Origin of the sequence: Modestobacter sp. L9-4, from assembly GCF_019112525.1 — a bacterium.
Lineage (GTDB): Bacteria > Actinomycetota > Actinomycetes > Mycobacteriales > Geodermatophilaceae > Modestobacter.
This window is the reverse complement of the sequence record NZ_CP077800.1, coordinates 3,423,565-3,536,644: the sequence shown is the minus strand read 5'-3', so window position 1 is coordinate 3,536,644 and position 113,080 is coordinate 3,423,565. Positions and strand designations below refer to the sequence as shown.

Here is a 113,080-nt window from a genome sequence, read left to right as displayed (position 1 = left end):
TGCACGGGCTGCAGGTCGGGCCGCTTCGGCGTCCGGCCGTCCCCGGAGGAGCGTCCGCGCAGCCGCCGGCCGATCCACGGCACCACGAAGCCGCGCACCCAGGCGGCCTCCTGTGCCAGCACCTCGCGGGTCGGCCGCGGCGGGGCCGGTTCCAGCGGCGTCCGCCAGTCGGTGCCGTCCCCGTCGACCGGCACGCCCAGTGCCGCGGCGGCCGCCAGCGCGGTGCGCCGGTGTCCCTCGACGGTGAGGTGGATGCGGTCGCCCTGGTCCCACATCCGGGCGTCCTGGACCCACGCCGCGCCCCACTGGTCGAGCACCACGGCGCCCTGCCGGGCGGCGATCGACCACAGGTGGGAGTTGAACACCGCGACCCGGCCGCGGGTGCGCCGGATGATCGGGGTCTGCCGCGGGTCGACGCCGGTGGCCAGCAGGACGTCGGCCCCGGCCTCCCGGAAGCGCACCACCGCCGCCTCGAGGTCCGCGGCCAGCCGGTCGGGGTCCGCGCCCGGCCGCAGCAGGTCGTTGCCGCCGGCGACCAGGCTCACCAGGTCCGGCTGCGCGGCCAGCGCGACGGGCACCTGCTCGGCGAGCACCTGGGGCAGCAGCCGGCCGCGGATCGCCAGGTTGGCGTACTCGACCGTGCCCGTGGGCGCGGCGGCGGCGAGGTGCTCGGCCAGCCGGTCGGCCCAGCCGCGGAAGGCGTCGGGGCCGCCCGGGTCGGGGTCGCTCAACCCCTCGGTGAAGGAGTCCCCCAGCGCGATGTAGCGCTGCCACGTCCGACGGTCGCTGCCCGGCTGCACGCCCCTACTGCACCACGACCCGGACGGCGGCACACGACGTGGGGTCGGAGGCGGGTGGCCGAACGCACAACGCAGCCGTCTCCTGCCCGACACATCCGGCAGTGAGGATCTGGGGTCATGCGCACCGACGTGGCCTGCACCCTCACCGTCTCCTCCCCCGCGCCGGCGACCGCGCTGCTGCAGGTCGCCGTGGCCGCGCCGCTGACCGAGCAGCTGACCGTGCTCGGCGGCGGCTCCCCGGTGCCGGTCGAGGAGATCGCCGTCCCCGGGGCGCGGGTGCACCGGCTGCAGGTGCCGGCCGGGGAGACGGTGGTCGCCTACACCGCGCAGGTGGAGTCCGCGGGCAGCCCGCGGGAGGTCACGCCGGCCGAGTGGGCGGAGTTCGTGCGGCCCAGCCGGTACTGCCCCTCGGACCAGCTGGAGGGCTACGCCGGCACCGAGTTCGACCGGTCGCTGCCACGCGCCGAACTGGTCGCCTCCGTCGCCGCCTGGGTCGCGCGGCGGCTGAGCTACGTCTCCGGCTCCAGCCGCTCGGTCGACACCGCGGTCGACACCCTGCTGCTGGGCCGGGGCGTGTGCCGCGACTACGCGCACCTGACCATCACGATGCTCCGGGCGCTGGAGGTGCCCGCCCGACTGGTCGCCGTCTACGCCCCGGGGCTGTCCCCGATGGACTTCCACGCCGTGGTCGAGGCCGACGTCGACGGCGTCTGGCGGACCGTGGACGCGACCCGGCTGGCCCCCACGTCGGCGCTGGTGCGCATCTGCTCGGGCCGCGACGCCGCCGACACCGCGTTCCTGTCGCTGTTCGGCGGGCAGGCCGTGCTGGTCGGGATGACCGTCACCGCCACCGTCGACGGCGACCTCCCCGCCCCCGACGACGAGCCCTTCCCGCTGCCGTAGCGGCCGCTCGCCGCCCGGTCAGTCGCGCCGGGACGGCGGCGTGGAGGGGGTGCTGCCCGGGGGCGTGACCCCGCCGGGCTGGCGGCGGCGCAGCTCGTCGGGCAGCAGCTCGGCCAGCTCCTCGGGCAGCAGCGGCAGGTCCAGCAGCGAGAGCTTGACCCGGCTGCGGTCGGCGGCCAGCCAGTCGTCGAGCCGGACCAGCAGCCCGGCGTCGGCGCGGGCGGAGACGTGCAGCTCGTCGCCGGGACCCAGCCGGCCGACCACCAGCCCGTCGACCTCGACGGCCGGCCGCCCGGCGTCCTCCGGCAGCGTCAGGTGCAGCGGCTCGTGCGGACCCAGCACCAGCGTGCGGTCGATGCCGTTCAGCGGTGCCGAGGGGGTGACCAGCACGCCCTCGGCACCCGGGGACATGACCGGCCCGCCCGCGGCGTAGTTGTAGGCCGTCGAGCCCATGGGGGTGGAGATGATCAGCGCGTCGCAGCGGTAGTGCCCGTACCGGCGGCCGGCCACCGACAGGGTGGCGTCGACCATCCCCTCCCCCGGCACCCGGGCGACCACGACGTCGTTGAAGGCCACGGTCTCCCAGCCCGGGCCGCGCACGACCAGGCAGCTGCGCGACTCCAGGGTCGAGCGGCCCTCGGCCATCGCGGTGAGCGCGCCCTCGAGCTCGCGCCCCTCCACCTCGGTGAGGAAGCCGAGCCGGCCGAAGTTGACGCCCAGCACCGGGACGGGGTCGTCGACCACCAGGCGCATCGCGCCGAGCAGCGTGCCGTCACCGCCCAGGGCGATGATGCCGTCGCAGCTGGTCGCCAGCTCGGTGAGGTCGACCGGGGTGACCCCCTGCAGCTGCAGCCTGGCCACGTCCTCGGTGCTGGCGACCAGCTCGACGCCGTGCGCCGTCGTCCAGGCGGTCACCTGGTCGACGGCGCCGGCGCAGTCCCGGAAGGGGTGCAGCACGAGCCCGATGCGGCTCCCACCGTGCACGCCTCAGCCCCGGTAGGTCTCGAGCAGGCGCAGCCAGATCTCGCTGATCGTCGGGTAGGACGGCACCGCGTGCCACAGCCGGGCGATCGGCACCTCACCGACCACCGCGATGGTCGCCGAGTGCAGCAGCTCCGCCACGCCCGCGCCGACGAAGGTGACGCCGAGCAGCACCTCGCGCTCGGTGTCGACGACGGCGATCGCGGTGCCGGTGTAGCCGTCGGCGTGCACGGCGGCACCCGCGACGCTGCCGATCGGGTACTCCACGACCCGGTGCGGCAGGCCCGCCTTGTCCGCCTCGGCGGCGGTCATGCCGACGGCGGCGACCTGCGGGTCGGTGAAGACGACGCTGGGGGTGGCCCGCCGGTCGGCGGTGGCCACGAACGGCGACCAGTCGGACAGGTCGACCTGCTCGCCGCGGGCCCGGGCGACGATCGCGGCACCCGCCTGGCGGGCCTGGTACTTGCCCATGTGGGTCAGCTGCTGGCGGCCGTTGACGTCGCCCACGCCGTAGAGCCACGGCGTGCCGGGCACCTGCAGCGACTCGTCGACGTCCAGGTACCCCTTGGGCTCCAGGCCCACGGTCTCCAGCCCGATCTCGTCGGTGTTGGCCGCACGGCCGACGGCGACCAGCACCTCGTCGCCGCGGAACTCCCCGTCGGAGCTGGTGAGCACGACCTCGCCGCCCTCACGCCGCACCGACTGCACCTCCACGCCGAGGTGGACGTCGACGCCCAGGTCGCGCAGCGAGGCCTCGACGGCGTCCCCGGCGGCGGGCTCCAGGTGCGGCAGCAGCCGCTCGTTGTGCTGGAAGAGGGTCACCGCCGAGCCCAGCTGCTGCCAAGCGGTGGACATCTCGCAGCCCACGTAGCCGCCACCGATGACCAGCAGCCGGCCGGGCACCTCCTTCGCGCTGGTGGACTCCCGCGGGGTCCACGGCGTGACGTCGGCCAGCCCGTCGACCGGCGGGACGGCGGCGCGCGAGCCGGTGCACACGGCCACCGCGTGGCGGGCGGTGAGCACCACCTCGGTGCCGTCGGGCTGGGTCACGACGACCCGCTTCTCGCCGTCCAGGCGGCCCTTGCCGCGCACCAGCGCGATGTTGCTCTTCTCGACCCACTCGACCTGGCTGGCGTCGTCCCAATTGCTGGTGAAGGAGTCGCGGCGGGCCAGCGTCGCAGCGACGTCCTGCTCGCCGGTCACCGCGGCTGCCGCGCCGGAGACGGCGCGGGCGGCGCTGAGCACCTCGCTGCCGCGCAGCAGCGTCTTGCTGGGCATGCACGCCCAGTACGAGCACTCCCCGCCGACCAGTTCGCTCTCCACGAGGACGGCGGTCAGCCCGCCCCGCACGGCGATGTCGGCGACGTTCTCCCCCGTCGACCCCGCTCCGATGACGATGACGTCGTAGCTCTGCTCACCAGTGGTCACGACTGCATTGTGGTCGACTGACCCCCGTGCCTGTCGATGCTCCGCAGTTCGCCGCCGCCCTGCGCCAGTACGCGGCCGGGGTCGTGCTGCTGACCGTGCACGACGACATGGACGACGTCGGGACGACGGTGACGTCGATGATGAGCGTGTCGGCCGACCCGCCGCTGGTCGCGATCGGGCTGTCCACCGAGGGCTACCCGGCCGAGGTGCTGCAGGCGGTGGGCTCCTGCGCGGTGAACGTGCTCGGGGCGTCGCAGGCGATCCTGGCCAGCCGGTTCTCCTCCGCCGGGCGGCCCAGTGCCCGGCACCTGCTGGAGTCCGTGCCCTGGCACCGCGCACCGGTCAGCGACGCGATCGTGCTGGACGGGGCCCTGGCCGCGCTGGACTGCACCGTGCACTCGGTGGTCGAGGCCGGTGACCACGTCGTCGTCCTGCTGCAGGTCGAGGACGTGCCCGTGCTCGGTGACGGCGACCCGCTGCTGCGGCTGCGCGGCCGGTTCACCGACGGCGCCGGCCAGCCCCTCCGCCGTCCGTAGGGCGACCCGGCGGAGGTGCGCCGCCCCCGCCTGGTGCGCCGTCGTCGACCGCGGCGCACCCCCCGGCTGCGCGGCTCACCCCCCGGCTGACGGACGCGGGAACGCGCCTGTCACATGCCGGGACTAGCGTCGTCGCTGCGATGACTGGTTCCCTCCCCGCCCCGTCCGCCTCCGCCCTCAACCGCGCGCTGGTGCGTGCCGAACGTGGCGTGACCCTCGACGCCACCGAGGCCGAGACCCTGATGCACGCCCGCGGCCTGGCCGAGGGCGAGCCGCTCGACCGGCTGCTGACCACCGCCGCCCGGGTGCGCGACGCCGGGCTGGCCTCCGCCGGTCGCCCCGGCGTGGTGACCTACAGCCGCAAGGTGTTCATCCCGCTCACCCACCTGTGCCGCGACCGCTGCCACTACTGCACGTTCGTGACCACGCCCGGCCAGCTGCGCGCCGAGGGCAAGGCCCCGTTCCTCTCCCCCGACGAGGTGCTGGACATCGCCCGCCAGGGTGCGGCGCTGGGGTGCAAGGAGGCGCTGTTCACCCTCGGCGACCGCCCGGAGGACCGCTGGCCGGTCGCGGCCGAGTGGCTGGAGGCGCACGGCTTCGACTCCACGCTGGGCTACCTGCGGGCGATGGCGATCCGGGTGCTGGAGGAGACCGGGCTGCTGCCGCACCTCAACCCCGGCGTGCTGAGCTGGGAGGAGATCCAGCGGCTCAAGCCGGTCGCGGCGTCGATGGGCATGATGCTGGAGACGACGGCCACGCGGCTGTGGTCGGAGAAGGGCGGGCCGCACTTCGGTTCCCCCGACAAGGACCCCGCCGTGCGGCTGCGGGTGCTCGAGGACGCCGGCCGCTCCGCCGTCCCGTTCACCACCGGCGTGCTGCTGGGCATCGGCGAGACCTACGCCGAGCGGGTCGACGCGCTCGCCGAGATCCGGGCCTCGGCGCGCCGGCACGGGCACGTCCAGGAGGTCATCGTCCAGAACTTCCGGGCCAAGCCGCGCACCGCGATGGCCGGCACCGACGACCTGGCGCTGCAGGAGTACGTCGCCTCGGTCGCCGTGAGCCGGCTGGTCCTCGGCCCGGCCGCCCGGGTGCAGGCACCGCCGAACCTCTCCGACTCCACCGAACTGGGCCTGCTGCTGCGCGCCGGGGTCGACGACTGGGGCGGCGTCTCCCCGCTCACGCCCGACCACGTCAACCCCGAGCGCCCGTGGCCGAACATCGACAAGCTGGCCCAGCTGACCGCCGACGCCGGGTTCACGCTGCGCGAGCGGCTGGCCGCCCAGCCCGGCTTCGTGCTGCAGCCCGAGCCGTGGCTGGACCCGCGGGTGCGCCCGCACGTGTCCGCGCTCGCCGGCCCCGACGGGCTGGCCGTCGAGGGCCGCCTCCCGGTCGGTCTGCCCTGGCAGGAGCCGGACGAGGCCTGGACGGCGTCCGGGCGGGTGGACCTGCACACCGAGATCGACACCGTCGGGCGCACCGGCGACCGGCGCAGCGACTTCGACGCCGTCTACGGCGACTGGGCCGAGCTGCGTTCCCGCACCGAGAGGGCCCGCGACGGGCACTCGACCGCGATCGCGGCCGGCGACCCGGCCGTGCACGCCGCGCTGCGGCACGCCGAGACCGACCCGGCGGGGCTCTCCGACGCCGAGTACCTGGCACTGCTGGGCGCCGACGGCACCGACCTCGACGCGCTGGCCGCGCTGGCTGACGCCGTCCGCCGAGACGTCAACGGCGACGACGTCACCTACGTGGTGAACCGGAACGTCAACTTCACCAACGTCTGCTACACCGGCTGCCGGTTCTGCGCCTTCGCCCAGCGGCGCACCGACGCCGACGCCTTCACCCTGTCGATGCAGCAGGTCGGCGACCGGGTCGACGAGGCGTGGGCCGGCGGGGCGACCGAGATCTGCATGCAGGGCGGCATCCACCCCGACCTGCCCGGCACCGCCTACCTCGACCTCGCGCGGGGGGTGAAGTCCCGCCGTCCCGACATCCACCTGCACGCGTTCTCACCCATGGAGGTCGTGAACGGGTCGGCGCGCACCGGGCTGAGCTTCCGCGACTTCCTCACCGCCGCGAAGGAGGCCGGCGTCGACAGCCTGCCCGGGACGGCGGCGGAGATCCTCGACGACGACGTCCGCTGGGTGCTCACCAAGGGCAAGCTGCCCACCGCGACCTGGCTGGAGATCGTGCGGACGGCGCACCAGGTGGGCCTGCCGACGACCTCGACGATGATGTACGGCCACGTCGACACCCCCGCCCACTGGGTCGGGCACCTGCGCACCCTGGCCGCCCTGCAGGACGAGACCGGCGGCTTCCGCGAGTTCGTGCTGCTGCCGTTCGTGCACCACAACTCCCCCATCTACCTGGCCGGCGTCGCCCGGCCGGGGCCCACCAACCGGGAGAACCGGGCGGTGCACGCGGTCGCCCGGCTGCTGCTGCACGGGCGGATCGACAACATCCAGACCTCGTGGGTCAAGCTCGGCGACACCGGCACGCAGACGATGCTGGACGGTGGCGCCAACGACCTGGGCGGCACGTTGATGGAGGAGACCATCAGCCGGATGGCGGGCTCGGGCAACGGGTCGCTGAAGACCATCGCCGAACTGGAGGCCATGGCCGCCGGCATCGGCCGCCCGGCCCGCCAGCGGACGACGGAGTACGGCACACCGTCACCGGAGCGGATGGCCACCGCCCGCACCGAGGCCGGCCGGGCCGCGCTCACCCTCAAGCTCGTCTGAGCCGCCCGGGGGACGCACCGGTCCGGCAGGATGGCCGTGCCGGGGCCGACCCCGGCACGGTGGGAGGAGCGGGCGTGCCACGGGTGACCAGCGCGGACGTCGCGCGGGAGAGCGGGGTCTCCCGCACCACGGTCAGCTACGTCCTCAACGACACCACCGGCACGGTGATCTCCGAGGAGACCCGGCGGCGGGTGCGCGCCGCGGCCGACCGGCTCGGCTACTCCCCCTCGGCGGCGGCCCGCACGCTGCGCAGCGGGCGCAGCGACCTGGTGCTGTGCGTCCTGCCGGACTGGCCGGTCGGCCCGGTGGTCGACGCGCTGCTGGACCACCTCACCCGGGAGCTCGCCGCGCGTGACCTGTCGGTGCTGGTGCACCACTCGCGCGGGCCGCGACCGCTGTCGGACCTGTGGCGAGCGGTGACCCCGCGGGCCGTCGTGGGCTTCACCGGCTTCTCCGACGAGGAGGAGGCCGGCATGCACCGGGCCGGAATCCAGGTGGTCGCCACCGTGCTCGACGAGGAGCCCCGCCGACCCGGCGCCTTCTCCGTCGGGCAGACCCAGGTGGGGCGGCTGCAGGTGCAGCACCTCGTGGGCGCCGGGCACCGCGTCCTGGGCTACGCCTCCACCACCGATCCCCGGCTGGGCGACTTCGCCGTCCCACGGCTGGCCGGGGTCCGCGAGGAGTGCGCCCGGCTGGGCCTGCCCGCCCCGCGGGTGCAGGCCGTCGACCTGTCCGCCGGGTCCGGGCGGGAGGCGGTGCGTGCGCTGCGGGCCGGGCCCGACCCGGTGGACGCGGTCGCCGCCTACAACGACGAGGTCGCGCTCGCCGTCCTCGCCGGGGCCCGGGCTGAGGGGTTGCGGGTGCCCGACGATGTCGCGGTGATCGGGGTGGACGACGTCACGGCCGCCCGGCTCGCCTCTCCCCCGCTGACCACCGTGTCCCAGTCCGCCGGGGTGCAGGCCCGGTTCCTGTCGGACTCGGTGATCGCGGCGCTGGACGGCCGCCCTGCGCCGGCACACCCCACCGACGTCCTGCAGCTGGTGGTGCGGGAGTCGGCCTGACCCGGACGTGCCGGTGGGCCGGAGCGGACGTCCGCTCCGGCCCACCGGGTCCTGCCTCAGCGCCGGGTCAGCGCACCGGGTAGTCCGCGAGGTACCGCGGCTTCCCACCGTTGCTGGAGTCCGCCTGGGCGCCCACGCCGTTGACCACGTGCTGGATCACGCCGATGCCGTCCAGGTGCACGGTCATGACGTGGTGCAGCTGCACGCCCGGGGTCGTCGGGACCTCGAAGCCCATGGCCGTGGTGATGCCGGGGGCGGCGTTGCGCTGGTAGCCGTAGACGCCACCGCCGTCCAGCCGGTGCGTCTTCACGTTGTCCCCGACCTTGTAGCCGGCCCAGCCGAGCGTGCCGTTCGGCTCCTTCCAGTCGGCCTGCGACGGCGGGTCGTACGGGATCTCGTTCTGGTACAGCACGACCCGGCCGCGCTCGCCGTTCCAGACGGTGCTGTGCTGCTGGAAGTGCTCGACGAACAGGCCGGTCGCGGTGACGTCGTCACCGTTGACGACCACACCGGTGCGGCCGGTGTTGGTGCGCCAGCGGTCGGTGTCACCGAGGTAGCCGTTGGTGAAGCCCTCCACCCCGTGGTCGGCGCGCCACACCCAGGTGTGGTCGACGAGCACGTGGTCGCTGTTGACCACCAGGGCGGTGTCGGCCTTGCCCACGTGCGGGCCACCGACGCGGAAGAAGACGTCCGACAGCGTCGTCGGGTTGGTCGCACCGCTCTTCTTCGGGCTGTTGTTGCCGTTCTTCTTGCCGACCTCCAGCAGCACCGGCGACTCCTTCGTGCCGGCGTCGATGGTGACGCCGGCGACGACCACACCGGGGACGTCGGCGACGGTCATCGGCACCGCGCCGTCCACCGCGGTGAGCGTGGCGAGGCCGAGGCCCAGGACGACGGTGTCGGCGCGCTTGACGGCGATGCTCTGCGCGACGTCATAGACGCCGGGGGTGAGCAGCAGGTCCTTGCCGCGGGCCAGCTGGGCGTTGATCTCCTGCACGCTGGTGGTCGGCTTCGCGATGAAGAAGTCGGTCAGCGGGACCGTGCGACCGGCGGTCAGGCCGTTCGCCCAGCTCACGCCGCGGGAGTCCTTCTGGGCCGAGGGGACGCGGACCTGGTAGGCGCCCTTCGCGTCGACGAACAGGTAGGGCTTCTCCCGGCTGACCGGGGTCTTCTCCACCGTGGTGTACGGCGGGTCGGGGAAACTGGCCTCGCTGGGCGCGCCCTCGACACCGGAGAACACCTGGTTCCACACGCCGTTGGACCAGCTGCCGATCGTGCTGTTGCGGGTCAGCCACTGCTGCTGCGACCCGTTGACGACCGTGCCGGCCAGGGTGTCGGCGATGAAGCCGCCGCTGGCGTACTGCGGCCCATCGGTGCAGTAGTCCATCAGCGACAGGGTGCCGCCGCTGACCTCGACCCGGCGCATCGGTGAGGCCTGGGAGACGGCGAAGAAGTTGGCGGTGCCCCGGCAGCCGTCCTGGCCGGCGGCGTTGATGTTGAGGTGGAAGTTCGAGACCGACCGCCAGAAGTTGTCCAGGGCGATGCAGTTGTTCGTGCCGTCGGCGTTGGGACGGCAGCGGTTGTAGACCTCGACCTTGCCGTTGATCGTGACGTCGCGCGGGGAGGCGCCGAGCCCGGCGACCTCCGTGTAGTAGCCGACCTTGATCTGCAGCGGCTGCGTGGCGGTGCCGTACGTGCCGGGCTTGAACAGCAGCGCGTACCGCTGCGTGCCCATCTCGTTGGCGACCTGCTGGGCGTAGATCGCGTCGGCCTTCGCCTGGATCTGGGCCAGCGGGGTGCTGGGGTCGAACACGGTGACGTTCACGCCCAGGTCGGGCTGGGTGGCGTTCACCGGCTGCGGGGGTGCAGCGGTGGCGACGCCCATCGTCGCCGGGGCGACGGACAGGGCGACGGCGAGGGCCAGCAGGCCGGTGAGCCGTCGTGGCCCCCGGCGCCGTGGCGCCGGCGTGCTCGTGGTGGTGCCGGTCGGGTTCATGCACGTCCTCTTCGTCGAGTGCGGCAGCAGTGCAGTGACTCGTGTCACTCCGGCCAGGCTAAGCGTGCGCACAGCCTTGTCAAGACGCACCCGGGACGTCGGCGGCGGGTCCGGCGGGTCGCACCCGGCGCGTCGCTCACGCCGTCCAGCGCGGTGCGGTGCGGCCGGACACCGCACCCGCGGCCGTCCGCGACCAGGCCTCGCGCAGCACCCCCACCACCTCACCGACCGTCTCCGGGGGCACCGACAGCGGCAGCCGCAGCCAGCGGTCGGCGGTGCCGTCGACGGTGAACCGCGGCCCGGGCGTGATCCGCAGCCCGAGGTCGAGGGCGTGCCCGGCCAGCCGGGTGGAGCTCCCACCGGGCAGCTGCACCCAGAGCATCGCGCCGGCCTGCGGGCGGGTGACGCGCCAGTCGGGCAGCTGGTCGGCGAGAGCGGCCAGCAGCGCGTCGCGGGCCGCGGTCAGCCACCCGATGCGGTCGGCCAGCACCTCGTCGGCGACGGCGAGCAAGCGGACGGCGACCAGCTGCTCGAGCACCGGGCTGCTCAGGTCGACCGTCCCGCGCGCCTGGGCGAGCCGGGCCAGCAGCGGCGGGTCGGCGCGCACCCAGCCCACCCGCAGGCCCGACCAGAAGGCCTTGCTCATCGACCCGAGGGTGACCACCCGGCCGTCGAGGGCCGCCAGCGGTGTGGCCGGGACGCCGTCGAGCACCAGGTCGGTGAACGTCTCGTCGGCGGCGACCACCGGGGCGTCGACCGCCGCGAGCAGTGCGCGCCGCTGCCGGTCGTCGGCGAGCAGCCCGGTCGGGTTTTGCCCGTCCGGGGTGAGCAGTGCGACGTCGGCCCCGCCTGCGGGCTGCTCCCAGCCCTCGGCGGTCACCGGCAGCCGCACCGGGCGCAGGTGCGCGGCGGCCACCGCGTCCAGCGCGGCCGGGTAGGTGGGCTGCTCGACCAGCGCTCGCTGGCCCGGCCGGGTCACGGTGCGCAGCAGCAGGTCCCAGCCGGCCAGCGCCCCGTTGGTGACCATCACCTGCTCCGCGACCGTCGGCAGGCCCCGGCGGGTGAGGTGCGCGGCCACCGCGGTGCGCAGCGCGGGGAGCCCGTAGGGGTGCAGCCCGTGCCCGGCCAGCAGTGGCCGCAGGTCGGCGGCGGCCTGCGCCACCGCGTCGACGAGCTGGGCGGGCGCGGGCGTCGCGGCCACGGTCAGGTCCCGGACGACGGCCGGCTCCCCCGGGTCGGCGTCCGGTCGCACCGGCGCGGACGCCGGCAGGGTGACCCGACTGCCCGCCCCGCCCGCGCTGACCAGGTAGCCCTCGGCGCGCAGCACGTCGTAGGCGGCGGTGACGGTGGTGCGGCTCAGCCGCAGCGCGGCGGCCAGGCTGCGCTCGCTGGGCACCCGGGTGCCCAGGGCCAGCCGGCCGTCGAGCGCCAGACCACGGATGCCGGCCGCCACGGCGTGGTACGCCGGGCCCTCGGTCAGCCAGGGGTCGAGCAGCTCGGCGAGTCGGTCGGTGACCACCGGGCCATCGAAGCCGACTTGGCCCTGTTCGGACAAGGCCAAGGCGGGTCAAGCTGCCAGGGTGCACCTGGTCGAGCCCCTGCCCCCGGACCGCCGCCCCACCCGCCTGCTCCTGCTGCTGGCCGGGCTCGTGCTCTACGGGTTCAGCTCCGGGCTGATGCTCCAGGCCGGGCTCGGGCAGATGCCGTGGGCGGTGCTGCACCAGGGCCTGTCCCGCACCTTCGGCCTGTCCATCGGCACCTGGACCATCGCCGTCGGCGCACTGGTCCTGCTCGCCTGGGTGCCGCTGCGGCTGCGCCCGGGCGTCGGCACGCTGGCCAACGTGCTCGTGCTGGGTCTGGCACTGGACGCGACGCTCGCGCTGGTGCCGGCGCCCACCGGCCTGGCGCTGCGCGTCCCGCTGCTCCTGGTGGGCATCGTGCTCAACGGGGTCGCCACCGGCGCCTACATCGGGGCCGGGCTGGGCGCCGGGCCGCGCGACGGGCTGAGCACCGGACTGGCGGCCCGCGGGGCGTCGCTGCGCGTGGTGCGCACCTCGATCGAACTCGGCGTGCTGGCGATCGGCTGGGCGCTCGGCGGCAACGTGGGGGTCGGCACCGTGCTCTACGCGGCCACCATCGGCGTGCTCACCCACGCGACCATCCCGGCCCTGCGACTGCGGGACCGGGTGCCCGCGCCCTCCTGAGCCCGGCCGTCAGCCGCCCGCCGGTGCGGTGGACGACGGAGGGGTGCCGGACGTCGGCGACGGGGCGGTCGCGCTGGACGTGGGCCCGCTGGACGGCGGCTCACTCGTCACCGCAGGCGCGCTCGTCCTCGGCGGTGTGCTCGTCGAGGGCGGTGTGCTCGTGGCGGGTGCACTGCTCGACGGTGCGGTGCTACTCGGGGCGGTGCTGCTCGGGGCGGTGCTGCTAGGCGGAGGGGTGCTGCTCGGCGGGGTGCTGCTCGACGGTGGGGTGCTGCTCGCCGGCGGCGCGGTGCTCGTGGCCGTCGGGCTGCTCGGAGGCGGTGTGCTGGCCGCCGGAGCGCTGCTCGGCGGAGGCGACACGGACGGCGGAGACGACGTCCCCGGTGAGGACGTCCCCGGCACGGACGACGAGGACGAGGACGACGTCGGCAGTCCGGAGGTCGACGCTGCCGACGGCGGTCCGGCGGTCGTCCGTGAGGAGCTGCCGGTAGCCGGCCGCCCGTCAGCCGGCGGGGTGACCGAGGTCGACGCCAGGGCGGACGGGGCCGTCGCGCCGGGCCTGGGGGCGCGCGGCGCCGCCGTCCGGAGCGGGGTCCCGCGCGTCGACCGGGCAGCCGGCGGCGGCACGACCTCACCGGTCGACACCCCACCCGGCACAGGCCGCCCGGCCGGCGGACCGGCCGGCGCGGTCAGCGGCGTCCCGGCGGTGACGGGCCCGGCCGGGGTGCTGCTCCACGCACTGGCCCAGCCGGCCTCCGCGGGGGCGGCCCCGCCTCCCGAGCCGGGCGTCCGGGCCGCGGCACCCGACTGCGCCGTCACCTGCGGCACGAGCAGCACCACCGCGCCGGCGAGGACCGCACACCCGGCGAGCACGAGCGCGGCCAGGAGCAGCCGGGCCGCGACCGACACCCGGCGCCGGGGCGGCGAGACGGTGGCACCAACCGCGTGCCGGGGACGCCGGTCGGCGGCGGTCGACCCGGTGCGGGGCACCGCCGGCTCGTCGTCCCCGGGCCGGCCCGGCTCCCGGTGCCGCCCACGTCCTCCGTCGACCATGCCGCCGCTCCCCGTCCTGCCGCCCCCGTGCCCGGTCGTCGCCGACCGGGACCACCGCCTACCCGGCTGACCTGCGACGACGCCTCCCCGGCCCGGTGACCGCCGTGCGTGTCCGGTCCGCGCCGGTGCGTGCCCGCAGGCACTCCACGCTGGCGCCGGACGGGTGGACGCGGTCGAGACCGTCGGCCCCTGCGGCTAGCGTCGGAGGGGTGAGTGAGCCCGCGCGTCCGCCGTCCCAGCTCGACCTCCTCGCCGACCGCGTCGTCGAGGACTACGCCGCCGCGGTACCGGAGGTGGCCACCTACATCGGGGTCCCCGGGCACGACGACCGCTGGTCCGACCTGACGCCGGAGGGGCACGGGGCGCACGCCCAGCTGCTGCGCGCGGCGATCGGCATGGCCGGGCGGATCCAGCCCGTCGACCACCGCGAGGAGGTCGCCCGCGCGGCGATGACCGAGCGGCTCGGTGCCGAACTGGGGCTCTACGAGGCGGGCTGGGCGCAGGCGGCACTCAACAGCGTGCAGAGCCCGCTGTCGGAGTTCCGCATCACGATGAGCCTGATGCCCACCGCCACCGAGGGCGACTGGGCGACGATCGCCCGCCGGCTGGCCGCCCTCCCCCGCGCACTCGACGGCTACCTCGCCGGCCTCACCTCGGCGTCGTCGCACGGGCGCACGGCCGCCGCCCGGCAGGTCCGGCTGGCCGCCGCCACGGCCCGCCGCTGGGCCGGCACCCCCGAGCGCCCCGGGTACTTCACCGGGCTGGCCGCCTCGGCGCCGTCCGGGTCGCCCGCCCTGGCCCGGGACCTCACCCGGGCGGCCGCGGCCACCTCGGCCGCCCTCCTGGACTTCGCGGCCCGGCTGGAGACCGGGCTGCTGCCGGTGGCACCCGAGCGGGACGCGGTCGGCCGGGAGCGCTACGCCGTCGAGTCCCGCTTCCACGCCGGCATCGACCTCGACCTGGAGGAGACCTACGCCTGGGGCTGGGAGGAGCTGGCCCGGATCGTGGCCGAGAAGGAGGCGGTCGCCGAGCGGATCGCCCCCGGGCAGGGCGTGGCCGGCGCGGTCGCCGCGCTGGACGCCGACCCGGCCCGCCAGGTGCACGGCCGCGAGGCGCTGCAGGCGTGGCTGCAGGAGACCGCCGACCGGGCGATCGCCGCCCTCGACGGCGTGCACTTCGACGTCCCCGCCCCGGTCCGGCGGATCGAGGGCCTGCTGACCCCGACCTCCGGCGAGGGCGTGTTCTACACCGGCCCCACCGAGGACTTCAGCCGCCCGGGCCGGATGTGGTGGTCACTGCCCGAGGGCGTCACCTCCATGACCACCTGGCGGGAGACGACCACCGTCTTCCACGAGGGCGCCCCGGGGCACCACCTGCAGATCGGTCAGACGGTGCACGACGCCGCGCGGCTCAACCGGTGGCAGCGGCTGCTGGCGATGTGCTCCGGGCACGCCGAGGGCTGGGCGCTGTACTCCGAGCGGCTGATGGCCGAGCTGGGCTTCCTCGACGACCCGGGCGACCGGCTGGGCATGCTCAGCGCCCAGGAGATGCGCGCGGCCCGCGTCGTCCTCGACATCGGTCTGCACCTGGACCTGACCATCCCGGCCGGCCGGGCCGCCGGTGAGCGCTGGACCTACGACGTCGCACTGGCCTTCCTCCGCACGCACCTGGACATGGAGGACGCCATGCGCGTCGACGAGCTGCACCGCTACCTCGGCTGGCCCGGCCAGGCTCCGGTCTACAAGGTCGGCGAGCGGGTCCTGCTCACCTGCCGCGAGGAGGCCCGGCAGCGCGCCGGCGCCGCCTTCGACCTCAAGGACTGGCACCGCCGGGTGCTCGCCCTCGGCCCGCTGGGGCTCGGTCCGCTGACCGCGGAGCTCGCCCGCTCCTGACCCCGGCCGTCACACCCGCCGCACCGGCTGCCGATGATCACGCGGGCGTCCGGCCCGACACCTCGGCCGGCCGGTGCGACCGCGGCGACCGCGCTGGTCGGACGGCTGCGGGATCGTCCAGATCGCCCGGGACGGGCCTCTCTCGATGTGGACGAACTCGACGGCCCCCGTGGGCAGAACCTGACCCTCGGTGCGGCGTGTCGCGCAGCTGCTCACACGCAGCAGTGGCGGGCGCGACAGAGGTGACGGCTGTGACCCGGCGTAACACGGACGACATTTGACCCCCTGGAACAGCACCCGTGTAATTCATCCCGTGCTCACAGCAAGTGAGCGCACGGCAACCGTCGAGCGACGGCCGCCGGACCGCGACGCAGGGGGACGAACCGCGATGGCCGACGTGACGTGGATGAGCGAGTACCGCACCGCAGCTGCTGAGGTGGCCCCGGCCAGCTACGGCCAGGACGTGCTGGGCATGGCCGACGTCTACGACGCCGGCTTCGGCTCCGTCGACGCCGTCGAGGAGGGTGGCTGGCAGGAGCGCGCACTGTGCGCCGAGACCGACCCCGAGGCCTTCTTCCCGGAGAAGGGCGGCTCGACCCGCGAGGCGAAGAAGATCTGCACCGGCTGCGAGGTCCGCAACGACTGCCTCGAGTACGCGCTGGCCAACGACGAGCGCTTCGGCATCTGGGGCGGCCTGTCCGAGCGCGAGCGTCGTCGCCTGCGTCGCCGCGTCGGCTGAACGAACAGCAGGACCCCTCCGCCCCCGACCCCGCCCCGAGGCTCGTCCCGAGCGCGCGAGGGCGAGGAGGACGGGGCGCTCCGACCTGGCGCGGGTCCCTGCGAGGGGCCGATGATCGGGGCGGGGAACTGCGGGTAGGAGCGGGTCGTGCGAGCGATCACCTACACCCAGCCCGGCGGTCCCGACGTCCTGCAGCTCGTCGACCGCGACACCCCCGAACCCGGACCCGGTGAGGTGCTGGTCCGCCTGGCCTTCTCGGGCGTGAACCCCACCGACTGGAAGTCCCGCAGCGGGAGCCGGCCCGGCCCCGGCGGCCAGGTCCCCGACCAGGACGGCGCCGGCACGGTCGAGGCCGTCGGCCAGGGCGTCGACCCGGCCCTCGTCGGTGAGCGTGTCTGGATCTGGGAGGCCGCCTGGCAGCGTCCCCACGGGACCGCCGCCGAGTACACCGTCGTCCCGGCCCGGCAGACCGTCCTCCTCGGTGCCGACGCCTCCTTCGAGCTCGGCGCCGCGCTCGGCATCCCGTTCCTCACCGCGCACCGCTGCCTCACCGTCGCGGAGTCCCTCCCCGACCGCCTCTCCCCCGGCTCGCTGAACGGCCGCACCGTGCTCGTGCAAGGTGGCGCCGGCGCCGTCGGCAACGCCGCCATCCAGCTCGCCCGCTGGGCCGACGCCACCGTCATCGCCACGGTGAGCAGCCCGCGCAAGGCCCAGCTGGCCGCCGCGGCCGGCGCGAGCCACGTCATCGACTACAAGCGACAGGACGTCGTCGCCGAGGTGCGCAAGATCGTGCCGCACGGCGTCGACGCGATCGTCGAGGTCGCCCCGGCGGCGAACGCCGCGATCGACGCGGAGGTCATCGCCCCGCACGGCGCGATCGCCATCTACGCCAACGACGGCGGTGACGAGGTCACCATCCCGATCCGCACCCAGATGGGGCCCAACGCCCGCTGGCAGTTCGTGCTCGTCTACACCGAGCCCACCCGGGCCAAGGACGTCGGCGTCGAGGACGTCAACGCCGCGGTGCTCGACGGCGCCGTCCGGGTCGGTGAGGACGCCGGGCTCCCGCTGCACGTCTTCCCGCTGGCCGACACCGCCGCGGCCCACCAGGCCGTCGAGGACGGCGTCACCGGCAAGGTGCTCGTCGACGTCACCGCCTGATCCGTGGCGGAGTGGACCCGTCGGCGTCACATCGACGGATCCACTCCGCTCAGCGGGTCGTGCGGCTCAGGCGGCCTTGCCGACCTTCACCAGGCGGCGTTTCTTCACCGTGTACCCGGGCGGGAGCGTCCCCTCGGCCAGGGCGCGCAGCGGGCAGCGGGTGCACCGCGGGCGGTCCTCGCAGCACTTGCTCTTGGGCAGCTTCGCCGACTTCGCCACGTGGTGAGGTTAGCCATGCCTTGCTGACCGCCGCCCGGGTGGGGCGCCCGGCCCGCTACCGTTCGGAGAACGCCCCACCCCTCGCACCGACCGGGAGTCCCGATGGCCGCCGACGCCTTCATCGACCTGCTCAACGCCCAGATCGGCCACGAGTTCGCCGCCCACCAGCAGTACGTGGCGATCGCCGTCTACTTCGACGACCTGACCATGCCGCAGACCGCGCAGCTGTTCTTCGACCAGGCCGGCGAGGAGCGCGACCACGCGATGATGATGGTGCGCTACCTGCTCGACGCCGACGCCTCGGTGCAGGTCCCCGGCATCGCCGCCCCGATCAACGGCTTCCCCGACGTGGTCGCCCCGGTCGCCCTGGCCCTGGAGCAGGAGAAGCGGGTCACCGAGCAGATCAACCAGCTCACCGCGGTCGCCCGCCAGCACAACGACTTCGCCTCCGACCAGTTCATGCAGTGGTTCATCAAGGAGCAGGTCGAGGAGGTCAGCAAGATGAGCGACCTGCTGGCCATCGTGAAGCGCTCCACGCACGACCTGGAGACGATCGAGGACTACGTGCTGCGCGAGGTCCGCCCCGAGGGTGCCGACCCGATGGCCCCCTCGATCGCCGGCGCCAAGGACTGACCCGACGCGGCCGGGCGGCCCCGCCTCCCGGCACGGCCGGGTGGCACCGGCTCAGTTCGAGCCGGTGCCGCCCTGGCCGACCGCCAGCGCGGTCTCCGCCAGCGCGTCCAGCGCCTCGTCCGACCCGCGCTGACCGACGTAGGACGTCTCCACGATGGTGACCACGGTGCCGTTGACGTCGCTGTCGTACTGGGTCTGGGTGAGCTTCGCCGGCCCGCCGGTGTACCGGACGCCGTCGCGCAGCAGGTCGTCGACGTTGCCGCTGAGATCCGTGTCGGCCAGCGCCCGCAGCGCCTCGGCCAGCCCGGCGTCGGGCATCGTCACCCGTGACATGGACACCACCGCCGGCTGCCCGTCGGCGTCGGCCGACCACAGCATCCGGGTCAGCGCCGTGCAGTCGGACCGCCCGAAGAACTCTGCGACCGAGCCGTAGGCGTGCGCGGCGCAGCTCTGGTCGTCCTTGGCCGCCTCGAGGGTGAACGTGGTGCCGCCGACGACGGCGGTGTCCCCCGGGACGGGGCCGGTCGCCGTGGTGCCGGGAGCGGCGCTGGTGGGCGGGGCGGCGACCGGCGCGGTGCCGTCGTCGTCCCGGCCGCCCACGGTCACCAGGACGACGGCCAGCAGCGCCGCGACGACCGCCAGCGCGGCGGCGGCGAGCAGGGCACGGCGGCGCCCGGGGCGGTGCTCGGGACGGTGGTCGTCGTCGTCCGGGGGGACCGTGCTGGTGCTGCGGGTCGGCGGCAGCTCGGCGGCCGTGACGCGCGGCCGCAGCCCCGGCGGGAGGTCCCGGCGCGGCTGCGGCGCGACCTCGACCGTCGACCCGAAGAGGCCACCGAGGCCGCCGCTGTCGTCGGGCGCCCGGTGCTCGGCCGGTGACCACTGCCCGTCGACGGGCGCGCGGTCGGGCACCAGCGCCTGGGTCTCCTGGGCCCGGCCGGCGGGCTCGACCGGCCGTGACGTGCGGACGTCCTGGGTGAGGTGGGCGTCCCCGGACTGGTCGTACGCCGAGGCGCCACGACGCTCGGCGTCCTCCTGGGCCTGCACGGCCGCGGCGGCCACCCGCGCGGCGGCGGCGGGGTCGACCAGCGGCGGCGTGCGCTGCTGCGGGACGGCGGGCGCGACCGGCTCGGGGGCGGGCGGGGCCTGGGGGGCGTACCGCGGCGGGGCGGCGTTGAGCGCCGCCGGGGTGAGCAGCTCCTGCCGGCGCAGCACGTACGGCGAGTACGGGAAGCCCTCCCCGTTGAGCTCCTCGACCGACGGGGTGCGGCCGGCGACGCCGAGCGCCTCGATGCCGGCCCGGACGTCGGCGGTCGTCCAGAGCCGGGGGTTGTCGGTGCCGGCGTGCCGGGCCGCGCGGGCGACCCCGAGCAGCAGCGACTGCTGGTCGAGGAAGGCCACCTGGTCACCCTCACCGAGGTCGCCGTCGGCCGGCACGATGCCGGTGACCGCGCCGGTGAGCACGGTGAGCCGGGCGATCCGGCCCGGCTCCAGCCCGGCGGCCCGCAGCGTCACCGCCGCCTGCATGCCGGCGCGCATCAGGCCCTCCAGCGGCGTGGAGCCCCCGCCGGCCAGCTGCACGACGTCGCCGGGGCCCTCGCCGGTGCCGATGGTCCAGGCGCCCTCGGGGGCGGCGGTGACGACACCGGAACGGCGCTCGACCTCCACGACCCGCACGACGGCCAGCCCCTCGGGCACGAACAGCACGGCGTCGGCCTGCCGCCGGTTCATCGGGCCCTCGACCACGGGCAGGGAGGCCATCACCGCGCCGCGCACCCCGCTGCCGGTGTCCCAGCTGGAGAGCTCGGCGAAGAACGCACGCTCGGCCGCCGTCTGCAGCGGCGTCGGCGTGAGGATCAGCACGGGTTCTCCAGGGGGCAGGTGACGTGCGGGCGGCGCGGGACGCGGCGGTTCCCGCGGCGGGACGGCGGCGGTCCGCTCCGACGTTACGTCATCGGCGGGCCGGTCCCGGGCTCACCGGAGGGACGCGCCGCCGGCCTGCGCAGCCACCGGCGTGTCCTCGGCCGGCGCCTGCCAGCGGGCGAAGGCGGCGCCGGCGGTCACCCGGTCCAGCGCCGTCCAGAGCAGGGCGAAGCCGACCGCCACCACCGGCAGGGCCGCCCAGTTCCACGGCGGGATCTCCGCGACCACCGACTGGGCCCAGGCGGCCAGCGTCACGCCGCCGGTGACCACGAGGCCGGCCAGCCACCCGGGCAGGCGGGCCAGCACCGCCAGGTCGACCAGCACCGCGCCGGCCAGCAGCATCACCGGCAGCACGGAGGGCGGGAAGCCGGTCGAGGTGAGCAGCACCCAGCACACGGCCCGGTAGGCCAGGTACACCGCCGCGACGGTGGTCGCGGTCCACCGCAGGCCCACCGAGCGGCGGGCGGCGACGAGCGCGAGCAGGCCGGCGCAGACGAGCCACGCCGGGTGCACCCAGGAGGGCACCGGGAGCATGAACTGCGTCGGCGTCTGCCCCTGGGAGGCGGCGAAGTCCAGCAGCGAGGGCTCGGCGGTGGTGTGCCCGGCCCAGTAGTCGGCCAGGGCGAGGACGCCGTACTCCTGGTGCTGGTTGGGGAACAGCACGTTCTCCACGAAGAACAGCCACAGCCCCAGGGAGACCAGGTCGCGCTGCCGGCCGGGGGCGGCGTACAGCCACCAGCCCCGGATGGCGCCGGCGAGCATGATCGCCGTCCCCAGGTAGAGCAGCGCGTGGCTGGGGCTCCAGCTGGTGATGTCCAGGCCGTTGATGCGGTGGTTGAGCAGGTCCAGCGGGATGGCGACCAGGAAGGTGCCGATGCCCGCCTGCATCAGCCGCAGCGCCCGCCGGTCGACGCCGTGGCCGCTGTAGCTGGCGAACACGACCAGCGCGCCGGCCAGCACGGTGCCGGCGGAGTTGAGCAGGTGCGGCGGCGCGAGGTCGTCGCGCAGCGAGCGGAAGTGCCAGGACACGTCCCAGGTGGAGCCGAGCATCTTCAGCCCGAAGGCGACCAGCCAGGCGGTGTAGATCCAGCGCAGCTCGACCGGGCTGGTCGCCCGGCCGGGCAGGCCGGGGGTCATGTAGGTCTGCCAGAGCCAGCGCAGCAGCGCCACCGGACGGCGCAACCCGGACCGCAGGGACGACGGCGCCGGTGCAGCCGGCCGGGCGAGGGACGTGCTGGAGGACACGAGCGGCTCCGCGGGGTCGGTGCAGGAGCCCGGAGCGTAGCTGCGGCAGATGTGCGAAACGGCCCTTCTGGAGCCGCAACCGGCGGGTCTGGGGCAGGTGTGACAGGTGCTCGGCCGTGGCGGTGCGTAGGGTCGCGGACGTGGCAGACAGTGCAGCGCACAACCTGGTGTGGATCGACTGTGAGATGACCGGGCTCGACCTGGTGCACGACAAGCTGATCGAGGTCGCGGTGGTGGTCACCGACTCCCAGCTCAACGTGCTCGACCCCGGGCTGGACGTGATCATCCACGCCGAGGACGCCGACCTGGACGGCATGGTGGAGGTCGTGCGCAAGATGCACGCCCACTCCGGGCTCACCGAGGAGGTGCGCGCCTCGACGGTCACCCTCGCCGAGGCCCAGGAGCAGGTGCTCGCCTACGTCAAGCGGTTCGTGCCCGACCGGCGCACCGCCCCGCTGTGCGGCAACTCGATCGGCACCGACCGCGGCTTCCTCGCCCGCGACATGCCCGAGCTCGACGACCACCTGCACTACCGGATGATCGACGTCTCCTCGATCAAGGAGCTGGGACGCCGCTGGTACCCGCGGGTGTACTTCGCCCAGCCGCCCAAGGGCCTGGCGCACCGGGCACTGGCCGACATCCTCGAGTCGATCCGGGAGCTGGCCTACTACCGGCAGACCCTCTTCGTGCCCGACCCCGGCCCCACCAGCGACCAGGCGCAGGCTGCCGCGGCCGACGTCGTGGCGGCCTTCGCGCCGGCGCTGGAGGCCGGCGCGGCCGACGGCGGGACGGCCTCCGCGCAGGCCTGACCGCGCCCGGCGACCCCGGCCTCACGAGGCCCCGGAGGGTCTCCGGTATCGTGGTCGCGTCCACCGGGCCGGCTCTCGCCAGCCGCCCGGTGTACATGGTGGGTGTAGCTCAGCTGGTAGAGCGCCAGGTTGTGATCCTGGATGTCGCGGGTTCAAGTCCCGTCACTCACCCCGATGGAGAGCCCCGGTCAGCACGCTGACCGGGGCTCTCCCGTCTCCCGCCCCTCCTCGTGCCTGGCCCGGGCACCCGGCGCGTCCGTCTGACCGCCGGCTCCGCGGGGCATGGTCGGCATGTGCCCTTCGACTCCCCCACGCTCACCGTGCGACGCACCGGCGAGGAGACCTGGGCGGTGCTGGAACCGCTGGTCTACCGCGGCCGACGCGACACCTTCGTCGTCCCGGCCGGCTTCCGTACCGACTTCGCCACCGTGCCGCGGGTCGCGGTGTGGCTGATCCCCCGGTTCGGCCGGTACACCCTGGCCGCGGTGCTGCACGACTGGCTGGTCACGGTCGGCATCCGGGCCGGCGCGGTCAGCTCCCGGGACGCCGACGGGCTGTTCCGCCGCGTGCTCGCCGAGCTCGGCGTCCCGCCGGTGCGGCGCTGGCTGATGTGGGCCGGCGTGCGGTGGGGCGCGCTGGTGAACCCGCTGCGCCGGCCGGGCTGGTGGCGGGACGCGCCGCGGCTGCTGCCGCTGTCGGTGCTGGCCGCGCCGATCGTCGTCCCACCGGCCGTCGTGATCTCCGTGGCGCTGGCCGCCTACACGGTCGTGGAGGCCGCCGTCACGCGGCTCGTCCCCGGCGCCGGCCCGCGGACCGACCGCGGCATGCGGCTGTGAGACGACAGCGGCCGCGGCCCCGGTGGGGTCGCGGCCGCTGGGGTCACGCGGTCAGGACAGCGCGCTGCCGGCCTTCCACTGGTCCCACGGGACGGCCCAGTCGTAGATGTCGCCGTCGGCCGGGCCGAGCGTGCCGCCCACCGAGTTGACCACCTCGACCACGTCGCCGGGCTGGGAGAAGTCGTAGAACCACTTCGCCCGCTCGTCGGAGAGGTTGATGCAGCCGTGGCTGACGTTCGAGGAGCCCTGCTGGCGCACCGACCAGGGCGCGCCGTGCACGAACTCGCCGTTGTTGGAGATGCGCGTCGCCCACTTGACCCCCTCGGCCAGGTAGCCGCCGGGGGCGTCCACGGCCAGGCCGAAGGTGGAGGAGTCCATGGTGGTCTCGGCCAGCTTCTCCAGCACGACGTGCGCACCGTTGTGCGTCGGGTTCTTGTCGCTGCCGGCGCTCATCGGGTAGGTCTGCACGACCTGGTCGCCGTTGTGGACGGTGAGGGTGTGCGTGGCCGCGTCGGCGACCGAGACGTGCTCGTCGCCCACGTGGAAGGCCACCGTGCGGTCGACCTTGCCCCACACGCCGTCCCCGAGGTCGACGCCGAAGAGGTCGGCCTCGACGGTGACGTCGGTGTCGGCCGGCCAGTAGGTCGAGGGACGGAAGTGCACCTCGTCGTCCCGCACCCAGTTCCACACCCCGTCGGTGGGGGTGGAGGAGGTGACGGTCAGGTGGCGCTCGACCTCGGCCTTGTCGGTGACCGGCTCGTCGAAGAAGACCCGGATCGGCATGCCCACCCCGACGGTCGTGCCGTCGAGCGGGCCGATGTCGGGCTTGTCCTGCAGCCGCGGGGTGACCGTGGTGAACGTCGACGTCTGGGTGGTCACCTGGTCGCCGGCACTGGCCGCCGTGGCCGTCACCGTGTAGCTCGTGCCGTAGGCCAGGTCCTCGGCCGGCGTCCAGACGGAGGTGTCCGGGTCCCCGGCCGCGGGCGCCACCTCCCCGGCGACCGCGGCACCGCTGCCGTCGGTGACCTCCACGTCGTCGAGCCGGCCGTCGGTGACGTCGACCTCCAGCGGCTCGGCCGGCGACACGTCGGCGGCGCCGTCGGCGATGCTCAGGGCCAGCTGCGCGGGCGGGGCGGCCGGCGCGGACGACGCGGACGACGTCGTCGAGCCGGGGGCCCCTGCGGCCTCGGTGGAGCCGCCCGTGCAGCCCGCGACGAGCGCGAGCACCGCGACGGCCAGCACCGGTGCCGACCTCCTGCCCTGGAGAACCCCCATGCCGACCTGCCTCCCCGTACGAGCACCCCGGCCCAGGACCGTCCCGGCCTTCGTTGCACGCCACCACCAGTGTCCACGCGTCAGCTGGCAGGTGGTTGGGCTGCAGCAGGCGGTGTCATGACCCCGTATCGGCGGCCCGGACCCCCGCCGACACACCCCTGCAGCGACGTGTACAGTTCTCTCCTGTTGCCCGGTCCTGCCGGGCGGCACGCGCCATTAGCTCAATTGGCAGAGCAGCTGACTCTTAATCAGCGGGTTCGGGGTTCGAGTCCCTGATGGCGCACCACCCGAAGCGGCCCCGTCCACCTGGACGGGGCCGCTTCGTCGTTCCCGGGGCACCCGCGGCCCACCGGGCACGCGGGGCGGCCCGGTGGCCGTGTGCTCGACCACCGGGCCTGGAACCGTCGCGTGCCGGCACGTGAGGGGTCCTGGCACCTCTGTTCCCGCCGGGCCTGCGGCCCAACCGGGGCACCCGGGTCGCAGCTCGCCGGTGCGCACCGCCCGCGGTGGTGGTCCCGTCATGGCCACCGGGGTGCGGACCCCGGGACGGGCCCCGCGGTTCGGCGCGCCACGCGCACAGGGGGACGTCGTCGTGCGGCCGGGCCGCCCGGCACGGACACCCCGGACGTGCACGACGCCGCAGCCCGGCTCCCGGCCACCGTCCGGTGGCCCGCACCTGGCTATGCTCGGCCTGCCAACGCGTCACACAGCCGGCGTGCGGCATGCAGGGCCCACCCCTGCACCCCGCCCGAGCCCTCGGGCTCGGACCCGCCGGCACGCGAGCTGACCGGTGCCATCTGATGCCGGAGCACCTCTTGACGCGCCCCACCCCCGCGGACGACCTCGCCCAGCTCGCCTTCGACGAGCTCGGTCGGATCTCCTTCGCCGACCACTCGCTGGAGTCGGTGCTGCAGCGGGTCACCGACCTCGCCGCCCGGGTGCTGCCCGGCGAGCCGGCCACCTCGGTCACGATCATCGACGGCGGCGGCCGCCCGACCACCGTCGCCGCCAGCCACCCGCTGGCCCGGCAGCTGGACCAGGTGCAGTACGCCCAGGCGTCGGGACCGTGCCTGGAGGCGGCCACGACCGGCGTCGTCGTCGAGGTGCTCGACACCGCCACGGAGACCCGCTGGGCGCCCTTCCCGCAGGTCGCGGCGGAGCGGGGCTGCACGGGCGTGATGTCCTTCCCGCTGCCGCCGCAGGAGCGCACCAGCGGTGGGCTCAACGTCTACTCCCGGACGTCGCAGCCGCTGGACGAGACCACCCGGGAGGTCTCGGCCCGCTTCGCCGCCTACGCGGTGGTGCCGGTGTCGAACATGTACCTCTACGAGAGCGCCCTCGGCCGCGCCGAGCACCTGCGCACGGCGCTGGACTCCCGGGCGGTCATCGACCAGGCCAAGGGCATCCTCATGGAGCGCCACAGGCTCTCCGCCGACCAGGCGTTCTCCGCGCTGGCCGAGCTGTCGATGGAGTCCAACACCCGGGTCCGCGACATCGCCCAGCGCCTCGTCGACACCGGCGAGCTGCCCGGGGCCTGACCGGGTCGTCGGCGGGCAGGACGGCGGCGGCGCAGGCCGGCGTCCTCGGTCCCGGGCGGCCGTGCCGTGGGCGGCCGGGACCCGGTGACGGCGGCCTCCACCGGACCACGCGTTCGGGTGGCACCCCCGGCGGGGCACGGTGTCGGGCGTGACCACCCCGTCGGAGAGCACCGCCGTCCTCGGCGCCCGCCGCGCGCGCCAGTTCCTCTCGCTGGCCGACGCCGGTCAGGGCGGGCAGGCCGACTTCCTGGTCGTCGTCCTGGGCGACCCGGGCGAGCTCGTGGCCCTGGGCGCGGGCCTCACCGCGCTGGCCCGGATGGCCGCCCGGATGCTGCCCCCGGCGGCGCGCGCGCAGGCCGGCGCCCGGCAGCTCGAGCTCGGCCGGGTGCGCGACGCCGCCGGGACCGACGTCGACGCACTGCGGGACTGGCTGCGGCAGGCCGGTGCGGAGGCGCTCGCCGTCCTCCGGCTGGCCGAGCCCGACGCGGTGGCCCGCCGGGAGCTGCTCGCCTGACCGGGGCCGGCCCTGCCCGCCGGCTCGCGACGGACCGGTGGCAGGGCGCGGTGGTCCGGGCGGCGATCGGCAGGGACAGTGGAGGGGTGACCGCACCGTCCGAGTCCCCCACCGACCCCGCCGCCCTCGGCGCCCGCCGCGCCGACGAGTACCTTCAGCTGCTGGACGCCGGCCGCACCGACGACGCCGAGGCCTTGCTCGCCGGGCTGTCCGACGCCCGCGAGCTGGTCTTCGTCGGCGCCGGCTTCACCGCCCTCGCCCGCCGCACCGGGCGCACCCTGCCCACCGCGATGCGGGCCCAGGCCAGCACCCGGCAGGTCCTGCTCGGTCAGCTCCGCGACGCCAGCCGGCGCGACCCCGACGGCCTGCGCCGCTGGCTGCGCGAGGCCGGCGAGGAGGTCCGCACGGTGCGGCGCCTGGCCGAGACCGCCCGCGCCCGGCTGGGTGACCAGGCCGCCGTCAGCTGAGGAGCCGCCGTCAGCTGAGGAGCCGCCGTCAGCTGAGGAGCCGGGGCACCCGGGCCACGGCGACCGCGACCGGCAGCACCAGCGCCAGCAGGACGGCGACCAGCAGGTAGGTGACCGGCAGGCCCAGCCCGGCGGCCACGGCGCCCACCGCGAGTGCCCCGATCGCCGTCCCGGTGTCGAAGCTGGCGTTCCAGACCGCGCTGACCGTGGCGGTGTGCCCGCCGGCCCGGGCCAGCGAGACCACCAGCGTCAGGTTCTGCACGGCGCCGTAGGCCACGCCCAGGCCGAGGCTGCCCAGCAGCAGCCACCCGGTGCCCACCGGTCCGCCCGTGGACAGGCCCAGCGCCACCAGCGCCAGGCCGGCCACGCCGCTGACCAGGGCGGCGGGCAGCAGCGTGCGGGCGCCGAGCCGGTCGACCAGCACGCCGACCCGCCAGCGGCAGACCGCGGTGCTGACGCCGAACAGCAGCAGCGCAGCGGTCGCCAGCACGCCGTCCGGCCGCTCGATCGGCAGGAAGGTGACCAGCCCGCCCCCGGCCAGGGTGACGGTGAGCAGCACCAGCGACGGCGCGGCCGCGGCCCGCACCGCGGCCCGGGACCCGCCGGGGCCCACCTCCTCGGCCGGGGGCCCGAGCGCCCGCACCAGCCCGGGCACGAACGGCAGCGCCAGGACGGCGGAGGCCGCGAGCACCGCGACCAGCGGGAAGTGGCCGGCCAGCGTCAGCGCCGCCCCACCGGGCACGGCGAGCAGCGTGGGCAGCCCCGCGGCCAGGCCGTAGATGCCGATGGACTCACCGCGCCGCTCCGGCGGCACCGCCTGCGCGGCGATCGCCGACCCCAGCACGGTCAGCACCGCGAACCCCACTCCACGGACGGCGGAGACCGCCAGCAGCCAGCCGAGGTCGTCCCCGACGAGGTAGAGCGGCGCCGGGGCGCCCAGGGCGACCAGTCCTGAGCTCAGCACCGGCCCGAGGCCCAGGCGGCGCACCAGCGCGGGCACGGTGCCCTGCGCGAGCACGGTGACGACCAGGAAGACGGTGGTCGCCGACCCGGCGGCGACCAGACCGGCCCCCGTGCCGGCCGCGTACGCCGGCAGCGCCGAGAGCAGCAGCGCGTAGCTGGTGATGCCCAGCAGGGTGACGGCGAACACCGCCCGGACCGCCGGCAGCCGCCACAGCGAGGGCCTGGGCACGCGCGTCCTCCCCCGTCCGGGCCGGTCGGCTGGTCGCGCCGCCGGGGCGTTCCCTACGGTCTGTCCATGACCTCTCCCGACAGCATCCCGGCGACCACCACCATCGTCGTCATGGGGGTCTCCGGTTCCGGCAAGACCAGCGCCGCCCGGGAGATCACCCGGCAGCTGGGCTGGGAGTACATCGAGGGCGACGACCTGCACCCCGAGGCCAACGTCGCGAAGATGGCCGCCGGCCACCCGCTGGACGACGAGGACCGCTGGCCCTGGCTGCGCCGCATCTCCGAGGTGATCGGCGAGCACGAGGCCGCCGGGACGTCGATCGTGCTCACCTGCTCCGCGCTCAAGCGCGTCTACCGCGACCTGCTGCGCGAGGGCCACCCCTCGGTCTGGTTCGCCCACGTGGACGTCGACCGGGAGGTGCTGGCCGAGCGGCTGCGCAACCGCAAGGGCCACTACATGCCGCCGTCCCTGCTGGACAGCCAGCTGGCCACGCTGGAGCGGCTGGGCGAGGACGAGCCCGGTGACGTGATCGACGGCGACGGCCCGCTGGAGCAGACCGTCGCCGAGCTGCTCGGCGACCTGCGTCGCGAGCGCCCCGCCGCCCGCTGACGCCCTGATGGAGTCCCAGCGCTCGGTTTCCGCAGCGCTGGGACTCCATCAACCTCACCCCATGTGCGGGTAGCGGTGGTCGGTGGCGGGGACGAAGGTCTCCTTGATCGACCGCGCACTGGTCCAGCGCAGCAGGTTCTGCGCGGCACCGGCCTTGTCGTTGGTGCCCGAGGCGCGGCCGCCGCCGAAGGGCTGCTGGCCGACGACAGCGCCGGTGGGCTTGTCGTTGACGTAGAAGTTGCCGGCCGCGTGCCGCAGGAAGTGCTGCGCGTGGGCGATGGCGACGCGGTCCTGGGCGATGACCGAGCCGGTGAGCGCGTAGGGCGCCACCGACTCCATCTGCGTGAGCACGGTGTCGTAGTCGGCGTCCTCGTAGACGTGCACGGCCAGCACCGGGCCGAAGTACTCGGTGCTGAACACCTCGTGCCCGGGGTCGGTGCCCTCGATGACGGTGGGCCGGACGAAGAAGCCCTCGCTGTCGTCGGCGGTGCCGCCGGCGATCACGGTGAGCGCGTCGTCGGCGTGCGCGGCCTCCAGCACCTTCGACAGCTTCGTGAACGACCGCCGGTCGATGACCGCGCCCATGAAGTTGCTGAAGTCGGTGACGTCGCCCATCGGGATGGCCTCGACGGTGCCGACCAGGTCGTCCTTGATCCGCGCCCACAGGCTGCGCGGCACGTAGGCGCGGGAGGCCGCCGAGCACTTCTGGCCCTGGTACTCGAAGGAGCCACGGATCATCGCGGTGCGCAGCACGTCGGGGTCGGCCGAGGGGTGGGCGACGATGAAGTCCTTGCCGCCGGTCTCGCCCACCACGCGCGGGTAGCCGCGGTAGGAGGCGATGTTCTCCCCCACCGTGCGCCACAGGTGCTGGAACACCGCGGTCGAGCCGGTGAAGTGGATGCCGGCCAGGTCGCGGTCGGCCAGCACGACGTCGGACACCGGGATGCCGTCGCCGGGCAGCATGTTGATCACGCCGACCGGGAGCCCCGCGGCCTCGAGCAGCCGCATGGTCAGGTGCGCGCCCAGCTGCTGGGTGGGCGAGGGCTTCCAGACCACGGTGTTGCCCATCAACGCGGGCGCGGTGGGCAGGTTGCCGGCGATGGCGGTGAAGTTGAACGGCGTGACCGCGTAGACGAAGCCCTCCAGCGGGCGGTGGTCGACCCGGTTCCACACGCCCGGGCCCGAGACCGGCTGCTGGGCGATGACCTCGCGGGCGAAGTGCACGTTCCAGCGCCAGAAGTCGATGAGCTCGCAGGCGGCGTCGATCTCGGCCTGGTAGGCGGTCTTGCTCTGCCCCAGCATCGTGGCGGCGTTGAGCGTCTGCCGCCACGGCCCGGCAAGCAGGTCCGCGGCCTTGAGGAAGACGGCGGCCCGGTCGTCGAAGGACAGCTCCGACCAGCCCGGCGCGGCCGCCTTCGCCGCCGCCACCGCGGCCTGCGCGTCGGCGGTGGTGGAGTGCGCCGACGTCCCGAGCACCTGGGCGTGCCGGTGCGGGGCGACGACGTCGAAGGACTCCCCCGACGGCATCCGCTGCGCGCCCCCGATGGTGGCGGTCAGCTCGTGCGGGGTGGCGGCCAGCTCGGTGAGCCGCTGCTGCAGCTCGGCGCGCTCGGCCGAGCCGGGGGCGTAGTCCTTCACGGTCTCGTTGCGCGGCGGCGGGACCTGGGTGACGGCGTCCACGGGGAACAGCTCCTCGGATCGAATCGGTTGTCGGCCGCCCCTCCGGGGCCCGCGGCGAGCCTGCGGGTCGTGGGGGGAGGGGTGGTCCTCGGTCAGTTCTTGGTGGCCAGCGAGCGGAGGAAGAACTGCAGGTTGGCGGGGCGCTCGGCCAGCCGGCGCATGAAGTAGCCGTACCAGTCGGCGCCGTAGGGCACGTAGGCGCGCACGGTGTGCCCGGCGCGGGCGAGGCGGACCTGCTCCTCGGGGCGGATCCCGTAGAGCAGCTGGAACTCGTAGGAGTCCGCGGCCCGCCCGGTCTCGGCGACCAGCTGCAGCAGCCGGTCGATCAGCGCCGGGTCGTGCGTCCCGGCCATCGGGTACCCGCCGCCGCGCACCAGCGTCTCCAGGCAGCGGGCGTACGCGGCGTCGACGGCCGGCTTGTCCTGGTGGGCCACGGTCGCGGGCTCGCGGTAGGCGCCCTTGACCAGCCGCACCCGCGACCCGGGGACGGCGAGGGCGCGGACGTCGTCCTCGGTGCGGTGCAGCATCGCCTGCAGGACCGCACCGGTGCCGGGGTGGTCGCGGCGCAGCTCGGCCACGATCGCCAGCGTCGAGTCGACGGTGGAGGAGTCCTCCATGTCCAGGGTCACCGTGGTGCCCAGCGCCGTGGCGGCCTCGACCACCGGGCGCACGAGGGCGAGCGCGACGTCGTCCCCGCCGACCGGGAGCGCCTGGCCGAACGCCGACAGCTTGACCGACACCTCGGCGGCCCGGCCCAGGCCCAGCGGCGCGAGGCCCTCGAGCGCGGCCAGGTAGGCGTCCCGGCTGCGGGTGGCCTCGGCGCGGTCGGTGACGTCCTCGCCCAGGTGGTCCAGCGTCACGCCGATGCCGTCGGCGGCCAGCGCCCGGACGGCGGCCAGCGCGCCGGGCAGCGTCTCCCCGGCGACGAAGCGGTCGACCACCCGGCGGCTGACCGGCGTGCCGGTGACCACCCGGCGCAGGGCGGGACGGCGGGAGGCGGTGAGCAGGGCCTTCTGCAGGACGGGCACACCCGAGACGCTAGGGACGCCGGGGGCCTGTGCACCACCGACAGATGTCCGGACTCGTGACCGCCGCCTCGTACGATCGTCTGAACGGCGAGAGGGAGCCCGCGTGCGCGACGACCTGCAGGAGCTGGTGGACGACGTCTCCCGGGTGCTCGGTGCCCCGGCGACGCTGGAGGACCGCGACTTCACCCTGCTGGCCTTCTGCGCCCACGCCGACGACCGCACGACCACGATGGACGCCGTCCGCACCCGCTCCATCCTGGGGCGCAGCTCCACGCCGGAGGTGCGCGCCTGGTTCGAGGGGCACGGCATCGCCGGCGCCGCCGGGCCGGTGCGGGTGCCGGCCGACCCGGCCGCCGGGATCCTCACCCGGCTCTGCCTGCCGGTGCGCGCCGACGGCGAGCTGCACGGCTACCTGTGGCTGCTCGACGAGGGCCGCACCGACCTCACCGCCCCGGCCGCCCCGGGCCTCGCTGCGGCGGTCGCCGTCGCCGAGGCGGCCGGCCGGCTGCTCGCCGGCGGGCGGCCGGGCACCGCCGACCTGTCCCGGGCCCTGCGCGGGGTGCTCACCGGCTCGTCGCCGTCGGCCGGCAGCCGGCTCGGCGCCGCCCTGGGCCCGGACGCGCCGGTGACCCTGGTCGCGCTGCTCGTGCCACCACCCGGCCTGCCCGCCGGCTGGTCTCCCCCCGCGGCCGGCGCGGTCCCGGCGGTGCTCGCCGACGGTGCCGAGGTCGCCGTCCTCCTCCCGCTGCCCGCCGGCGGGGACGCGCGGCCGGCCGGCGCGCTGGCCGCGGCCACGCTGGCCGGCCTGCCACCGGGCAGCACGGCCGGCGTCGCCGCCGCCCGTCGCGGCTGCGGCGACCTGCCCGCCCAGTGGCACGAGGCCCGCACGGCGGCCCGGGTCGCCGCCGTCGACCCGCGACTGGCCCCGGCGGCGTCGTGGCCCGAGCTCGGCGCGTGGCGCCAGGTGGCGGCCCTGCCCGGCCCCGACCCCGCGCTCGCCGCCCTGCTGGCCGACCCGGTGCTGACCGCCACGGCCGAGGTGTGGCTGGACTGCGCGGGCAGCCCGCAGCGGGCGGCAGCGCGGCTGTGCGTGCACCGGCAGACGCTGTACTACCGGCTCGGCCGGATCGAGGCGCTGACCGGACTGGACCTCGCCGAGGGCGCCGACCGGCTGCTGCTGCACCTGGGCGTGCGTGCGGCGCGGCTCACATCGTCGTTCGCCGGGGCAACGACCTCCGATACCGACAGTGACCTAAGCTCGACAGGCTCATGACTTCTGCACGAGGCGCGTCCCCCTCCGGGGCGGATGCGCGGGACGGTGAGGTGCAGGTGGTCGACGAGGACCGCGGGACCGACGACGTGCTGCGCCGCCTGCGCACCGAGACCGCCGCCGAGCACCAGGCGGTCGAGGACACCCTGGACCTGCTGTCCCCCGCGCTCACGCGCGACCGGCTGACCGACGTCCTCACCCGGATGCACGGCTTCTGGCTGTCCGCCGAGGCGTCCCTGGACGCGTGGGCGGACGCCGAGCCCGCCGACGCCGCCGGGGTCGACTGGCCGCGCCGTCGCCGCGCCGCGCTGTTCGCCGCCGACCGGGCCGCACTCGGCTCGCCCGGTGCGGCGCCACAGCCGGCACTGCCCGCCGTCGAGGGCACCGACGCCGCGCTCGGCCGGATGTACGTGCTGGAGGGCTCCTCGCTGGGCGGGATCTTCATCGACCGGCACCTGGCGACGCTGCCCCAGCTGGCCGCCGTCGGACGGCTGTCGTCCTTCTCCCCCTACGGCGAGGAGACCGGCTCGATGTGGCACGCCTTCCGCACCACGACCCGCGCGCGCATCGCCGGCGGTGGGGACGCCGACCGGCTGGTGGCCGCTGCCCAGGAGACCTTCGGCGCCCTCGCCGGTTGGTGCGGCGCGCCGTCGCCGGACGGGGCACCCTGGACACCGACCCGTTCGACGCACGGCTCCACCCGAGGGAACGAGGTCGTCGCGTGACCGAGCAGCTGCAGTCCGGCCCGTGGCTGGCGCCCGGCGAGCCGGTCGACCTGACCAACTGCGAGCGCGAGCCGATCCACGTCCCGGGCAGCGTGCAGCCCCGCGGCGTCCTGCTGGCGCTCAGCGAGCCCGACATGGTCGTGCGCCAGGTCTCCCGCAACCTCGCCGACGTCGTCGGCGTCGCCTGGGACGACGCACTGGGCCGTCCGCTGGCCGAGGTCGTCGGGATCGTGCCGGCCGACGCGATCGCCCGCTCGGCGAGCGCCTTCGGTGACCTGCGCGAGCGCAACCCGGTCGAGCTCATCCTCGACCGCGACGGCGCCCCCGCCCCGGTCGACGCGATCCTGCACCGCGTGCCGCACACCGCGGCCACACCCGATCTGCCCAGCGCCAGCACGCTGGTGGTCGAGCTGGAGCCGGCCTACGGGCCGCGCCCCTTCTCGTTCCCGAACACCTACCAGGCGGTACGCGGCACGATCACCGAGCTCAACCGGGCCAGCTCGCTGCAGGAGCTCTACGACATCACCGCCCAGGCGGTGCGCACCCTCACCGGCTTCGACCGCGTGATGGTCTACCGCTACGACGCCGACTACAACGGCGAGGTCGTCGCAGAGGCCAAGCTCCCCGAGCTGAACTCCTTCCTGGGCCTGCACTACCCGGCCTCGGACATCCCGGCCCAGGCCCGGGCCCTGTACGAGAAGAACTGGGTCCGGCTCATCGACGACGTCACCTACACGCCGTCCCGGCTGGAGCCGGTCGACCTGCCCGCCACCGGGCAGCCGCTGGACCTCACCTACTCCACGCTGCGCAGCGTCTCGCCGATCCACTGCGAATACCTGCAGAACATGGGCGTGGCGGCCTCGATGTCGATCTCGCTGCTGCGCGACGACAAGCTCTGGGGGCTCATCGCCTGCCACCACTACACCGGCTCGCACGCCCCGCCCTACGCCACCCGCGCAGCCGCGGAGTTCCTGGGCTCGACGCTGTCGCTGCGCCTGGTCGACCGCACCGAGGACGAGGAGCACCGGCGCGCGCTGCGGGTCCGCTCCACGATGGCCTGGCTGACGGCGGCCGCGCTGGACGAGGAGCGGCCGCTCGCCGAGACGATGCTCGGCCGGCCCGGCCTGCTCGACGTCGTCCCGGCCGACTCCGTCATGGTCGACCTCCAGGGGTCCACCGGCGGCGCGGGCGTGCCGCTGCCGCCGGAGGTGGGGGCGGCCCTCGCGGCCTGGGTCGCCGAGCAGGGCGGCGACGTGGTGAGCACCGACCGGCTGCCGCTGGTCGCCCCGCACCTGGGCATCCCCGGCGAGCTGGTCTCCGGCGTCCTCGCGCTGTCGCTGGCCGAGGGCCAGTACGTGATCTGGACCCGCGGCGAGCAGGTGCGCGCGGTCGACTGGGGCGGCGACCCGCACAACAAGGCCATCGCCCAGCGCGAGGGCGACACCGTCCGGCTGTCGCCGCGGAAGTCCTTCGACCGGTGGCGGGAGACCGTGCGCAACCGCGCCGAGGCGTGGACGCCGGCCGAGCTCACCGAGGCCGCCGAGCTGCGCAGGAACCTGGTCGAGGCGCTGTACGCCCGCTCCCGCCGGGTGGCCCGCACCGCGATCACCCTGCAGCGCAGCCTGCTGTCGGAGCCCCCGGACCCCGACCACCTGGACTTCGCGGTGCGCTACGTGCCCGCCGCGCGCGACTCCCAGGTGGGCGGCGACTGGTACGACGTGTTCCAGCAGCCCGACGGGGCGACCGTGCTGGTGATCGGCGACGTGGTCGGTCACGACACCGAGGCCGCGGCCACCATGGGGCAGCTCCGCGGGCTGCTGCGGGGCATCACCTACGACAGTGCCGACAGCCCCGCCGGCGTGCTGACCCGGCTCGACCGGGCCATCGCCGGCCTGGAGATCGACGCCATGGCCTCGGTGCTCGTCGCCCGGCTGGAGCAGACCCCCGAGGAGGTCGCCCAGGGCGTCACCCGGCTGCGCTGGTCGAACGCCGGCCACCTGCCGCCGGTCGTCGTGGACGCCGACGGGCAGATCCGGGTGCTCGACGGCACCCGGCCCGACCTGCTGCTGGGCGTCGAGCCCAGCGCCCGGCGGCAGGACCACGTGCTGACGGTGTCCCGCGGGGCGACGGTGCTGCTCTACACCGACGGTCTGGTCGAGCGCCGTGACCAGCTCTTCGACACCGGGGTCGACCAGCTGCGCGAGGAGCTGGGCACGCTGTGGGAGCTGCCGGTCCACGAGGTCGCCGACCAGCTGCTCGCCCGGCTGGTGCCCGACCGCGCCGAGGACGACGTGGCCCTGGTCGCCGTCCGGCTGAACCCGCAGCTCCCCTAGGCCCCCGTGCAGGGCCCCGCCACGAGCGTGCGAGTGGTGGGGGGCACGGGGGTCCTCCCTCAGCGGTCGGTGAACTCCGGGTCCAGCCCGTCGTCGTTGCCGCCGGGGACCTCGTCGGTGGCCAGCGGGGCGTCGTCGGCCGCAGCCGCGGCGACCTCCGGGGAGTCCTCGACGGCCGGCTCGGCCTCGCCCTTGCCCGGCTTCTGCAGCTTCTCGAGCAGCTTGCGCTCCGCCTTGGCCAGCGGGCGGGTGTCGGGGTGGCCGGGCTCGCCCTGGTCGTTGCCGGTGGCCATCGCCGTGTCGGGGAGGGTGGGGTCGGGGCTCTGCTCGCTCATGCCCTCTCTCCTCCCCGCACGGGCAGGGCGGAAACCCCGGGTCAGGCGGTGGCGACCAGGTCGGCGAAGACGACGGTGTTGTCCTCGTAGCTGTGGGCCGCGTGGTCGAACTCCCCACCGCAGGTGATCACCCGCAGCCCGGCGTGGTCGAGGTCGGCGTAGACGGCCGCCGTCGGGAAGGCGTCCTTGTCGTACCGCCCGACCTCGGTGACGCGGAAGACCGCGGAGCTGCCGTCGGCGCGGGACACGGTGATCTCGTCGCCCGCGACGACGTCGCGCAGCGCCCAGAAGACCCCGGGCGCCCCGCCCCAGTCGACGTGCCCGGCGAGGACCGCGGGCCCCTGCTCGCCCGGTGTCGGCGCCCCGGTGAACCAGCCGGCCGGGAAGCCGGTGGCCGGCACCTCGAGGGTGCCGTCGTCCTGGAGGCCGAGGTCCATCAGCCCGGAGTCCACGCCGATCGAGGGGATCTGCACCCGGACCGGCGGCGAGGCGCCCATCAGCAGCGGCGTGGGCGCCACCGGCGGGGTCGTCGCTGCGGGGGCCGAGGAGGTGGTGGCAGCCGGTGCGGGCGTCGCGGCCGGCACCGGCGCGTCCCCGCACCCGGTGAGCGCGAGCAGCCCCAGCAGCAGGGCGGCCGCGCCGAGCCGGGACCGCACGCGGCGGCCCGGCCGACCGGGCATCAGGAGGTGCTGCCGTCGCCGGTGTCGACCGGGCCGACGGGCACCCGGCCGACCTGGCGGTAGGTGGCGCGGCCGCTGTCGGACGCCGGGGCCTGCGCGCTCGCCGGGGCCGGACCGGTCGTCGGTCCGGCCGGCGCAGCCGCGCTGACCGGGGCCTCCGGCGTCGGCGAGGAGGTCGGCACGGGAGTGGGCGACGGGGTCGGCGTGGGGGTCGGCGCAGGGGTCGGCGACGGGACCACCACGGGGACGACCGCACCGGTGCGGCAGCTGTCGGGCCGGGTGATCGTGTTGTCGTCCAGGGTGACCGCCGCGACGCTGGCCAGCACCCGGCCCTCGACGGTCGCCAGCGTCCCGAGGGTGATGGCCTCCTGGTCGGCCAGCACGGTGCCCACCATGGTGGACGCGCTGCCCAGGGTGGCGGAGGTGCCGACCTGCCAGAAGACGTTGCACGCCTGCGCGCCACCGATGAGGACGACGGTGCTGCCGGACGCCGTGGTCAGCGAGCTGCCGGCCTGCAGGACGAACACCGAGTCGTAGCTGCCACCACCGTCCAGGGTGAGCGTGCCGGTGAGGTCGAGCGAGGAACCGGAGGCGTAGACGCCGGAGGACAGCTGGAGCCCACCGAGCGATCCGGCATCGACCGGGGTCGCCGGTCCGGCGCCGGCGGCGGCCACCAGCGCCTCGGACAGCGCGGTCTTCGCCTCCTGGGTGGCGGTGTCACCGCCGTGGTTCGTGCCGTTGGCCAGGGTGATGCCGCCGTCGATCGAGGTGGTGGCGAAGCTGCCGATGTCACCACTGACCGTGCTGGCGCCGGTGTTGGTGATGCCGCCACCGGCCAGCACGGCGAAGCTCTGCGCCGCTCCGAGCGGCACGGCGGTCGCCGCCTGGGCGGTCCCGGTCAGCCCGGCGAGCAGGCCGAACGTCGAGACGGCCACCAGGCCGGTGGAGGCGACGGCGAACCGGCCGCGGCGGGAGATGGGCAGCATGCGGGGGACCGACGTCACGTCGGCGCTCCTGTCCCCGACGCGGGGCGTCGGACTCGCAGTGCGCTGAAGACGTCGCCGGCATGGGTGCCGGAGCTCGAGGTGCCCTCGCCCCGAACCGTACGCATGAGTAGCTGCAAGATCACAGTCCGTCACCTCAACGAGTGACGGAGTCGGGTCTCGGGTTCAGCAGATCCTGCTCAGGCGGCGGTGCCGGCCGCCATCGTCCGCAGCAGCTCGCGGACGGCGCTGCGGCCGGCCCGGTTGGCACCGATCGTGCTGGCCGAGGGGCCGTAGCCCACCAGGTGCAGCAGGGGCTCGGCGACCACCCGGGTGCCGTCCATCACGACGCCTCCGCCGCTGGTGCGCAGGTGCAGCGGGGCCAGGTGGTCCAGCGCCGCCCGGAAGCCGGTGGCCCAGAGCACCACGTCGGCGGGGAGCTCGCGGGCCGGGGAGTCCCAGGCGACGCCGCCGGCGGTCAGCCGGTCGAACACCGGGAGCCGGTCGAGCACACCGCGGGCCCGGGCGGCGAGCACCGCGTCGGTCTCCATCAGCCCGGTGACCCCGACGACGCTCACCGGCGGCAGCCCGGCCCGCACCCGCTCGTCGACCAGGGCCACGGCCGCGCGGCCGGCGTCCTCGTCGAAGGGGCCGCTGCGCCAGACCGGCTCGCGCCGGGTGACCCAGGTGGTCGAGGCCGCCACCTCGCTGATCTCGATGAGCTGCTGCACCGCCGACGTCCCGCCACCGACCACGACGACCCGCAGGTCGCGGAACTCCTCCGCACCCCGGTAGTCGGCCGCGTGCAGCTGCCGCCCGCCGAACAGCTCACGGCCGGGGTAGGCCGGCCAGAACGGGCGGGTCCAGGTGCCGGTGGCGTTGACCAGGCCGCGCGCCGTCCACTCCCCCGCGCTGGTGTCCAGGCGGAAGCCGTCGTCGGTGCGGTGCACGGCCCGGACGCCGACCGGACGGTGCACCGGCAGCTCGAAGTGCTGCTCGTAGGCGCCGAAGTACCCGGCCACCACCTCGCTGGCCGGTGCGGCCGGGTCGGCGTCGGGCAGGTCCATCCCCGGCAGCGGCGCGATGCGGTGCGCCTTGTCCAGCCGCAGCGAGGGCCAGCGGTGCTGCCAGGCCCCGCCCGGGCCGGCGTCACCGTCGAGCACCACGAAGTCCGCACCCTGTCGGTGCAGCTCGTACGCCGCCGACAGCCCGGCCTGCCCCGCCCCGATGACCACGACGTCGCTGTGCACGCCCGCCCCAACGCCGCCGGCGCCCCGGGCATGCCGCACCGGTGACCAGGTCACCTGATCGGAGGCGATCAGCTGACCTGGTGCCTCACGAGCGGACGGCGGACAGCAGGCGGGGCCGCAGGGCGCCCGAGCCCAGCAGCGCGCCGACCCGGCCGGACTGCTCCTGGGCCTCCGCCCACCGCGGGTCCTCCCCGTGCCGGCGCTGCACCTCCGCCTCCACGGCGTCGGCCCGCTCGCGCCACTGGGCCGAGCTGTCGGACAGGTCGGCCTCGGCGCGGCCGGTGACGGTGAACCCGGCGCCGGCCAGCAGCGCGTCGACCTCCGCCGACGAGGGGAAGCTGTTGCCCTCGGGCAGCGGCGGGGGCAGCGGCTCGTCGGCGACGAAGACCAGCAGCCCGAGCCGGCCGCCGGGCACCAGCACCCGGTGCAGCTCGGCCAGCAGCGCGGGCTTCTCCTCCGTCGTGCACAGCACGCCCAGGCACCACGCGGCGTCGAAGCCGGCGTCGGCCAGCGGCAGCGACTGCGACAGCGCCACCACCGAGGGCAGCCCGAACAGCGTGGCGCTGGCCTGCACCGCCTCGGCCATCGGCTCGACGCAGACCGGGCGGACGCCGCGCTCGGCGGCCAGCCAGCCCGCCGGGCCGCCGACGCCGGCCCCGGAGTCGAGCACCCGGGCGCCGTCGGTGAGCTCGAGGGCGTCGGCCAGCCACCGCAGCGAACCCTCGCTGCCGCTCCCCCGGCACCCGGCCGGCACGGCGAACTCGGGGCCCAGTGCCCGGACGGCCTCGGCGGTCCAGCCGGCGACCGTGCCGAACTCGGTCTCCATGGCCTCGCTGGCGATCTCGCTCATGTGCCCTCCCGGATCCTCACGGCCACCTCGGCCTTGACCGCCGCGGCGGTCTCCTCGCCCCGCGCCGAGGCGAGACCGGACAGGTTGACCCCGACGACACCGGGGACGGCGAGCAGCGCCCGCGCCTCGGCCACGGCGGCCACGATGCCCGCTGCCACCGGATCGGGCGCGTCGAGCACCCGCTGCACGGCCGCGTCGTCCAGGTGCAGGCCGGGGAACCGCTGCAGGACCCGGGCCGAGCGCTCGTCGGTGTAGACGGCCACCGCGGCGATGAACGGCAGGGTGGCGCCGGCGGCCCGGGCGGCGGCGGTGAAGGCGGTGAGCCGGGCCGCGGACGCCACGTGGTTGAGCACCACGAACTGGGCGCCGGCCCGCTCCTTGACCGCGACCCGGGCCGGGCGCAGCCCCAGTGGGGGTGCGTCCGGCGACTCGGGCACGGCCGCGGTCAGCCCCGCCTCGGCGGCCAGCGCGGCCAGCCGGGTGCCGTCGAGGTCGAACACCGAGGTGACCCCGGGCCGCACGCCGGGGCCGCGCGCGTCGCCGGTGACGCACAGCACGCCGTCGACACCGACCTCGGCCAGCCCGGCCAGCTCCTGCTCCAGCACCAGCCGGTTGCGGTCCCGGCAGGCCAGCGTCGTCCAGGGCCGCCCACCACCGGCCAGCACCTCGGCGGCCATGAGCGTGGGCGGCCAGTCGGGGCGGTTCTGGTGCTCACCGATCAGCAGGCCGTCGCTGACCGGCGCGAGCGCCCCGACCACCGCCCGCACCGACGCCCCGTCGAACGGCCGCACCGTCAGGTCGGAGAGGACGACGGGGCCGTGCTGCGCCCGGGCCAGCAGCCCGTCGGGGGCCGGCGCGGGACGGGGCGCGGCCGGTGCGGTCCAGCGCGGCCACGGCGGGTCCAGGAACACGCACGGGTGCGGCGCGACCTCGCAGCCGCCGTCGTCCCGCACGCCGCCGCACGGGCCGAAGACCATCCGCTTCGGGCACCCAGGACGAACGCCGTCCGGAGTCAGTGCCCGCTCGGTCATGACCGGACGGTCTCCGTCCGCGCCCCAGGCGAAACGCCGAGGAGTGTGACGTGCGCGGGCGATGTGTCCGGGATGCGTTCCCCGGGCAGTGAGCCTGAGACGTCCAGCAGCCGGCGGAGGAAGGTGGTGGTCCCGTGACGCACAGCATCGAGGAGCACCAGGGCTACCGGCACGTGGGACACGTGCTCGGGGCCGATCTGGACCTCACGGCGGTCGTGGGCCCGGTCCTGCGCCGCGCCGTCGCCGCCGGGGAGCCCGTGGTGGTGGCCTGCCCCGAGGCGGTCGCCGCCGCCGTGCTCGCCACGCTGGAGGGCATCGGCGACGTCTTCGTCGCCCCGACCGACCCGCTGGACGACCGGCCCCCGGCCGCGCTGGCCGCGATCGCCGAGCTGGTCGACGCCCGCGCCCCCGGAGGGGGGCGGCGGCTGCACCTGGTCACCGGCCCCGGTGGCCCGCACACCGACCCGGCCGTGTGGATGCAGACCGAGGCGCTGCTCAACCACGTCCTGGCCGAGCGCCCGGTCGACCACATCTGCCTGCTCGGGCCGGTCGGGACGACCGGTGCCGGGGAGGGCTCACCTGTCGACGTCGACGCCGTCGTGCACGCCACCCACCCGTGGCTGCTCACCGAGGCCGGCACCGTGCGCAACCCCGGCTTCCGCGAGCCCGCCGAGCTGCTGCGCGAGGTCCAGCGCGCCTCGGTGCCCGACCCGCTGGAGGAGACCGAGCCGACGCTGGCGATCGACGACCTCGACGACCTGCGCGCGCTCCGCCGGGCGCTCACCCGGGTGCTGGCCGACAGCGCGCTGTCCGCCGACGCCGCGCAGGACTTCGTGCTCGCCATCGACGAGGTCACCGCCAACGCCTCCGAGCACGGCATCCCGCCGGTCGACGTGCGGCTGTGGTCCACGCCCGAGCGGCTGCTGTGCGCCATCACCGACCGCGGCGCAGCCTTCGACGACCCGCTGGTCGGCTACGGCCCGGCCCACGGCGACATGGCCGTGGGCGGCATGGGCCTGTGGCTGGCCCGCCGCTCGGTCGACAGCCTCACGGCCGCACCGGCCGACGACTCCGGCGACGGCTGCACCGTCCGCCTCGTCGTCAACGCCTGACGGCTCCGCCGCGAGCGCGAGGACCGGGGACGACGGACCCCCCTCGCCAGCTGAGGACGAGCCCCTGGAGGGCGCCGGAGGCCCTGCCGCCCCACACGGGGACGGCGGGGTCCTCCCTCAGATCGGGAGCAGGTGGTTGGCCTCGATGAGGCGGGCCTGCTCGCGGCACCACGGTGACCAGGCCTCGTACTCCTGGGTCTCCTGGCGGTCGCGGAACGCCGCCCACTCCAGCAGCTCCCACTCCCCCACCTCGGAGGGGTCCGGCTGCGGGGTGCCGGAGAAGCGGCCGAGGTAGACCGGGCAGATCTCGTTCTCCACGACCCCGCGGAACTCCGCGCGGTAGCGGTAGGAGGGCAGCGCGGGCCGGAGGTCGACGACGCCGAGACCGAGCTCGTACTCCGCGCGGCGGGCGATCGCGTCGGCGTCGTCCTCGTCGGGGCCGGGGTGCCCGCACACGGTGTTGGTCCACATGCCGGGGAAGGTCGCCTTCGACTCCGCCCGCCGGGTGACGAGCAACCGGCCGTCATCGGCGAAGAGATAGGCCGAGAACGCCCGGTGCAGCGGCGTCTCCCCGGTGTGCACCAGCGGCTTGGGCATCGTGCCGATCGCCGTGCCGTGGTCGTCGACCAGCACGATCAGTTCCGTCGTCGGAGGGGCCACCACACGTCCATCCTGCCCCCGGCTCTGCCGGGCGCGTGCGCACACCCCCGACAGCAAGATCACCTCGGACGGGTGACGCACCGTCGTCACCGTGGGCGACCGTCGACAGACTGGCCGACGTCACCACGGACGGTGATCACCGAGATGCAGGGAGCACCACGGATGAGCTCGACCGCGACGCAGGACGGCGTGCGCCCCGACGGCGTGCTGCAGGTGGCGCTCGCCGCCGACCTGAGCGGCCCGGCCACCGAGCCGACCCTCGGAGAGCTCTCCCGCCCGGCCCACCGGGTGCGGCCCACGGCCACCATGGCCGAGCTGGACGTGGTGTTCCGCCGCGACCCCGGGCTGCGGTGGGTCGTCGTCGACGTCCCCGGCCAGCCGCTGCTGGTCAGCCGCTCCTGGTTCGAGCCGGCGATGGCCGGGCGGCTGGGCTACGGCCGGCTCCTGCTGCAGCGCCGGGCGGTGGCCGCCGCCGCACCGTCGGCCACCCTCCACTTCCCCGCCGAGTCCCCGATCGCCACGGTGGCCGCAGCGGTCATCGCCCGCCGCTCCAGCGGCGACGACCTGCTCGACGGCGTGCTGGTGACCTCCCCGGACGGCGCCCTCTCGGTCGCGCCGGTCACCGCGGTGTTCGAGCAGCTGGCCCAGCGGTACGCCTACCAGGCGCTCCACGACCCGCTCACCGGGCTGCCCAACCGGCTCTTCCTGCTCGAGCGGCTCCGTCAGGCCCACGCCGCCGGGACGACGGGCGTGCTGTTCTCCGTCGACCTGGACCGGTTCAAGGACACCAACGACCACCTCGGCCACGCCGCCGGGGACGACGTCCTGGTCGAGTTCGCCGCCCGGCTGCGCACCGTGGCCCGCACCGGGGACCTCGTCGTCCGGCTGGGCGGCGACGAGTTCGCCGTGTTCACCGCGACCCCGCTGAGCGCCGCGCAGAGCACCGCCCTGGCCGAGCGCATCGTGCTCACCGCTGCAGCGCCCTTCGTCGTCACCGCCCGCACCGGCCCCGGCGGGGAGCACCTGGTGAGCCTCGGTGCCAGCGTCGGTGTCGCCGGTGCGACCGGTGACAGCGGCCTGACGCCCGACACGCTGCTGCACCAGGCCGACCTCGCCGTGCACCAGGCCAAGTCCCTCGGCCGCGGCCGGGTCGCCCACTTCGCCGCCGAGCTGGTGGAGGACGCCGAGACCTCCGACGCCGTCCGCGCCCAGCACGCGATGGAGCGCCGGCTGCGGCAGGCGATCGAGTCCCGGTCGCTGGAGCTGCACTACCAGCCGGTCGTCAGCCTGCCCTCGGGCCAGGTCACCGGCGTCGAGGCGCTGGCCCGCTGGACCGACGAGGAGCTGGGCCGGGTCGCCCCGGACCGGTTCATCCCGCTGGCCGAGCGCACCGGCCTGATCGTCGACCTGGGCCGCTGGGTGCTGCAGACCGCCTGCCGGGAGGCCGCCGGCTGGGCCGCCGGGCCGTCGGGTCTGCCGCCGACCGTGGCGGTCAACGTCTCCCCCGTCCAGCTGGCCCAGCGCGGCTTCATCGACGACGTCACCGCCGCCCTCACCGACAGCGGACTGGCCCCCGACCGGCTGTGCCTGGAGATCACCGAGACCGCCGCCATCACCGACCTCGCCGCCACCGCGGCCCGGCTGGCCCAGGTGCGCGACCTGGGCGTGCGGCTGGCGCTGGACGACTTCGGCACCGGGCACTCCGCCCTCAGCCTGCTGCGCGCCCTCCCGGTCCACCTGGTGAAGATCGACCGGTCCTTCGTCGAGCGGGTCGCCAGCGACACCGCCGACGCCGTGCTGGCCCGGCTGGTCATCGAGGCCGCGCACAGCCTGGGCCGGCGGGTCTGCGCCGAGGGCGTGGAGACCGCCGAGCAGGCCCAGCAGCTGGTCGCGATGGGCTGCGACTCCGCGCAGGGCTGGCTGTTCGGCCGGCCCGAACCCGCCTCGGCCCGGCTCGCCGCCCGGCTGACCTCCCGCGCACTGGCCGAGCCGCTCGCCGCCGGCGCGGTGCTGCCGCTGGGCAACGACGAGCTGGTGCTCGTGACCACCCCCGGCCGGATCGTCACCTACGCCTCCGCCAGCAGCCGGACCGTCCTCGGCCGGCTCCCGCAGGAGGTGACCGGCACCGACCTGACCAGCACCTTCTTCCTCGACACCGCCGCACCCACCGGCCCGTGGGACGAGGGCACCGCGGTGCACCGCGTGCGGCACCGCGACGGCGGACCCCGCTGGCTGGAGACCACCACCCGCTGGCTGACCGACGACGAGGGCGCGGTGCGCGAGGTGCTGTCGGTCTCCCGGGACGTCACCGCCACGGTGCAGGCCCAGCGGGCGCTCACCGACAGCGAGCTGATGTTCCGGCACGCCTTCGACGACGCCCCGATCGGCATGCTGCTGGCCCGCACCGACGGGTCCCTGCTGCGGGTCAACCGGGCCTTCGCCGCGCTGCTGGGCGAGAGCACCGACAGCCTGCGCGACCAGCGGGTGCAGGACCTCACGCCGTCGTCGGACCGGGCCGGGCAGTCCACCGCGGTCATGGCGCTGTTCTCCGTCGCCGACGGCCGCACCGAGCTCACCACCAGCTTCCGGCACGCCGACGGGTCGGTCCTGCCGGTGACGGTCCGCGTCTCGGTCGTGCGGGACACCGACGGCACGCCCACCTCGGTCTTCGCCCACGTCCTGCCCGAGCCCGCGCTGGTCGCCGTCCCGGCCTGAGCGTGGGCCGGCCCCGCAGCGGGCAGACACCGGTCATGGACACCTTCACCCGCGGTGGACTCGTCTTCGACGTCCGCGACTCCGGACCGGCCGGCGGCGAGCCCGTGGTGCTGCTGCACGGCTTCCCGCAGGACTCCTCGGCCTTCGACCGGATGGCGCCGGCGCTGCACTCGGCCGGCCTGCGCACCCTCGCCCCCGACCAGCGCGGGTACTCCCCGGGTGCCCGGCCGGCGGGCCGCGCCGCCTACCGCCTGCGCGAGTGCGTGGACGACGTCCTGGCGCTGCTGCAGGCGGCCGGGCTGGAGAGCGCGCACGTCGTCGGGCACGACTGGGGAGGCATCGTCGGCTGGGCACTGGCGGCCTGGCACCCCTGGCGGGTGCGCACGCTGACCGCGCTGTCGGTGCCGCACCCCGCGGCGATGACGCAGGCGCTGGGGCACAGCGACCAGGCCGTGCGCAGCAGCTACGTCGGCTTCTTCCAGCTGCCCGCCGTCCCGGAGGCGGTGCTGCTGGCCGGCCGCGGCGCGCTGCTGCGGCGGACGCTGCGCCGGGGCGGGCTGCCCACCGCGCTGGCCGACCACTACACCGACCGGATGCGGGAGCCGGGCGCGCTGACCGCGGCGCTGAACTGGTACCGCGCGCTGCCGCTGTCCGGCAACGCCCCGGTGGGCACCGTGCGGGTGCCGACGCTGCACCTGTGGGGCGACCGCGACGCCTTCCTCGGCCGGACGGCGACCGAGGCGACCGCTGCGTTCGTCGCCGCCCCCTACGCGCTGGAGGTGCTCGAGGGCGTCGACCACTGGGTCCCCGAGCTCGCCGCCGAGCGCACCGCGGAGCTGGTCACCGCGCACGTCCGCACCGCCTGAGCCACCGGCCGGCGCCGGGCCGGCGGTCGGGCAGACTGGGGTCGATGACGACGGACGACGGCCCCTCCCCGACCGCCGGCCGTCCCGACCCGCTGACCGCCGTGCAGGTCGAGCTGACCCGGGCGCTGCGGCTGACCGAGCAGGTCCTGGACAACACCGCCGACGGCATCTACGGCCTCGACGCCTCCGGACGGGTGGCCTTCGTCAACCCGGCGGCCGCCCGGATCACCGGCTGGCCGAGGGAGGAGCAGACCGGTCGCGACCAGCACGCGCTCATCCACCACTCGCGGGCCGACGGCTCGGGCTACCCGGTGGAGGAGTGCCCGGTCTGGCAGGCGCTGCGGACCGGGCGCACGGTCGCGGCCGCGGACGAGGCGTTCGTCTCCCGGTCCGGCGTGGTCGTGCCGGTGGAGCTGACCGCGGTCCCCGTGGTCGAGGACGGTGCGGTCACCGGCGTGGTCGTGTCCTTCCGCGACCTCACCGAGCGGCGGGCGGCCGAGGCGCAGGCCGAGCAGCTGCGCCGGCTCACCCTGCGGGCCGCGCAGGACCGGGCGCTGTCCGACCGACTGCAGGAGGCGCTGCTCACCCCGCCGCCCGAGCCCGACCACCTCGAGGTCGCCGTGCGCTACCAGCCCGCCGCGCAGGAGGCCCACGTCGGCGGCGACTGGTACGACGCCTTCATGCAGCCCGACGGCGCCACCGTGCTGGTCATCGGGGACGTCGTGGGCCACGACAGCCGGGCGGCGGCCGCGATGGGCCAGCTGCGCGGACTGCTCCGCGCCCTGGTCTACGACAACGACGAGCCGCTCGCGGACACCGTGGGGCGGGTGGAGCGCACGGCGCAGGGCCTGGCGGTGACCACGCTGGCGACCGCGCTCGTCGCCCGGGTGGAACGCGATCCCGACGTCCCGGTGACCGGCCCGCGCACCCTGCGGTGGACCAACGCCGGGCACCCGTCACCGGTCCTGCTGGCACCCGACGGCACGACCACGGTGCTCGACACCCGCCCCGACCTGATGCTCGGGGTGGACTCCGGCACCTCCCGGCACGAGCACACCGTGCCCCTCCACGACGGCGCCACGCTCGTGCTGTTCACCGACGGGCTGGTGGAGCGCCGCGACAGCGACCTCGACGAGGGGCTGGACCGGCTGCGGACGGCGCTGGGCGAGCTCGCCGGCCGGCCGCTGGAGGAGCTCTGCGACGAGCTGCTCTCCCGGCTGGTGCCCGGCCCCCGCGGCGACGACATCGCGCTGGTCGCCGTCCGTGCGCACCCCGAGGACCGTCCGCGCCCCGCCGAGGCCGGCCCCAACCGGTTGCCGCCCGGCGTCCACTGAGGTCCTCGCGGCCCTACGGTGGCCGCGTGCTGCAGGTGACCCGCGCCGACGTGCTGGCCTCCCGGGTGCACGCACACCAGCTGGACCGCACGTCGGGCACGCTCGCCGACACCGCCGTCCTCGACCTCGGCGTGCAGGACACCGGCCCGGACGCCGCCCGGTGGGCGCTGGCGGTCCGCGGCCTGGACGACGTCCCCGCCGAGGAGCTGGTCCTGGTGTGGACGCTGCGCGGGGCGCCGCACGTGTACCGCCGCGCCGACCTGGCCGGGGTGGCCGCGGCCACCGCGCCGTTCTCCGAGGCCGACGCGGCCAAGCGCGTCCTCGACGCCGCCCGCCCGCTGCGGGCCGCGGGCATCCCGGTGCTGGCCGCGCTGGACACCGTCGCCGGGGCGATGCGCGCGATCGTGACCGCCCCGGTGGTCAAGGGCGAGATGTCCCGCCTGCTGACCGGGCGGCTGGACCCGCCGTACCTGCGCGAGTGCCACCCGTGCCGGGCGGTGCACACCTTCGAGCAGCCCTTCCGGCTGGCGGCGCTCCGGGCGGGGCTGGAGCTGGTGCCCGGCACCTCTCCCCCGGTGCTCCGGCCGGTCCCCGGGCTCGGGCCGGCGACGGAGGTGCCTCCGCACCTCGACGTCGTCCGCGGGTACCTGCGGCTGCACGGCCCGGCCACCCCGCGGCAGGTGGCGGCCTACCTGGACGCCCCGGTCGCCGACGTGCGGGCGCACTGGCCCGGCGACGCGGTCGAGGTGGCGGTCGACGGCGAGCGGCGCTGGCTGCTGGCCGCCGACGTCGACCGGCTCGGCGCCGGGCCGGCCCGCACGACCCGGCTGCTGGGCCCGTTCGACCCGTACCTGCAGACCCGCGACCGGGCGCTGCTCGTGCCCGACGAGGCCCGGGCGGCGGACCTGTGGCGCACCCTCGGCCGGCCCGGGGCCGTGCTGGTCGACGGGGAGGTGGCCGGTACGTGGCGGCCCCGGAAGGCCGGCCGGCGGCTGACCGTGGAGGTCGACCCCTGGTGCGACCTCGCCCGGCCGGCGGTGGAGCAGGAGGCCGAGCGGCTGGCCGCCGTCCGCGGCACCGAGCTCGCCGGGGTCGTGCTCGGCGGTTGAGCGGTGCGCGGATCCGGGTAGCGCCCGGGCATGGCTGAACCCACCGGCTCGTCCCTGCTCCCCGGCCTGACCGTCGCCGTCACCGGCGCCACCGGCAACGTCGGGACGGCGCTGCTGCGTGCCCTCGCCGACGCCGGCGTGACCGAGGTGCGCGGCCTGGCCCGGCGCCGTCCCCCGGAGACCGCCCCGTACGCCGGGGTGCGCTGGTACACCGCCGACCTCGGGACCCCCGAGAGCGAGCCGGTGCTCGCCGAGTTCCTCGACGGCGTCGACGCGGTCGTGCACTCGGCGTGGGCGCTGATCCCCGACCGGGAGCCCGACGTGCTGCAGCGGGTGAACGTCGACGGCACCCGCCGGGTGCTCGACGCGGCCGCCGCGGCCGGCGTCGCGCACGTGGTGCACCTGTCCTCGATCGGCACCTACGCCGCCGGGCCGCAGACCCACCCGGTGAGCGAGGACTGGCCGACCACCGGCATCCCCAGCTCGCAGTACAGCCGGCTCAAGGCCGAGTGCGAGCGGATGCTGCGCGCCTTCGACGCCGCCAACCCGGACACGACGGTCACCGCGATCCGCCCGACGCTGGTGCTGCAGCCCGACGCCGCCAGCGAGATCGGCCGCTACTTCCTGGGCCCGGTGCTCTTCCCGGCCGCCCGCGCACTGCCGGCCCCGGTGGCCGGGGTGGCGGCGAAGCTGCTGCCGCTGCCGATCCCGGACCTGTCGATCGGGCTGGTGCACGCCGACGACGTGGCCGACGTGATCGCCCGCGCCCTCGACCGCCGGGCGGGTGGTGCGTTCAACGTGACCGCCCCGCCGAACTTCGACGCCAAGGGGCTGGCCGCGGCGCTGGGCTTCAAGCGCGTGGCCGTGCCGGCGGTGGTGCTGCGCACCGGGATGCACGTGGCGTTCCTGTCCCGGCTGCTGCAGATCGAGCCCGGCTGGCTGGACCTGGGCCTGGGCGTGCCGCCGATGGACACCACCCGGGCCCGCACGGTGCTGGGCTGGCGCGCCAGGCACAGCGGCGGTGACGTGCTGCGCGAGTTCGTCGCCGAGCTGGGCGCCGGCCGCGGCGGCGAGGGCCCGCTCCTCCACCCCGGCACCGGCCCGGAGCACACCCCCGCCTGAACGACGAACGGCCGGGTCCCCCTGCGGGGACCCGGCCGTTCGTCTGTCTCCCCGCCCTCCACCGCGCGGTGGGGGGCGAGGGTCAGGCCCCCTCGCAGGGTCCCGCCACGAGGTACGAGTGGTGGGGGGCGAGGGGGTCCTTCATCACGCGAGAGCGTCCAGCGCGGCCATGTCGTCGGCGGACAGCGTGAGCTGCGCGGCGGCCATGTTCTCGGTCAGGTGGTCGATCGACTTCGTGCCCGGGATGGGCAGGATGACCGGCGACTTCTGCAGCAGCCAGGCCAGCGCCACCTGCGACGGGGTCGCGTCGAGCTCCTCGGCGACCGCCGCGACCGGGCTGTCGGGCTTGGCCAGGTCACCAGTGGCGATGGGGAACCACGGGATGAAGGCGATGCCCTCGGCCTCGGCGTAGGCCAGGACGTCGGCGGACTGCCGGTTCGTCAGGTTGTACAGGTTCTGCACGGAGACGATCTCGGTGATCTCCCGGGCTGCCTTGAGCTCGTCGACGGAGACCTCGGAGACACCGATGTGGCGCACCTTGCCCTGCTCCTTGAGCTCGGCGAACGCGCCGAGCTGGTCGGCCAGGGGCACCTCGGAGTCGATGCGGTGCAGCTGGATCAGGTCGATCCGGTCGACCTTGAGGTTGCGCAGCGACAGCTCGACCTGCTGCTTGAGGTACGCCGGGCGGCCGACCGGCGGCCACTCGCCGGGGCCGGTGCGGGTCAGGCCGGCCTTGGTGGCGATGACCAGGCCGTCGGGGTACGGGAACGCCGCCTCGGCGATGATCTGCTCGCTGACCTGCGGGCCGTAGGAGTCGGCGGTGTCGATGAAGTCGACGCCCTGCTCGATCGCGGCCTTGACCACGGCGAGTGCGCCGGGGCGGTCGGCGGGCTCGCCCCAGACGCCGGGTCCGGTGAGCTGCATGGCGCCGTAGCCGAGGCGGTGGACGGTGAGGTCGCCGCCGAGGTCGAAGGTGCGCGAGGTGGTGGGGGTCGTCATGGGTCCTCCAGGAGGTCCTGTGTCGAGTGCCAGATGTGGGTGGGACCCGCGGCTGCGGCCTGCGGGGTCTCCCCCTGCACAAGCACCCACAGGCGCTCCGGCTTCCCCGTACAGCGTCATGTGAGGGTCCGCACAGTCCCTGTGCGGATGCTGGTCGACCGCTGCGGGTGGGGGAAGGTGGTCCGGTGCAACGGACACCTCGAGCCAGGACGACGGCCCTGCCGGTCCTGCTCCTGGCCGGGGTGCTGCTGGTCGCGCTGAACCTGCGCGGGCCGCTGGTGGCCGTCGCCCCGGTCGTCGACGACCTGCGCCGGGACCTGCTGGTGGGCGCGGGCACCATCGGCCTGCTGACCAGCATCCCGGTCCTCTGCTTCGGTCTCGCCTCTCCGCTGGCCTCGCTGCTCATCGGCCGCGCCGGCGTGCACCGGGCGGTCCTGCTGTCCCTGGCCGGGGTGCTCGCCGGCACCGTCGTCCGCTCGCTGGGCACCCCCGCCGCCGCGATCGCCGGCACCGTGGTCATCGGGCTGGGCATCACGGTGGGCAACGTCGTCGTCCCGGTGGTCATCGGCCGCGACTTCCCCGGCGCCACGAACGTCGTCACCGCGGCCTACACCGCCGCGCTCAACGTGGGCTCCACGATGACCTCCGCGCTCACCGCGCCGCTGGCCGACGTCATCGGCTGGCAGGCCGCGCTCGGCGCCTGGGGGCTGCTGGTCGTGGTGGCCGCCGCCGTCTGGACCGCCGCGCTGCGCCGCCAGGTGGCCGGTGTCGCCGCCGCCGAGGCCGCGGGCACCGCTCCCCCGGCGCCGCCGCCCGCCGAACCGGGCCCGTCGGTCTGGCGCACGCCGGCCGCGTGGGGGCTGACGCTCGCCTTCGCCGGGCAGGCGTTCAGCTACTACGGCGCCACGGCCTGGCTGCCCGAGCTGCTGTCGGACGAGGACGGGCTCTCCCGCTCGACCGCGGGCGCCAGCTCCTCGCTGTTCCAGGTGACGGCCGTCATCGGCGCCTTCAGCGTGCCCGCCCTCGTCGCCTGGTGGAAGCGCCCCGCGCTGGTGCTGCTGGCGGTGACCGCGTTCTGGGCGACGCTGCCGATCGGCCTGCTGATCGCCCCCGGGCTGTGGCCGCTGTGGTGCTGCCTGGCCGGGGCCGCGCAGGGCGGCGGCATCACCGTCATCTTCATCGCGATCGTGCGGCGGTCGGCCGACCTCACCCGGAGCCGGCAGCTGTCGGCGATGGTGCAGGGCGGGGGCTACGTCGTGGCGGCCACCGGCCCGCTGGTCATCGGCGCCGTGCACGACGCGACGGGTGGTTGGACCGCACCGCTGCTGGTCATCTGTGGATCAGTGGCCGTGATGGCCGTCGCCGGGACTGCGTCCGCCGGCGGACGGACCGAGGCAGCACGAGACGCGGGGCCGGTACCGGCGCCCGCAGAGGAGGCACGTCGTGGGTGAGATCGTCGTCGTCCGGCACGGACAGACCGAGTGGAGCACGAGCGGGCAGCACACGGGTCTGACCGACCTGCCGCTGCTGCCCGGCGGTGAGGACGACGCCCGGCGGCTGCGGCCCGTGCTGGGCGAGCTGAACATCACGCACGCCTTCGTCAGCCCGCTGACCCGGGCACGGCGCACCGCCGAGCTGGCCGGCCTGTTCGACCACGGCATCAAGGCCGAGATCGACCCGGACCTGGTCGAGGTCGACTACGGCCGCTGGGAGGGGAGGACCACCCCGGAGATCCGCGAGGAGCTCGGGCACCCGTGGTCGCTGTGGGTCGACGGCACCGAGCCCGGCGCGACCCCCGGGGAGAGCCTCGACCAGGTGGCCGAGCGCGTCGACCGGGTGCTGGCCAAGGCCCGGCCGCTGCTGGCCGACGGCGACGTCGCGCTCGTCGCCCACGGCCACGTGCTGCGCATCCTCACCGCCCGCTGGCTGGGCCTGGACCCGGACAAGGGCGCGATCTTCCCGCTGGCCACCGGCCGCTTCGGCGTCCTCGGTCTCGAGCACGACTGGCCGGCGCTGATCGGCTGGAACACCGTCAGCGCCTGAGGAAGGACCCCCTCACCCCCCACCCCTCGCGAGCTCAGGGCGGGACCCTGCGAGGGGGCCTGACCCTCGCCTCTCGCCAGCTCAGAGCGGGGCCCTGCGAGGGGCCGTCAGACCAGGACGAGCTCGGGCTCGGACTCCGGCTCGGGGCGCACCGGGCGGCCGAACAGCCAGCCCTGGCCGAGGTCGGCGCCCACGGCCCGCGCCTGGTCGGCCATCAGCTCGGACTCCACGCCCTCGGCGACGACCGTGCCGCCGTGCAGGTGGGTGAGCTCGGTCAGCGCCCGGGCGATCGCGTTCGGGCCGGGCTCGTGCAGCCGGGCGACGAGCGCCTTGCTCAGCTTGACGACGTCGGGGCGCACGACCGACACCAGCGCCAGGCTGGACCAGCCGACGCCCACGTCGTCCAGAGCGACCCGCCAGCCCAGTGAGCGGTGGTGCTCCAGCACCGACAGCAGGTGCTCCCGGTCGGTGACCGCGTGCGAGGCGACCACCTCGAACACCAGCTGCCGGGGGTCGATGCCGGCCTCGTGCACGGCCCGCTCGGTGCTGGCCAGGCAGACCGAGGGCCGGGAGATCGACGCGGGGTCGGAGTTGACGTACAGGTCGGCGTCGCCCAGCCAGCCGGCGGCGTTGCTGATCGCCGCCTCGCGGGCCAGCCGGTCCAGCCGGCGGGTCCAGCCGGCGCGCTCGGCGAGGAAGAACAGGTCGCCGCCGCCCACCTCGCGGCCGTCGACCCGGCCGCGCAGCAGCGCCTCGTGGCCGACCATCCCGCCGGAGGTCAGCGACATGATCGGCTGGTAGACCGGCCACAGCTCCGCGCCCGTCAGCAGCCCCATCTCCACGGTGATGCCGCGGCGGGCGAGCTCGACGGCGAGCGTCGGCGCGGTGAGCAGCCGGGTGGCCAGCGCGACACCGTCGGCGGGCGGGTCGGTGGTGACCCGCACGGCCTCCGTCTCTGCGGAGGTCAGCTCGCGGGCCAGCCGCTGCAGCAGCCGGTCGATCCGCCGGCCGCCCTCGTCGTCGACGACGTCCAGCAGTCCCGGGGCGGTGCCGATGCGCAGCCCCATGGCCCCGGCCACCCGCGAGATGCTGGGCAGCACGTGGCTCAGGGTGCTGGCCAGGAGGAGACGGCGGGCAGACCGCGGGGTCTCCCACGAGGGACGCACGGAGTCGACGGGGCCGGTCACGGCAGCAGGATGACCGACGGCCCGGACACCCCCCGGCAGGCGCGCGGCGCCCGGGCCGGCCCTGGTGCGCGTGGGGTCCGAGTCACAGGCGGGGCGAAGATCAACACGACTACTGTCTGGGTGTGTCCGAGCTGAGCGCCCCCCACGGTGACCGACCAGGTCGGGGCGGTCGCCCACGCGACCCCTCGCGGGACGGTGCGATCCGCTCGGCGATCCTCGCGGTGCTCGCCGAGTCCGGGTACGCCGGGCTCACCATGGACGCCGTGGCCGCCACCGCCGGGGTGGGCAAGGCGACGATCTACCGCCGCTGGCGCACCAAGTCCGACCTGGTCGCCGACGCCGTCGCCGAGCTGAGCGAGACGTCGATGACCCTGCCCGACACCGGGTCGCTGGAGGGTGACCTGCGGGACCTGCTGCGCGGGCTGGTGGCCGCCGTCAACGGCCCGCTCGGTGCGGCGACGCTGTCGCTGATGTCGGCGCTGCCGCACGAGCCGGCGCTGAAGGAGGCCTTCCGCAGCGGTCCGATGGAGGTGTGGTCGGACATGTACCGTCAGGTCTGGGGCCGCGCCGTGGCGCGCGGCGAGGTCGACGACTCGGTGCCCGGCAGTGCGGTGTCCTCCTCGGCCAGCGCGCCGATCCTGCAGCGCTGGCTGTTCAGCACCGCACCGGTCACCGACGCCTTCGCCGACGAGATCATCAGCGAGGTCGTCCTGCCGCTGCTCGCCGTCCGCCGGGCCGCCTGAGCGCCTCCGCTCAGGCGGCCGACCGGAAGCGGCGCAGCCGCAGGCTGTTGGTCACCACCAGCACCGAGGACGCCGCCATCGCCAGCCCGGCCAGCAGCGGGTTGAGGAACCCCAGCGCGGCCAGCGGCACCAGCGCCACGTTGTAGGCGAAGGCCCAGAACAGGTTGCCCTTGATCACCGCGAGGGTGCGCCGGGCCAGCCGGACGGCGTCGACGGCGGCGTCGAGGTCGGCGCGCACCAGGGTCAGGTCGCTGGCCTCGATGGCCACGTCGGTGCCCGACCCCATGGCCAGCCCCAGGTCGGCCTGGGCGAGCGCGGGGGCGTCGTTGACGCCGTCGCCGACCATCGCGACCACCCGGCCGCGGGCCTGCAGGTCGCGGACGACGTCGACCTTGCCGGCCGGCAGCACCCCGGAGACGACCTCGTCGGGTGCCAGGCCGACGGCGCGGGCGACCGCGGCGGCGGCGCCGGCGTTGTCACCGGTCACCAGCACCGGCGCCAGCCCGAGCGCCCGCAGCCGGGTGATGGCCGCGGCGCTGGTGGGCTTGACGGTGTCCGCGACGACCAGCACGCCCCGGACCTCGCCGTCCCAGGCGACGGCGACGGCGGTGCGCCCGGCGGCCTCGGCGCCGTCCACGACCGCGGCCAGCTCTGCCAGCAGCTCCGGGCGCCCACCGACGACGACCTGGTGGCCCTCGACGGTGCCGGTGACGCCGGTGCCGGCCTGGCTGGCGAAGCCGGTGACCGCCGCGAGGGGCGCACCGGCCGCGGCGACGACCGCACGGGCGATCGGGTGCTCACTGCCGGCCTCGACGGCGGCGGCCAGCCGCAGCGTGTCCGGGTGCCCGGCGACCTCGACCACGCTCATCTGCCCCGTGGTGACCGTGCCGGTCTTGTCCAGCACGACGGTGTCCACTCGGCGCGTGCTCTCCAGCACCTCGGGGCCCTTGATCAGCACGCCCAGCTGGGCGCCGCGGCCGGTACCGACCAGCAGCGCCGTGGGCGTGGCCAGGCCGAGCGCGCACGGGCAGGCGATGACCAGCACGGCGACGGCAGCGGTGAAGGCGGCCGTGGCGTCACCGGTGAGGAGCAGCCAGGCCAGCAGCGTGCCGAGGGCGATGACCAGCACGACCGGCACGAACACCGCCGACACCCGGTCGGCCAGCCGCTGCACCTGCGCCTTGCCGCTCTGCGCCTGGGTGACCAGCCGGCCGAGCTGGGCCAGCGTGGTGTCCGCGCCGACCCGGGTGGCCTCGACGACCAGCCGGCCACCGACGTTGACCGTGGCGCCGGTGACCCGGTCGCCCTCGGCGACCTCGACGGGCACGCTCTCCCCGGTGAGCATGGACAGGTCGACCGCGGAGCTGCCGCTCACGACGAGCCCGTCGGTGGCGACCTTCTCCCCCGGCCGGACGACGAACCGCATCCCCACGGCCAGCTCGGCGATGGGCACGCGCACCTCGGTGCCGTCGCGCAGCACGGCGGCCTCGCGCACGCCCAGCTCGAGCAGGGCGGCCAGCGCGGCACCGGAACGGCGCTTGGCGCGGGCCTCGGCCCAGCGGCCGGCCAGCAGGAAGACGGTGACGGCGGAGGCGACCTCGAGGTAGAGCTCGTCGTGGCCGGCGCCCCGCTGCGGGAGCAGGGAGAACTCCATCCGCATGCCGGGCATCCCGGCGTCGCCCAGGATCAGCGCCCACAGCGACCACAGGTAGGCCGCGGTGATGCCTATCGAGACCAGGGTGTCCATGGTGCTGGCGCCGTGCCGGGCGTTGACGACGGCGGCGCGGTGGAAGGGCCAGGCCCCCCAGAGCACGACCGGGGTGGCCATCGCCAGCGCCACCCACTGCCAGTTCGTGAACTGCCAGGCCGGCACCATCGACAGCAGCACCACCGGCAGCGCCAGCACGGCGCTGACCAGGAGCCGCTGGCGGAGGGCGAACTCGGGCGCGACGGGGGCGTCCCGGTCGTCGTCGGCCGGTGGCACCGGCAGTGCGGCGGAGTAGCCGGCGGCGGCCACGGTGTCGAGGAGGCGGCCGGTGTCGACCCGGGCGGGGTCGAAGCGCACGGTCGCGGCCTCGGTGGCGTAGTTGACGCTGGCCGCAACGCCGTCGAGCTTGTTGAGCTTGCGCTCGATCCGGTTGGCGCAGCTGGCGCAGGTCATCCCGGTGATGTCGAGGCGGACCTCGTCCATCGGCGACCGGGCCTCGGACCGGGCCGCCTCCGGCCCGGCGGTCATGCCGGCTGTGCGGTGTAGCTGCCGGCCTCGGCGACCGCGGCCTGCACCTGCTCGGCCGTCACGTCGCCGACGACGTGCAGCCGGCCGGTGGCCAGGTCGACCTCCACCTCGGAGACGCCGAGCTCGCTGACCTCCTCGGTGACCGAGGCGACGCAGTGCTGGCAGGTCATGCCGCTGACGGTGAAGTCCATGGTGGGCACAGGGGGCTCCTCGGGGTCGATCGGGTCAGGAACGGACGAGCCGGGCGATGGCGGCGGAGGCCTCCGCGATCTTCGCGTCGGCCGCGGCGCCGTCGTCGGCGGCGCTGCTGGCCACCGCGTCCCGGACGCAGTGGGCCAGATGGTCGTCGAGCAGGCCGAGCGCGACCGCCTGCAGCGCCTTGGTGGCCGCGGAGACCTGGGTCAGCACGTCGATGCAGTACGTGTCGTCCTCGACCATCCGCGCGATGCCGCGGACCTGGCCCTCCACGCGCTTGAGGCGCGCGAGCAGCTGGTCCTTCTCCCCCGCGTAGCCCGTCATGCCCAGGAGCATACCCCCAGGGGGTACCCCCGTCACCAGCCCCGCGTGCCCGGCTCGCCCTTGAACGGGCCGACCACGTCGGAGGTGATCCAGCCGCCGTAGAAGTCGCCGGCCTGGGCGCGGACCGCCTCGCCGTCGACCGTCGCGCCGTCCACCCGGCTCGGGTAGAACGCCAGCGCCCCGCGCAGGTGCTCGTACCCCGGCGAGGGCCGCTCGTAGGACCAGGCGACCGAGGGGTGCCGGACGCCGTCGACGACGACGTCCCAGTAGGTGGCCTGCCCCTTGAACTCGCACCACGACGACCCGTCGCCGCGCTCCAGCACGCCGGGGACGACGTCCTCGCGGGGCACGTAGTAGACCGGCGGGTGGCTGGTCTCGCAGACCCGGACGGCCCGGTTCGTGCCGGCGACCACCCGGGCGCCGACGGTCACCTCGACGCGGCGGCCGGTGACCTCCGCCGAGGGTGGGCGGGGGTAGTCCCAGACGGACTCCTGGCCGGGACCTGCAGGATCAGGGGTGGGGTGCAGCACGCCTGCGAGTGTGCGCCTCAGGGACGCCACGCGTAGGTGATGTCGGGCTCCCGCTCCTCGTTGCCCCGACCGTCGCTCCGGGCGACCACCCGGCAGCCCAGCCGCTCGTAGAACGCGCGCGCCGGGGCGTTGCGGGCGAACACGGCGAAGGTGAAACCGGCCGGTTCCGCCTGCTGGGCCTGCCGGAACAGCAGCGTGCCGAGGCCCTGCCGCCGCCGGTCGGGGCGCAGGTACAGCTGCTCGAGGCGGCCGTCGTCCACGGCCACGAAGCCGAGGACGTCGTCGCCGGAGACGGCGACCCAGGTGCGGAGCTGTGTCAGGACGACGTGCTCCACCCACCACCGGGTCTCCGCCGGGGTGTGCACGACGGGCAACCAGGGCATCGCCGCGGCGCGGGAGGCCAGGTGGACCGCCGTGACGGCGTCAGCGTCGGCGGGTGCTGCCGAGCGCAGGACGGGCACGGCGGCGGCTGCGGACGCGGCGGACGACCTTGGTCGTCAGCACGAGGGTGACCACCAGACCGACGGCGCCCTCGACGGCGAGGCCGGCCGGGCTCTGCAGGAAGGCCTGGGCCTTCGCCTTGCCCTGCGCCTTCAGCCGCGTGGGGTTGGTGCGGTACGCCAGCTCGTCCAACGTCGACCCGAGGGACTCTCGGGCGGCGTCGATCTCCTGCTGGATCTGCTCGGGGCTGCGTGGCACGGGCGACAGCCTGCCAGATCATGGTGGGACCGGCCGGATGAGGAGCTCCTAGACTCCCCCGTACGCGGGAGTGGTGTAACGGCAGCCACGCCAGGTTTAGGTCCTGGTGCCCTCGGGCGTGCGGGTTCGACTCCCGCCTCTCGCACTCAGGCCAGGTCGACGGTGAGCTGCAGCAGCAGCGACGGCGCGGCCGGGTCGTCGGCGTCCACCACGGCCAGCAGGTCGGCACGTCCCTCGCCCGACGAGCGCAGCGCCAGCCCCTCGACCTTGGCCACCCGGCCGCCCACCTCGGGCAGCGCGGCGACCGCCAGCACGGTCGCGCCGTCCACCAGCACGAGGGCCGCGGCCACCACCGGCCCGTCGTCCACCGCGTTGGCGGTGTCCTCCGCCGCGGCGGACAGCAGCAGCCGCCCGTCGGGCAGCGCGACCGCGTCGGTGACGGCCAGCCCGACGCCGGCCACCTGCCCGAGGTCGTAGGTGCGCGGCGAGCTCACCGGTACCGCGGTGGGGTCGGTGCCGCCGAGGACGGCGTCGACGAGCTCCGCCAGCGGGACGTCGACGCTGGCCGAGGGCACGCCGGCGGCGAGGTTGCCGCGCTGGAACCAGCGGACGGTGTCCCCCGAGCGGCCGGCGCCCTCCAGGTTCAGCTGCTCCAGCGGCACGCCCAGGACCTCGGCGCCCCGCGCGTACAGCGGTCCGAGCTCCGCCGCCGCGACCACGGGCTCGCCGTCCACCAGCCGGACCAGCACCCCGCGCATCCGCCGCGGGGTGGAGCCGGACCCGAGCAGCAGCACCGCCGGCTCGCCGTCGACCTCGGCGGGGCAGGCGACCTCCAGGTCGGGCTTGAGGTGCTTGGTGCCGGCCGCCTCGGTGAACCGGTCGTGGCCCTCGACGGGCGGCAGCAGCCGCACCAGGCGCACCCCGTCGGGACGCACCCAGGCGGCGGAGGTGGCGTCGTCCTGGGCCACCAGCCAGCCCTCGCCCAGCGGCACGACCGCCGAGGCGGCCGTCACCGGGCTCCCGTCGTCGGCGGTCAGCTCCCGGACGTCGTCCACCGTCACGCGCACGCCGCCACTGTGCCGCGCCCGGCCCGGCCGCGCTGACCGGACGGGGTCAGCGCCCGCTCAGCACCTCGGCGACCACCGGCAGCAGGGCGGTGAACGCCTGGCCGCGGTGGCTGCGCGCGTCCTTCTCCTGCGGCGAGAGCTCCGCGGAGGTCAGCTCCAGCCCGTCGGGCACGAAGACCGGGTCGTAGCCGAAGCCGTTGGTGCCCCGGCCCTCGCCGATGACCCGGCCGCGCCACTCCGCCCGGAGCACGTGCTCGAACCCGTCGGGGGTGACCAGCGCCGCGGCGCAGACGAACGCCGCGCCGCGCCGCTCCTCCGGCACGTCGGCCAGCTGCCCGAGCAGCAGCGCGGTGTTCGCCGGGTCGTCGCCGTGCCGGCCCGACCAGCGCGCCGACAGCACGCCCGGCATGCCGTTGAGCGCGTCGACGGCGATGCCGGAGTCGTCGGCCACCGCGGGCAGCCCGGTGTACCGGACCGCCTCGCGGGCCTTGAGCAGCGCGTTGTCCTCGAACGTCGCGCCGGTCTCCGGGGCCTCGGGGTACTCCTCGACGTCGCGCAGGCCCACGACTTCGACGCCGGGGACGGCGGTGGTCAGCAGCCGCTGCAGCTCGGCCAGCTTGCCGGCGTTGCGGGTGGCCAGCAGGAGGCGGCTCATCCCGCGAGGGCCTGCTGCTGCAGCACGGTCAACTCGGCGCAGCCGGCGACGGCGAGGTCGAGCAGCTGGTCGAGGGTCGGCCGGTCGAACACCGCGCCCTCCGCCGTCCCCTGCACCTCGACGAAGTTGCCGTCGGCGGTGCAGACGACGTTCATGTCGGTGCCGGCGCGCACGTCCTCCTCGTAGGCGAGGTCCAGCCGCGGCTCCCCGTCGATGACGCCGACGCTGATCGCCGCCACGGACTGGGTGATCGCGGTGGGCCGGGCCAGCTTCTTACGCTCCCCCAGCCAGGACACGGCGTCGGCCAGCGCGACGTAGGCGCCGGTGATCGCCGCGGTGCGGGTGCCGCCGTCGGCCTGCAGGACGTCGCAGTCCAGCGCGATGCTGTTCTCACCCAGCGCGGACAGATCGATGCTGGCCCGCAGCGAGCGGCCGATGAGCCGGCTGATCTCGTGGGTGCGGCCGCCGACCTTGCCCTTGACCGACTCGCGGTCGTTGCGGGTGTGGGTGGCCCGCGGCAGCATCGAGTACTCGGCGGTCACCCAGCCCAGGCCCGAGCCCTTGCGCCAGCGCGGCACGCCCTCGGTGACGCTGGCCGCGCAGAGCACCCGGGTTCGGCCGAACTCCACCAGCACCGAGCCCTCGGCGTGGTCGAGCCAGTTGCGGGTGATGGTCACCGGGCGGAGCTGGTCGGCACTGCGGCCGTCGGGGCGGGTCACGCCGTCCGAGGGTACTGACGCCGGCACTCCGGGACCGTCCGAGGGCGGCGTCCACGAGACGTCCGGCGAGCGCGCCACTGTTGTGCGCTCGTGGCTGCCTCGCCCGGCCGGAGACAGCCGTGAGCGCACAACGGTGACCTCTGCGAGGCTCTCGGGCATGCGATCGGAGCTGCGAGCCGTGCGCACCGGGGGCGTCCCCTCGGTGGTCGACCTGACCGACGAGTGCGCGGAGTTCGTGCGCCACGAGGGCGACGGGCTGCTGCAGGTGTTCGTCCCGCACGCGACCGCCGGGATCGCGATCATCGAGACCGGCGCGGGCAGCGACGACGACCTGCTGGCCCAGCTGGACATGCTGCTCCCCCGCGACGACCGGTGGCGCCACCGCCACGGCGCCTCCGGCCACGGCCGCGACCACGTGCTGCCGGCCTTCGTCCCGCCGCACGCGACGGTGCCGGTGCTCGAGGGGCGGATGGCCCTGGGCACCTGGCAGCGGATCTGCTTCGTCGACACCAACATCGACAACCCGACGCGGCACGTGCGGTTCAGCTTCCTGGCCGGCTGACCAGCCGGTTCGGCCCCCGCGCCCGGGATGCGGGAAGATGCGCCCATGACCGAGACGAGCGTCGCCCCCGTCCGCCTCGCGCCCGGTGACCCGGCGCCGGAGTTCACCCTGCCCGACGCCGACGGCACGCCCGTCTCGCTGGCCTCCTACCGGGGCCGGCGCGTGATCGTCTACTGCTACCCGGCGGCGCTCACGCCCGGCTGCACCACCCAGGCGGTCGACTTCACCGCTGCCGCCGGCGACCTCGCCGAGGCCGGGCTCGACATCATCGGCATCTCCCCCGACGCCCCGGACAAGCTGCTCACCTTCCGGGAGAAGGAGGGCCTCCAGATCACCCTCGTCTCCGACCCCGAGAAGACCGTGCTCGGCGCCTACGGCGCGTACGGCCCGAAGAAGCTCTACGGCAAGGACGTCGTCGGCGTCATCCGGTCGACCTTCATCGTCGACGCCGAGGGCCTGGTCGAGAAGGCCTCCTACAACGTCAAGGCCACCGGCCACGTCGCCAAGCTGATGCGCGACCTCGGCATCGCCTGAGGAAGGACCCCGTCCCCCTCACCACTCGCAGGCTCGCGGCGAGCCTCTGGACGGGGCCGGACCGCCGGAGGACCGGGGCCGACGGCGAGGCCGGATGGTCCTGGTGGTCCCTGGGTGCGGCAGGCCCTGGCAGGACGTCGGCGGGTCGGGCAGGGTCGGGGCATGAGTGATCAGATCGGCGTCACCGGGCTCGCCGTCATGGGCGCCAACCTCGCCCGCAACCTGGCCCGGCACGGCCACCAGGTCGTGCTCCACAACCGCAGCCAGGGGCGCACCGACGCCCTGGTGGAAGCCCACGGCAGCGAGGGCGACCTCGTCCCCACCGGCTCCGTCGCCGAGTTCGTCCAGACCCTGCAGCGGCCGCGCAAGATCATCATCATGGTCAAGGCCGGCGCCCCGACCGACGCCGTGATCGACGAGATCGCCCCGCTGCTCGACGAGGGCGACGTGCTGATGGACGGCGGCAACGCCCTGTTCACCGACACCGTGCGGCGCACCGAGGCCCTCGCCGGGAAGGGCCTGCACTTCGTCGGCACCGGCATCAGCGGTGGCGAGGAGGGCGCCCTCAACGGGCCGAGCATCATGCCCGGCGGCTCGGCCGAGGCCTACGAGCTGGTCGGCCCGCTGCTGGAGTCGATCGCGGCCGTCGTCGACGGCGAGCCGTGCTGCACCCACGTGGGCGAGAGCGGCGCCGGGCACTTCGTGAAGATGGTGCACAACGGCATCGAGTACGCCGACATGCAGCTCATCGCCGAGGCCTACGACCTGCTGCGCCAGGGTCTCGGCCTCTCCCCGGCCGAGATCGGCGACGTCTTCGCCGGCTGGAACGACGGCGACCTGTCCAGCTACCTGATCGAGATCACCGCCCAGGTGCTGCGGCACACCGACGCCGAGACCGGCGCCCCGTTCGTCGACGTCGTGCTCGACGAGGCCGAGCAGAAGGGCACCGGCCGCTGGACGGTGCAGTCCGCGCTCGACCTCGGGGTGCCGGTCAGCGGGATCGCCGAGGCGGTCTTCGCCCGGGCGCTGTCCGGTCACCGCGAGCAGCGGCGGGCGGCGCAGCAGGTGCTGCCCGGGCCGGGCACCACCTGGGAGATCGAGGACCGCGACGGCTTCGTCGAGTCGGTCCGCCAGGCGCTGTATGCGTCCAAGGTGGTCGCCTACGCGCAGGGCTTCGACCAGATCACCGCCGGCGCCGACCAGTACGGCTGGGACATCGACCGGGCCGCGCTGGCCCGGATCTGGCGCGGCGGCTGCATCATCCGGGCCGACTTCCTCGACCGGATCGCCCAGGTGTTCACCGACGAGCCCGACGTGACGACGCTGCTCACCAACGACTACTTCCGCGGCGCGGTGAGCGAGGGCCAGGAGGGCTGGCGGCAGGTCGTCGCCGGGGCCGCACGCAACGGCGTCCCGGTGCCCGGGTTCGCCAGCGCGCTGGCCTACTACGACGGCCTGCGCGCCGAGCGGCTGCCGGCGGCGCTCATCCAGGGGCTGCGTGACCTCTTCGGGGCGCACACCTACCTGCGCACCGACAAGGACGGCGCGTTCCACACGATGTGGGGCGAGGACGGCCGCGAGGTCAGCGCCTGAGCACCCCGGGAGGCCGGCTCACGAGCCGGCCTCCCGGGCGGCGCGGGCCCGGCGCTTCCCCTCGTGCATGGCCGCGACGCGGGCGACCGGGATGGTGTGGCCCTCCGCGACCAGGTCGGCGGGCAGCTGCTGGGGTGCCGGCTGCGCGGCGGCCCAGGGGTCGGTGTCGCCGAACCGCTCCCGCGCGGTGCCCACGGTGACGGTGCCGGGCCGGATGCCCGTCGCGTCGTCCCAGTCCGACAGCTCGTCCCAGCCCACCGGGGTGGACACCGGCAGCCCGGGCCGCAGCCGCGGGCTGTAGGCGACGGCGATCGTGCCCCGGCCGGAGCGGGTCGAGTCGACGAAGGCCCGGTCCCCCCGCTCGGCGACGACGTAGGCGGTGGTCGCCAGCTCCGGGTCCAGGGCCGCGGTGCGGGCCGCCAGTGCCCGGGTGGCGGCGGCGACGTCCTCGGCGGGTGAGCCGTGCACCGGGACGACGACGTGCAGCCCGGTGGACCCGCTGGTCTTCACCGCCCCGCTCAGGCCCGCGTCGGCCAACGCCCGGCGGGCGAGCAGCGCCGTGGCCACGACCACGGCGAAGTCCGCGCCGTCGGGCGGGTCCAGGTCGAGCACCAGGCCGGTGGGCTGCTCGTCGTCCACCCGACTGAAGGGCACGTGCAGCTCCACCGCGCGCTGGTTGCCCAGCCACAGCAGCGTGCGGCGGTCCTCGCAGAGCACCTGGTGGACCTCGCGGTGCGCCCGGTCGCTCCAGGTGGCCACGGTGCGCACCCACTCCGGGGCGCCCTTGGGCACGTCGCGCTGGATGAACGGCTCGGCGCCGGGCCGCACCCGCTTCACCGTCAGCGGCCGGCCGGCGAGCAGCGGCACCAGCCGGTCGGCGAAGGCGTCGAGGTGGTCGACCAGGTCGCGCTTGGTCACCCCGAGCCCGTCGCCGAGCGGTGAGTCCAGGCTGCTCAGCCGAACGCCGTCCCGTTCCTCCGCGGTGGCCACCCGGTCACCGTGCCCCGCTCCGGCGACCGCGGCAACCTCCAGACCCCTCGGCCCCCGTGCCGGGGCGCACGGGAGTCCTCCTTCAGATGTCGTAGACCGCGGCGTGCCGGGCGAGCTCGCTGGCCGGGAAGACGGCGCGGGCAGCGGCCAGCTGCGCGTCGGCGTCCACCCAGGCCGGCACGTGGGTGACGAGCAGCCGGCCCACCCCGGCCGCGGCGGCGTGCTCGCCGGCCTGCCGTCCGGTCAGGTGCAGTCCGTCGGGCAGACCGGGGACGTCGGGGTGCGCCGCCTCGGCCAGCAGCACGTCGGCGCCGCGGGCCAGCTCGACGACGTCGGCACTCGGACCGGTGTCGCCGGTGTAGACCAGCGACCGGCCGCCGGCGCTCAGCCGCACGGCGTGGCACTCGACGGGGTGCTGGGTGCGCACGGTCGTGACCTCGAAGGGGCCGAGCCGCCAGGTCCCGGCACCGATCGCGGTCACGTCGAACACGTCGTCGATCGACCCGCCGTCGGGGTCGTAGGCCAGTGCCAGCCGGCGGTCGGCGCCGACCGGCGCGAACAGCGGCACCGTCCGGCCGTCCGCGCGCCCCGAGTAGCGGTGCCACACCACGAACGGCGCGACGTCCAGGCAGTGGTCGGCGTGCAGGTGGCTGAGGTAGACGGCGTCGACCAGCCCGGGATCGGTGACCGCCTGGAGTGCGCCGAAGGCACCGCTGCCCAGGTCCAGCAGCAGCGCGAACTCCTCGTGCTCCACCAGGTAGCAGGACGCCGGGGACGCCGGCCCCGGGGCGCTGCCGGAGCACCCGACGACGGTGAGCCTCACGCCGCCGCCCCCCGACCGGCCTGCAGCACCTCGTCGACCTCGGGGCCGAGGAAGCGCCGGCCGAGCCGGGCGAAGGGCTCCGGGTCCCCGGTGGCCAGGAAGCGGTGCACCGGCGGCGGGCCGTCGGGATCGCGGAGCAGGTCGGTGCGGGTGAGCACGCGGTAGACGTCCTTGGCCGTCTCCTCCGCACTCGACACCAGGGTGACCCCCTCGCCGAGCACCAGCGACAGCACGCCGGTGAGCAGCGGGTAGTGCGTGCAGCCCAGCACGACGGTGTCGACGTCGGCGGCCAGCAGCGGGTCCAGGTAGGACTGCGCCAGCCCGACCAGCTGCCGGCCGCTGGTCGTCCCGCGCTCGACGAAGTCGACGAAGCTGGGGCAGGCCGCACTGGTGACGGTGACCTGCGGGGCCGCGGCGAAGGCGTCCTCGTAGGCGCCGCTGGTGATCGTCGCCGTCGTCCCGATCACCCCGATCCGCCCGGTGCGGGTGGCGGCCGTCGCGCGGCGCACCGCCGGCAGCACCACCTCCACGACCGGCACGTCGTAGCGCTCGCGGGCATCGCCCAGGCAGGCGGCGCTGGCGGAGTTGCAGGCGATGACCAGCATCTTCACCCCGGCGGCGACCAGGTCGTCCATCACGGCGAGGGAGTGCCGGCGAACCTCGGCGATCGGCAGCGGCCCGTAGGGGCTGTGCGCGGTGTCGCCGACGTAGCGGATCGACTCGTGCGGCAGCTGGTCGAGCACCGCCCGGGCGACGGTGAGCCCGCCGACCCCGGAGTCGAAGATCCCGATGGGCGCATCCGCCCCTGGCGTCGTCGCGTGGCTGTTCATCTCGTCGGCCAGGCTAGCGAGCGGGTCCGACAGGTGCCCAGCAGCGCGGAGCCTCGACGACCTGCCAGTGGCGGTGCCGACCGGATCGTCGTGCCCGGCCACGAAGCACGACCCCCGGGGTCGTCAGGACCTGCCGAAGATCAGCCGAGTCGAGACGAAGCAGTCCGTTTCACATCTCCCCGTGTGACGATCGCGTCCCCGGACACCGGCCGCTCCCGCGCCCGACCTGTGCGGCTCGACCACCGAGCACCTCGCCGGCGCAGTGCAGGACCGCGCCCGACCCCTTGGAGCACGCCCCGATGCCCAACCGATCACGGCCGTCGCGCACAGCACTGCTGGCCGCTCTCGCCGTCAGCAGCGCCCTGGTGGCCGGTGGGGCCGGGTTCGCCTCCGCCCCGGCCGCCCGGGCCGACACCGCCGGCCCCGTCGCCGGTGGCCCGGCGGAGAGCATGATGCCCGCCGACAGCCCGGACGCCGTCCGCACGCCGGCCGCGAAGGTGCGGGTGCCGGCGACGGCGGGCACCACCGTGCAGGCGGCCGGAGGTGCTGAGGTCGCCGCCACCACCCTGCCCGGGATCGACGTCGCCAGCTTCCAGCACCCGAACGGCGCAGCCATCGACTGGGCGGAGGTGGCCGCCAGTGGCCAGCGGTTCGCGGTGGTGAAGGCCACCGAGTACTACACCGACGACGCCACCCACCAGCCGGTGCTCTACACGAACCCGAACCTGACCGCGGACGTCGAGGGCGCCGACGCAGCCGGGCTCACCGTCGGCGCCTACGTCTTCGCCCGGCCGCAGAACCCGGCCGTCGTCCAGGCCGACCAGTTCGCCGCAGCCGTCAAGGGACTGCCCCTCGACCTGCCGCCCGTGGTGGACCTGGAGGCGACCGGTGACCTGCCACCGGCCCAGCTGGCGCTGTGGACGCAGACGTTCCTCGACCGGCTGCAACGGACCACCGGCATCGTGCCGATGATCTACAGCAGCCCCGACTTCTGGAACACCAAGATGGGGGGCACCACCGCCTTCGTCGACCACCCGCTCTGGGTGGCGAACTACACCGACGCCCCTGCCCCGACCCTCTTCGGCGGGTGGAGCAGCTGGGACCTGTGGCAGTACAGCCAGACCGGCACGGTGGCCGGGGTCGACTCGCCCGTCGACCTCGACCGGTTCAACGGCACCGACCCGGCCGCACTGGCCGAGCGGGTCACCTCCGGCCCGCTGACGGCACCGGCCACGCTCGCCACGGGCCGGTCGCTGTTCTCGCCCAGTCAGCAGTACCGGCTCGACGTGCAGGCCGACGGCAACCTGGTCGAGTACGGCAACGGCCGGGCGCTGTGGTCGACCCGCACCTACGGCAACTCCAGGGTCCGGCTCGACCTGCAGCCCGACGGCAACCTGGTGCTCTACTCCGGCGCCGGCCGCCCGCTGTGGAGCACCGGCACCTACGGCAGTGGCAGCGGCGCCCGGCTCGCCGTCCAGGACGACGGCAACATCGTGCTGACCAACGGCTCCCGCGTGCTGTGGAGCAACGGCGCCCCCGGCAGCGACACGCTCAGCTCGGGTGCGGCGCTCGCCCCGGGGCAGACCCTGCACAGCCCCTCGTTCCAGTACCGCCTGGACGTGCAGGCCGACGGCAACCTCGTCGAGTACGGCAACGGCCGGGCGCTGTGGTCGACGCGCACCTACCCCTACGCGAACGTCCACCTGGACCTGCAGCCCGACGGCAACCTGGTGCTCTACTCCGCCGACGGGCGCCCGCTGTGGAACAGCGGCACCTACGGCAGCGGCTCGAACAACCGGCTGGTCGTGCAGGACGACGGCAACGTGGTGCTCTACAGCGGCACCCGCGCCGTCTGGAGCAACGGGGCCCCGGGCAGCGACACGCTGACCGCCGGCGCCGGGCTCACCCCCGGCCAGAGCCTGCACAGCCCCGGCTACCGCTACCGGCTGGACCTGCAGCCCGACGGCAACCTGGTCGAGTACGACAACGGCCGCGCCGTGTGGTCCAGCGGCACCTACGTCAACGCCGGCACCCACCTGGACCTGCAGCGCGACGGCAACCTGGTGCTCTACGCCGCCGACGGGCGGCCGCTGTGGAACACCAACACCTGGCGGTCGGGGTCGAACAACCGGCTGGTCGTGCAGGAGGACGGCAACGTCGTCCTCTACGACGGCAACCGTCCGCTCTGGGCCTCGCTCTACCACTGACCGGTGGCGTCGGCCTCCCCGCTCGTGGAGCGGGGAGGCCGGCCGTCAGGAGCGCAGCAGCGTGGTGGCGGGCAGCAGGAGACCCTCGCCGGTCCAGCGCGCGCCGGTGAGGTCGCGGACGACGACGCGCGCGGCGGTCTCCAGCGCGAGCTCGCCGATGCCCAGCACCGTGCAGCCGGCGGCCAGCCCGGCGGCGATGCCGCTGGGGCTGTCCTCCAGGACGACCAGGTCGGCCGGCGGCAGCCCGAGCCGGGTGGCGCCGGTGAGGTAGGGCTCCGGGTGCGGCTTGCCGGCCGTGACGTCCTCGGCGGTGACCACGACCTCCGGCAGCGGCACCCCGGCGGCCACGAGCCGGGCGGTCGCCAGCGCACGCACCCCGGAGGTCACGACCGCCCACGGGACGCCGTCGAGCTGCGGCACGAGGTCCAGCACCCCGGGGACGGCGGTGGTGCCGGCGACGTCCTCGAGCTCGAAGCGGGTGATGGTCGCGACCGCCTCGGGCACCTCGCCGGGTGCGGTGAACAGGGCGACCGTGTCGGCGGCGCGGCGGCCGGGGACGGCGAGGAGCACCTCGACCGGGTCCAGGTCGTACGCCAGCGCCCAGCGCGTCCAGGCGCGCTCGACCCCGACCTCGGAGTCGACCAGCACGCCGTCGTTGTCGAACAGCAGCCCCTCCGCCCTCAGGAGGACGCCGCCCTCGGGCGTCGAGTCCCCCTGGCCCCCGTGCAGGAGCCCACCGCGGGCCGGCGAGTGGTGGGGGGCGAGAGGGTCCGTCATGCCCAGAGCTGGCCCTCGAGCGCGGCCGAGGCCTCGTCGAGGGTGCCGGCGTAGGCACCGGTGGACAGGTACTTCCACCCGCCGTCGCAGACGATGAAGACGATGTCGGCCTTCCGGCCGGCCGCGACCTCCTTGTCCGCGATGCCCAGCGCGGCGTGCAGGATCGCCCCGGTCGAGATGCCGGCGAAGATCCCCTCGCGCTCGACCAGCTGGCGGGTGCGGTGGACGGCGTCGTCCGGGCCGACCGAGAAGCGGGAGTCCAGCAGCGAGGCGTCGTAGAGCTCGGGGATGAAGCCCTCGTCGATGTTGCGCAGCCCGTAGACCAGCTCGCCGTAGCGCGGCTCGGCGGCGATCACCTGGACGTCGGGCTTGTGCTCGCGCAGGAAGCGGGAGACGCCCATCAGCGTGCCGGTGGTGCCCAGGCCGGCGACGAAGTGGGTGATCGAGGGCATGTCGGCCAGGATCTCCGGGCCGGTGCCGGTGTAGTGCGCCTCGGCGTTGGCCGGGTTGCCGTACTGGTACAGCATCACCCAGTCCTCGTGCTCCGCGGCGAGGCCCTTGGCGACCGCGACGGCCTGGTTGCTGCCACCGGCGGCCGGGGAGCTGATGATCTGCGCCCCGTACATCTCCAGCAGCTGACGCCGCTCGATGGAGGTGTTCTCCGGCATCACGCAGATCAGCTGGTAGCCGCGCTGGCGGGCGACCATGGCCAGCGAGATGCCGGTGTTGCCGCTGGTGGGCTCCAGGATGGTGCTGCCCGGGTGGAGCCGCCCCTCCTTCTCCGCCGCGTCGATCATCGCGATCGCGGCGCGGTCCTTGATCGAACCGGTGGGGTTGTGGTCCTCGAGCTTGGCCCACAGCCGCACGTCAGGGGTGGGCGACAGCGACGGCAGACCCACCAGCGGGGTGTTGCCGAGGGAGTCGACGAGGGAGGCGAAGCGGGCCATGAGCGGGTCTCCTGGGGAGTGGGTGCCGGGCGGGGAGGCCCGGTCAGCAGCCGCCGGCGACCGCGGGGAGGATCGTCACCGAGTCGCCGTCCTTGACGGCGGTGTCGAGGGCACCGGTGAAGCGCACGTCCTCGTCGTTGACGTAGACGTTGACGAAGCGGTGCAGCTTGCCCTCCTCGGTGACCAGGCGGTTCTTGATCCCGGGGTGCTGGGTGTCGATGTCGTCGACGAGCGCGCCGAGCGTGGCGCCGCTGCCCTCGACGGTCTTGTTGCCGCCGGTGTGGGTGCGCAGGATGGTCGGGATGCGGACCTGGATGGCCATGGGGGTGCTGCTCCTTCGGTGACGGGGTGACGAACGGCGCGCAGCGCGCGCGGATGTGACGACTGTGCAGAGGAACGCCAGGCCGCACCCGCCGATTCCGGCGGCCGGCCTCCTCGCGGGGCCCCGCGGCGCGCGGAGCGCGTCGTGGGGGGCGAGGGGGTCCTTACTCGTAGACGACGGTGGTCGGCGAGTGGCCGAACAGGTAGGACTCGACGACGTCGACGTCCTCCTCGGTGACCTGACCGTCGACGATCCGGAAGCTCCGGAACTCGACGTCGTCACCGGCCAGACCGGTCTGCGTGCCGTGCTCGCGGGTGGACACCAGGACGTAGTGCGCCTCGGGCTCGGAGGCGTAGCTGATGTCGGTGCGCGAGGGGCGGGCCTCGGTGGCGGTGTGCGAGTGGTAGATGACGACCGGGACCTCGTCGCGGTCGTCCATGTCGCGGTAGAGCCGCAGGAGGTCCGCGCTGTCGAACTCGTAGAACGTGGGCGAGCGGGCCGCGTTCAGCATCGGGATGTGCCGCTCGGGCCGGTCACTGCCCTCGGGACCGGCGACGACGCCACAGGCCTCGTCCGGGTGGTCCCGGCGCGAGTGGGCCACGATGGCGTCGTAGGTCGCGCGGTCGATGCGCAGCACGGGTGCAGTCTAGGCCGCGCCCCGGCGGACCGGTCCGCTCCCCTCCCGGGCGGGTGACCCGGCGGCTGCTGCCGGTCACGGCGCGGGGCCGGACCGCTAACGTCGGGCACCGTGGTGGTCGAGGCCGTGATGGTGGCGGGAGTGCTCCTGCTGCCGGTGCCCGCCCTGGTCCTGGGCGTCCGCCGGGTGCGGGACCGCTCCGGGCGGTCCAGCCTGTCCGAGCGCGTCGACCGGGTGGAGCTGGCCCTGCTGGTGCTGGGCCGGCTGCTGGGGCTGCTGCTCCTGCTCGCACTGTCCGGCGTGACCCTGGTGGCCTGCATCGGCGGGCTGCTACGGCACCGGACGTTGCCGAGCCTGGTCTACGTGTTCTTCGCCGCCGACATGCTCGTGGCGGCCCTGCTGCTGCTCATCTCCGGCCGCCGCGGCCGGCGACCAGCGCGTCGATCAGCGAGCCCTGCACGGCGGTGAGCCAGTGGTAGACGGCCAGCTGGGACCCCTCGTCTCCGAACGGGTCGGCCGGCGGCTCGGACTCGGCGGTGATCCCGAGCCGGGTGCCCAGCGCGAGCCGCAGGTCGTTGGTGGTGCGCAGCCAGGCGCGGGCCTGGTCGGCGTCCAGCCGCACCTCCCCGCCGTCGAGGGGCAGGGTCGCCCGCACCAGGGCCAGGTCGTCGGCCTTGCCGCTGCGCAGCCCGGCCTCGGTCAGGTCGCGGTAGTCGGCGGCGATCTCGGGGTCGCCGACGTGGCCGGGGGGCAGCAGCCGCTCGACCACCGGGTCGCCCCCGATGTCGTCGGGGTCCGCGGCCAGCAGCTGCTCGAGCTGGTCGAGCAGCAGGCCCACGATGCCCACCTCGGCCGCCGCCAGCTTGGCCACCAGGACCTCACCCTTGCGCCGGAAGGGCCTCACGCCGTCACGCGTCCTTCTGGTAGGTGGCCCACAGGCCGTAGGCGTGCAGCCGGTTCGTGTCGTGCTCCATCCGCTCCCGCGGACCGGAGCTGACGACCGCCTTGCCCTCGTGGTGCACCTGCAGCATCAGCTTCGTGGCGGTGGCCTCGTCGTAGCCGAACAGCTCCTGCAGCACGAAGGTCACGTAGGTCATCAGGTTCACCGGGTCGTCCCACACCACGGTCACCCAGGGGCGGTCGAGGTCGGACTCCTCCCGGCTGACGGTCTCCGGCGTCCACACCGGCGCGAGCGGTCCGGCCACGTGATCACTCTAGGACGACTCCCCCCGGGCGGCGCGGACACCGGCCACCTATCGTCTGCGTCCATGTCGCCGAGCCCGCTCAGCCCCGCGCTGCTCACCGACCGCTACGAGCTGACGATGCTCGCGGCCGCCCTGGCCGACGGCACCGCGGAGCGCGACTGCGTCTTCGAGGTGTTCGCCCGCCGCCTGCCGCACGGCCGCCGCTACGGGGTCCTCGCCGGCACCGGCCGCCTGCTGGAGGCGCTGCCGGACTTCCGCTTCGGCGACGCGGAGCTCGCGGCACTGGCCAACCAGGGCATCGACGACCCGCGGCTGCTGGACCACCTGGCCGCCTTCCGGTTCACCGGGGACGTCGACGGCTACGCCGAGGGCGACGTCTACTTCCCCGGCTCGCCGGTGCTCACCGTGCGGGCGCCGTTCGGGCAGGCCGTGCTGCTGGAGACCCTCGCGCTGTCGATCCTCAACCACGACAGCGCCATCGCCGCGGCCGGCGCCCGGATGATCGGTGCCGCCGCAGGCCGCCCGTGCATCGAGATGGGCTCACGGCGTACGCACGAGGAGTCCGCCGTGGCCGCCGCCCGGGCCGCGGCCCTGGTCGGGTTCTCCGCGACGTCGAACCTGGCCGCCGGGGCCCGGTACGGCATCCCGACGACCGGCACCAGCGCGCACGCCTTCACCCTGCTGCACGACGACGAGGCCGCCGCCTTCCGGGCACAGCTGGCCACCCTGGGCACCGGGACGACGCTGCTGGTCGACACCTACGACACCGAGCAGGGCATCCGGACGGCGGTCGAGGTCGCCGGACCGCAGCTGGGTGCGGTCCGGCTGGACTCCGGCGACCTGGCGATCGAGGCCACCCGGGCGCGCGAGCTGCTGGACTCCCTGGGCAACACGGCCACCCGGGTCATCGTCACCAGTGACCTCGACGAGTACGCGATCGCCGCCCTTGCCGTCGCCCCGGTCGACGGGTACGGGGTGGGCACGTCGCTGGTCACCGGGTCGGGCTCCCCCACCGTCGGGATGGTCTACAAGCTGGTCGAGCGGGACGGCGTCCCGGTGGCCAAGAACTCCGAGGGCAAGCGCTCGGTGGGAGGCCGCAAGTCCGCCGTCCGGCGGCACGACGCCGACGGGACGGCGACCGCCGAGGTCGTCACCCCCGGGACGGTGACCGCGGCCCCGCACGACCGGGAGCTGCTCGTGCCCCTGGTGCGCGGTGGCGAGGTGGTCGACCCGAGGAGCCCGGCGCAGACGCTGGCCGCCGCCCGGGCGGTGCACGAGCGGGTGCGGGTCACGCTGCCGGCCGAGGCCTGGTCGCTCTCCCGCGGCGAGCCGGCGATCGACACCGTCACGGCCTGACGAGGGACCCCCCTGCCCCCACGCCTCGCACACTCGGTGCGGGGGCCGGACTCGCTGCCGTTCGCAGGGCGCTGCCGGGGACCGGACGCTGCCCTCGGCGTGGACCGGGCGGAACGGGAACGGTCGCGGGGACGGGGTGCTGCCGGGCAGGATGGGTGGATGACACGAGCTCTGGTGATCGTGGACGTGCAGAACGACTTCTGCGAGGGCGGCAGTCTCGCGGTGAACGGTGGGACCGCCGTGGCCCGGGCCATCAGCGCCCACGCCGCCGCGGGTGGCTACGACCACGTGGTCGCCACCCGGGACCACCACGTCGACCCGGGCGCGCACTTCTCCCCCACCCCGGACTTCCTGGACACCTGGCCGGCGCACTGCGTCGTCGGCACCTCCGGGGTCGAGCTGCACTCCGACCTGGACCGGCGGCCGATCGAGGCGGTCTTCGACAAGGGCGAGTACGCGGCGGCCTACTCCGGCTTCGAGGGCTCCTACGACGGGCAGGGCCTGGCCGACTGGCTGCGCGCCCACGACGTGGACGCCGTCGACGTGGTGGGCATCGCCACCGACCACTGCGTGCGGGCCACCGCCCTGGACGCCGTCGGCGCCGGGCTCTCCACCCGGGTGCTGCTGCACCTGACCGCCGGCGTCGCCGAGGCCACCACGGCCGCCGCCCTGGACCAGCTCCGGGCGGCCGGGGTCCAGCTCGAGGGCACGGTCGCGCAGGCCGGCTGACCCTCAGCCCGCGTCGAGCACCTCGTCGCGGGTGAAGCCGAGCACCTGCAGCACCGCGTCCAGGTAGGGCTGGTTCAGCGCCGCGTTGGCCTGCTCGCGGACCACGGGCTTGGCGTTGAAGGCGATGCCCAGGCCGGCGGCGGCCAGCATGTCCAGGTCGTTGGCGCCGTCGCCCACGGCCACGGTCTGCTCCAGCGGGATGCCGTATGCGGCCGCGAACCGGGCCAGGGCCCGGGCCTTGCCCGCCCGGTCGACGATCTCCCCCACCAGCCCGCCGGTGAGCCGCCCGTCGGCGACCTCCAGGGTGTTGGCGGCGGCGAAGTCCAGCCCCAGCGCCTCGGCGAGCGGGTCGGTGATCTGCGTGAACCCACCGCTGACGATCCCGCACCGGAAGCCCAGTCGTTGCAGGGTGCGGATCAGTGTGCGCGCCCCCGGGGTGAGCACCAGCTGCTCGCGCACCTCGTCCAGGACGCCGACGGGCAGGCCGGCCAGCAGGGCGACCCGGGCCCGCAGCGACTGCTCGAAGTCCAGCTCGCCGTTCATCGCCGCCGCGGTGATCCCGGCGACCTCCTCGGCCCGGCCGGCACGCGCGGCGAGCTCGTCGATGACCTCGCCGCGCACCAGGGTCGAGTCGACGTCGAGCACGATCAGCCGCTTGCTCCGGCGCACCAGGCCCGCCTGCTCGACCGCGACGTCGGTGCCGGTGCGGGCGGCCACCGCACCGAGAGCGGTGCGCAGCTCCGTCGACCCGGCGCCGGAGACGGTGAGCTCGAAGCTGGTGACCGGGTAGTCCGACAGCCGGCGGACTGCCTCGATGTTGCCGCCGACCTCGGCGATGGCGTGCGCGGCGCCGGCGACCGCGGCCGGCGGCACGGGCCGGCCCAGCACGGTCACGTGGTGGCGGGGCCCGCGCTCGGGCGCCACGGTCGCGGTGGCCGGCTCGACGGTCACGGTCATGCCGGTCGCGTGGGCCACCTGTGCGGCCGTGGCGGCCAGCCGCCCGGCGAGCGGCCCGGCCGCAGCGGCGCCCGGACCGCGCACCACCACCCCGAGCACCAGCTGGCCGTGCACCACCACCTGCTCGACGTCGACCACCTCGACGACCTCCGCGCCCAGCCCCTCCAGTGCGGCGAAGAGGGTGGCGGTCACCCCCGGCCGGTCGGCTCCGGTGACGGTCAGCAGCGCCCCCTCGGGGCCGGGCTCGGCCGAGGCGTCGAGGAGGTCGGTCGGCGCGGGGGCGGCGGCGCGGTCGGTCACGCGGTCATCGTGCCGGACCGGCCGCGCACCGGGGCGGGGACCCTGCGCGGGTGGACCGGCCCCGGACACGGGAACGCCCCGCCGGCCAGTGGCCGACGGGGCGTTCCTGTGCTGGTCCGACCGATCAGGTCGGGTCCTTGTCGTTGGCGCCTGCTCGGCTGCCACCGGTGAGACCGGCCTCGCCGGCGTAGGGCCCGTGGCCCTTGCCCGCGTGGGCCTCCATCTCCATCCGGTCCCGCAGGTGCGGGTAGTGCAGCTCGAACGCCGGGCGCTCCGAGCGGATCCGCGGGATCTCGGTGAAGTTGTGCCGCGGCGGCGGAGAGGACGTGGCCCACTCCAGCGAGTTGCCGTGGCCCCAGGGGTCGTCCCGCAGCGCCAGCCGGCCGTGCTTCCACGACTTGACGACGTTGTAGACGAAGGGGATCACCGAGGCACCCAGGATGAACGAACCGATCGTGGAGATCGTGTGCATCGTGGTGAACGACCCGCCACCGTCGGTCGGCAGGTAGTCGGCGTAGCGACGCGGCATGCCCTCGTTGCCCAGCCAGTGCTGGATGAGGAACGTGGCGTGGAAGCCGATGAAGGTCAGCCAGAAGTGCAGCTTGCCGATCTTCTCGTCCATCATGCGGCCGCACAGCTTCGGGAACCAGAAGTACAGGCCCGAGTAGGCGGCGAACACCACGGTGCCGAAGACGACGTAGTGGAAGTGCGCCACGACGAAGTAGCTGTCGTTGACGTGCCAGTCCAGCGGCGGGCTGGCCAGCAGGACACCGGTCAGACCACCGAGCAGGAAGGTGATGAGGAAGCCGACCGCGAACAGCATCGGCGTCTCGAAGGTGAGCTGGCCGCGCCACATCGTGCCGATCCAGTTGAAGAACTTGATGCCGGTCGGGACGGCGATCAGGTACGTCAGGAAGGCGAAGAACGGCAGCAGCACCGCGCCGGTGGCGAACATGTGGTGCGCCCACACCGCGAGCGACAGGGCGGTGATCGCGATCAGCGCGAAGACCATGCCCTTGTAGCCGAACAGCGGCTTGCGGCTGAAGACCGGGATGACCTCGCTGATGATGCCGAAGAACGGCAACGCGATGATGTAGACCTCGGGGTGACCGAAGAACCAGAAGAGGTGCTGCCACAGCATCGGCCCGCCGTTCGCGGCGGTGAAGATCTGCGCACCCAGGTGCCGGTCGGCCAGCAGCGCCATCAGCGCGGCGGTCAGGATCGGGAAGGCGAGCAGGACCAGGATGCTGGTGACCAGCGACGCCCAGGTGAAGATCGACATCCGGAACATCGTCAGACCCGGTGCGCGCAGGCAGATGATCGTGGCGATGAAATTGACGCCACCGAGGATCGTGCCCAGACCACTGACGGCCAGGCCGGCGATCCAGAGGTCACCACCGGCGCCCGGGCTGTGCGCCCCGGTCGACAGCGGGGTGTAGGCGTACCAGCCGAAGTCGGCGGCACCACCGGGGGTCAGGAAGCCGGAGACCGCGATCGCCGAGCCGAAGAAGAACAGCCAGAAGGAGAAGGCGTTCAGCCGGGGGAAGGCGACGTCGGGCGCACCGAGCTGCAGCGGCATGATCAGGTTCGCGAAGGCGAAGAACATGGGCGTCGCGAAGAACAGCAGCATGATCGTGCCGTGCATCGTGACCAGCTGGTTGTACTGCTCGGGCGAGAGGAACTGCAGCTCGGGCCGGGCCAGCTCACCGCGCATCAGCAGGGCCATGAACCCGCCGACGAAGAACCAGATGAACGCCACCGTGGTGTACATCAGGCCGATGGTCTTGTGGTCCGTGGTGCGGAGCAGTCCGAGGAGCCGCGAGCCCTTCTCGGCCTCGTGTGCCGGGCTGGGCCGGCTCACGATCGGGGCGGGTGCGATCGTCACGACCGGAGCTTAGACGGTCCTGCGGGGCTTGACACGGCGGGTTGGGGAGTCGGTGCGGCGCGCCCCGCACGGCGCGCCGGAGACGGTGTCGTGGCCACAAGATCGTGCACCACCGATCGCCGCCGCCGCGCTGGTCAGGGCCGTGGCGGTGGGTGGGGACACGGCGCCGGACCCGCCGGTTCCGAGACCGAGCCGTGACGGTCGACGCGTTTGTGGACCGCGGCCGTCGGGCACCGATGATCTTGCGCTGGACAGTCCAGCGCACGACGGCCACGGCCGTCAGGCACAGGAGGTCTCACATGAGCCTTGGTGGAATCCTTCTGACGATCGTCATCGGCTTCATCGCCGGACTGATCGCCCGCGCCGTGGTCCCCGGCAAGCAGGACCTCGGCATCGTCGCCACCCTCGTCCTGGGGCTCATCGGCTCCGTCGTCGGCAACGGCATCTACAACCTGATCGCGAACGGCAACCTGGAGTTCCGGCCCGGTGGCTGGTGGGCCTCGATCCTCGGCGCCATCCTCGTGCTGTTCGTCTACGTGCTCGCGACCGGCAGCCGGCGCCGCGTCACCCGCTGACGCACGGCCCGCACCGCGGGCACCGCACCACCCGACGAGGGCCCAGCCGATCCGGCTGGGCCCTCGTCGCGCGTCCACGCCCGGTCACCGTCCGCCGCGGCCGACCCGCCAGGTGCTGACGTCGACCGCCACGGTGACCGGCACGGTCCCGGGCAGCCCGGCCACCCGGCCGGCCAGCTCCCCCTCGGCCAGGTGCCGGGCGTGCGGGCCCATACCGACCAGCGTGCGCACCGCGGCGTGGTCGAGGGCCAGCACCTCCCGGTGGACCACGGAGGCCACCGGCTCCAGGTGCGGCTCCAGCGCCGCCGACAGCCGGTCGGCCTTGGCCGGGTCCACGGTGAGCAGGCCCAGTGGTCCGACGAGCTCGGCGAGGTGGTCGGCGGCCGGGGTCACCACGACCAGCCGGCCCTCCGGTGCGAGCACGCGGGCGGTCTCCGCGCCGTTGCGGGGCGCGAAGACCACGAGGACCCGGTCCAGGACCGCGTCCCGCACGGGCCACCCCGCCCAGGAGTCCGCCACCACCGCCATCGCCCGCGGGTGCGCCCGCGCCGCTCGGCGGGCCGCGTACCGCGAGGCGTCCAGCACCACGCCGACGGCGTCCGGCGCCCGGTCGAGCACGCCGGCCAGGTGCGCCCCGGTGCCGCCGCCGAGGTCGAGCAGCGTGCCGGGCGGCGGACCGGCGAGCACCGCGTCGGCGAGTGCGGCGGTGATGCCCGCGTAGTGCCCGGCGGCGAGGAAGTCGGCCCGGTCGGCCACCATCGCCGCGGAGTCACCGGCGTGCGGGCTGCCACCTGCCGGGAGCAACGTCACGTGACCCTGCCGGGCACGGTCGAACGCGTGCCCGGCGGGGCAGCGCAACCCGGACCCGTCGACGACCAGGCCCTGACGGCAGACCGGGCAGGCCAGCACGCCGACCGCGGCGGCCGGCAGCTCCGGCAGCGTCATCGGGTGCGCACCGGCAGCCGGTGCAGGGTGAGCTCCTCGATCCGGCCGCCGTCCAGGACCGCGGTGAGGTACGTGGCGTGCGGTTGCCGGCGCCGGTCGGTGGGTGATCCCGGGTTGAGCAGCCGGAGCCCGCCGGGCGCTCTGGTGTCCCAGGGGATGTGGCTGTGCCCGAACACCAGGAGGTCGGTGTCGGGGAACCGCTCGGCACACCGGCGCTCCCGACCCGCGGCCGCCCCGGTCTCGTGGACGACGGCGACCCGCAGGCCCGCCAGCTCCACCCGGGCCACCTCCGGCAGCCGCTCGCGCAGCGCGCCGTGGTCGTTGTTGCCGTACACCCCCACCAGTCGCCGGGACCGCTGCTCCAGCTCGTCGAGCAGCGCCACGTCGACCCAGTCGCCGGCGTGCACGACGACGTCGGCGTCCTCGACGTGCTGCCACAGTGCGGCCGGGAGGTCGCGGGCCCGCTTGGGCACGTGGGTGTCGGAGAGGAACACCACGGAGATCGGCACGTCGGCATCGTCGCAGTTCGCTACGTTCGACCATCGGCCGACGACACCGCCGGCCCGGACCACGATCGAAGGACCCACGTGAGCAGCTCCACCCCACAGTCCCCGGGCTCCGGCCCCGTCCTGGGCGACGAGCCCTACCCGAAGCGGTGGCTGGCGCTGGGCGTCATCGCCGTGACGGTGCTGATGATCGTGCTCGACGCGACCATCGTGAACATCGCGCTGCCGGCGGTCTCGACCGACCTGGAGATCAGCGCCGCCAACCAGCAGTGGATCGTCACTGCCTACACCCTGACCTTCGGCGGGCTGCTCCTGCTCGGCGGCCGGATCGCCGACTTCTGGGGCCGCAAGCGCACCTACCTGGTCGGCGCCGTCGGCTTCGCGATCGCCTCGGCCATCGGCGGCCTGGCGGTCAACGAGGAGATGCTGTTCGCCGCCCGCGCGCTGCAGGGCGCCTTCGGTGCCCTCCTCGGCCCGGCGTCGCTGGCCCTGCTGACCGTCCTGTTCACCGACGCCGCCGAGCGGGCCAAGGCCTTCGCCGTCTACGGCGCGATCGCCGGCGGTGGGTCCGCGGTGGGCCTGCTGCTGGGCGGGGTGCTCACCGAGTACGCCGACTGGCGCTGGTGCTTCTGGGTCAACGTGCCGGTGGCGCTGTTCGCCGTCCTGGCCGCGATCCGGATCGTGCCGGAGAGCAAGGCCCCCGGTGACGCGAGCTACGACGTCCCGGGTGCGGTGCTGGTGACGGTCGGCCTCGCCTCGCTGGTCTACGGGTTCACCAAGGTGGCGCAGGCCTCGCAGGAGGACCCGGCGGAGAACGCCTGGGCGAACGGCACCGCGCTGACCTTCATCCTCATCGGCCTGGTGCTGGTCGCCGCGTTCGTCGTCGTCGAGTTCAAGGTGCGCAACCCGCTGCTGCCGATGCGGCTGGTGCTCGACCGCAACCGGGGCGGGGCCTACCTGACCTCGACGCTGGTCGGTGCCGGGCTCATCGGGTCGTTCTTCTTCCTGAGCCTGTACTTCCAGGAGGTGCTGGGCTACACCCCGGTCGCGACCGGGTTCGCCTCGCTGCCCACCACCCTCGGTGTGCTCATCGCCGCGGGCGTGGCCAGCGCCCTGGTGCCCAAGATCGGCCCGAAGCCGCTGATGGTGCTCGGTGGCCTGCTCGCCGCGGGTGGCCTGTTCCTGCTGTCCTTCCTGGACGTCGGCTCCTCGTTCTGGGCGATCCCCTTCCCCGGCCAGCTGCTGCTGGGCCTGGGTCTGGGCTTCACCTTCGTGCCGCTGTCGAACCTGGCCCTCGTCGGGATCGGGGCGCACGACGCGGGTGCGGCGAGCGCGGTGCTGCAGGCGGTCCAGCAGATCGGTGCCTCCATCGGGACGGCGCTGCTGGCCACGCTGTCGGTGGGCGCCATCACCGCGGCGCTGACCGACCGCCCGGCCACCGAGCAGGACCCGGTCGCCGGGCTGGAGGCGCAGGTCTCCGGTTACACGACCGCCTTCACCTGGGCCGCCGTCCTGCTGCTCATCGGTGCGGTGGTCTCCGCGGTGCTGATCAAGGCCACCAAGGACGACCTGCCCACCGACGCCCCGGTGCACGCCGGCTGAGGAAGGACCCCCGCGCCCCCCACCACTCGCACGCTCGTGGCGGGGCCCTGCGAGGGGGCCGAGAACGGACGCCCGTCTCCCCCTCGGGGAGGCGGGCGTCCGTCACTCGTGGACGGGCGACTCGTGGCCGCGGTGCGCGGGCGACTCGAGCTGGAAGGTGCAGTGGGAGAGGTCGAAGTGGCCGCCCAGGCACGCGGACAGGGCGTCGAGCACCCGGCCACCGTGCCCCTCCGCCAGGACGTCGTCGTGCACTACCACGTGCGCCGACAGCACGGGCAGCCCCGAGGTGATGGTCCAGGCGTGCAGGTCGTGCACCGCCAGGACGCCGGGGACGCCGAGCACGTGCACCCGGACGTCGTCCAGGTCGACGCCGCGGGGGGCGGCCTCGAGCAGCACGTCGAGCGCCTCGCGCAGCAGCGACCAGGCCCGCGGGAGCACGAGGGCGCCCACGGCGAGCGAGGCGACGACGTCCGCGCCGGTCCAGCCCGTGGTGGCGATGACGACGGCGGCGACGATGACCGCCACCGAACCGAGCGCGTCACCGACCACCTCGAGGTAGGCGCCGCGGGTGTTCAGCGACTCCCCCTGCTTGGCGTGCAGCAGCGCCAGCGACCCGACGTTGACGACCAGGCCGACGATCGCGACACCGAGCATCCAGCCGGAGTCGATGTCGGGTGGGTCGCCGATCCGCCGGACGGCCTCGACGACGACATAGACCCCGACGCCGAGCAGCAGCAGCCCGTTGGCCACCGCGGCGAGGACCTCGAGGCGCTGCAGGCCAAAAGTGCGCCGGCCGCGGGCGGGCCGCTGGGCCAGGGTGACCGCAGTGAGCGCCATGCCGATGCCGAGGGCGTCGGTGGCCATGTGGGCGGCGTCGGCGAGCAGGGCCAGCGAGCCGGAGACGAGCGCGCCGACGACCTCGAGGACGAAGACGCTGCCGGTGGCGGCCAGGACGACGGCCAGCCGGCGCCGGTGCCCGGCCGCCGCGGTGCCGGAGCCGTGCTCCGCCCCGTGACGGTGCCCCGCACCGTGGTCGTGCCCCATCGCCAGCTCCCTCACCGTCCGGACGTCTGACATGCAGGATGCCGCATGTCAGACCAGGACGCCAGGATCTCCCACCCGTTGCCGTCGCCCCAGCCCGGGTCGGACCCTCGTCCCGCAGTGGGGGGCGAGGGTCGGGCCCCCTCGCAGGGGCCCGCCGCGAGCCTGCGAGCGATGGAAGGGCGAGGGGTCCTCCCTCAGACGGTGACGCCGCGCTCCTGCAGCCACGGCACGGGGTCGACCCGGGTGCCCTCGATGCCGCCGACGTGCACCTCGAAGTGCAGGTGCGGCCCGGTGGACTGCCCGCGGTTGCCCAGCAGCGCGATGGTGTCGCCGGCGTGCACGCGCTGCCCCTCGGCCACCAGGATCTCCTGCATGTGCCCGTAGACGGTGACGTCACCGTTCTCGTGCTGGATGTACACGGCCAGACCGAACCCGCTGGCGGCTCCGGCGCGCACGACCACGCCGTCCATGGCGGCGTACTCGGGGGTGCCGATCGGGGCGGCGAAGTCGATGCCGGCGTGCAGCGTCCCCCACCGCATGCCGAACCCGCTGGTGAGCCGAGCACCCTGCACGGGCAGCACGGCCTCGGGGCGCGCGGCCTCGGCGGCGGCAGCAGCGGCGGCGACCGCGGCGTCGGAGGCGACCCGGTCGGCGTCGGCCTGGACCCGGGCGGCGGCGGCCTGCTCGTCCTCGCGCTCGGCCCGGGTGGCCAGCAGCTGCTGCAGGCGGGAGGTCGCCACCTCCCCGGTCAGCGCGGGCTGCTCGGCCTGCACGAGGCCCAGCTCGGACGCGACGCTGACCGGCTGGTCGGCGTCGGCGGCGCGGGCGACGTCCACCGGGTCGCCGGCCGCGGTCAGCGCCAGACCGGCGACGCCCAGGAGGGCTGCGGTCACCAGCAGCCGCGGGCGGCCGAGCGACGGACGGCTGCCGTGCCGGCGTCGTCCGGTGGCCGGGTGGGCGACCACCGGCTCCTTGGCGACCGCGGCCTGCTCGGCCACCGGGCGGGCGGCCCCGGCGGCGAGCAGCGCGTCGACGTCGAGGGCGAGCGGCCACGCGTCGGTGCGGCCGGACGCCGTGGCGCCGACCGCCAGCGGCCAGCTGTCGGAGCCCGGGTCGACGGTGCGGCCGGAGGCCGGGCAGGTGCTGGCGGCGCTCAGCGGCGAGGTGCTCCGCACCCGGCGGGAGCGCCGGGTGAGGCCGCGCACGAGGGTCGGGACGGGCGCCGGCGCCGGCACCTCGGGGCTCGTGGGCGACGGGGCGGCAGCGGGGCCACCGGCCTGGACGGCGCCGTGGCGCGTCGTCCCGTCGTCGTCGAGCCGGGCGAGATGTTGCGGGTCCATGCACCTGTCTTCCGTCGGCGGCGAGCTCGGGCGGGGCCCATGTAAACACGACGTGACCGGTTCGTGATCTACGAACAGGGGCATGCACACGTGGTCAAGTGGCCAGCGTCACAACACTTACTGCCAAATGGGCACCGTCCGTCACGGCATGACTGCCGGCGGTTCGTGCGTCGAACGCGCCGGTCGGGGTAGGTGGACACCACACGCACCGGAGCCGTCCCCGCTGACCACCGTCGCGGACCCCCCCGGTGCCACCCGAGACCGAGGAGCACCCCCATGCGCGCAGTGACCTGGCACGGCCGGGACGACGTCCGCGTCGACACCGTCCCCGACCCGACCATCCAGGACCCGACCGACGTCATCGTGGAGATCACCTCCAGCGGCATCTGCGGCTCCGACCTCCACCTCATCGAGGTGATGGCACCGTTCATGTCCGTCGGTGACGTCATGGGCCACGAGCCGATGGGGATCGTGCGCGAGGTCGGCGCCGGGGTGACCGAGCTCAAGGAGGGCGACCGCGTCGTCGTCCCGTTCAACATCTCCTGCGGCACCTGCTGGATGTGCAACCAGGGACTGCAGAGCCAGTGCGAGACCACGCAGAACCGCGAGCAGGGCTACGGCGCCTCGCTGTTCGGCTACACCAAGCTCTACGGCCAGGTCCCCGGTGGCCAGGCCCAGTACCTGCGGGTGCCCTTCGGCAACACGCTGCCGATCAAGGTCCCGCACGGCCCGGCCGACGACCGGTTCGTCTACCTCTCCGACGTGCTGCCCACCGCATGGCAGGCCGTGCAGTACGCCAACGTCAAGCCCGGCAGCACCGTGCTCGTCCTGGGCCTGGGCCCGATCGGTGACATGGCCACCCGCATCGCCCAGCACCTGGGCGCCGAGCTGGTCCTCGGCGTCGACGACGTCCCGGAGCGCGTCGCCCGGGCCCGCGCCCACGGGGTCGAGGTGCACGACGGCACGAAGAAGGCCGACGTCCTGGCCTGGGCGCAGGACAAGACGGCCGGCCGCGGGCCGGACGCCGTCATCGACGCCGTCGGCATGGAGGCGCACGGCTCGCCGGTCGCCGAGTTCGCCCAGAAGGCCACCGCCCTGGTGCCGGACAAGGTGATGGAGAAGGTGATGCAGGTCGTCGGCATCGACCGGATGGCCGCGCTGAACACCGCCATCGACGTCGTCCGCCGCGGCGGCACCATCTCGCTGTCCGGCGTGTACGGCGGGGCCACCGACCCGCTGCCCCTGATGCGCATGTTCGACAAGCAGGTCGAGCTGCGGATGGGCCAGGCCAACGTGTGGCGCTGGGTGCCCGACATCCTGCCGCTGCTCACCGACGCCGACCCGCTGGGCGTCGACGGGTTCGCCACGCACCACGTGTCGCTGGAGCAGGCGCCGCAGGCCTACGAGACCTTCCGGCAGAAGCAGGACGGCGCGATCAAGGTGCTGCTGCAGCCCTGACCTGCAGGTCCACGGGCCGCGCACGGGACGACGTCCTGGCGCGGCCCGTGGCGTGTCCGGCGGACGTGACCAGCCTCATGCGGGTCACAGGCAGCGGATGCGGCCGGACTGCTCTTGTCTGGAACGGGGAGTCGTCCCCTTCTCCCCCGCGCCGCCCCTGAGGAGCCCCACCGTGCCCCGCGCCCTGCTCGCACTCGCCATCGGCGCCTTCGGCATCGGGACGTCGGAGTTCGTGATCATGGGGATGCTGCCCCAGGTCGCTGCCGAGTTCTCCGTCTCGGTGGCCGCCGTCGGGATCCTCATCAGCGCCTACGCCCTCGGGGTGGTGCTCGGCGCGCCGACGCTGACCGCGCTCGGGGTGCGGTTCACCCCGCGGCAGACGCTGATCGCGCTGATGGTGGTGTTCACCGTCGGCAACGCACTGTCCGCCCTGGCCCCCAGCTACGAGACCCTGATGGCCGCCCGGGTCATCACCGCGCTGGCGCACGGCTCGTTCTTCGGGGTGGGTGCCGTCGCCGCCCGCGCGCTGGTGCCCAGGGAGAAGGGCACCCAGGCGATCTCGCTGATGTTCGTGGGACTGACGCTGGCCAACGTCGTCGGCGTCCCGATCGGCACGTTCGTGGGCCAGGAGGTGAGCTGGCGGCTGGTCTTCGCCGGCGCCGGGGTGATCGGGCTGCTGACCATCGGCGGGCTGGTCGCGTGGATGCCGCGGGTCGCCGGCGCGCCCACCGACCTGCGGCAGGAGCTGGGCGCATTCCGCCGGCGCCAGGTCTGGACGACCCTCGCGGTGACCACGATCGGCTTCGCGGCCCTGTTCTCCGTGTACAGCTACATCACCCCGATCCTCACCGACCTGTCCGGCGTCCCCGAGGGGGCGGTGCCCTTCCTGCTCGCGCTCTTCGGCGTGGGCACCACCGTGGGCACGCTGCTCGGCGGCCGGCTGGGCGACCGGTACGGCTTCGTCTTCGTCACCGTCGGACTGCTCGCGACCGCGGCCCTGCTGGTCGTGTTCACCTTCGTGGTGGTCGTGCCCGTCGTCGCCGTCGTCCTGCTCGTGCTGTTCGGCGCCATCACGTTCTCCGGCGGGCCGGTGGTGCAGAACCGGGCCATCGAGGCCGCGCAGGTGCAGGGCGGCAGCCTGGTGTCCGCGGCCAACCAGGGCGCGTTCAACGCCGCCAACGCCCTCGGCGCCGCGCTCGGCGCAGCCACCCTGGACGCCGGCTGGGGCTACCGCGCCCCCATGTGGGTCGGCGCCGTCCTGGCGCTGCTGGGCGCCGTCCTGTCGGTGGCGGTGGTGCGCGACCAGCGGGCCGAGGCCGCGCGCGAGTCCGCGCGGGTCGAGCCGGCGACCACCGCCGCGGTCCGCGCCGCCTGACCGTGTGCGAGCCCGCCGTGCGCGGGTAGGCACCGGCCATGACCACTCCGACAGCCGAGTCCTCCGGCCAGTTCGCCCTCGGCGACCGCACGGTGCACCGCATCGGCTACGGCGCCATGCAGCTCTCCGGCCCGCACGTCATGGGCCCGCCCGCCGACCGGGACGGCGCCGTGGCCGTGCTGCGCCGCGCGGTGGAGCTGGGCGTCGACCACATCGACACCAGCGACTACTACGGCCCGCACGTGACCAACGAGATCATCCGCGAGGCGCTGCACCCCTACGCCGACGACCTGACGATCGTCACCAAGGTCGGCGCCCGCCGGACGCCGGACGGCCAGTGGCCCGAGGCACTGGGCGCCGATGAGCTGCGCCAGGCGGTCCACGACAACCTCGACCACCTCGGCGTGGACGCCATGGACGTGGTCAACCTGCGGATGCCCGGGTTCGCCGAGCCGGTGCAGCGCTCGATGGCCGAGCCGATGGAGACCCTCGCCGCGCTGCAGCAGGAGGGGCTGGTCAAGCACATCGGCGTCAGCAACGTGACGCTGCAGATGTACGCCGAGGCGAAGTCGATCGCCCCGGTGGTGTGCGTGCAGAACCACTACAACCTGGTCAACCGCAGCGACGACGCCATGGTCGACGCGCTGGCCCGCGAGGGCGTGGCCTACGTGCCGTTCTTCCCGCTCGGTGGGTTCAACCCGCTGCAGTCCGCGGCGCTGGAGTCGGTGGCCCGCACGCTGGAGACCACGCCGATGGAGGTCGCGCTGGCCTGGCTGCTGGCCCGCTCCCCCAACCTGGTGCTGATCCCCGGCACCAAGTCGATCGCGCACCTGGAGCAGAATCTCGAGGCGGCCATGCGCCGGCTCGGGCCGGTGGAGATGGCGGAGCTGGACCGCATCGGCGGCGACGGCACCCTCGACCCCGACCTCTGACGCCTGCGCGTCCAGCAGTGACCAGGTGACCTGGTCGACGGCTGTCCCCCCGCACCGACGCTGGTGCGGGAGGACAGCCGTCGGCGCGGGGGACGACGTCAGCGGTGTCGGAGGACCGCGTCTGCGCGGTCAGCGGACGGAGCGGATCCGGTTGGTCGACACCGCGCCCAGCACCGTGACGGTGCCGGCCACCGCGAACAGCACGCCGTAGCCGCCCAGCTCGCCGATCACCAGGCCGGCCAGCAGCGGGGCCAGTGCCTGCGGGGCGACCAGCGCCACGTTCATCACCCCGAGGTCACCGGCCGGGGTGCGCGCGTCGGGCAGCACCTCGGTCACCAGCGCCTGGTCGACGGAGGTGTAGGCCCCGTAGCCGGCGCCCAGCAGCAGCCCGGCGACCAGCGCGCTCGGCCAGCTCGGGGCGACCACCAGCACGAGACAGGCCAGCGCCTGCAGGACGGCGGCCCCGGCCACGAACGGGCGCCGCCGGCCGAGCCGGTCCGACAGCACCCCGCCGCCCCAGGAGGTGGCGATGGTGGCGACCAGGTAGACGACGGTCAGCTGCAGCAGTGCGCCGTCCGGGTCGGGCACCTGCAGGTCGTCGGTCAGGAAGTACAGCAGGTACGTCGTCCCGAGCGCGTTGCCCAGGTTGACCAGCAGCCGGCCGGCGAACGCCCACCGGTAGTCCCGGTCCCGCGACGGGTCCCGGTCGGCGCCGGTCACCGGCAGCGGCGCGGGGACGACGTCGCGGGACCGCACCAGCCACGGCAGCGCCCCGGCCACCAGCACGACCGCCAGCGCCAGGTACCCACGACCGGCCCGTGCCGGGTCCTCGCCGGCGCCGGCGGCGGTCACCAAGCCCAGCCCGACCACGATGCCCAGCGCCTGCGGTCCGTAGACGGCCGCCGAGACCGCGCCCCGCCGTCCCGGGGGGACCTGGTCGGCGATGGTCGCGGTGAGCCCCGTCATCGCGGCGTACAGGCCCAGCTGGGCGACCAGCCAGCCGGCCGCGACCGCCGGCCAGCTGCCGGCCGCCCCGGTGGCGAGCAGCCCGGCCGCGTAGACCAGCACGCCACCGCCGACCCACGACCGGCGGCGGCCGAACGGGCTGCGGGTGCGGTCGCACAGCGCGCCGAACACCGGCAGGGCGAGCAGCGCGGCGAGTCCGGCGAGCCCGTTGACCAGGGCGAGGTCCCGCACCTTGTGGGCGGGGTCCAGTCCGGCCAGCTGCACCGGGAGCAGCAGCTGGACCGGTCCGAGCTGCGCGGCCCACAGCCCGAGCCAGATCACCGCGAAGCGCGCGGTCCAGCCGCGGCCGACCAGCGGCGCGGCAACGGCGTCGGTCGGCGTCACGCCACCCCAGCCGTGCCCAGCACCCGGTCCAGGTGGGCGTTGCCGAGCAGCCCGGTGGGGTCGAGCCGGTCGCGCAGCGCGACGAACTCGTCGAAGCGGGGGTACAGCTCGCGCAGGTCGGCAGAGCCGAGGCCGTGCAGCTTGCCCCAGTGCGGCCGCCCGCCGACGGCCCGGGCGATCGCCTCGAACGCGGCGAAGTACTCCCCCGGCTCGCTGCGCGCCGGCACGTGCACGGCGATCCACGCCGTCGGACGGTCCGCGGCCGGGGACAGCGGGACGTCGTCGGCGGCGGCGTACCGGACCTCGACCGGGAACGGCACCCGCCAGCCGCTCGCGGCGACCGTCCGGTGCAGCTCGCGGAGCACCTCGGCCGCGGCCTCCCGGGGGACGGCGTACTCCATCTCCCGGAACCGCACCCGGCGGCGGGCGACGAAGACCCGGTGCGCGACGTCGGTGCGCTCGCCGCCGGCCATGCCGGCGGCCGCGAGCCGGGCCAACGGCGGGACCAGCGCCGGCACCGCCCGGCCGGCGGCCACCACCGCCCCGAACGCGGCGTTGCCGACCACCTCGTCCTCCCAGACCATCCGCCAGCGCGGGGGCGGGGCCGCCTCGGCCAGCGGCACCCGGGTGTTGCGCAGGGTGGTGCACCGTTCGGTGTGCGGGAACCAGTAGAACTCGACGTGGTCGGTGGAGGTCATGACCGCGTCGAGATCGGCGAGCAGGTCGGGCAACCGCGCCGGGGCCTCGACGGCGTGCAGCGCGAACGCCGGCACCGTCTGCAGGGTCACCGTGCTGAGCACGCCCAGCGCGCCCAGCCCGACCCGGGCGGCGGAGAACACGTCCGGGTGCTCCTCCGGCGAGCAGTGCAGCACCGGGCCGTCGGCGAGCACGAGCTCCAGTGCCCGGACGGAGCTGGCGATGCCACCGAACCGCGCGCCGGTGCCGTGCGTGCCGGTGGACACCGCACCGGCGATGGTCTGCCGGTCGATGTCGCCCAGGTTGGTCAGCGCCCGGCCGTGCGCGGCCAGCTCGCGGTTCAGCCGGTGCAGCGGGGTGCCGGCCCGCACGGTCGCCCGGCCCGCGTCGTCGACGTCCACCACCCCGGCGTGCCGGTCGAGCACCAGCTGCACCTGCTCGGGGACCCCGATGCCGGAGAAGGAGTGCCCGCTGCCGATCGGTCGGACCCGCCGACCGGAGGCAGCGGCCGCGGCGACCACGGCGGCGATCTCGCCGGTGCCCGACGGGTGCTCGACGGTGAGGCCGGTGGCCGTCTGGTTGCCGGCCCAGTTGCGCCACTCGTCGTTGCCCGGCACGGTGCACTCCCTCCTGAGACGGCGGGTCGCAGGAGGAGGCCCGCGACGGGGTGGACGGGACGCTGCCCGGTCCCGCTGATCCTCCCCCGACCGGGCCGTTGTCCGCCGCAACACCCGCCCGAGCCGGGTGCCGCGCGCCGGCAGGTCTCAGCGGGCGCGCTGGACCCGGCCCTCGTCGAAGACCGGCTCGGGCGTCTCGCGCACCTGCCCGTCGGAACCGAAGACCAGGAAGCGGTCGAAGGTGCGGGCGAACCAGCGGTCGTGGGTCACCGTGATCACCGTGCCGTCGAAGGCGCCGATCGCGGCCTCCAGCGACTCCGCGCTCAGCACGTCGAGGTTGTCGGTGGGCTCGTCGAGCAGCAGCAGCGTCGCCCCGGACAGCTCCAGCAGCAGCACCTGGAACCGGGCCTGCTGCCCACCGGACAGCGACCGGAACAGCTGGTCACCCGAGGGCGCCAGGCCGTAGCGGCGCAGCGTGGCCATCGACCGGCCGCGGTCGATGCCGGGCCGGTCGCCCTCGCCGTGCCACAGCAGGTCGACCAGGGTCCTGTCCAGCCACTCCGGGTGGGCGTGGGTCTGGGCGAAGAAACCGGGGACGACGCGCGACCCGAGCTTCCAGCCGCCGGTGTGCGCGACGTCCTGACCGGCCAGCAGCCGCAGGAAGTGCGACTTGCCCGCGCCGTTGGAGCCCAGCACCGCGACCCGGTCGCCGTACTCGATCTCCACGTCGAAGGGCTTCATCAGCCCGGTGAGCTGGAGCTGCTCGGCCATCACCACCCGGACGCCGGTGCGCCCGCCGCGCAGCCGCATCTGCACCTGCTGGTCCGGCGGCCGCTCCGGGGGCGGGCCGGCGGCCTCGTACTTGGCCAGCCGGGTCTGCATCGCGTGGTAGCGGGCGGCCATGTCGGGTGAGTTCTTGGCCAGCTGCTGCATCGTGCGGGTCAGGTCGATGAGCCGCTCGTGCTCCTCGTCCCAGCGCTTGCGCAGGTCGGCCATCCGCTCGTGCCGGGCCGCCCGCGCCTCCGGGTAGGTCGCCCAGGTGCCGGCGTGCACCCACGCCGTCCCGCCCTCGACGGTGACCACGCGGTCGGCGACCCGGTCGAGGAGCTCGCGGTCGTGGGTGACGAACAGGACGGTCTTGCGGGTCTCCAGCAGCCGCTCCTCCAGCCACCGCTTGCCCGGGACGTCGAGGTAGTTGTCCGGCTCGTCGAGCAGCAGCACCTGGTCGGGGCCGCGGAGCAGGCACTCCAGCGCCAGCCGCTTCTGCTCACCGCCGGAGAGGCTGTTGAGCCCGCGGTACTTGCAGTCCTCGTAGGGCATGCCGAGGGCGGCGACGGTGACGGTGTCCCAGGTGACCTCGACGTCGTACCCGCCGACGTCGCCCCAGGTGCCCAGCGCGTGGGCGTAGGCCATCTGGGTGGGCTCGTCGTCGTCCTCCATCATCGCCAGCTCGGCGGCCTCCACGGCGTCCCAGGCGGCGCGGACGGCGGGCGGGGCGAGGTCGACGAGGAAGCGCTGCACGGTGGTGTCGTCGCGGACCGAGCCGATGAACTGGCGCATGATGCCCAGCCCGCCGACGAGTGCGACCGAGCCGGCGTCCGGCACCAGGTCGCCGCTGATGATCCGCAGCATCGTGGTCTTGCCGGCGCCGTTCTCACCGACCAGCGCGGCGATCGCACCCTCGCCGACCCGGAAGGCCACGTCGTCGAGCAGCACCCGCCCGTCCGGCAGCGTGAGCCGGACACCGGTGACGTCGAGGTAGCCCATGCCCCCAGTCTCCCGGACGGCGCAACCAGCTACGCGCGGCCGGCCGAGTGGGCAGTCGGCGTCGTCCGGCTGGGCGTGTCCGGCCGTGTCAGCGACCGCAACTGCCCACTCGGCTGCACGCCGCACCAGTCGGCGGGGAGGTCAGAGCAGCGAGCCGAGCAGGACCGCGCCGGCGGCGAGCAGCATCGCGGCCACGATGACGCCGGCGACCAGCCGCTGACGACGTCGTCCGTCCGGCCCCAGGTTCCCCATCCCCATCACGTGGCGGCCTCGTCCCGAGGCCCGCCGCGAGCCTGCGAGTGGTGAGGAGGACGAGGTCCTTCTGCCATGCCCATCACCCGCACAACGGTAGTGCTCAGCCGACCGGGACCGTCCCGGCGCGCTCGCGGCGGAACTGCCCGGCGGTCACCGGGGCGTGGCGGCTGGGGCCGGCAGCGGCGGTGGGCAGCTGCTCGACGACCGTCAGCGGGTCGGGCTCGGCGCTGTACTCCAGCGACAGCAGCTCCTCGCCCGGCGCCTCCACCGGGGGCGGCAGCACGCGGTGCGGCGCCGACCGCCACCGGTCGCCGGTCCAGCGGGCGAGCAGGTCGCCGGCGGCGACGGTCAGCGCGCCGGGCACCGACGGGACGTCGACCCACTCCTCGTCCAGCGTCTGCACCTGCAGGCAGCCCAGCCCCGGCTCGCGGTCGGCCAGCACGAGCGTGCCGGGGTCGGTGTGCGCGGCGATCCGCATCTGCCCGGGTGCCACCGGCCCGACGGCCTGCCGCGCCGGGTACCAGGTGAGGTCGGCGTGCCAGGTGCGGCCGGTGCAGCGGGACACGAAGAAGTCGGCGTCCAGGTCCAGGGCGAGGGCGAGCACCCGCAGCAGCTCGTCGGCCACGGCCGCGCAGCACCGGGTGAACGCCGTCGCCGCCGTGCGCAAGCAGGGGGTGCCGGCCGGCCAGGCGTTGGGGCCGAACCACTCCTCCTCCTCCGTCCCGAGCAGCTCGGCGGGCACCTCCTCCGCGCCGAAGCCGAAGGACTCGCGCAGGTCGGCCGCGGCGCCACCGCCGGGCGGCACCCACCCGCGGCCGCCCGGGAAGGTGGCCAGCTCGGTCTTGACCGCGGTCGGCTCGGCGAAGAACAGCCGGGCCTCCTCGCGCACGCAGCCGGTGAGCGCCGGGCTGAGCGGGTGGCCGGTGACGAGCAGGACCCCGACCTCGCACAGCGCGCGGTCGACGTCCGTGGCCACCTGCCGGCGGCCGTCGGGGTCGCCGGCGTACCAGGGCGTCAGGTCGACCAGCGGGACGGCGGGCATCGTCCGGTCCGGAACGGTCACGACGTGCACGCTAGGGACGACGCGTTGCCACCGGATGACACGGCGGTGACACCTGCGCCCGGACTGTCGTCCCCCACTGCCAGGGTGTGCGGATGGACGAGCTCTCTCTGCTGCGGATGGCCGCCCAACGGCTGGTCGGGCCGCCGGCGGCCTCCCCGGTGGAGGCAGTGCGCCTGCTGACCGCGGTGCAGGGCCAGGACCTGCCCGGTGCGCTGCTGTCGGTGGCGCTGCGCAGCGGCAGCACCCGCGCGCAGGTCACCGCGGCGCTCGACGACGGCAGCGTCGTCCGGTCCTGGCCGATGCGCGGCACGCTGCACCTGACCGCTGCCGAGGACCTGCCGTGGCTGCTGGACCTGCTCACCGAGCGGGCCGTGCGCGGGGTCGAGAAGCGCCGCGCGATCGTGGAGCTGACCGAGGCCGACGTCGAGCGGGCCCGCGAGGTGGCGGTCGGCGCGCTCACGGGCGGCGGCGCGATGAGCCGGGCGGAGCTGCTCGCGGTGCTGGCGGCCGCCGGGGTGCCGACGAGCGGGCAGCGCGGCTACCACCTGCTGTGGTGGCTGTCCCAGACCGGGACGCTGGTCATGGGCCCCACCCGGGACGGCGACCAGCTGTTCGTGCTGCTCGACGAGTGGGTGCCCGCACCCCGCCGCCTGGCGCGGGAGGAGGCGCTGGGCGAGCTGGTGCTGCGCTACTTCCGCGGCCACGGGCCGGCCACCGTGAAGGACCTCACCCGCTGGGCGTACTGCACCGTCGGGGACGTGAGGGCCGGCCTCGTGCTGGTGCGCGACCAGCTGGAGACCTACGTCGTCGACGGCACCGAGCACCTGATGGACCCCGGCACCCCGCAGCGCCTGGCCGCGGCGCGGGCCGAGGCCGAGGGCGTCCACCTGCTGCCCGGCTTCGACGAGCTGGTGCTGGGCTACGCCGACCGCAGCTGCACGGTGCCCGCCGAGCACGCCCAGCGCATCGTGCCGGGCGGGAACGGCGTCTTCCGGCCCACCGTCGTCTCCGCCGGCCGGGCGGTGGCCACCTGGCGCACCGGGCGCGGGAGGACACGGCCGGTCGAGGTCGAGCCGTTCGGCGAGCTCGCACCCGGGCTCACCGCCGTGGTCGAGGAGCGGTACGCCGCCCTGCCGTGAGGTTGCAGCGCACAACTCGGGGCAAGGACCTGCACATGGAGTACACCCGTCTCGGCACGACCGGCCTGCAGGTCTCCCGGATCTGTCTCGGCATGATGAGCTTCGGCGACGCGTCCCGCGGCGGTCACCCGTGGGCCCTGCCCGAGGACGAGAGCCGCGTCCTCATCGAGAAGGCCCTCGCCGCCGGCATCACCTTCTTCGACACCGCCAACGTCTACTCGGCCGGCTCCAGCGAGGAGATCACCGGCCGTGCGCTGGGGGACTTCGCCCAGCGCGAGGACGTCGTCCTGGCCACCAAGGTGTTCAACCGCATGCGCCCGGGCCCCAACGGCGCCGGGCTGTCCCGCAAGGCCATCATCGCCGAGCTCGAGGCCAGCCTCACCCGGCTGGGCACCGACTACGTCGACCTCTACCAGGTCCACCGCTGGGACCCGGCCACCCCGATCGAGGAGACCCTCGAGGCGCTGGACTCCGCCGTCCGTTCGGGCAAGGTGCGCTACCTGGGCGCCTCGAGCATGTGGGCCTGGCAGTTCAGCAAGGCGCTGCACCTGGCCGGCGAGCACGGGTGGCACCGCTTCGTCTCCATGCAGGACCACTACAACCTGCTCAACCGCGAGGAGGAGCGGGAGATGCTGCCGCTCTGCGTCGACGAGGGCATCGGCGTCATCCCGTGGAGCCCGCTGGCCCGCGGCCGGCTGACCCGCGACTGGGACTCCAGCACCAACCGCTCGGAGACCGACGAGTTCGGCAGCAAGCTGTACAACGACGGTGACCAGGTGATCGTCGAGCGGGTGGCCCAGGTCGCCGAGGCGCGCGGCGTGTCCCGGGCCCAGGTCGCGCTGGCCTGGGTGCTGAGCAAGCCGGTGGTGTCGGCCCCCATCGTCGGTGTCACCAAGGACCACCACCTCGACGACGCCGTCGCCGCCGTCGACCTGGTGCTGACCGCGGAGGAGATCGCCACCCTCGAGGAGCCCTACACCCCGCACGCGGTCGTCGGCTTCCAGTGAGCGGGCTCGCGCGCCGGACGTGACCTGCGTCCACGACGGCAGGCAGGGGTGTCGGCGACGATGGACGTCGTGGCCGGCACCCCCTCCCCGCTCCGCCGGATCGCCCCGCACCTGCTCGGCCCGCCGGTCCCCCCGCTCGCCTTGCTGTGGGCGGCCAACGGACGGCGGGCGCTGTCGGCCGGCTGCTGCGTGGCCGGCCCGCTGGCCCTCGGGCTGGCGCTCGGCCACCCCGGCCCGGGGTCGGCCGCAGCCCTCGGCGGCTTCACCGCCGTCTACGGCCACGCCCTCCCCTACCGCCGCCGGGCCGGGGTCTCCGCGGGCGCCGGGCTCGCCGTCGTCGCCTCGATCGCGCTCGGCGGGCTCAGCGGTGGGCACCCGGTGGTCCTGGCCCTGACGCTGGGGCTGATCGCCGCCGCGGCCACCGCCGGGGCCGCCGTCTGGCGGGTGGGACCGCCCGGGGCGCTGCCCCCGGTCCTGGTCGCCGGCAGCGCCAGCGCGCTGGGCTCGGGCGCCGAGGCGGTCGCCCAGCACGTCGCGGCCGCGGCCGCCGCCGCAGTGCTCAGCTGGCTGGTGGTCATGCTGCCGTGGCTGTGGGACCCGGCCGGCCCCGAGCGCCGCGCCCTGCAGGCTGCTGACGCCGCGGTCGGCCGGGCGGAGTCCGGGGCACCCGGCTCCCCCGGTGCCCTCGCCCGGGCGGTGCGGGTCGCGGTCACGGCGGCGGCCGGTGGCAGCCGCCGGCGGTCCTCGCTGCTCCCCGCCGCCGACGCCGTCGAGACCCGGTTCTTCCGCGCCCTCCCCCCGGTCGACCCGGCGGCCGCCGCGGCCGGGACGCTGCCGGCGGGGCCGCCGCCCCGGGTCCCGCTGTGGGCCGAGACCGCCGCCCGCATCGGCCTCGGCGTCGCCCTGGCCGGGCTGGTCGCCGCGGCGGTCGGCCTGCCCAGCCCCTACTGGGCGGCGACGTCGGCGGTCGCGGTGCTGCTGGGCACTGACGCCCGGCACACCCGGGCCCGCGCCTTCCACCGGGTGACCGGCACGCTGGCCGGGACGGGCATCGCCGCCCTCGTCCTCGCCCTCCGGCCGCCGACCGCGGTCACCGTCGCACTGGTCGCCGTCCTGCTGGTCTGCGTCGAGCTGCTCATCGCCTCGCAGTACGTCCTCGCCGTCACCTGCCTGACCCCGGTGGCGCTGCTGCTGGTGCACCTGGGTGCCCCCGCTGCCCCGGAGGCGACGCTCATCGTGGCGCGGATCGAGGAGACGGTGCTGGGCATGGCCGTCGCGCTGGCGGTCGGGCTGCTGCTCCTCCCCCGGGCCGGCAGCCGCCGGCTGCCCCGGGCCGTCACGGCCACCGCCGACCGTGCGGTCGCCGCCGTCCGGGCGGACCCGGGGTCGGCAGCCGACCGCGCGCTGCACGACGAGCTGGTCGCCCTGGCCGACGTGGCCGGGGCCGCGCGCGCCGAGCTGTTCCCCGCCCGGGACGCCGACGCCTGGCTGCACCGGTCCCGCCAGGTGGCCGACCTGGGCTGGGCCCTGCTCGGTGCCCGCGCGCGGGAGGACGGCGTCCTCGCCGAGGCGGTCGCCGCACGGATCCGCCGCGACCTGCTCAGTCCTCGATGACGTCCAGGCCCTGCTCGCGCAGCGCCGCCAGCCGGTCGAGCATGTGCTGGACCACCTCAGGCGGGTGCCCGTGCCAGTCCGCGACCTCACCGACGACGCGCAGCGGCGACCGGGTGCGGTAGGACTCCGTCGGGTTGCCCGGGAAGCGCTTGTCGGTCACGTTCGGGTCGTCCTCGAAGGGGCCGAGCGGTTCCACGACGTACACGCGCCCGCGCTCGGCGCTGCCGGCCAGCGCGGTCGCGAGCTCCGCGCCCCAGGCGGCGGTCTCCTCCAGCTCGGTGAAGTAGACGTGGTGCATCACCCGGCCGGGCTGGAAGTTCGACTCCCGGCCCGGCACCAGCTCGTCGCCGACCTGCAGCACCGCCTTCGTCCCGTGCAGGAACGGCCCCGCCACGTGGTCGCAGTGCTCGTAGGTGACCGGCACCCGGGTGCTGCCCTCGTCCATACACGGCTCCCCTCGCCGCTGGACACCGTAGGGGTCAGGCGGGCAGGCCGACCAGGTCCGCCGACAGCTCCCACAGCTCGGCGGCCCGGACGTCGTCGCGGGCGGAGGGGGCCGTGAGCGTGCGGCTGCGGTGCGCGTGGTGGGCGCCGTTGCGCCACCCCTCGTCGGCGGTCGCCAGCCAGACGAGGGTGTCCGCGCCCTGGGCCGGGGTGCGCAGGAAGGCCACCAGCGGGCTGCGGAACAGCAGTCCGGTCACCCCGCCGGCCGACCGGCCGAAGGACGTCGCCACGCCGCCGGGGTCGAAGCAGGTGGCGGTGACCTCCGGTGCCCACCGCCGGGCCAGCTCGCGGGTGAACAGGACGTTGCACCACTTCGCGCGGGCGTAGGCGCGGTTGGCCACGTACGGCGGCGGTGACTGCACCGCCTCGGCGAGGTGCCCGCGCCGGGTGACCCCGCCCCAGTGCGCGAACGACGAGGTGGTCACCACCCGGCCGCGACTCGCGCGCAGCTGCGGCTCGAGCAGCCGGGTGAGCAGGTAGGGAGCCAGGTGGTCGACCTGGAAGGTGCGCTCGTGGCCGTCGACGGTCAGCTCACGCCGGGCGAACGAGGCGCCGGCGTTGTTGACCAGCACGTCGACCCGGGGCAGCTCGGCCAGCTGCGCGGCGAGCCGGCGGACGTCGTCGAGCCGGGCGAGGTCGGCGGTCAGCGCGCGGGCGCCGTCCAGCTCGGCGGCCACGGCAGCGGTCCGCTCGGGCGACCGGCCGACGACGACCACCTCCGCGCCGGACCGGTGCAGCCGGCGGGCGGCCGCCGCCCCGATGCCGTCGCTGGCACCGGTGACGACGACGACCGGCCCGCCATCGCTGCTCAGTGCGCGCGCTCGACGAGGAAGACGGGGATCTCCCGCGTCGTCTTCTGCTGGTAGTCGGCGTAGTCGGGGTAGGCCGCCACGGCCCGCTCCCACCAGACCGCCCTCTCCTCGCCGGTCAGCTCACGGGCCACGCCGTCGATCACCGTGTCGCCGTCCTGCACGGTCACCTGGTCGGGGTGCGCCTTGAGGTTGAAGTACCAGGTGGGGTGGGTCGGGGCGCCGCCCTGCGAGGCGACCATCGCGTAGGCGCCGTCGTGCTCGACCCGCATGAGCGGGTTCTTCCGGAGCTTCCCGCTCTTGGCGCCGCGGGTCGTGTAGACCACGACCGGCTCGGTGCGGCCCGGCAGGGTGTTGCCCTCGCGCCCGCCGGTGCGCTCGTAGAGCTCCACCTGGTCGCGGACCCACTGCTCCGGGCTGGGGACGTACTCACCGTCGAGAGGCATGCCCCGACCCTAGGACGCCGCCCGCCGGCCGGCACACCGCCGGGGTGCGGCCGGGCCGGGACGACGGCAGAGTGTCCGGGACCCCGCCGGACGACGCACCACGAGGAGCACGCGTGCAGCCCACACCGCCCGCACCCCGGGTCGTCGTGCGCGGCCAGGCCGTCACCGAGGTGCCCCCCGACGCCGCGGACCTGACCGTCACCCTGGAGGTCCGCGACCGCCGCCGCGACACCGCGCTGACCCGGCTGACCGAGCGGCAGCAGGCGCTGACCGACCTGCTCGAGGCAGCCCGCGGCGACCTGGCCGGGGTGACCACCGACGCGGTCGCCGTCTACCCGGAGGCCGGTGACGGCAGCCGGGTCAGCGGGCACGTCGCGGTGACCACGACGCGCGTGCGGATGGCCGACGTGGCGGCGGCCGGCGAGCTCGCGGTGGCCGTCGCGACGCTGCCCGACACCTCGCTGCACGGTCCGCACTGGCGGGTCAGCCGGGGCCACCCGGTGCACCAGCAGGTGCGCAGCGACGCGGTCGCCGACGCGGTGGCCCGGGCCCGGGCCTACGCTGCTGCGCTGGGCTGCCGGCTGACCGGGCTGGTCGAGGTGCGCGACGTGGACACCCACGGCGGCGGCTCGGGCCAGGCATTCGCGCTGGCGCCCGGCAGGGCCCGGCTGGACCTGCAGCCGGCACCGCAGGAGGTGCACGGGCAGGTCGAGGCCACGTTCACGATGTCCGTCCCCGACCAGGAGGTCTTCACCCGATGAGGTTCCGCGAGAGCGGTGGTCTGGACACCTCCAACGTCCAGGACCGGCGCGGCAGTGGTGGCGGCGGGGTCGGCGGCCGCGGGCTGGCCGTCGGCGGCGGTGGGCTGGGCCTGGTGGGCGTCATCGTCGTCGTCCTGATCCAGGTGCTCGGCGGTGGCGGCACCGACACCTCCTCGCTCGGCGGCCTGAGCGGGCTGGGCGCCCAGCAGGGCGGCCAGGCCTACGACAACAGCCGGCTGCAGTCCGCCTGCGACGAGGCGGCCGACGCGAACACCTCGGTCGAGTGCGCCGTCGTCGCCGACATCGACTCGATCCAGGACTACTGGGGAGGGGTCCTGGGCGCGCGCTACCAGCCCGTGGACACGATCTTCTTCTCCGACCAGGTGCAGACCGCCTGCGGTGCAGCCAGCAGCGGCACCGGCCCCTTCTACTGCCCCGGGGACCAGCAGGTCTACATCGACCTGACCTTCTTCGACGACCTGACGACCCGGTTCGGGGCCGAGGGCGGCGCGTTCGTCAACGCCTATGTGCTCGCCCACGAGTACGGGCACCACGTGCAGAACCTGCTCGGCATCAACGACCAGGTGCAGCCCGGCGACGCCGGCCCGACCAGCGGCAGCGTCCGGCTCGAGCTGCAGGCCGACTGCTTCGCCGGCACCTGGGCCGACCACGCCGAGACGGTCCCGGACGAGACCGGCCAGCCGCTGGTCGTCGACATCACCGACGACGACATCTCCCGCGCCCTGGACACCGCCGGGCGGATCGGCGACGACTTCATCCAGGAGAACCTGGGCGGCGGCAGGGTCGACGAGAGCTCGTTCACGCACGGCTCCTCCGAGCAGCGGCAGAAGTGGTTCACCGCCGGCTACACCACCGGCGACCCGAGCCGGTGCGACACCTTCGCCACCGACGACCTGGGCTGAGGGAAGTCAGCGGACGCCGGCCGGGTTGCCGCAGGACATGACGACTCTCGGCATCATCGGCGCCGGCCACATCGGCACCGCGCTCGCCCAGGCAGCCCTCGACGCCGGTCACGACGTCGTGATCAGCAACTCCCGCGGCCCGGAGACGCTCACCGACCTGGTGTCCGCCCTGCAGGCGCGTCCCGGCCGGCAGGGTGAGGTGCGGGCCGACACCTCGGCCGGCGCGGCCTCCGCGGCCGACCTCGCGGTGGTCACCATCCCGCTCACCGCCGTGCCCGACGTCCCGGTCGAGCCGCTGGCGGGCAAGGTCGTGATCGACACGAACAACTACTACCCGCAGCGCGACGGCCAGATCGCCGAGCTCGACGACGAGTCGACGACGACCGCCGAGCTGCTGCAGGCCCACCTGCCCACCTCGCGGGTGGTCAAGGCCTTCAACCACATCGGCTCCGCCGACATCACCGCCGACGCCACCCCGACCGGCACCCCGCACCGCCGCGCACTCGTGGTGGCCGGGGACGACGAGGCGGCGAAGGCACAGGTGAGCGCGTTCATCGACGCCATCGGCTTCGACGTCGTCGACCTGGGCCCGCTCGCCGAGGGCTGGCGGATCCAGCGGGACACCCCCGGTTACGGCGGCAAGCTGGACGCCGAGGGCCTGCGCGCGGCCACCGCGGCCGCGAAGCGCTACCGCAACATGTGAGCCACCGGCGCTCGCGGTGGGCTCAGCCGGCCGCGAGCGCCTGTTCGGCCGCCTCGACCTCGGCGTTCCACCCCGGCTTCTCGGCCTGCCACCGGTCCTCGGTGCGGCCCTGCCGCCAGTAGCCGGAGATCGAGGTGAAGGCGGGGTCCAGCCCGCGCTCGGCGCGCAGGTGCAGCCGCAGCTCGCGGACCAGCCCGGCCTCGCCGTGCACGAACACGTGCCCGGTGCCCGACGGCAGGGCCGCCGCCCGCACCGCGGCGACCAGCGACTCCCCCACCGGTGCCGGACCGCGGTGCACCCACACGACGTCGACGCCGGCGGGCACATCGAGGTCGGGCTGCTCCTCCGCGCGGTCGGCCACCTCGACGACCACCAGCGCCGGGGCCCCCGCGGGCAGTCGGGTCAGCGCCGCGCCGATGGCCGGCAGCGCGCTCTCGTCGCCGGCGAGCAGGTGCCAGTCGGCGTCCGGGCTGGGCGCGTAGGCACCGCCGGGGCCGAAGAACTGGACCAGGTCGCCCGGCTGCGCTGCCGCCGCCCACGGGCCGGCCAGCCCGGTGTCCCCGTGGTGCACGAAGTCGATGGTCAGCTCCCCGGCGACGGCGTCCCAGGCGCGCACGGTGTAGGTGCGGGTGACCGGCCACTGGTCGGCCGGCAGCTCGGCGCGCAGCTGCTCGACGTCGAACGGGACGCCGTAGGTCGCACCCGGCGGCGGGAACAGCAGCTTGACGTAGTGGTCGGTGAACTCCCCCGCCGGGAAACCGGCCAGCCCCGGCCCGCCCAGGACGACGCGGACCATGTGCGGGGTCACGCGGGAGGTGCGGAGCACCTCGCCCACCCGGGCCACCCGGGGACGACGCGCGCTCCTGGCGGGACTGCTCACTGCGACCTCCTGGTCCGAGGAAGGCCAGCCTTGCCTTCCTCCCAGCAGGCTACCCGCGCGGACGTGCGGTCCCGGGAACACGATCGTCACGGGGAAAGATCGAATCGGCGGTTTACACCGTAGCGACGGGCGGGTACCACAACTCCAACGGAACGGCGTCCCACCGAGGCCACGGTGGAACCCCCCGAGTGTCGGTGTCGCGGAACCTCACGACGCCTGCGCCGTCCCGCTCCAGCAGCTGCACCCGGTCCCTGAGGACCGGTCATGGGGCATGCCCACGGAGCGGCCGGTGGACCACCGGGCACGGATGCCCAGTTCTGCACAGTCCACGTACCGCCCATGCACGACGAGGAGGAACGATGACGCACTCCATCGACACCCCGACGCCCTCAGCCCAGAGCGGCGCGACGAACGTGACCGGCACCCCGTCCACCGGCAGCCCGTCCACCAAGGACGTCGCCAAGGACCAGGCCGGCAACGTCGCCTCGACCGCCGCCTCCGCCGGCAGCCAGGTCGCCTCGACCGCCGCCGACCAGGCCAAGCAGGTCACGCAGGAGACCAAGCGCCAGGCGCAGGACCTGTTCAACCAGGGCCGCACCCAGGTCACCGGCCAGCTCCAGGAGCAGGCCCGCAACGGTCAGCTCAAGGCCAGCGAGGGCCTGGAGCAGATCGCCCAGCAGCTGCGCACCATGGTGTCCGGCAGTGGCGAGACCCCGACCGGCCCCGCCGCCGACCTGGTCACCCAGGCCGGCGACAAGGCCCAGGAGCTCGCCACCTGGCTGCAGTCCCGCGAGCCCGGCGACCTGCTCGTCGAGGCGCGCAACTTCGCCCGTCGTCGGCCCGGTGCCTTCATCTTCGGTGCCGCCGTCGCCGGCATCCTCGCCGGTCGCCTGACCACCGGCGTCGTCGCCGCGCACAAGGACGCGAGTTCCGGCAACGCGGGCACCACGCCGCTGCCGGCCACGCCGTCCTACGGCACCACGAACTACGCGACGAACACCTACGCCGCCGAGACCACGGCCACCGGCTACGCCGACGCCGGCTACACCGAGACCGGCTACGCGGGCACCACCCCCGGCTACACCACGACCGGCACCGCGGGCAGCGTCCCGCCGCCGCCGTACGGCACCGCGGGCACCACCGGTGGCTTCGACGACCCGGCCCGGACCTCGGGCGAGGGCCGGCTGTGAGCCACCCGGCCGGGAGCCCGGTCGGCGGGGGCGCACAGCCCTACGGCCAGCCGGGCACCGGGTACACCCAGTCCGGGGCGACGGGCTACGCGCCCCCGCCCAGCACCACGGAGTACGACGCCCAGCACAACCAGGCGCAGTACCTCGAGGAGCAGCCGATGACCGCCGACGGGCACCCTGACGTCGAGGGCACCTCGGTCGGCACGCTCATCAGCGAGGTGACCCGCGACCTGTCGACGCTGATGCGCCAGGAGGTCGAGCTCGCCAAGGCCGAGATCCGCGCCGATGCCAACAAGGCGACCGCCGAGGTCAAGGCGCAGGGCGGCAAGGCAGGCAAGGGCGCCGGGATGCTCGTCGGCGCCGGTTACGGCGGCCACATGGTGGCGCTGTTCCTCAGCCTGGCGCTCATGTGGGCCCTCGGCAGCGCGATGCCGCTCGGCTGGGCGGCGCTCATCGTCGCCGTCGTCTGGGGCATCGTCGCGGCCGTCCTGGCCTCGATGGGGCGCAAGCAGCTGAAGACGATCAGCTTCGCCGGACTGAAGAACATCAACCCCAAGCCGGAGCAGACCGTGGAGACCCTCCAGCAGGTCCCCGGCGCTCTCAAGCCCCACTGACCGGACAGGAGACCGACATGACCAGCAGTGACCCGGACGTCATCCGTCGCCAGATCGAGGAGACCCGCGCCAACCTCAGCTACGAGGTCGACGCCCTCAACGAGAAGGTCAACCCCTCCCGCGTGGTCGACCGTCGCGTGGGCAAGGCCAAGACCAGCGTCACCGGCTTGAAGGACCGCGTCTTCGGCGCGGCCCACGACACCGGCAACCAGGCCGGTGGGGCGGTCCACAACGCCGCCGACAGCGTGCACGGCGCCGCCTCCGACGCCATGGGCGCCGTCCAGCAGGCCCCCGGCCAGCTGAAGAACCAGGCGCAGGGCAACCCCCTGGCCGCCGGCCTCATCGCCTTCGGCGTCGGCTGGCTCGTCTCCTCCCTCCTGCCGACCAGCGAGAAGGAGAAGCAGCTCGCCTCGCAGGCCGAGACGGCTGTCAAGGACCACTCGCAGCCGCTGGTCGACCAGGCCAAGAACGTGGCCCAGGAGATCGGCGACAACCTGAAGCCGGCCGCCCAGGAGGCCGTGCAGTCGGTCAAGGAGACCGCGCAGGACGGTGTCCAGACGGTGAAGTCCGAGGGCCAGTCCGCCGCGCAGGACGTCCAGGGCACCGCCCAGGACGCCAAGCAGACCGTGCAGGGTCACGCGTCCGCCTGATCCACCCGCAGTTCCCGTCGGGCCCCGGTGCACTCGCACCGGGGCCCGACGTGTGTCCGGGGACGGCCGGGACGACGAGCCGGCCGCGCGTCGTCAAGCCGGCGACCCCGCGGTGCGGCCCTCGGCGTCGACGACCACGACCTCCACGCCGGCGGCGTGGAAGGGCGCGACCGCCCCGGGCTCTGCGCCGTCGTCGGTGACCAGCGTCCACCCGTCGGGCAGCTGGGCCCAGGCGTGGAACGGCCGGCGGCCGAGCTTGGCGGCGTGGGCGAGCACGTAGACCTGCTGCGCCTGGCGGGCCATGAGCTCCTTGAGCCGGGTCTGCTCCAGCGCGGCCTCGCAGATGCCCCGGTCGGCGGTGACGCTGTCGGCGCCGAGGAAGACCCGGTCGAACGTCATCCGCTCCAGAGCCGCCTCGGTCAGCGGGCCGACGAAGCCCTGCGAGAGGTGCCGGAGGGTGCCGCCGAGGCACTCGACGTGCACGTCCTCGGCGTCGGCCAGCGCCTGGAGGCTGGTCAGCCCGGTCGTGGCGACGGTCAGCGGCGAGGTCCAGCGGAGCTCGTGGGCGAGCGCGCCCACCGTGGAGCCGGCGTCCAGCAGCACCGTCTCCCCCGCGACGACCTGGCGGGCCGCCCAGCGGGCGATCCCCCGCTTGGCCTCGAACGCCTCGCCGATCCGCTGGCGCAGCGAGGGCTCGGCGTGGGTCAGCAGCGCCATCGCCCCGCCGTAGGTGCGCGCGAGCCGCCCCTCGGCGGTCAGCTGGGCGAGGTCGCGCCGGATGGTGGAGGCGGTCACCTCGAACACCGCCGCCAGCTCCTCCACCGAGGCCAGCCCCGTGGAGGTCGCCAGCCGGACGATCTCCTCCCGGCGGTACCGGGAGCCCGACTGCCGGCTGGACTCGGCACCGGTCTCCGGCGGCGGGCGGTGCTCGGGCTCCACGGCGTCTCCTCTGCTGCGGGTGCGGTCGCGACCGGCGGTCAGGCCGCCGGTCGCGGGGACATCTGCGCAGCCTGCCGCAGCGCCTCGATCATGCTGCCGATCTCGACCTTGCCGGTGCCGGCGATGTCGAAGGCGGTGCCGTGGTCGACCGACGTCCGGATGACCGGCAGCCCGACGGTGATGTTCACCCCGGCCTCGATGCCGAGCACCTTGACCGGGCCGTGGCCCTGGTCGTGGTACATCGCCACGACCAGGTCGTAGTCGCCCCGGCCGGCGACGAAGAAGGCGGTGTCGGCCGGCAGCGGACCGCGCACGTCGATGCCGTCGGCCTGCAGCCGCTCGATCGCCGGCACGATCTTCTCCTCCTCCTCGCCGTACCCGAACAGCCCGTTCTCCCCGGCGTGCGGGTTGATGCCGCAGACGCTGATCCGCGGGTTCGGGATGCCGGCCCGGACGAGGGCGTCGTGCCCGCGGCGGACGGTGCGCTCGACCAGGCCGGGCTCGATCCGGTTGATCGCGTCGATCAGGCCCAGGTGGGTGGTCACGTGGATGACCCGGATGCGCGGCGAGCTCAGCATCATCGACACCTCCTCGATGCCGCAGAAGTGCGCCAGCAGCTCGGTGTGCCCGGGGTAGACGTGCCCGGCGGCGTGCAGCGCCTCCTTGTTCAGCGGCGCGGTGCAGATGCCCTGCACCTCCCCGGCCATGGCCAGCTCCGCGGCGACCCGGATGTACTCGTAGGCGGCGTGCCCGGCGACCGGCGACAGCTGCCCCCAGGGCAGGTCGGCCGGCAGCAGGCCCAGGTCGATCACGTTGATCCGGCCGGGGGTGAACACGGCGTCGGCGACGTGCTCGACGACGGCGATGTCGACGTCGATGCCCAGGATCTCCGCGGCCGCGCGCAGGCGGCCGGCGTCACCGATCACCACGGGACGGCAGCGGGCGGTCGACGCCGGGTCGACCAGCGCACCGACGACCACCTCCGGGCCGACGCCGGCGCCGTCGCCCATCGTGACGGCGATGAACGGCGTGGGACCGCTGTCGGCCACGGGCTCGATCGGGGAGGTGAGGGTGCTCATGGAGGGGCCTTCCGTCGTGCCGCCGGAGGCGACGGGGTGCTGATCGGTGGAGGGGAGGGCGGTCCCGCCGGTGAGGGCGGCGAGGATCGCGAGCAGGGAGCCGGGGCCGCCGAAGCTGCCGGGGCGGGTGACGACGGAGCGTCCGTCCGGGGCGGTGGAGACCACCGCGCCGTGGTGCACCGTCGCCCGGGGGGCCAGCGAGCGCACGCCGAGCGCGTCCAGCACACGACGGGCCGTCTCGCCCCCGGTGAGCGCGAGGTCGACCGGCCCCCCGGGCACGGTGGCGAGCGCGGCGGTGACCAGCCGGGCCAGGCCGGCGGACAGGTGGCGGGCCGCGCCGGGCACGACCCCGCCGGCCGGGTCGGCACGCAGCACGACCGGGCCCCGGGTGACGGCGTCGGCGACGAGGCGGACCACCGCCGGGTCCGGGACGGCGGCGAGGAGGTCCGCCACGGGGACCGGCAGGTCGGGCACCCCGGCGGCGCGCAGCGCGGCGACCTGCGCGAGCGCCCCGGTCTCGGCGGTGCCGACGACGAAGAGCGGCCCCGGACCCCCCGGGCGCGCGGCGGTGGTCGTACCGCCCAGCGGGGCATGGCCGAGCCGGCGGCCGACCGCGGCGGCCAGCCCGGAGGAACCGGCCAGCGCGACCCCGGGGAGTGCGGCGACGGCCGCGGCCACCGCGTCGAGGTCGGCGTCGGACTCCCCGTCGCAGACCGGCACCCGGCCCGCGGCCAACGCGGCCCGGAGCAGTCCCGGCAGCCCGGGTGAGCGCACGTGCCGGAGCGGGACGACCTCGACCGGCACGGGCGCCAGCGCCTCGGCCAGCGACGACGGGGCGCTGCGGCCCTCGGTCGCCCAGGCCGCGGTGCCGGCGAGCGGACCCCCGGCCACGACCGGGACACCGTCGCGGACGACCCGGTCCAGGGCGGGCAGCGCGGTCGCGACGACCACCGGGCCGACGGCACCGACGGAGGCGGCCACCGGCCCGCGCAGCAGCGAGTCCAGCTTCAGCAGCACCGCGGCACCGGGCGCGCCGGCCAGGGCCCCGGCGACGGCGGCGGTGGCAGTCGCTGCGTCGGCGTGCCGGGTGTCCAGGTCGACGACGACCACCTCGGCGGGTGCACCGGCGGCGGGCACGGCACCGGCCAGCTCCAGCCGGGCGGAGCCGGTGCGCGGACCGAGCAGCGCAGCGGTCTCGGCGGCCCCGGAGAGGTCGTCGGCCAGCACGAGCAGGGCGGCCGTCGGTGCGGTCACGTCGGCCCCTCTCCCCGTCGGACGGCCGCCCGCGCGGGTCGTGGGGACCCGGCACCGGACGTCGATCGGTGTGCAGCCTGACACATCGTGCGCGGAACGCGCCAGCCCCTTGCGCAGAACGCGCACGGCGGTACGGTGACCCACGCAACACGCCGGCAGCCCGCCGGCCGACGAGGCGAGAGGTCGACGATGACCGCAGTGGGACCCGGCCGCGAGCTGTCGCGCCGCTCCTTCTTCCGGCTGGGCGGTGCCGTGGGCGCCGCACTGGCGCTCGGCCCGGCGCTCTCCGCGTGCGCCGGCCCGACCGGCGCCGCCGGCCCGGGGACGATGACCCTGGCGCTCAACCGCTCCCTGGTCAGCCTGGACAACAAGCTCAACCAGTTCGACGCCGCTGTCACCGTGCAGCGGGCGGTCCGGCAGGGGCTGACCCGGATCGGACCGGACCTGACCCCGGAGCTGGTGCTGGCCGAGAGCTTCGAGCTCACCGACGACACCCAGTGGACCGTCAAGCTCCGCGAGGGCGTCCGCTACTCCGACGGCACCCCGGTCACCCCGGACGACGTCGCGACGGCGCTGCAGATGTACCGCGACGTCAGCGGCTCCTTCCTGGCGGCGTTCTTCCGCGAGTGGCCCACGGTCGAGGTGCTCGACGACCGGACCTTCACGATGAACACCGAGAAGCCCGAGCCGGTGCTCGACTACCTGATGGCCAACATCCTGGTCACCCCGGCGGCGGCCAACGCCCCCGAGGAGCTGCAGAGCGGCGTGGGCTCAGGCCCCTACGTCGTCGCCAGCTCCAACCGCGGCACCGGCGAGTACACGCTGACCCGCAACGCGGCCTACTGGGGGCCCGCGGCCAACGTCGAGACCGTCCGGGTGCGCTTCCTGCCCGAGGAGTCCAGCCGGGTGGTGGCGCTGCGCTCGGGCGAGGTCGACGTCATCGACACGATCTCCCCCGACTCCGCCGACCAGCTCGCCGGGTTGCCGCAGGTCGTGGTCGAGCGCGCGGACAGCACCCGGATCAGCCAGCTGTTCTACAACTTCCGCAAGCCCGCCGACCACCCGCTGTCCGACGTCCGGGTGCGCGAGGCCCTGTCCTACGCGATCAACGGGCCCTCCCTCGTGGACGACGTGCTGGTCGGCTCGGTGAAGGAGGCGACCGGTGTCGTCCCGTCCGCCCTCGCCGGCGCGACCGCCACGCACTCCTACTCCTACGACCCGCGCAAGGCGCGCCAGCTGCTGGAGGCCGCCGGGGTCCGCAGCGGCGACCTGGAGCTCACCCTGATCTGGGAGACCGGGGAGTTCGCCAACGACGTCTCGGTCATGGAGTCGACCGTGCAGATGCTCGGCGACGCCGGGGTGCGCAGCCGGCTCATCCAGTTCCAGCCGGGCGGTGACATCTCGCTGTGGCGGCAGGGCAAGGCCGGCGACTGGGACGTGCTCGGCAACGGCTACGCCTCCCCCACCGGCCTGGCGCTGACCATGCTCAAGGGCATGTACGGCGGGACGGCGGAGAAGGAGGAGACCCGCGACACCTACCACGGCTACGTCTTCCCCGACGTCCAGGAGCTGATCGACGCCGCCGGCACCGAGGTCGACCCGGGCCGCCGCCAGGAGCTGCTGGACCAGGCGCAGGACGCGGTCTGGGACACCTGGCCGTGCATGTGGTCCTTCGTGCCGAACGCGGTGCTCGCCCGCCGCCAGCGGGTCGCCGACCTGGCGCTGCAGTCGACCAACTCCTACCCCCTCGCCTCCACGAAGCTGGCGGTCTGACATGGCGACCTACGTCCTGAAGCGGCTGGGGCAGAGCGTGCTGACGCTCTTCATGACCCTGACCACCGTCTTCGTGCTGCTGCGGCTGGCCCCCGGCGACCCGGCCGCCGCCTACGCCGGGCCCAACCCCACCACCGAGGACCTCGACCGGATCCGCGCCCAGTTCGGCCTCGACGACTCGCTGCTGGGCCAGTACTGGACCTTCCTGACACGCCTCGTCCACGGCGACCTGGGGACGTCGTTCTCCTTCCAGGCGCCTGCGCTGGACGTCGTGCTGGAACGGCTCCCCTACACCCTCACGCTCGCCATCGCCGCCATCCTGGTGACCGTCGTCGTCGCGGTGCCGCTCGGCGTGTGGATGGCCCGGCACGCCCACACCGGCCGCGAGTTCGGCGCCAACCTGTTCACCATCGCCGGGCAGTCGATGCCCGACTTCTGGTCCGGCATCATGCTGCTGACCCTCTTCGCCGTCGTCCTGCCGGTGTTCCCGGCCTCGGGCTTCGCCACCTGGGGCGGGCTGGTGCTGCCCACGCTGACCATCGCGATCCTGCAGATCGCGCTGATCAGCCGGATGGTCGCCCGCGAGATGAGCACGAACATGGCGGCGCCGTTCCTGACCGTCGCCCGGTCTCGCGGGGTCTCCGAGCGCGGCCTGACCTGGCGCTACGGGATGACCAACTCCGCCATCCCGGTGCTCACCGCCCTGGGCACCCGGTTCGCCGCGATGCTCAACGGCGTCGTCGTGGTCGAGGTCGTCTTCGCCTGGCCCGGCGTCGGCTCGCTGGTGGTGCGGGCCCTGGAGACCCGCGACTACCCGCTGATCCAGGCGACCGTGCTGGTCACCGCGGCGCTCACCGTGGTCGTCCAGCTGCTCATCGACCTCGCCTACCCGCTGCTGGACCCGCGGGTGCGGCTGGCCAAGACCTCGGGCAGGTCGGCGTCGCCGGCCACGGCCCCCAGCGCCCAGACAGCCCAGGAAGCGGTGCCGGCATGACGACCACCCTCACCCCGGGACCGGCGGCCGCGCCGGCCCCGGCCACCCCGGACCGGCCCAGCGCCGTCACCCCGGCCGACCTGCGGCGGGCCGGTGCCCGCAGGCAGGCCCGCTGGGCGCGGGCGAAGACGTGGATTGGCGCGATCTGCACGCTGGTCGTGGTCGTGCCCGTCGTCCTCGCCGGCCTGCTGCCGCTGCCCGACCCGGACGCGCAGGACCTCGGCGCGCGCCGGCTGGCGCCGCTGTCCGACGGCCACCTCTTCGGCACCGACCAGCTGGGCCGCGACCTGCTGTCCCGGGTGCTGCACGGCGGGCAGACGTCGCTGATGATCGGCGTGCTGGCGATCATCGTGTCCGGCCTCATCGGCATCGTGCTCGGCTCGCTGGCCGGCTTCTTCGGCGGCTGGGTGGACGCGGTGATCAGCCGGCTGCTCGAGGCGCAGATGTCGCTGCCGCTGCTGCTCATGCTGCTGCTCGTCGTCGCCCTCTTCGGGCCGTCCATCCCGGTCATCACGCTGGTGATCGCCATCGCGCAGTGGCCCGAGGTGGGCCGGCTGACCCGCTCGCTGGTGCTGCGGGAGCGGGAGAAGCCCTACGTGGCGGCGGCGACCGTGCTCGGGCTCAGCCGGGTCGCGGTGCTGGCCCGGCACGTGGTCCCGAACGTGCTGCGCCAGGCGACGCTGGTCGTCCTGCTGCTGCTGGCCCAGGCCGTGCTGCTGGAGAGCGCGCTGTCCTACCTGGGCGCCGGTCCCGAGCGGCCGTTCGCGACCTGGGGCCGGATCATCTCCGACGGCCAGGACTACATCACGACGTCCTGGTGGCTGGTCACCCTGCCCGGCCTGTTCATCGTGCTGCTCGTCGTCGGTGTCAACCTCCTCGGCGACGGTCTGCGCGACCGCACCCGCCGGGCCGACAAGGAGGCCTGAGACGTGGTCTTCCCCATCCCGCACGACACCGTCCCCATCCTCGAGGTGACCGACCTCCAGGTGGAGCTGATCACCGCCACCGGCGTCGTCCGGGCCGTCGACGGCGTCTCCTTCGTCATCCGGCGCGGTGAGACGGTGACCCTGATCGGCGAGTCCGGCTCGGGCAAGTCGACGACGGCCATGGGCGTGCTGCAGCTGCTCCCCGACGACCTGGCGGTGCTGTCGGGCTCGGTGAAGGTCGGCGGCGTCGACCTGCTCACCGACCGGGGCGCCGCCGGGCGCATCCGCGGCCGGATGGTCTCCCTCATCCCGCAGGACCCGATGACGTCGCTGTCGCCGGTGCACACCGTCGGCGCGCAGCTCAAGGGCGCCATCCGGCTGGCCGGGCACTCGAAGGCGGCGGCCGAGAAGAGGGCGGTCGAGCTGCTGGAGGCGGTGCGCATCCCGCGGCCGGCCGAGCAGCTGAGGAAGTACCCGCACCAGCTCTCCGGCGGCATGCTGCAGCGCGTCCTCATCGCGATCGCGCTGGCCGGCCACCCGGTGCTGCTGGTCGCCGACGAGCCCACCTCGGCCCTGGACGTCACCGTGCAGGCCGGCATCCTGGACCTGCTGCTGGAGCTGCAGGAGCGCACCGGCATCGGGATCCTGATGATCACCCACGACCTCGGCGTCGCCCGGCTGGTGTCCGACCGCATCCACGTCATGCGCAACGGGCGGTTCGTCGAGTCCGGCGAGGCCGAGCAGGTCGTCGACGCACCCCGCGAGGACTACACCCGCCGGCTGCTGGCCGCCGTCCCGCAGCTGGGCCCGATGGACGACGTCGCCTCCCCTCCCCCCGCCGGCGCGACCGCCGCCGTCCTGGAGAACGCCCCCGGAGGCACCCGATGAGCCAGCCGCTGCTGAGCGTGGAGGACCTGGTCGTCGACTACGGCTCCTTCCGGGCCGTGGACCGGGTGAGCTTCTCCGTCGAGCGCGGGACGACGCTGGCCGTCGTCGGCGAGTCCGGCTGCGGCAAGTCGACGGTGGCCCGCTCCCTGGTCCGGCTGCTGACCCCGACGTCCGGGCGGATCGTGCTCGACGGCACCGACATCGCCCAGCTGCCCGAGCGGAGGCTGCGGCCGCTGCGCCGGCGGGTGCAGATGGTCTTCCAGGACCCCTACGGCTCGCTGGACCCGCACCTGACCGCCGAGCAGATCGTGGCCGAGCCGCTGCGGGACCTCTCCCGTGCCGAGCGGGCCAAGGAGGCAGCCCGGCTGCTGGACGCCGTCGGGCTGCCCACGACCGCGCTGCGCCGGCGGCCGGCGGAGTTCTCCGGCGGCCAGCGGCAGCGCATCGGCATCGCGCGGGCGCTGGCCACCAGTCCCGAGCTGCTGGTCTGCGACGAGGCCACCAGCGCCCTGGACGTGAGCGTGCAGGCCCAGGTGCTCGACCTGCTCACCGAGCTGCAGGCCGAGCGCGGGCTGA

Annotated in this window: 109 protein-coding genes and 3 tRNA genes (2 of these 112 running past the window's edge); 57 read left to right on the top strand and 55 right to left on the bottom strand. The window is 75.0% G+C overall.

From position 1 onward, the window contains the following. Positions 1-800, bottom strand: the 5' portion of a protein-coding gene (locus KUM42_RS16720; RefSeq protein ID WP_237493659.1) for an SGNH/GDSL hydrolase family protein. Its footprint begins 25 nt before the window's first position; the window shows 800 of its 825 coding nt (coding positions 1-800); its start codon is at positions 798-800; its stop codon lies beyond the left edge, outside the window. Between the two features lie 117 nt (positions 801-917). On the opposite strand from KUM42_RS16720, the gene KUM42_RS16715 reads away from it, so the two are divergent. Next, positions 918-1,703, top strand: a complete 786-nt coding sequence (locus KUM42_RS16715) for a transglutaminase family protein (RefSeq protein WP_237493658.1) — start codon at positions 918-920, stop codon at positions 1,701-1,703. Positions 1,704-1,721: 18 nt separating this feature from the next. Here the strand turns inward: KUM42_RS16715 and KUM42_RS16710 are convergent, their stop codons facing one another. Both KUM42_RS16710 and KUM42_RS16705 read right to left on the bottom strand, forming a co-directional pair. Continuing rightward, entirely contained in the window at positions 1,722-2,660 is a 939-nt protein-coding gene (locus KUM42_RS16710) for an NAD(+)/NADH kinase (protein WP_237493657.1), read from the bottom strand. A 30-nt stretch (positions 2,661-2,690) separates the two neighbouring features. Beyond that, a complete protein-coding gene (locus KUM42_RS16705; protein WP_237493656.1) occupies positions 2,691-4,112 on the bottom strand; it encodes an NAD(P)/FAD-dependent oxidoreductase in 1,422 nt (473 codons plus the stop codon). Positions 4,113-4,138: 26 nt separating this feature from the next. Between KUM42_RS16705 and KUM42_RS16700 the strand changes: the two genes are divergently transcribed. From KUM42_RS16700 to KUM42_RS16690, 3 genes are all read left to right on the top strand, one after another. Beyond that, positions 4,139-4,648 carry a flavin reductase family protein gene (locus KUM42_RS16700; RefSeq protein WP_237493655.1) on the top strand — a complete coding sequence of 170 codons (510 nt, stop codon included), beginning with the start codon at positions 4,139-4,141 and terminating at the stop codon, positions 4,646-4,648. 140 nt (positions 4,649-4,788) lie between these two features. Beyond that, positions 4,789-7,389, top strand: coding sequence for a bifunctional FO biosynthesis protein CofGH (locus tag KUM42_RS16695; protein ID WP_237493654.1), 2,601 nt, complete (start codon positions 4,789-4,791; stop codon positions 7,387-7,389). A 74-nt stretch (positions 7,390-7,463) separates the two neighbouring features. Then, positions 7,464-8,450, top strand: coding sequence for a LacI family DNA-binding transcriptional regulator (locus KUM42_RS16690; protein WP_237493653.1), 987 nt, complete (start codon positions 7,464-7,466; stop codon positions 8,448-8,450). 67 nt (positions 8,451-8,517) lie between these two features. On the opposite strand, the gene KUM42_RS16685 is transcribed toward KUM42_RS16690, so the two are convergent. Both KUM42_RS16685 and KUM42_RS16680 read right to left on the bottom strand, forming a co-directional pair. Further along, complete coding sequence (locus KUM42_RS16685; protein ID WP_237493652.1) at positions 8,518-10,446, bottom strand: glycoside hydrolase family 55 protein; 1,929 nt, start codon at positions 10,444-10,446, stop codon at positions 8,518-8,520. A gap of 136 nt (positions 10,447-10,582) precedes the next feature. Beyond that, on the bottom strand, positions 10,583-11,965 hold the full coding sequence (locus KUM42_RS16680) for a PLP-dependent aminotransferase family protein (RefSeq protein ID WP_237493651.1): 1,383 nt from the start codon (positions 11,963-11,965) through the stop codon (positions 10,583-10,585). A gap of 61 nt (positions 11,966-12,026) precedes the next feature. On the opposite strand from KUM42_RS16680, the gene KUM42_RS16675 reads away from it, so the two are divergent. The 5 genes from KUM42_RS16675 to KUM42_RS16655 all read left to right on the top strand — a co-directional run bounded on the left by KUM42_RS16675 (position 12,027) and on the right by KUM42_RS16655 (position 17,495). Further along, on the top strand, positions 12,027-12,650 hold the full coding sequence (locus KUM42_RS16675; RefSeq protein ID WP_237493650.1) for a YitT family protein: 624 nt from the start codon (positions 12,027-12,029) through the stop codon (positions 12,648-12,650). A gap of 43 nt (positions 12,651-12,693) precedes the next feature. Next, positions 12,694-13,773 (top strand): hypothetical protein, encoded by a 1,080-nt coding sequence (locus tag KUM42_RS16670; protein WP_237493649.1) that lies wholly within the window; start codon positions 12,694-12,696, stop codon positions 13,771-13,773. Between the two features lie 139 nt (positions 13,774-13,912). Next, entirely contained in the window at positions 13,913-15,595 is a 1,683-nt protein-coding gene (locus KUM42_RS16665) for a DUF885 domain-containing protein (protein ID WP_237493648.1), read from the top strand. A gap of 472 nt (positions 15,596-16,067) precedes the next feature. Continuing rightward, a complete protein-coding gene (locus KUM42_RS16660) occupies positions 16,068-16,334 on the top strand; it encodes a WhiB family transcriptional regulator (protein ID WP_237496690.1) in 267 nt (88 codons plus the stop codon). Between the two features lie 147 nt (positions 16,335-16,481). Then, positions 16,482-17,495: an NADPH:quinone reductase gene (locus KUM42_RS16655; protein WP_237493647.1), complete on the top strand. Its 1,014-nt coding sequence runs from the start codon at positions 16,482-16,484 to the stop codon at positions 17,493-17,495. A gap of 66 nt (positions 17,496-17,561) precedes the next feature. On the opposite strand, the gene KUM42_RS16650 is transcribed toward KUM42_RS16655, so the two are convergent. After that, complete coding sequence (locus KUM42_RS16650; RefSeq protein WP_237493646.1) at positions 17,562-17,714, bottom strand: hypothetical protein; 153 nt, start codon at positions 17,712-17,714, stop codon at positions 17,562-17,564. A 102-nt stretch (positions 17,715-17,816) separates the two neighbouring features. Between KUM42_RS16650 and KUM42_RS16645 the strand changes: the two genes are divergently transcribed. After that, complete coding sequence (locus KUM42_RS16645) at positions 17,817-18,347, top strand: ferritin (protein ID WP_237493645.1); 531 nt, start codon at positions 17,817-17,819, stop codon at positions 18,345-18,347. 51 nt (positions 18,348-18,398) lie between these two features. On the opposite strand, the gene KUM42_RS16640 is transcribed toward KUM42_RS16645, so the two are convergent. Beyond that, entirely contained in the window at positions 18,399-20,207 is a 1,809-nt protein-coding gene (locus KUM42_RS16640) for a hypothetical protein (RefSeq protein ID WP_237493644.1), read from the bottom strand. A 111-nt stretch (positions 20,208-20,318) separates the two neighbouring features. Further along, positions 20,319-21,512: a hypothetical protein gene (locus KUM42_RS16635; RefSeq protein ID WP_237493643.1), complete on the bottom strand. Its 1,194-nt coding sequence runs from the start codon at positions 21,510-21,512 to the stop codon at positions 20,319-20,321. Positions 21,513-21,652: 140 nt separating this feature from the next. Between KUM42_RS16635 and orn the strand changes: the two genes are divergently transcribed. The 3 genes from orn to KUM42_RS16620 all read left to right on the top strand — a co-directional run bounded on the left by orn (position 21,653) and on the right by KUM42_RS16620 (position 23,157). Continuing rightward, positions 21,653-22,321 (top strand): oligoribonuclease, encoded by a 669-nt coding sequence (gene orn / locus KUM42_RS16630; protein WP_237493642.1) that lies wholly within the window; start codon positions 21,653-21,655, stop codon positions 22,319-22,321. 98 nt (positions 22,322-22,419) lie between these two features. Then, positions 22,420-22,492: transfer RNA gene (locus KUM42_RS16625), tRNA-His, on the top strand. 122 nt (positions 22,493-22,614) lie between these two features. Then, positions 22,615-23,157 carry a DUF1353 domain-containing protein gene (locus tag KUM42_RS16620; RefSeq protein WP_237493641.1) on the top strand — a complete coding sequence of 181 codons (543 nt, stop codon included), beginning with the start codon at positions 22,615-22,617 and terminating at the stop codon, positions 23,155-23,157. A 51-nt stretch (positions 23,158-23,208) separates the two neighbouring features. Here KUM42_RS16620 and KUM42_RS16615 read toward each other — a convergent pair whose 3' ends face one another. After that, positions 23,209-24,432 carry an Ig-like domain-containing protein gene (locus KUM42_RS16615; protein WP_237493640.1) on the bottom strand — a complete coding sequence of 408 codons (1,224 nt, stop codon included), beginning with the start codon at positions 24,430-24,432 and terminating at the stop codon, positions 23,209-23,211. Between the two features lie 210 nt (positions 24,433-24,642). Between KUM42_RS16615 and KUM42_RS16610 the strand changes: the two genes are divergently transcribed. The 4 genes from KUM42_RS16610 to KUM42_RS16595 all read left to right on the top strand — a co-directional run bounded on the left by KUM42_RS16610 (position 24,643) and on the right by KUM42_RS16595 (position 26,951). After that, positions 24,643-24,718: transfer RNA gene (locus tag KUM42_RS16610), tRNA-Lys, on the top strand. A gap of 529 nt (positions 24,719-25,247) precedes the next feature. Then, the gene (locus KUM42_RS16605; protein ID WP_237493639.1) at positions 25,248-25,970 is read left to right on the top strand and encodes a GAF and ANTAR domain-containing protein; all 723 of its coding nucleotides are present in this window, start codon (positions 25,248-25,250) and stop codon (positions 25,968-25,970) included. A gap of 148 nt (positions 25,971-26,118) precedes the next feature. Next, positions 26,119-26,484, top strand: coding sequence for a hypothetical protein (locus KUM42_RS16600; protein WP_237493638.1), 366 nt, complete (start codon positions 26,119-26,121; stop codon positions 26,482-26,484). A gap of 86 nt (positions 26,485-26,570) precedes the next feature. After that, complete coding sequence (locus tag KUM42_RS16595) at positions 26,571-26,951, top strand: hypothetical protein (RefSeq protein WP_237493637.1); 381 nt, start codon at positions 26,571-26,573, stop codon at positions 26,949-26,951. A gap of 28 nt (positions 26,952-26,979) precedes the next feature. On the opposite strand, the gene KUM42_RS16590 is transcribed toward KUM42_RS16595, so the two are convergent. After that, on the bottom strand, positions 26,980-28,143 hold the full coding sequence (locus tag KUM42_RS16590; RefSeq protein ID WP_237493636.1) for an MFS transporter: 1,164 nt from the start codon (positions 28,141-28,143) through the stop codon (positions 26,980-26,982). Positions 28,144-28,209: 66 nt separating this feature from the next. Here KUM42_RS16590 and KUM42_RS16585 point away from each other — a divergent pair, with 66 nt between their 5' ends. Next, the gene (locus KUM42_RS16585) at positions 28,210-28,752 is read left to right on the top strand and encodes a gluconokinase (RefSeq protein WP_237493635.1); all 543 of its coding nucleotides are present in this window, start codon (positions 28,210-28,212) and stop codon (positions 28,750-28,752) included. Positions 28,753-28,806: 54 nt separating this feature from the next. Here KUM42_RS16585 and pruA read toward each other — a convergent pair whose 3' ends face one another. Both pruA and KUM42_RS16575 read right to left on the bottom strand, forming a co-directional pair. Then, complete coding sequence (gene pruA / locus KUM42_RS16580; protein ID WP_237493634.1) at positions 28,807-30,432, bottom strand: L-glutamate gamma-semialdehyde dehydrogenase; 1,626 nt, start codon at positions 30,430-30,432, stop codon at positions 28,807-28,809. A gap of 92 nt (positions 30,433-30,524) precedes the next feature. After that, complete coding sequence (locus KUM42_RS16575; protein WP_237493633.1) at positions 30,525-31,460, bottom strand: proline dehydrogenase family protein; 936 nt, start codon at positions 31,458-31,460, stop codon at positions 30,525-30,527. A gap of 103 nt (positions 31,461-31,563) precedes the next feature. Between KUM42_RS16575 and KUM42_RS16570 the strand changes: the two genes are divergently transcribed. From KUM42_RS16570 to KUM42_RS16560, 3 genes are read left to right on the top strand one after another with little or no spacing between them, the layout of a single operon-like run. After that, a complete protein-coding gene (locus KUM42_RS16570; protein WP_237493632.1) occupies positions 31,564-32,733 on the top strand; it encodes a CdaR family transcriptional regulator in 1,170 nt (389 codons plus the stop codon). Continuing rightward, positions 32,730-33,455 (top strand): biliverdin-producing heme oxygenase, encoded by a 726-nt coding sequence (locus tag KUM42_RS16565; protein WP_237493631.1) that lies wholly within the window; start codon positions 32,730-32,732, stop codon positions 33,453-33,455. Before KUM42_RS16570 ends, KUM42_RS16565 begins: the two co-directional genes overlap by 4 nt. Next, positions 33,452-35,788 (top strand): SpoIIE family protein phosphatase, encoded by a 2,337-nt coding sequence (locus KUM42_RS16560; RefSeq protein WP_237493630.1) that lies wholly within the window; start codon positions 33,452-33,454, stop codon positions 35,786-35,788. The genes KUM42_RS16565 and KUM42_RS16560 overlap by 4 nt, the downstream gene beginning before the upstream one ends. Before the next feature lie 59 nt (positions 35,789-35,847). Here the strand turns inward: KUM42_RS16560 and KUM42_RS16555 are convergent, their stop codons facing one another. The 6 genes from KUM42_RS16555 to KUM42_RS16530 form a co-directional block, all read right to left on the bottom strand. Then, positions 35,848-36,123 carry a hypothetical protein gene (locus KUM42_RS16555; RefSeq protein WP_237493629.1) on the bottom strand — a complete coding sequence of 92 codons (276 nt, stop codon included), beginning with the start codon at positions 36,121-36,123 and terminating at the stop codon, positions 35,848-35,850. A gap of 41 nt (positions 36,124-36,164) precedes the next feature. After that, positions 36,165-36,803 (bottom strand): class F sortase, encoded by a 639-nt coding sequence (locus KUM42_RS16550; protein WP_237493628.1) that lies wholly within the window; start codon positions 36,801-36,803, stop codon positions 36,165-36,167. Then, positions 36,803-37,807: an ice-binding family protein gene (locus tag KUM42_RS16545; protein ID WP_237493627.1), complete on the bottom strand. Its 1,005-nt coding sequence runs from the start codon at positions 37,805-37,807 to the stop codon at positions 36,803-36,805. Before KUM42_RS16545 ends, KUM42_RS16550 begins: the two co-directional genes overlap by 1 nt. A 179-nt stretch (positions 37,808-37,986) precedes the next feature. After that, complete coding sequence (locus KUM42_RS16540) at positions 37,987-39,036, bottom strand: FAD-dependent oxidoreductase (RefSeq protein WP_237493626.1); 1,050 nt, start codon at positions 39,034-39,036, stop codon at positions 37,987-37,989. An 85-nt stretch (positions 39,037-39,121) separates the two neighbouring features. Continuing rightward, positions 39,122-39,886 carry a class I SAM-dependent methyltransferase gene (locus KUM42_RS16535; RefSeq protein WP_237493625.1) on the bottom strand — a complete coding sequence of 255 codons (765 nt, stop codon included), beginning with the start codon at positions 39,884-39,886 and terminating at the stop codon, positions 39,122-39,124. After that, entirely contained in the window at positions 39,883-40,917 is a 1,035-nt protein-coding gene (locus tag KUM42_RS16530) for a methylenetetrahydrofolate reductase C-terminal domain-containing protein (RefSeq protein ID WP_237493624.1), read from the bottom strand. The genes KUM42_RS16535 and KUM42_RS16530 overlap by 4 nt, the downstream gene beginning before the upstream one ends. A 134-nt stretch (positions 40,918-41,051) precedes the next feature. Between KUM42_RS16530 and KUM42_RS16525 the strand changes: the two genes are divergently transcribed. Continuing rightward, positions 41,052-42,029, top strand: a complete 978-nt coding sequence (locus tag KUM42_RS16525; protein ID WP_237493623.1) for an ATP-binding protein — start codon at positions 41,052-41,054, stop codon at positions 42,027-42,029. Positions 42,030-42,146: 117 nt separating this feature from the next. On the opposite strand, the gene idi is transcribed toward KUM42_RS16525, so the two are convergent. Beyond that, positions 42,147-42,689, bottom strand: a complete 543-nt coding sequence (gene idi, locus KUM42_RS16520; protein WP_237493622.1) for an isopentenyl-diphosphate Delta-isomerase — start codon at positions 42,687-42,689, stop codon at positions 42,147-42,149. 162 nt (positions 42,690-42,851) lie between these two features. Here idi and KUM42_RS16515 point away from each other — a divergent pair, with 162 nt between their 5' ends. Genes KUM42_RS16515 through KUM42_RS16495 form a run of 5 tightly spaced genes read left to right on the top strand, consistent with a single transcriptional unit; the run spans position 42,852 to position 49,835 of the window. Beyond that, positions 42,852-45,404: an EAL domain-containing protein gene (locus KUM42_RS16515; protein WP_237493621.1), complete on the top strand. Its 2,553-nt coding sequence runs from the start codon at positions 42,852-42,854 to the stop codon at positions 45,402-45,404. A 35-nt stretch (positions 45,405-45,439) separates the two neighbouring features. Next, a complete protein-coding gene (locus KUM42_RS16510) occupies positions 45,440-46,270 on the top strand; it encodes an alpha/beta fold hydrolase (RefSeq protein WP_237493620.1) in 831 nt (276 codons plus the stop codon). Between the two features lie 44 nt (positions 46,271-46,314). After that, on the top strand, positions 46,315-47,604 hold the full coding sequence (locus tag KUM42_RS16505) for a PP2C family protein-serine/threonine phosphatase (RefSeq protein ID WP_237493619.1): 1,290 nt from the start codon (positions 46,315-46,317) through the stop codon (positions 47,602-47,604). Between the two features lie 26 nt (positions 47,605-47,630). Then, the gene (locus KUM42_RS16500; protein WP_237493618.1) at positions 47,631-48,713 is read left to right on the top strand and encodes a winged helix DNA-binding domain-containing protein; all 1,083 of its coding nucleotides are present in this window, start codon (positions 47,631-47,633) and stop codon (positions 48,711-48,713) included. 30 nt (positions 48,714-48,743) lie between these two features. Continuing rightward, on the top strand, positions 48,744-49,835 hold the full coding sequence (locus tag KUM42_RS16495) for an NAD-dependent epimerase/dehydratase family protein (protein WP_237493617.1): 1,092 nt from the start codon (positions 48,744-48,746) through the stop codon (positions 49,833-49,835). A gap of 144 nt (positions 49,836-49,979) precedes the next feature. Here KUM42_RS16495 and KUM42_RS16490 read toward each other — a convergent pair whose 3' ends face one another. Next, entirely contained in the window at positions 49,980-50,834 is an 855-nt protein-coding gene (locus KUM42_RS16490; RefSeq protein WP_237493616.1) for an aldo/keto reductase, read from the bottom strand. A gap of 185 nt (positions 50,835-51,019) precedes the next feature. On the opposite strand from KUM42_RS16490, the gene KUM42_RS16485 reads away from it, so the two are divergent. Together KUM42_RS16485 and KUM42_RS16480 are read left to right on the top strand one after the other, a co-directional pair. Then, positions 51,020-52,285 carry a CynX/NimT family MFS transporter gene (locus KUM42_RS16485; protein ID WP_237493615.1) on the top strand — a complete coding sequence of 422 codons (1,266 nt, stop codon included), beginning with the start codon at positions 51,020-51,022 and terminating at the stop codon, positions 52,283-52,285. Continuing rightward, positions 52,278-52,877, top strand: a complete 600-nt coding sequence (locus tag KUM42_RS16480) for a histidine phosphatase family protein (RefSeq protein ID WP_237493614.1) — start codon at positions 52,278-52,280, stop codon at positions 52,875-52,877. Before KUM42_RS16485 ends, KUM42_RS16480 begins: the two co-directional genes overlap by 8 nt. Before the next feature lie 107 nt (positions 52,878-52,984). Here KUM42_RS16480 and KUM42_RS16475 read toward each other — a convergent pair whose 3' ends face one another. After that, positions 52,985-54,064, bottom strand: coding sequence for an EAL domain-containing protein (locus KUM42_RS16475; protein ID WP_237493613.1), 1,080 nt, complete (start codon positions 54,062-54,064; stop codon positions 52,985-52,987). A gap of 122 nt (positions 54,065-54,186) precedes the next feature. On the opposite strand from KUM42_RS16475, the gene KUM42_RS16470 reads away from it, so the two are divergent. Next, positions 54,187-54,807 carry a TetR/AcrR family transcriptional regulator gene (locus KUM42_RS16470; protein ID WP_255557515.1) on the top strand — a complete coding sequence of 207 codons (621 nt, stop codon included), beginning with the start codon at positions 54,187-54,189 and terminating at the stop codon, positions 54,805-54,807. 10 nt (positions 54,808-54,817) lie between these two features. Here the strand turns inward: KUM42_RS16470 and KUM42_RS16465 are convergent, their stop codons facing one another. Genes KUM42_RS16465 through KUM42_RS16440 form a run of 6 tightly spaced genes read right to left on the bottom strand, consistent with a single transcriptional unit; the run spans position 54,818 to position 58,791 of the window. Beyond that, positions 54,818-57,043, bottom strand: a complete 2,226-nt coding sequence (locus KUM42_RS16465) for a cation-translocating P-type ATPase (protein ID WP_237493611.1) — start codon at positions 57,041-57,043, stop codon at positions 54,818-54,820. Beyond that, the gene (locus KUM42_RS16460; RefSeq protein WP_370629365.1) at positions 57,040-57,234 is read right to left on the bottom strand and encodes a heavy-metal-associated domain-containing protein; all 195 of its coding nucleotides are present in this window, start codon (positions 57,232-57,234) and stop codon (positions 57,040-57,042) included. Before KUM42_RS16460 ends, KUM42_RS16465 begins: the two co-directional genes overlap by 4 nt. Before the next feature lie 34 nt (positions 57,235-57,268). Next, complete coding sequence (locus KUM42_RS16455; RefSeq protein WP_237493609.1) at positions 57,269-57,562, bottom strand: metal-sensitive transcriptional regulator; 294 nt, start codon at positions 57,560-57,562, stop codon at positions 57,269-57,271. 32 nt (positions 57,563-57,594) lie between these two features. Next, positions 57,595-58,092: a DUF427 domain-containing protein gene (locus KUM42_RS16450; RefSeq protein WP_237493608.1), complete on the bottom strand. Its 498-nt coding sequence runs from the start codon at positions 58,090-58,092 to the stop codon at positions 57,595-57,597. A gap of 17 nt (positions 58,093-58,109) precedes the next feature. Continuing rightward, positions 58,110-58,553, bottom strand: coding sequence for a GNAT family N-acetyltransferase (locus tag KUM42_RS16445; RefSeq protein WP_237493607.1), 444 nt, complete (start codon positions 58,551-58,553; stop codon positions 58,110-58,112). Further along, positions 58,516-58,791, bottom strand: a complete 276-nt coding sequence (locus tag KUM42_RS16440; RefSeq protein ID WP_237493606.1) for a DUF3618 domain-containing protein — start codon at positions 58,789-58,791, stop codon at positions 58,516-58,518. Before KUM42_RS16440 ends, KUM42_RS16445 begins: the two co-directional genes overlap by 38 nt. 64 nt (positions 58,792-58,855) lie before the next feature. On the opposite strand from KUM42_RS16440, the gene KUM42_RS16435 reads away from it, so the two are divergent. Next, a tRNA-Leu gene (locus KUM42_RS16435) sits at positions 58,856-58,936 on the top strand. 1 nt (position 58,937) lies between these two features. Here KUM42_RS16435 and KUM42_RS16430 read toward each other — a convergent pair. Genes KUM42_RS16430 through rph form a run of 3 tightly spaced genes read right to left on the bottom strand, consistent with a single transcriptional unit; the run spans position 58,938 to position 61,232 of the window. Next, positions 58,938-59,858, bottom strand: coding sequence for a hypothetical protein (locus KUM42_RS16430; protein WP_237493605.1), 921 nt, complete (start codon positions 59,856-59,858; stop codon positions 58,938-58,940). A gap of 46 nt (positions 59,859-59,904) precedes the next feature. Continuing rightward, the gene (gene rdgB / locus KUM42_RS16425) at positions 59,905-60,513 is read right to left on the bottom strand and encodes an RdgB/HAM1 family non-canonical purine NTP pyrophosphatase (protein ID WP_237493604.1); all 609 of its coding nucleotides are present in this window, start codon (positions 60,511-60,513) and stop codon (positions 59,905-59,907) included. Next, the gene (gene rph, locus KUM42_RS16420) at positions 60,510-61,232 is read right to left on the bottom strand and encodes a ribonuclease PH (protein WP_237493603.1); all 723 of its coding nucleotides are present in this window, start codon (positions 61,230-61,232) and stop codon (positions 60,510-60,512) included. The genes rdgB and rph overlap by 4 nt, the downstream gene beginning before the upstream one ends. Before the next feature lie 157 nt (positions 61,233-61,389). On the opposite strand from rph, the gene KUM42_RS16415 reads away from it, so the two are divergent. The 3 genes from KUM42_RS16415 to gndA all read left to right on the top strand — a co-directional run bounded on the left by KUM42_RS16415 (position 61,390) and on the right by gndA (position 63,921). Then, positions 61,390-61,794 (top strand): YjbQ family protein, encoded by a 405-nt coding sequence (locus tag KUM42_RS16415; RefSeq protein ID WP_237493602.1) that lies wholly within the window; start codon positions 61,390-61,392, stop codon positions 61,792-61,794. Positions 61,795-61,839: 45 nt separating this feature from the next. Beyond that, positions 61,840-62,328, top strand: coding sequence for a peroxiredoxin (locus tag KUM42_RS16410; protein WP_237493601.1), 489 nt, complete (start codon positions 61,840-61,842; stop codon positions 62,326-62,328). Positions 62,329-62,490: 162 nt separating this feature from the next. After that, complete coding sequence (gene gndA, locus KUM42_RS16405) at positions 62,491-63,921, top strand: NADP-dependent phosphogluconate dehydrogenase (RefSeq protein WP_237493600.1); 1,431 nt, start codon at positions 62,491-62,493, stop codon at positions 63,919-63,921. Positions 63,922-63,939: 18 nt separating this feature from the next. Here the strand turns inward: gndA and KUM42_RS16400 are convergent, their stop codons facing one another. From KUM42_RS16400 to murI, 3 genes are all read right to left on the bottom strand, one after another. Next, positions 63,940-64,911, bottom strand: coding sequence for a DNA polymerase domain-containing protein (locus tag KUM42_RS16400; protein WP_237493599.1), 972 nt, complete (start codon positions 64,909-64,911; stop codon positions 63,940-63,942). An 82-nt stretch (positions 64,912-64,993) separates the two neighbouring features. After that, on the bottom strand, positions 64,994-65,734 hold the full coding sequence (locus tag KUM42_RS16395; protein WP_237493598.1) for an MBL fold metallo-hydrolase: 741 nt from the start codon (positions 65,732-65,734) through the stop codon (positions 64,994-64,996). Then, positions 65,731-66,564, bottom strand: coding sequence for a glutamate racemase (gene murI / locus KUM42_RS16390; RefSeq protein WP_237493597.1), 834 nt, complete (start codon positions 66,562-66,564; stop codon positions 65,731-65,733). The genes KUM42_RS16395 and murI overlap by 4 nt, the downstream gene beginning before the upstream one ends. A 299-nt stretch (positions 66,565-66,863) precedes the next feature. Between murI and KUM42_RS16385 the strand changes: the two genes are divergently transcribed. After that, positions 66,864-68,771: a GH25 family lysozyme gene (locus KUM42_RS16385; RefSeq protein WP_237493596.1), complete on the top strand. Its 1,908-nt coding sequence runs from the start codon at positions 66,864-66,866 to the stop codon at positions 68,769-68,771. Between the two features lie 45 nt (positions 68,772-68,816). Here the strand turns inward: KUM42_RS16385 and KUM42_RS16380 are convergent, their stop codons facing one another. The 4 genes from KUM42_RS16380 to KUM42_RS16365 form a co-directional block, all read right to left on the bottom strand. Further along, positions 68,817-69,548 (bottom strand): HAD-IA family hydrolase, encoded by a 732-nt coding sequence (locus KUM42_RS16380; RefSeq protein WP_237493595.1) that lies wholly within the window; start codon positions 69,546-69,548, stop codon positions 68,817-68,819. Next, positions 69,545-70,495, bottom strand: coding sequence for a PLP-dependent cysteine synthase family protein (locus KUM42_RS16375; RefSeq protein WP_237493594.1), 951 nt, complete (start codon positions 70,493-70,495; stop codon positions 69,545-69,547). The genes KUM42_RS16380 and KUM42_RS16375 overlap by 4 nt, the downstream gene beginning before the upstream one ends. 43 nt (positions 70,496-70,538) lie before the next feature. After that, positions 70,539-70,817 (bottom strand): MoaD/ThiS family protein, encoded by a 279-nt coding sequence (locus tag KUM42_RS16370; protein ID WP_237493593.1) that lies wholly within the window; start codon positions 70,815-70,817, stop codon positions 70,539-70,541. Between the two features lie 163 nt (positions 70,818-70,980). Beyond that, entirely contained in the window at positions 70,981-71,454 is a 474-nt protein-coding gene (locus KUM42_RS16365; protein ID WP_237493592.1) for a Mov34/MPN/PAD-1 family protein, read from the bottom strand. Positions 71,455-71,565: 111 nt separating this feature from the next. On the opposite strand from KUM42_RS16365, the gene KUM42_RS16360 reads away from it, so the two are divergent. Next, on the top strand, positions 71,566-71,922 hold the full coding sequence (locus KUM42_RS16360; protein WP_237493591.1) for a hypothetical protein: 357 nt from the start codon (positions 71,566-71,568) through the stop codon (positions 71,920-71,922). Here KUM42_RS16360 and KUM42_RS16355 read toward each other — a convergent pair. Continuing rightward, complete coding sequence (locus tag KUM42_RS16355) at positions 71,861-72,358, bottom strand: DUF2017 family protein (RefSeq protein ID WP_237493590.1); 498 nt, start codon at positions 72,356-72,358, stop codon at positions 71,861-71,863. The two genes, KUM42_RS16360 and KUM42_RS16355, sit on opposite strands and share 62 nt — an antisense overlap. Positions 72,359-72,362: 4 nt before the next feature. After that, positions 72,363-72,659 (bottom strand): ATP-dependent Clp protease adapter ClpS, encoded by a 297-nt coding sequence (clpS, locus tag KUM42_RS16350; RefSeq protein WP_237493589.1) that lies wholly within the window; start codon positions 72,657-72,659, stop codon positions 72,363-72,365. A gap of 63 nt (positions 72,660-72,722) precedes the next feature. On the opposite strand from clpS, the gene KUM42_RS16345 reads away from it, so the two are divergent. Further along, a complete protein-coding gene (locus KUM42_RS16345; RefSeq protein ID WP_237493588.1) occupies positions 72,723-74,015 on the top strand; it encodes a nicotinate phosphoribosyltransferase in 1,293 nt (430 codons plus the stop codon). Positions 74,016-74,174: 159 nt separating this feature from the next. Then, positions 74,175-74,744 (top strand): isochorismatase family protein, encoded by a 570-nt coding sequence (locus KUM42_RS16340; protein WP_237493587.1) that lies wholly within the window; start codon positions 74,175-74,177, stop codon positions 74,742-74,744. 3 nt (positions 74,745-74,747) lie between these two features. Here the strand turns inward: KUM42_RS16340 and serB are convergent, their stop codons facing one another. Both serB and ctaD read right to left on the bottom strand, forming a co-directional pair. Further along, entirely contained in the window at positions 74,748-76,001 is a 1,254-nt protein-coding gene (gene serB / locus KUM42_RS16335; protein WP_237493586.1) for a phosphoserine phosphatase SerB, read from the bottom strand. A 124-nt stretch (positions 76,002-76,125) separates the two neighbouring features. Further along, on the bottom strand, positions 76,126-77,886 hold the full coding sequence (gene ctaD, locus KUM42_RS16330) for a cytochrome c oxidase subunit I (protein WP_237493585.1): 1,761 nt from the start codon (positions 77,884-77,886) through the stop codon (positions 76,126-76,128). Between the two features lie 299 nt (positions 77,887-78,185). Here ctaD and KUM42_RS16325 point away from each other — a divergent pair, with 299 nt between their 5' ends. Further along, the gene (locus KUM42_RS16325) at positions 78,186-78,461 is read left to right on the top strand and encodes a GlsB/YeaQ/YmgE family stress response membrane protein (protein ID WP_237493584.1); all 276 of its coding nucleotides are present in this window, start codon (positions 78,186-78,188) and stop codon (positions 78,459-78,461) included. An 84-nt stretch (positions 78,462-78,545) separates the two neighbouring features. Here the strand turns inward: KUM42_RS16325 and KUM42_RS16320 are convergent, their stop codons facing one another. Both KUM42_RS16320 and KUM42_RS16315 read right to left on the bottom strand, forming a co-directional pair. Further along, positions 78,546-79,406 carry a putative RNA methyltransferase gene (locus KUM42_RS16320; RefSeq protein ID WP_237493583.1) on the bottom strand — a complete coding sequence of 287 codons (861 nt, stop codon included), beginning with the start codon at positions 79,404-79,406 and terminating at the stop codon, positions 78,546-78,548. Then, positions 79,403-79,915, bottom strand: coding sequence for a metallophosphoesterase (locus tag KUM42_RS16315; protein ID WP_237493582.1), 513 nt, complete (start codon positions 79,913-79,915; stop codon positions 79,403-79,405). The genes KUM42_RS16320 and KUM42_RS16315 overlap by 4 nt, the downstream gene beginning before the upstream one ends. Positions 79,916-79,993: 78 nt before the next feature. Between KUM42_RS16315 and KUM42_RS16310 the strand changes: the two genes are divergently transcribed. Next, the gene (locus tag KUM42_RS16310; RefSeq protein WP_237493581.1) at positions 79,994-81,514 is read left to right on the top strand and encodes an MFS transporter; all 1,521 of its coding nucleotides are present in this window, start codon (positions 79,994-79,996) and stop codon (positions 81,512-81,514) included. A 102-nt stretch (positions 81,515-81,616) separates the two neighbouring features. Here KUM42_RS16310 and KUM42_RS16305 read toward each other — a convergent pair whose 3' ends face one another. Continuing rightward, a complete protein-coding gene (locus tag KUM42_RS16305) occupies positions 81,617-82,558 on the bottom strand; it encodes a cation diffusion facilitator family transporter (protein WP_237493580.1) in 942 nt (313 codons plus the stop codon). A gap of 194 nt (positions 82,559-82,752) precedes the next feature. Beyond that, on the bottom strand, positions 82,753-83,898 hold the full coding sequence (locus KUM42_RS16300) for a M23 family metallopeptidase (protein ID WP_237493579.1): 1,146 nt from the start codon (positions 83,896-83,898) through the stop codon (positions 82,753-82,755). Positions 83,899-84,174: 276 nt separating this feature from the next. Here KUM42_RS16300 and KUM42_RS16295 point away from each other — a divergent pair, with 276 nt between their 5' ends. The 3 genes from KUM42_RS16295 (at position 84,175) to KUM42_RS16285 (ending at position 87,663) form a co-directional block, all read left to right on the top strand. Continuing rightward, positions 84,175-85,356, top strand: coding sequence for an alcohol dehydrogenase catalytic domain-containing protein (locus tag KUM42_RS16295; protein WP_237493578.1), 1,182 nt, complete (start codon positions 84,175-84,177; stop codon positions 85,354-85,356). Positions 85,357-85,528: 172 nt separating this feature from the next. Then, positions 85,529-86,731: an MFS transporter gene (locus KUM42_RS16290; RefSeq protein ID WP_237493577.1), complete on the top strand. Its 1,203-nt coding sequence runs from the start codon at positions 85,529-85,531 to the stop codon at positions 86,729-86,731. A gap of 38 nt (positions 86,732-86,769) precedes the next feature. Beyond that, a complete protein-coding gene (locus tag KUM42_RS16285; RefSeq protein ID WP_237493576.1) occupies positions 86,770-87,663 on the top strand; it encodes an oxidoreductase in 894 nt (297 codons plus the stop codon). Between the two features lie 129 nt (positions 87,664-87,792). On the opposite strand, the gene KUM42_RS16280 is transcribed toward KUM42_RS16285, so the two are convergent. The 4 genes from KUM42_RS16280 to KUM42_RS16265 all read right to left on the bottom strand — a co-directional run bounded on the left by KUM42_RS16280 (position 87,793) and on the right by KUM42_RS16265 (position 93,411). Then, the gene (locus tag KUM42_RS16280) at positions 87,793-89,013 is read right to left on the bottom strand and encodes an MFS transporter (protein WP_237493575.1); all 1,221 of its coding nucleotides are present in this window, start codon (positions 89,011-89,013) and stop codon (positions 87,793-87,795) included. Beyond that, the gene (locus KUM42_RS16275; RefSeq protein ID WP_237493574.1) at positions 89,010-90,326 is read right to left on the bottom strand and encodes a D-arabinono-1,4-lactone oxidase; all 1,317 of its coding nucleotides are present in this window, start codon (positions 90,324-90,326) and stop codon (positions 89,010-89,012) included. Before KUM42_RS16275 ends, KUM42_RS16280 begins: the two co-directional genes overlap by 4 nt. A gap of 147 nt (positions 90,327-90,473) precedes the next feature. After that, positions 90,474-92,093, bottom strand: a complete 1,620-nt coding sequence (locus KUM42_RS16270; protein ID WP_237493573.1) for an ABC-F family ATP-binding cassette domain-containing protein — start codon at positions 92,091-92,093, stop codon at positions 90,474-90,476. A gap of 355 nt (positions 92,094-92,448) precedes the next feature. Continuing rightward, positions 92,449-93,411 (bottom strand): isopenicillin N synthase family oxygenase, encoded by a 963-nt coding sequence (locus tag KUM42_RS16265; protein WP_237493572.1) that lies wholly within the window; start codon positions 93,409-93,411, stop codon positions 92,449-92,451. A 92-nt stretch (positions 93,412-93,503) separates the two neighbouring features. On the opposite strand from KUM42_RS16265, the gene KUM42_RS16260 reads away from it, so the two are divergent. The 3 genes from KUM42_RS16260 to KUM42_RS16250 all read left to right on the top strand — a co-directional run bounded on the left by KUM42_RS16260 (position 93,504) and on the right by KUM42_RS16250 (position 97,171). Beyond that, complete coding sequence (locus tag KUM42_RS16260; protein ID WP_237493571.1) at positions 93,504-94,550, top strand: winged helix DNA-binding domain-containing protein; 1,047 nt, start codon at positions 93,504-93,506, stop codon at positions 94,548-94,550. Between the two features lie 35 nt (positions 94,551-94,585). Continuing rightward, positions 94,586-95,557, top strand: coding sequence for an aldo/keto reductase (locus tag KUM42_RS16255; protein ID WP_237493570.1), 972 nt, complete (start codon positions 94,586-94,588; stop codon positions 95,555-95,557). Between the two features lie 69 nt (positions 95,558-95,626). Beyond that, a complete protein-coding gene (locus KUM42_RS16250; protein ID WP_237493569.1) occupies positions 95,627-97,171 on the top strand; it encodes an FUSC family protein in 1,545 nt (514 codons plus the stop codon). Here KUM42_RS16250 and arr read toward each other — a convergent pair. The 3 genes from arr to KUM42_RS16235 are packed head-to-tail and all read right to left on the bottom strand — an operon-like array spanning position 97,158 to position 98,930. After that, entirely contained in the window at positions 97,158-97,616 is a 459-nt protein-coding gene (arr, locus tag KUM42_RS16245; protein WP_237493568.1) for an NAD(+)--rifampin ADP-ribosyltransferase, read from the bottom strand. The genes KUM42_RS16250 and arr overlap by 14 nt on opposite strands. A gap of 34 nt (positions 97,617-97,650) precedes the next feature. Beyond that, a complete protein-coding gene (locus tag KUM42_RS16240) occupies positions 97,651-98,580 on the bottom strand; it encodes an SDR family NAD(P)-dependent oxidoreductase (protein WP_237493567.1) in 930 nt (309 codons plus the stop codon). Beyond that, positions 98,484-98,930: a nitroreductase family deazaflavin-dependent oxidoreductase gene (locus KUM42_RS16235; RefSeq protein WP_237493566.1), complete on the bottom strand. Its 447-nt coding sequence runs from the start codon at positions 98,928-98,930 to the stop codon at positions 98,484-98,486. The genes KUM42_RS16240 and KUM42_RS16235 overlap by 97 nt, the downstream gene beginning before the upstream one ends. A gap of 113 nt (positions 98,931-99,043) precedes the next feature. Here KUM42_RS16235 and KUM42_RS16230 point away from each other — a divergent pair, with 113 nt between their 5' ends. From KUM42_RS16230 to KUM42_RS16220, 3 genes are read left to right on the top strand one after another with little or no spacing between them, the layout of a single operon-like run. Continuing rightward, positions 99,044-99,691, top strand: a complete 648-nt coding sequence (locus KUM42_RS16230) for an SIMPL domain-containing protein (protein ID WP_237493565.1) — start codon at positions 99,044-99,046, stop codon at positions 99,689-99,691. Then, positions 99,688-100,614: a neutral zinc metallopeptidase gene (locus KUM42_RS16225; RefSeq protein WP_237493564.1), complete on the top strand. Its 927-nt coding sequence runs from the start codon at positions 99,688-99,690 to the stop codon at positions 100,612-100,614. The genes KUM42_RS16230 and KUM42_RS16225 overlap by 4 nt, the downstream gene beginning before the upstream one ends. A 37-nt stretch (positions 100,615-100,651) precedes the next feature. After that, positions 100,652-101,317 carry an NADPH-dependent F420 reductase gene (locus KUM42_RS16220; protein ID WP_237493563.1) on the top strand — a complete coding sequence of 222 codons (666 nt, stop codon included), beginning with the start codon at positions 100,652-100,654 and terminating at the stop codon, positions 101,315-101,317. A gap of 22 nt (positions 101,318-101,339) precedes the next feature. Here KUM42_RS16220 and KUM42_RS16215 read toward each other — a convergent pair whose 3' ends face one another. Continuing rightward, positions 101,340-102,197, bottom strand: coding sequence for a siderophore-interacting protein (locus KUM42_RS16215; RefSeq protein WP_237493562.1), 858 nt, complete (start codon positions 102,195-102,197; stop codon positions 101,340-101,342). 359 nt (positions 102,198-102,556) lie between these two features. Between KUM42_RS16215 and KUM42_RS16210 the strand changes: the two genes are divergently transcribed. From KUM42_RS16210 to KUM42_RS16200, 3 genes are read left to right on the top strand one after another with little or no spacing between them, the layout of a single operon-like run. Continuing rightward, positions 102,557-103,387, top strand: a complete 831-nt coding sequence (locus tag KUM42_RS16210; protein ID WP_237493561.1) for a hypothetical protein — start codon at positions 102,557-102,559, stop codon at positions 103,385-103,387. Beyond that, the gene (locus tag KUM42_RS16205; protein WP_237493560.1) at positions 103,384-104,001 is read left to right on the top strand and encodes a phage holin family protein; all 618 of its coding nucleotides are present in this window, start codon (positions 103,384-103,386) and stop codon (positions 103,999-104,001) included. Before KUM42_RS16210 ends, KUM42_RS16205 begins: the two co-directional genes overlap by 4 nt. A 17-nt stretch (positions 104,002-104,018) precedes the next feature. Further along, positions 104,019-104,651: a DUF3618 domain-containing protein gene (locus KUM42_RS16200; protein ID WP_237493559.1), complete on the top strand. Its 633-nt coding sequence runs from the start codon at positions 104,019-104,021 to the stop codon at positions 104,649-104,651. Between the two features lie 93 nt (positions 104,652-104,744). Here KUM42_RS16200 and KUM42_RS16195 read toward each other — a convergent pair whose 3' ends face one another. Next, the gene (locus KUM42_RS16195; RefSeq protein ID WP_237493558.1) at positions 104,745-105,590 is read right to left on the bottom strand and encodes a DeoR/GlpR family DNA-binding transcription regulator; all 846 of its coding nucleotides are present in this window, start codon (positions 105,588-105,590) and stop codon (positions 104,745-104,747) included. 38 nt (positions 105,591-105,628) lie between these two features. Further along, on the bottom strand, positions 105,629-107,923 hold the full coding sequence (gene pdxA / locus KUM42_RS16190) for a 4-hydroxythreonine-4-phosphate dehydrogenase PdxA (protein ID WP_237493557.1): 2,295 nt from the start codon (positions 107,921-107,923) through the stop codon (positions 105,629-105,631). Positions 107,924-108,112: 189 nt separating this feature from the next. On the opposite strand from pdxA, the gene KUM42_RS16185 reads away from it, so the two are divergent. The 5 genes in view from KUM42_RS16185 to KUM42_RS16165 are tightly spaced (at most 3 nt apart) and all read left to right on the top strand, a layout consistent with a single transcriptional unit that may run on beyond the window. Continuing rightward, a complete protein-coding gene (locus KUM42_RS16185; protein ID WP_237493556.1) occupies positions 108,113-109,696 on the top strand; it encodes an ABC transporter substrate-binding protein in 1,584 nt (527 codons plus the stop codon). A gap of 1 nt (position 109,697) precedes the next feature. Next, positions 109,698-110,690, top strand: coding sequence for an ABC transporter permease (locus tag KUM42_RS16180; protein WP_237493555.1), 993 nt, complete (start codon positions 109,698-109,700; stop codon positions 110,688-110,690). Then, entirely contained in the window at positions 110,687-111,616 is a 930-nt protein-coding gene (locus KUM42_RS16175) for an ABC transporter permease (RefSeq protein WP_237493554.1), read from the top strand. Before KUM42_RS16180 ends, KUM42_RS16175 begins: the two co-directional genes overlap by 4 nt. Before the next feature lie 3 nt (positions 111,617-111,619). After that, positions 111,620-112,504 (top strand): ABC transporter ATP-binding protein, encoded by an 885-nt coding sequence (locus KUM42_RS16170; RefSeq protein ID WP_237493553.1) that lies wholly within the window; start codon positions 111,620-111,622, stop codon positions 112,502-112,504. Continuing rightward, positions 112,501-113,080 carry the 5' portion of a dipeptide/oligopeptide/nickel ABC transporter ATP-binding protein gene (locus tag KUM42_RS16165; protein ID WP_237493552.1) on the top strand. Its footprint extends 227 nt past the window's final position, so only the first 580 of its 807 coding nucleotides appear in the window; the start codon lies at positions 112,501-112,503; its stop codon lies beyond the right edge, outside the window. Before KUM42_RS16170 ends, KUM42_RS16165 begins: the two co-directional genes overlap by 4 nt.

What these genes read in the sequence shown, in the direction of transcription:
- KUM42_RS16715 (WP_237493658.1), top strand. Translation starts at nt 918, where the DNA reads ATGCGCACCGACGTGGCCTGCACCCTCACCGTCTCCTCCCCCGCGCCG.
- KUM42_RS16695 (WP_237493654.1), top strand. Translation starts at nt 4,789, where the DNA reads ATGACTGGTTCCCTCCCCGCCCCGTCCGCCTCCGCCCTCAACCGCGCG.
- KUM42_RS16685 (WP_237493652.1), bottom strand. Translation starts at nt 10,446, where the DNA reads ATGAACCCGACCGGCACCACCACGAGCACGCCGGCGCCACGGCGCCGG.
- KUM42_RS16660 (WP_237496690.1), top strand. Translation starts at nt 16,068, where the DNA reads ATGGCCGACGTCTACGACGCCGGCTTCGGCTCCGTCGACGCCGTCGAG.
- KUM42_RS16645 (WP_237493645.1), top strand. Translation starts at nt 17,817, where the DNA reads ATGGCCGCCGACGCCTTCATCGACCTGCTCAACGCCCAGATCGGCCAC.
- KUM42_RS16615 (WP_237493640.1), bottom strand. Translation starts at nt 24,432, where the DNA reads ATGGGGGTTCTCCAGGGCAGGAGGTCGGCACCGGTGCTGGCCGTCGCG.
- KUM42_RS16585 (WP_237493635.1), top strand. Translation starts at nt 28,210, where the DNA reads ATGACCTCTCCCGACAGCATCCCGGCGACCACCACCATCGTCGTCATG.
- KUM42_RS16565 (WP_237493631.1), top strand. Translation starts at nt 32,730, where the DNA reads ATGACTTCTGCACGAGGCGCGTCCCCCTCCGGGGCGGATGCGCGGGAC.
- KUM42_RS16555 (WP_237493629.1), bottom strand. Translation starts at nt 36,123, where the DNA reads ATGAGCGAGCAGAGCCCCGACCCCACCCTCCCCGACACGGCGATGGCC.
- KUM42_RS16550 (WP_237493628.1), bottom strand. Translation starts at nt 36,803, where the DNA reads ATGCCCGGTCGGCCGGGCCGCCGCGTGCGGTCCCGGCTCGGCGCGGCC.
- KUM42_RS16535 (WP_237493625.1), bottom strand. Translation starts at nt 39,886, where the DNA reads ATGAGCGAGATCGCCAGCGAGGCCATGGAGACCGAGTTCGGCACGGTC.
- KUM42_RS16530 (WP_237493624.1), bottom strand. Translation starts at nt 40,917, where the DNA reads ATGACCGAGCGGGCACTGACTCCGGACGGCGTTCGTCCTGGGTGCCCG.
- KUM42_RS16515 (WP_237493621.1), top strand. Translation starts at nt 42,852, where the DNA reads ATGAGCTCGACCGCGACGCAGGACGGCGTGCGCCCCGACGGCGTGCTG.
- KUM42_RS16510 (WP_237493620.1), top strand. Translation starts at nt 45,440, where the DNA reads ATGGACACCTTCACCCGCGGTGGACTCGTCTTCGACGTCCGCGACTCC.
- KUM42_RS16505 (WP_237493619.1), top strand. Translation starts at nt 46,315, where the DNA reads ATGACGACGGACGACGGCCCCTCCCCGACCGCCGGCCGTCCCGACCCG.
- KUM42_RS16495 (WP_237493617.1), top strand. Translation starts at nt 48,744, where the DNA reads ATGGCTGAACCCACCGGCTCGTCCCTGCTCCCCGGCCTGACCGTCGCC.
- KUM42_RS16490 (WP_237493616.1), bottom strand. Translation starts at nt 50,834, where the DNA reads ATGACGACCCCCACCACCTCGCGCACCTTCGACCTCGGCGGCGACCTC.
- KUM42_RS16465 (WP_237493611.1), bottom strand. Translation starts at nt 57,043, where the DNA reads ATGACCGCCGGGCCGGAGGCGGCCCGGTCCGAGGCCCGGTCGCCGATG.
- KUM42_RS16460 (WP_370629365.1), bottom strand. Translation starts at nt 57,234, where the DNA reads ATGGACTTCACCGTCAGCGGCATGACCTGCCAGCACTGCGTCGCCTCG.
- KUM42_RS16455 (WP_237493609.1), bottom strand. Translation starts at nt 57,562, where the DNA reads ATGACGGGCTACGCGGGGGAGAAGGACCAGCTGCTCGCGCGCCTCAAG.
- rdgB (WP_237493604.1), bottom strand. Translation starts at nt 60,513, where the DNA reads ATGAGCCGCCTCCTGCTGGCCACCCGCAACGCCGGCAAGCTGGCCGAG.
- KUM42_RS16415 (WP_237493602.1), top strand. Translation starts at nt 61,390, where the DNA reads ATGCGATCGGAGCTGCGAGCCGTGCGCACCGGGGGCGTCCCCTCGGTG.
- KUM42_RS16410 (WP_237493601.1), top strand. Translation starts at nt 61,840, where the DNA reads ATGACCGAGACGAGCGTCGCCCCCGTCCGCCTCGCGCCCGGTGACCCG.
- gndA (WP_237493600.1), top strand. Translation starts at nt 62,491, where the DNA reads ATGAGTGATCAGATCGGCGTCACCGGGCTCGCCGTCATGGGCGCCAAC.
- murI (WP_237493597.1), bottom strand. Translation starts at nt 66,564, where the DNA reads ATGAACAGCCACGCGACGACGCCAGGGGCGGATGCGCCCATCGGGATC.
- KUM42_RS16385 (WP_237493596.1), top strand. Translation starts at nt 66,864, where the DNA reads ATGCCCAACCGATCACGGCCGTCGCGCACAGCACTGCTGGCCGCTCTC.
- KUM42_RS16380 (WP_237493595.1), bottom strand. Translation starts at nt 69,548, where the DNA reads ATGACGGACCCTCTCGCCCCCCACCACTCGCCGGCCCGCGGTGGGCTC.
- KUM42_RS16375 (WP_237493594.1), bottom strand. Translation starts at nt 70,495, where the DNA reads ATGGCCCGCTTCGCCTCCCTCGTCGACTCCCTCGGCAACACCCCGCTG.
- KUM42_RS16370 (WP_237493593.1), bottom strand. Translation starts at nt 70,817, where the DNA reads ATGGCCATCCAGGTCCGCATCCCGACCATCCTGCGCACCCACACCGGC.
- KUM42_RS16345 (WP_237493588.1), top strand. Translation starts at nt 72,723, where the DNA reads ATGTCGCCGAGCCCGCTCAGCCCCGCGCTGCTCACCGACCGCTACGAG.
- KUM42_RS16340 (WP_237493587.1), top strand. Translation starts at nt 74,175, where the DNA reads ATGACACGAGCTCTGGTGATCGTGGACGTGCAGAACGACTTCTGCGAG.
- KUM42_RS16325 (WP_237493584.1), top strand. Translation starts at nt 78,186, where the DNA reads ATGAGCCTTGGTGGAATCCTTCTGACGATCGTCATCGGCTTCATCGCC.
- KUM42_RS16320 (WP_237493583.1), bottom strand. Translation starts at nt 79,406, where the DNA reads ATGACGCTGCCGGAGCTGCCGGCCGCCGCGGTCGGCGTGCTGGCCTGC.
- KUM42_RS16305 (WP_237493580.1), bottom strand. Translation starts at nt 82,558, where the DNA reads ATGGGGCACGACCACGGTGCGGGGCACCGTCACGGGGCGGAGCACGGC.
- KUM42_RS16300 (WP_237493579.1), bottom strand. Translation starts at nt 83,898, where the DNA reads ATGGACCCGCAACATCTCGCCCGGCTCGACGACGACGGGACGACGCGC.
- KUM42_RS16295 (WP_237493578.1), top strand. Translation starts at nt 84,175, where the DNA reads ATGCGCGCAGTGACCTGGCACGGCCGGGACGACGTCCGCGTCGACACC.
- KUM42_RS16285 (WP_237493576.1), top strand. Translation starts at nt 86,770, where the DNA reads ATGACCACTCCGACAGCCGAGTCCTCCGGCCAGTTCGCCCTCGGCGAC.
- KUM42_RS16270 (WP_237493573.1), bottom strand. Translation starts at nt 92,093, where the DNA reads ATGGGCTACCTCGACGTCACCGGTGTCCGGCTCACGCTGCCGGACGGG.
- KUM42_RS16260 (WP_237493571.1), top strand. Translation starts at nt 93,504, where the DNA reads ATGGACGAGCTCTCTCTGCTGCGGATGGCCGCCCAACGGCTGGTCGGG.
- KUM42_RS16255 (WP_237493570.1), top strand. Translation starts at nt 94,586, where the DNA reads ATGGAGTACACCCGTCTCGGCACGACCGGCCTGCAGGTCTCCCGGATC.
- arr (WP_237493568.1), bottom strand. Translation starts at nt 97,616, where the DNA reads ATGGACGAGGGCAGCACCCGGGTGCCGGTCACCTACGAGCACTGCGAC.
- KUM42_RS16235 (WP_237493566.1), bottom strand. Translation starts at nt 98,930, where the DNA reads ATGCCTCTCGACGGTGAGTACGTCCCCAGCCCGGAGCAGTGGGTCCGC.
- KUM42_RS16225 (WP_237493564.1), top strand. Translation starts at nt 99,688, where the DNA reads ATGAGGTTCCGCGAGAGCGGTGGTCTGGACACCTCCAACGTCCAGGAC.
- KUM42_RS16220 (WP_237493563.1), top strand. Translation starts at nt 100,652, where the DNA reads ATGACGACTCTCGGCATCATCGGCGCCGGCCACATCGGCACCGCGCTC.
- KUM42_RS16210 (WP_237493561.1), top strand. Translation starts at nt 102,557, where the DNA reads ATGACGCACTCCATCGACACCCCGACGCCCTCAGCCCAGAGCGGCGCG.
- KUM42_RS16200 (WP_237493559.1), top strand. Translation starts at nt 104,019, where the DNA reads ATGACCAGCAGTGACCCGGACGTCATCCGTCGCCAGATCGAGGAGACC.
- KUM42_RS16185 (WP_237493556.1), top strand. Translation starts at nt 108,113, where the DNA reads ATGACCGCAGTGGGACCCGGCCGCGAGCTGTCGCGCCGCTCCTTCTTC.
- KUM42_RS16180 (WP_237493555.1), top strand. Translation starts at nt 109,698, where the DNA reads ATGGCGACCTACGTCCTGAAGCGGCTGGGGCAGAGCGTGCTGACGCTC.
- KUM42_RS16175 (WP_237493554.1), top strand. Translation starts at nt 110,687, where the DNA reads ATGACGACCACCCTCACCCCGGGACCGGCGGCCGCGCCGGCCCCGGCC.